Consider the following 115,343-nt stretch of genomic DNA (forward strand, 5'->3'; position numbering starts at 1 on the left):
GGACGCACGCCCAGCAACGCCTGCTTGGCCTCGTAGCTGTAAGCCGCCATGCCGCACTCGAACCAGCCCGAGGAACCGGGGATGTCGGTGAGCATCTTGGCGATCCAGCCGCCGGTGCAGCTCTCGGCGGTGACCAGGGTCTGGCGATGGGCGCGGGCGGATTCGCCGACCTGTTCGGCCAGGCGCAGCAATGCGGTGTCGGTGACGTCGTTCTTCATGGGCCGAATGATAACGGGTCGGCCCAGCCCTCAACCCAACCCCTCTCCCGCGTGCGGGAGAGGGGCTTCGAGCTCGAATCAGTACAGCACCCGCAACGTCATGCCGTAGGTGCGCGGTGCGCCGAGGAACGCGTTCCACGAACCGGTCTGCAGCGGCGCGTCGAAGCCGACCTGCATGTAGTCCTCGTCGGTGAGGTTGAGCGCCCACGCCTCCACGCTCCAGCGGCGGTTGCTCGCGCCGATGCCCACGCGTGCGTTCACCACGGTGTAGGCGTCCTGCAGCTTCTCGGGGTCCAGGTCGGAACCGGTGTTGTAGTCCGACATGTACTTGCCGCCGATGTTGAAACGACCCATCAACGTATTGGTGAAGTCCCACTCGTACGTCACCGACGCCGTCGCCGACCAGTACGGCGCGAAGCTGGCACGGCTTCCGGGCAGGCGCGCGAGGTCGGCGTCGGGCAGCGGGTCATCGCCGTAGCGCGTGTCCGCGTACACGACGCCACCCTGCAGGCTCAGGCCTTCCAGGCGCGTCTGGTACAGCACCTCGGTGTCGATGCCCTTGGAGATCACCTCGGGAATCGAGCGCACCACGAAGCTGGTCCCGAGGAAGCTGTTGAGCTGGAAGTCGCTGTACTCCTGGTGGAACAGCGTCGCGTTGAGCAGCAAGTTGCCGTCGGCCCACGTCGTCTTGGTGCCCAACTCGTAGCTGTCGACGAACTCCGCAGGGAACGAGGTGTCGTTCACCGGCACGATGCCCGCCGTGCCGCTCGACAGACCGTCGGACGATTGCACGCGATCGAGGTTGAAGCCGCCGGCCTTGTAGCCGCGCGCGCCGGAGGCGTAGACCATCACCTGCTCGTTGAAGCGGTACGCGGCCTTGAGCGTGCCGGACCACTCCTTTTCCTCGCGCTCCTGGTGCGTGTCGCGACCGTTGTGGCGCACGTTGGCCCAGGGCAGGCAGCCGAAGGCGACCACCTGCGGCACCATCGCCGGAATCGCCGCCGCCGGCACGCCGCGCGCGGCCAGCGCCTGCGCGGCGCGGGTCGGGTTGGTCAGCAATGCGCTGCAACCCGGGCTGCCGTTGGGATTGGAGTAGACCGAATCCAGCGTCTTCTCCTCACGCGTGTAACGCAGGCCCAGCGTGAGGTCGAGCGCGTCGGTGGCGTGCCAGGTGTTGTTGGTGAAGATCGCGGTGCTTTTGGCGTTCTGCTCGTAGTCGTCGTCCGCGCCCAGGCCCGCGAACACGGTGCCGAACGGACGTCCCGTCGCCTGCGAATAGAACGCCGCCGCATTCGCCATGTTCACCACGCCGGGCGGCAGGCGCGCGGCCAACTGGCCCAGCACCGCCGTCGACAGGTACGGCTCGTAGCCCGCGCCGATGCGATAGGAATCGTGGCGCGTGAGGTCTTCGTCGGAATAGAACAGGCCCACCATCCAGTCCACCTTGTCGGTGGAACCGGTGAAGCGGAACTCCTGACTCAGCGTTTCGAAGGCCGTCAGCGATTCGTCCGGGTTGGCCTCGCGGTACAGCAGGTCGGCGCTGGAGAAGTCGAAGTCCAGCCCGTTGATCGCCTCCCAGTCGCGCCAGCCGGTGATGGACGTCAACTCCGCCCCGCCGAACCACGGCGTGATCCAGTCGACCTGCATCGCCACGCCCTTGTCCTTGATGTCCTGCTCCGTGCTGCGATTGCTCCAGGCCTCGCGTGCGAACGGGTCGGCCACCGGGGCCACGCCGCTGTCGGTCGCCAGCGCGTCGATGATCGCCGCCGTCGGTCCGCGCACGGTGGTGACGCCGGCGCAGCAGTTCTCCTCGCGGCTGGTGAAATCGCCGATGAAGGTGATGTCGAGGTTGTCGGTGGGCTCCAGCAGGAACTGGCCGCGCAGCGAATGGAAGTTCTGATCGGTGTCCTCGTGCTCGGTGCGCGGGCCGGCGCCGGTGTGCACATCGAGGTAGCCGTCGCGCTTGCGCTTGGCGGCATATACGCGGAAGGCGGCCATGTCGCTCACCGGCATGTTCAACGAACCCGACACGCCCAGCGCGTTGTAGTTGCCCGCGGTGATCTCGCCCTCGACCTGGGTGATGTAATGCGGTCGCTTGGTGATGACGTTGATGACGCCGGCGGAGGTGTTCTTGCCGAACACGGTGCCCTGCGGGCCCTTGAGCACTTCGATGCGCTCGATCTCGCCCAGGTCGCCGAAGCCCACGCCGTTGCGCGGACGGTAGATGCCGTCGATGACCACGCCCACGGAGGATTCCAGGCCCGCGTTGTCGCCCACCGTGCCGATGCCGCGGATGCGCGCGACCGTCTGCACTTCGCTCTGGGTGCTGCTCACGGTGAGGCCGGGCACGAGGACCTGCACGTCCTTGACGTCACGTACGCCGGTGTCGCGGATGATCTGGTCGCTCAGCGCGGTGACCATGATCGGCACGTCCTGCAGCGCCTCTTCACGCTTCTGCGCGGTCACCACGAGGCCGGCGAGCGTCTTGGCCTCCTTGTCCTCAACCTCCTGCTCGGCGCTGAGGCCACTGCGCGGCACTTCCTGCTGCTCCTGCGCGCGCACTTCGATCGCCGGCGACGATGCGAGCGCCACGGCGATCGCATACGGCATCAGCTTGCGACTCAACTCTCCCGAACCCTTTCCCGAACTGAAGCCCCCGGACATCCACGGATTGCACGAACCCATCGCGATCCCCTCCCCTCGTCGGAATGACTGGCGTGTGTCGTTATTGGAATGGCTTGCTTGCGAACTCCTGGCAACGTGCCCGGACGGGCACATGCCGGTGGCGCGACCGGCGGGTCTGGAAGTTATGGCTACGACGCGGTCCAGTTCCCCAACAGACGTGCGCGTACGGCGAGCCGACCGTAGCACGCCGCAGGCCCGGGTCACGCCGCAGCGCACAAGCCGCGGGCCGGGGCGTCCCGCTGCGGGTGCAACACGGTTCGGCGCCGCATGCAACGGCGCCGGAAAGGCCGTCGGCTGCTAGCCTAGTGGCCCGCTTCGCCGGCCCTTCCGCCGGCGCCACCGCCCCCCGCAGCAGATCCACGATCCATGAGCCAAGCCGAACGGCCGCAAGAACACACGCCCCTGATGAAGCAGTACTTCGCCGCCAAGGCGGACCATCCGGACGTGCTCATGTTCTTCCGGATGGGGGACTTCTACGAGCTGTTCTACGACGACGCCCGCAAGGCGGCGCGGCTGCTGGACATCACGCTGACCCAGCGCGGGCAGTCCGGCGGGCAGCCGATCCCGATGGCCGGCGTCCCGCAACACTCCGCCGAGGGCTACCTGGCCCGCCTGGTCGCGCTGGGCGAATCGGTGGCGATCTGCGAGCAGATCGGCGATCCCGCGCTGGCCAAGGGCATCGTCGAACGCAAGGTGGTGCGCATCGTCACCCCGGGCACGGTGACCGACGAGGCGCTGCTCAACGAGCGCCGCGACACGCTGCTGCTGGCCGTCGCGCGCGGCAAGACCGGCTACGGGCTGGCCTGGGCCGACCTCGCCGGCGGCCGCTTCCTGGTCAACGAAGTGGCCAACGAGGACGCGCTGGAGGCCGAGCTCGCCCGCCTGGAACCGGCCGAAACACTGATGGCCGACGAGGACGGCTGGCCGTCGTGGCTGGCCGAGCGCACCGGCCTGCGCCGTCGCGCGCCGTGGCTGTTCGACGCCGACAGCGGCCGCCGCCAGCTGCTGCGCTTCTTCAACCTGCACGACTTGTCCGGCTTCGGTCTGGAAGACAAGCCGCTGTCGATCGCCGCGGCCGCCGCGCTGCTGGGCTACGTCGAGGAAACGCAGAAGCAGCGCCTGCCGCACCTGACCTCGATCGCCGTGGAATCCGGCGACGGCGCCATCGCGATGAACGCCGCCACGCGCCGTCACCTGGAACTGGACACGCGCGTGGACGGCGATACGCGCCACACGCTGCTGGGCGTGCTGGATTCGACGATCACGCCGATGGGCGGCCGCCTGCTGCGCCGCTGGCTGAATCGTCCGCTGCGCGATCGCGGCGTGCTGCGCCATCGCCAGCAGGCCGTGGCGACGCTGCTGGAATCGCGTGCGGGCGATGATCTTCGCGAACGCTTCCGTGCGCTCGGCGACCTGGAACGCATCCTCTCGCGCATCGCCCTGCGCAGCGCGCGCCCACGCGACCTGTCCACGCTGCGCGATGGCCTGGGCATGCTGCCGGACGTGCGCGCCACGCTCGCGCCGCTGGATTCGCCCTGCCTGGCCGATCTGGCCGCGGAACTGGGCGAACACGACGAACACGCGCACCTGCTCAAGTCGGCGATCGTGCCGCAGCCGCCGGTGCTGGCGCGCGACGGCGGCATCTTCAACGAAGGCTACGACGCCGAACTCGACGAACTGCGCACGCTGTCGACCAACGCCGACCAGTTCCTGATCGACCTGGAAGCGCGCGAGAAGGCCGCCACCGGCATCGCGACGCTCAAGGTCGGCTACAACCGCGTGCACGGCTACTACATCGAAATCAGCAAGGGCCAGGCCGACAAGGCGCCGACGCACTACACGCGTCGGCAGACGCTGACGGGCGCCGAGCGTTACATCACCGAGGAGCTCAAGCAGTTCGAGGACAAGGTGCTGTCGGCGCGCGAACGTTCGCTGGCACGCGAGCGCCTGCTGTACGAACAACTGCTGGATGCGTTGAACGAACGCCTGGAACCGCTCAAGCGCTGCGCCACCGCGATGGCGGAACTCGACGTGCTGACCTGCTTCGCCGAACGCGCGCAGGCACTGGACTGGGCGCAGCCGCAGCTTGTCGACGAACCGGGCCTGCGCATCGAGCGCGGACGTCATCCGGTGGTCGAAGCGGTTCGCAGCGATCCGTTCGAGCCCAACGACCTCATCCTCGGCGAGGATCGCCGCATGCTCGTCATCACCGGCCCGAACATGGGCGGTAAGTCGACCTACATGCGGCAGAACGCGTTGATCGTGCTGCTGGCGCATATCGGCAGTTTCGTGCCGGCTTCGCGCGCCGTGCTCGGGCCGGTGGATCGCATCCTCACCCGCATCGGCGCGGGCGACGACCTCGCGCGCGGGCAGTCGACCTTCATGGTCGAGATGAGCGAGACGAGTTACATCCTGCATCACGCCACGTCGCAGTCGCTGGTGCTGATGGACGAGATCGGCCGCGGCACGTCGACCTACGACGGCCTCGCGCTGGCCGAAGCGTGCGCGCGCCATCTGGCGCATCACAACCGCGCGTACACGCTGTTCGCCACGCACTATTTCGAACTGACGACGCTGGCCGAGCCCGGCAGCGGCATCGCCAATGTGCATCTGGATGCGGTGGAACACGGTGACCAGCTCGTCTTCATGCACGCGGTGAAGGACGGCCCGGCCGATCGCAGCTTCGGTCTGCAAGTCGCGGCGCTCGCCGGTCTGCCCAAGGCGGTGGTGCAGCAGGCGCGCGGCCGCCTGGCCGAGCTGGAGCAGCAAAGTCGCGGCGCGCCCACGCCGTCGCTGGCCCCGGTCGCGCTGGATGCACCGCAGCAATTCGGCCTGTTCGCGCCCTCCTCCGCCGCACTCGACGCGCTGGCGTCGATCGACCCGGACGAGCTGACGCCCAAGCAAGCGCTGGAAGCGCTGTACCGGCTCAAGGCGCTGAGCTGAGCAGAACGATCGAAGACCGCACGTAGCCCAGGTAAGCGAAGCGCACCGGGGTTCCCTGCCGCCGACCCCCGGGTGCGCTTCGCTTACCCGGGCTACTTCACGCCGTGGCCATCCCGCTTGAGGCGCGTTGTTACGTTTTCGTTGTCGCTGCGCGTTTGCCATAGCCGGGACGAATCGAATCGTTCGGATCATTCGATTTCATCTCCCGCCTGAACCTCACTAACGTGTCCCCGCAGGGGTATTCCGTCATCCGCCCGCGTTGCAATGCAGGCAGGCGCCGGCGCGCGGTCGCCCCGTCCTTCGTCGAACACGCACGACCCCAGGCACGCACCCAGGAGAGAGCAGATGTCCCTCGAATCGAAGTGTCCCTTCAAACACACCGTCGGCGGCGGCCGGACCAACCAGCACTGGTGGCCCAACCAGCTTCGTGTCGACCTGCTCCATGACCACTCCTCCAAGTCCAACCCGATGGGCAAGGGCTTCAACTACGCGTCCGAATTCAAGAAGCTCGACTACGCGGCACTGAAGAAGGACCTCGCCGACCTGATGACCGATTCGCAGCCCTGGTGGCCGGCGGACTTCGGCCACTACGGACCGCTCTTCATCCGCATGGCCTGGCACAGCGCCGGCACGTACCGCATCTTCGACGGACGCGGCGGCGGCGGTCGCGGCCAGCAGCGTTTCGCACCGCTCAACAGTTGGCCGGACAACGTGAGCCTGGACAAGGCGCGTCGTCTGCTGTGGCCGATCAAGCGCAAGTACGGCCAGCAGATCTCGTGGGCCGACCTGATGATCCTCACCGGCAACGTCGCGCTGGAGACGATGGGCTTCAAGACCTTCGGCTTCGGCGGCGGACGCGAAGACGTGTGGGAACCCGACCTGGACGTGTTCTGGGGCGAGGAAGAAGAGTGGCTCGGCGATCGCCGTTATTCGGGCGACCGCGAACTCGACAATCCGCTCGGCGCCGTGCAGATGGGCCTGATCTACGTGAATCCGGAAGGTCCCAACGGCAATCCCGATCCGGTCGCGGCCGCGCGCGACATCCGCGAGACGTTCGCGCGCATGGCGATGAACGACGAGGAGACGGTGGCGCTCATCGCCGGCGGCCACACGTTCGGCAAGACACACGGTGCGGGTGATCCGAAGAGCGTGGGCGTGGATCCGGAAGGCGACGACATCGTCGCGCAGGGCCTGGGCTGGCACAGCACGCACGGCACCGGCATCGCCGGCGACGCGATCACCAGCGGCCTGGAAGTGACCTGGACCAGTTCGCCGACGCGCTGGAGCAGCAACTTCCTGTGGAACCTGTTCGGCTACGAATGGGAACTGACCAAGAGCCCCGGCGGCGCGCACCAGTGGCAACCCAAGGGCGGCGCGGGCGCGAACACCGTCCCGGACGCGCACGATCCGGACAAGCGGCGCGCTCCCGCGATGCTGACCACCGACCTCTCGCTCCGCGTGGATCCGGCGTACGAGAAGATCGCGCGGCGTTTCCTGGAACGTCCGGACGAGTTTGCCGATGCATTCGCGCGCGCGTGGTTCAAGCTCACGCATCGCGACATGGGTCCGCGTTCGCGTTACCTCGGTCCGGAAGTGCCGGCCGAAGAACTGATCTGGCAGGACCCGGTCCCCGCCGTCGACCATCCGCTGATCGACGAAGCCGACGCGGATGCGCTGAAGAAGAAGATCCTCGCCTCCGGTCTCACCGTGCCGGAGCTGGTGTCCACCGCGTGGGCGTCGGCATCCTCGTACCGCGGCTCCGACAAGCGCGGCGGTGCGAACGGCGCGCGCATCCGCCTGGCCCCGCAGAAGGACTGGGAGGTCAACCAGCCCGAACGCCTGGCCAAGGTGCTGAAGGTCCTTGAAGGCATCCAGTCCGACTTCAACGGCGGCGGCAAGAAGGTGTCGCTGGCCGACCTGATCGTGCTGGCCGGCAACGCCGGTGTCGAACAGGGCGCGAGGAATGCCGGCCAGGAGGTGACCGTTCCTTTCGCTCCCGGCCGCACCGATGCCTCGCAGGAACAGACCGATGTCGCGTCCTTCTCCGTGCTGGAACCGCATGCCGACGGCTTCCGCAATTACCTCAAGTACAAGGCCGGCGTGCCCGCCGAATCGCAGCTCGTCGACAAGGCGCAGCTGCTCACGTTGACCGGGCCGGAAATGACGGTGCTGGTGGGCGGCATGCGCGCACTCGACACCAACTTCGGCCAGACCGCGCACGGCGTCTTCACCGACCGCCCCGGCACGTTGTCCAACGACTTCTTCGTGAACCTGTTGAGCATGGACACGGAGTGGAAGCCGACGACGGACAACGAAGCGGTGTTCCAGGCATTCGACCGCAAGACCGGCGAAAAGAAGTGGACCGGCACGCGCGTGGACCTCATCTTCGGCTCCCACTCGCAGTTGCGCGCTTTCGCCGAGGTGTACGCCAGCAAGGATGCGGGGAGGAAGTTCGTCGACGACTTCGTCTCTGCGTGGACGAAGGTGATGAACCTGGATCGTTACGACCTGGCCTGACGCAAGTCGGCAAAGCAGAGAAAGAGGCCCGGCGAATTTTCGCCGGGCTTTTTTCTTGCGCGAGAATCTTCACGCCATCACGACGTTTGAACGTCGCGGCGCTAGCATCAACGCCCCCACCTCTCCACGGCCGCGCCATGAACAGCTCACTCACCAACGACCTGCTCAACCAGTTGCAGGGACAGCCGCTGGCCGACATCGGCAATCAGCTCGGCCTCTCGCAGTCGCAGACGGAAGGCGCCGTGTCCGCCGCATTGCCGCTGCTGCTGGGCGCACTGGGCCGCAACGCCAGCCAGCCGCAGGGCGCCGAGGCGCTGTTCGGCGCGTTGCAGCGCGACCACACGGGCCTGGACATCGGCAGCGTGCTGGGCGCGGTGATGGGCGGCGGCGGTCAAGGCGGTTCGATCCTTGGCCACGTGCTCGGCAACCGCCAGCAGAACGCGGCACAGGGACTGGGCGCGGCGACGGGCCTCGGTCAGGGCCAGGCCGGCACGCTGCTGCAGATGCTCGCGCCGCTGGTGATGGCCTACCTCGCCAAGCGCATGTTCGCGGGCAACGGCGCGGGCAACGCACTGGCGGCTTCACCGCAGCAACTGGGCGACGTGCTGGGCCAGGAGCGCCAGTCGATCGCGCAGCAGGGTGGCATCGGCGGCGGCCTGATGGGCGCAGTGCTCGATCGCGACGGCGACGGCGATACCGACTTCTCCGACCTGATCGGCCTGGCAAGCACCTTCCTCGGCGGCGGGCGACGCTGAGACGCCATGCTTCGCCCTCTCTCCGTGAGGAGAGGGGGCATCGCGGTTACAACGCGTCGATGTCGCCCAGCGCGCGGATGAGCCGCCGCGCGCGTTTGTCGGGTTTGGTTTCCGGCGCGCGGTAGCCGGTGCGCTCGGCCACGCGCAGCGCGCGCGCCTGTTCACGCGCGAGGCGTGAGGGCTCGCTTTCGGCATACAGACCCTGTGCGACGCTGGCCGGGCCGCGCGTGTCGCCAAGCCCGCGCACTTCGACTTCGAAGGTTTCCTCGCCTCGCACGATACGCAGCGAATCTCCCACGCGCACCGCGCGTGACGGCTTTGCGCGCTGACCGCCGACGTCGATCTTGCCGGTCTCGATCGCATGCTTGGCCAGCGAGCGCGTCTTGAAGAAGCGCGCCGCCCACAGCCACAGGTCCAGGCGCACGGTCTGCGCGGAAGAATCGATTGCGTCGCTCACTGCAGGTCCGAAGGATCGCCGGTCGTTCGTCATCCAGGTTGGACATCATTATCGCAGCACCGGCGTCGCGGGCGCGCGTGCGATCGGACATGGCGCGCAGTTCGCGGCCTCGGTGCTACCGTGCGGGCCTCTTCACGTCGCCGGATCCGCATCCCGCATGGCGCCCACCACGCACAACCTCACCGAAGGCCCCATCGGCCGCAACCTGCTCGCTTTCGCGCTGCCCATCCTCGCCGGCAACATCGCCCAGTCGCTCAACGGCTCGGTGAACGCGGTCTGGGTCGGCCGCTTCCTCGGCGAGGAAGCCCTCACCGCGACGGCGAACGCCAACAACATCATGTTTTTCCTGATCGGTTCGGTGTTCGGCATCGGCATGGCCGCGACCATCCTGATCGCCCAGGCGATGGGCGCGCGTGACCTCGTGCAGGCGCGGCGCGTGATGGGAACCAGCGCGACTTTCTTCGTCGGGCTTTCGCTGGCCATCGCGGCGATGGGCTGGTGGTTGTCGCGCCATCTGCTGGCGGCGATGGGAACGCCCGAAGCCTCGCTGCATCTGGCCGAGGATTACCTGCAGGTGATCTTCCTGGCGATGCCCGCGTTGTACATGTTCGCCTTCCTTTCGGCGGCGTTGCGGGGCGTGGGCGATTCGCGCACGCCGTTCCGCTTCCTGCTGGTGGCGGTGCTGCTGGACATCGTGCTGAACCCGGTGCTGATCTTCGGCCTGGGACCGTTCCCCAAGCTCGGCATCGCAGGTTCGGCATGGTCGACGCTGCTGTCACAGACGACGACACTGGCCGCGCTGCTGCTGCACCTGCGGCGCAAACGCCATGCGCTGTGGCTGGGGCGGAAGGACGCAGGCATGTTCCGCATCGACGCGACGATCCTTCGCGCGCTCATCGTGAAAGGCGTGCCGATGGGCCTGCAGATGGTGCTCATCTCGCTGGCGATGATCGCGATGATGGCGATGGTCAACCACCACGGCACCGACACCACCGCCGCCTACGGCGCTGCGCTGCAGCTGTGGACCTATGTGCAGATGCCGGCGATGGCGGTGGGCGCGGCATGCTCGTCGATGGCGGCGCAGAACGTCGGCGCGCACCGATGGGATCGCGTGTCGGCGACGGCTCGCGCGGGCGTGCTCATGAACTTCCTGATGACCGGCGCGCTGATCGTCCCGCTGATCGTGCTCGATCGCTGGACGCTGTCGCTCTTCCTTCCGCCGGGCAGCGATGCGCTGGAGATCGCCCGCCACCTCAACCACATTTCGATCTGGTCGTTCCTGTTCTTCGGCGTGACCTTCGTGGTGTCCGGCGTGGTGCGCTCCACCGGCGCTGTCATCCCGCCGCTGCTGATTCTCGCGCTGGCGCTGTGGGGCATCCGCGTGCCCTTCGCGAACCTGATGCAGCCGCACATCGGCGTAGACGCGATCTGGTGGAGCTTCCCCATCAGCGCGGTGTGTTCGATGGTGATGGCGCTGGCGTACTACCGCTACGGCCACTGGCGGCGTGCGCGCATGCTCGTGCCGGACCGTCATGAAGTCGCTGCACCGGCGGAAGTGCCGGCGCAGCCGCCTTCGCCGGTGGCCGATCCCAGTGCGGAACCGGAAGACAAAGCAGTGGAACCGGCCCGCTGACGCGCAGGCTCAGATCGCCACGCCGACTTCGGCGAGGCGTTGCCGCAATCGCGAGAGGTGACTGCCGGGCCAGTAGATCTGGCCGCATGCGCGGCATCGGCTCAGCGAGCCCGCAAGTTCGCCCGGCATGCGTAGCGGCGGTATCGCGCGGCCCCGCTTGTCCGGGCCCGGAGGCGTCGGGTTGCGCACTTCCGGCGGCGTTTCCGGGTCGCGCTCCGGCGGCGCGCGACCGGGATCGCGACGCTGCGGCGCGTTCCCGGGATCACGGCGCTCGCGCTCGCCCGAATCGGGATCGCGCTGCCGTGGCGACGGACGATCGGGGTCGTGTTCGTCCGGTGCGACGCCAAGACGCTCGACTTCGCCGTTGCAGCGCGCGCAACGCGTGAACGGATCGATGCGCGCGTCGAGTTGGAAGCGGTCGCAGACCTCGCGCAGCTGCCGGCGTGGGTCGGTGGCATGCAGGAAGGCGCCGTGCGTGAGTGCGGAGCGCTTGAGCAATCCCGTATCGCGGCTGAGCAGGATGCGGTGCTGGGTGCACGAGATCATCAGGAGCTCATCGTCGTCGTAGTCGTTGCGATAGAGCGTGTCGAAGCCGAGCAGGCGCAGGTACGACGCCAGCCGCCCCAGGTGCACGTCGAGCACGAAACGCGGTTCGCGCAGCGGTCGCGGACGCAGGCGGTTGCCCTCCCCCAGTTCGAAACGCTCGAACATCGGATAGACCGCCACGCGTTCGCCGCCTGTGAGCCGGTGCGTGAAGGGAACGGGTTCATCGTCGACCAGGATCAGATCGACTTCGGTGTGCGGCACGCCCAGCGATTCGATGCGGTCCTTCACCGAAGGCGTGCCGTCGAACGCATGCGTGAAGCTGCGCTTGCGGCGTTCGGGGGCAAGGAAATCGCCGAGTTCCTCGTAGAAGCGGAATTCGCACGATGACTGCGGGCACGGGCGCAACAGGCTGGCCACGACGGCATCCGACGCGCGATCACGCGATCGCAGTGGGCAGGCTACGACGCGCAGTGTCGGCACCGCGGCAAGACGCGCGTTCCGACGCCGGAAACGACGACGGCCGCCCTGAGGCGGCCGTCGGAGCGCGCGGGCGCAAGGCCCGGCAGCGCGGATTACTCGGACTTGGCGTAGGCGGACAGGTCTTCCTTGATGCGCGCCTTCTTGCCCTGCAGACCACGCAGGTAGTACAGCTTGCCCGCGCGCACCTTGCCGCGACGCTTGACGTCGACCGAGGCGATGGTGGCGCTGTGGGTCTGGAACACGCGCTCGACGCCGTAGCCGTGCGAAATCTTGCGCACGGTGAACGAGGAGTTCAGACCGGCGTTCTTGATGCCGATGACCACGCCTTCATAGGCCTGGACGCGCTCGCGGTTGCCTTCCTTGACCTTCACGTTGACGACGATGGTGTCGCCCTGGCTGAAGGACGGAAGCTGGCGCTGGATCTGCTCGGCTTCGAAGTTCTGGACGAGCGTGTGGATGGAGGGCTTGTTCATGGCTTTGGCCTGTTGGAGTCGTTGTAGCGCGAGTGCACGTGGACCCGCGTCTGGCATGGGTGGAGCAAATGGAAGCCGCGGATTATAACGGCATTTTTCCCGACGTGGCTAGTTACGCCGGCCCGGAAAGGCCCTTGGCCGGCCCCGGGACCGGCCCGGCGTCCTCGTCCGCCTCCAGGGCCGCCCGATAGGCCGCCAGGAGCTTGCGGTCGGCCTTGGACAGCGCGGCCTCGTCGATCAGGTCCGGGCGCCGCTGCCAGGTCCGGCCCAGCGACTGCATGCGGCGCCACTTGGCGATCTCGGCGTGGTTTCCCGACATCAGGACCTCGGGCACGCTTCCCAGCTCATGCTCGACCGGCCGGGTGTAGTGCGGGCAGTCCAGCAGGCCGTCCTCGAAGCTGTCCTGCACGGCCGACTCGGCGTCGCCCAGGACGCCCTCGCGCAGCCTGGCCACGGCGTCCACGACCACCGCCGCGGCCAGCTCGCCGCCGGACAGGACGTAGTCGCCGATGGAGATTTCCTCGTCGACCTCGGCGCGGATCAGGCGCTCGTCGATGCCTTCGTAGCGACCACACAGCAGGATCAGGCGCTCGTGCCCGGCCAGCTCGCGCACCTTCGCCTGCGTCAGCGGCGATCCCTGCGGGCTCATGTAGACGACCTTCGCGGGCGCCGGATCGGCCGCGCGGGCCGCGCGCAGGCTGGTACGCAGCGGGTCGATCAGCATCACCATGCCAGGCCCACCGCCGAAGGGACGGTCGTCGACGCGGCGGTAGTTGCCTTCGGCGTAGTCGCGCGGGTTCCAGCCGTGCACCGACAGCAGGCCGCGCTCCACCGCCCGACCCACCACGCCGAACGCCGCGCATTGCGCGACGAAGTCGGGGAATAGGCTGACGATGTCGATGCGCATGGGCCGGGATTCGGGGTTGGAGATTCGGGATTCGATGGCGGAACTGAGGCTACGGCGACGCTTCTGCTTTTGCGAATCCCAAATCCCGAGTTCCCAATCCCGGCTCTCAGAAATCCGGATCCCAATCCACCGTCACCATGCCGGCGCTGAAATCCACCGACACGACGTACTGCGGCTGGACGAAGGGAATCATGCGTTCGCGCTCATCATCGCGCGCGACGAGCACGTCGTTGGCGCCCGTGGCGAACAGGTGCGAGACCGTGCCCAACGGCACGCCGTCCACCGTCACCACGCGCAGGCCTTCCAGATCGACCCAGTAGTACTCGCCTTCGCTCGGCGGCGGCAGCGCGGAACGCGGAACATAGATCTCGGTGCCGCGCATGGCCTCGATGGCGTCGCGGTCGGTGATGTCCGGGAAGGTGGCAACGGTGTACTTGCCGCTTTCCTTGCCGCGCACGCCGCGCACTTCGCGCTCGTTGCCCTGCGTGTCGCGCAGGATCCAGGGCTGGTAGCGGAAGATCGCGCTGCGCGGTTCCGTCCAGGATTCGAGTTTGGCTTCGCCCTTGATGCCAAAAGCGCCGGAAATCCTGCCCAGCAGGATCCGGCGCTCTTGAGATCCGGTGCGCTCCGTGGAGTCGCCCGTCATGGGATCGTGGCCGCGCTTGAAGCGCGGCCCGCGGATCAGGCGGCGGTCGCGGCCTTCGCCGCTTCCTTGTAGATCACGGCGACCTTGTCGGTCAGCTGTGCGCCGTTCTTGATCCAGTGCTGCACGCGCTCGATGTCGAGCTCGACGCGCTTCTCGGCGCCCTGGGCGACCGGGTTGTAGTAGCCCACGCGCTCGATGTTGCGGCCGTCACGGGCGTTGCGGCTGTCGGTGACGATGACGTGATAGAACGGACGCTTCTTGGCGCCGCCGCGGGCGAGACGAATCTTGACCATGGTTCGGTGTTTCCTGTGTTGCCCAGCTGCCGGGATGGCAGGGTAAGCCGGCAAGTATAAGCCATTGATCGGGGTGGGGAAACCCCGGTCCGGGCGCGACGCCACGGTCCACGCCCCTTAGCCAAGAGGCGGTTCGCCCCGCAGGCGCGAATGGGCGGGGCATGGAGGCGCACTGGTTGGGGTCCAGGGTCTGCTCAGCAAACCCCGGGGGGAGTTCCGGCCAAGCCGGAAACTCAGCGGAACGGCATCCCGCCGCGGGCGCCCATCATGCCCTTCATGCCGCGCATCAGGCCCTTCATGCCGCCGCCGGACAGCTTGGACATCATCTTTTCCATCTGCTGGAACTGCTTCATCAGCTTGTTGACGTCCGCAGGCGTCATGCCGGCGCCCTTGGCGATGCGGGCGCGGCGCGAGCCGTTCAGCAAACCCGGATTGCGGCGCTCCTTCTTGGTCATCGAATTGATGATGGCCACCATGCGCGGCACTTCCTTGCCCGTGACCTGGCTCTTCACCGAGTCCGGGATCTGCCCCATGCCCGGCAGCTTGTCCATGAGGCCGTGAAGGCCGCCCATGTTCTGCATCTGCTCGAGCTGGTCGCGCATGTCGTTGAGGTCGAACTTCTTGCCCTTGGCGACCTTCTCGGCGAGCTTCTGCGCCTTGTCCTTGTCGACCTGCTGCTCGACCTGCTCGACCAGCGACAGCACGTCACCCATGTCGAGGATGCGGCTGGCGATGCGGTCCGGGTGGAAGACGTCCAAGCCGTCGGGCTTCTCGCCCACGCCGATGAACTTGATCGGGCGCTGGGTGATGTAGCGCACGCTCAATGCGGCACCACCGCGCGCGTCGCCGTCGGTCTTGGTGAGCACCACGCCCGTCAGCGGCAGCGCTTCGCCGAAATGCTTGGCGGTGACGGCGGCGTCCTGGCCGGTCATGGAATCCACGACGAACAGCGTTTCCACCGGATTGACCGCGGCGTGCAGCGCCTTGATCTCGGCCATCATCGCGTCGTCGATGCTGGTGCGGCCGGCGGTGTCGACCAGCAGCACGTCGACGTAGGACTTGCGGGCGTCGTCGATGGCCGCCTTGACGATGGCTTCGGGCTTCTGATCGGCGCTGGACGGGAAGAACAGCACGTCGACCTGCTGGGCGAGCGTCTTGAGCTGCTCGATCGCGGCCGGACGGTAGACGTCGGCCGACACCACCATCACCTTCTTCTTGCGCTTTTCCTTCAGGTGCTTGGCGAGCTTGCCGACGGTGGTCGTCTTGCCCGCGCCCTGCAGGCCGGCCATCAGGATGACCGCCGGAGCCGGCACGTTGAGGTTGAGGTCGGCGGCCTGGGAGCCCATCACCGCCGTCATCTCGTCGCGCACGACCTTGATCAGCGCCTGGCCCGGGGTCAGCGACTTGAGCACCTCCTGGCCGACCGCGCGCACCTTGATGCGCTCGATCAGCGCCTGCACGACCGGCAGGGCGACGTCGGCCTCCAGCAGCGCGATGCGCACCTCGCGCAGCGACTCGCGGATGTTCTCCTCGGTCAGGCGGCCGCGGCCGCGCAGGCGCTCGATGGTGCCGGACAGGCGCTGGGTAAGGGATTCGAACATGCGGGCGCCACCTGGGTGGAAGCAGAAAACGGGGCGCGAAGTATAGCCCTTCGCCAACTGCGACCGACTGCGCAACCGGCCCGCTGCGGTTCGTCTCGCCGCTGTGCGACACTGCGGCGATGACAATCGTTCTCATCGCCATCGTTCTGTATCTGATCGCGACCGCCCTTCTCGTCGGCGGCGTGCGCCAGGACCGGCCCCACCCGTCGCGCCTGTGGCTGTTCCCCGCCGTAGGCGGCGTGGTGCTGCACGCGCTCGCGCACCTGATCGCCTGGCGCACCAGCGGCGGGGCGGACATGCATTTCTACGCGGCGCTGTCCCTGGTGGGGCTGGGCATGGCGGCCCTGACGACGCTGGTCGGCGGCGGCGGACGGATGGCCGCGCTGGGAGTGGTCGTCTTCCCGATCGCGGCCCTGGCGCTGTTCGGCTACCACCATCACGGCCACCTGCTGGGCGAGCAGCTCGACTGGCGCCTGCAACTGCACGCCTGGCTGGCGCTGCTGGCCTACGCAACCCTGGCGATCGCCGCGTTGCTGGCAGTGATGTCGTGGGCCCAGGAGCGCGCCCTGCGCCGGCGCGAGTTCCACCGGTGGCTGCGCGCCCTGCCCCCGCTGGTCGAGCTCGAAACCCTGCTGTTCCGCACCATCGCGGTCGGCTTCGCCCTGCTCACGGCGACGCTGCTGACCGGCCTGCTGTTCGTGGAAAACCTGTTCGCCCAGCACCTGGTGCACAAAACGGTGCTGAGCGTGCTGTCGTGGCTGTTGTTCGGCGGGCTGCTGCTGGGCCGCTGGCGCTACGGCTGGCGCGGCGCCACGGCGGTGCGCTGGACCCTGGCCGCGATGGCGCTCCTGATCCTGGCCTTCTTCGGCAGCAAGTTCGTCCTCGAACTGGTCCTCCGCCGCCCCACCTGACCCCCGTTCAGCTTTAGGCCCATCGCTGCAACACGGCATATCCATTGCTGAAACAATATTTGCATTGACAAATATTGCGCGGGCGAAGAATATGCCCGCCCATGTCCAAGTCCCTACCCCCGTCCGCCTGCAGCGGCTCGACGCTGGGCCTGCTGTTCCGGCAGGTCCGCGATGCCATGTGGGCGCGCATGGAGCACGAACTGGCCGCCGCCGGCCATGAGCTCACCTTCAGCCAGTACATCGCGTTGAAGAAGCTGTCCGACGGTCCGCATGGCGTCACCGACCTCGCCCGCGCCGCCGAGCTCAACCCCGGCGCAATGACGCGCCTGCTCGACAAGCTGGAAGCGCGTGGGCTGGTGGCCCGCGTGGCCGACCCGGCCGACCGGCGCGCGCTGAACATCAACCTGACGCCAGCCGGTCAGGCGATGTGGCAGGACGTGAACCAGTGCGGCCAGCGCGTGCGCGAGCGGGCGATGCAAGGCATGGACGACGCCGAACGCGCGCAGCTCACCCGCATGCTCGAGCAGGTGCGCGACAACCTTTCCCTTTCCGACTCCTGACCATGGCCCATTCCTTCCCCCGCCCGCCTCGCGGGCTGAAGCCCGTGCCGTTGAAGCACGCGTTGTCTGCGATGGCCATCGCGCTGATCGTCGCGGGTTGCGCCAGTTCGCGCGGCCTGGTCCCCGAAGGCCGCCCGCTCGAAGCGGACAGCCTCCAGGCACAGCGTTCCTTCGCAGATGCGAACGTTTCCGCCGCGGCATTCCCGACGCAGGACTGGTGGACTTCGCTGGGCGACGCGCAACTTGATGCGCTCATCAACGAAGCCCTGCAAGGCACGCCGGGCCTCGATGCCGCCGATGCACGCGTGCGCCAAGCCGTCGCGCAGGCCGGTCTTGCCGACGCGGAACGCAAGCCGACGCTGGGCGCGAGCGCGCAGTACTCCGGCGTGCAGATTCCCGAAACCGTCGCGCCCGAACCGTTCGGCGGTTCCTACCAGGGCGTCGGTCTGCTGAGCCTGAACTTCAAATACACCTTCGACCTGTGGGGCGGTGAAAAGGCCAAGTGGCAGGCCGCCCTCGGACAGGCGCGCGCGGCGGAAGTCGATGCGCAGGCTGCGCGCTTGACGCTCTCGTCGAACATCGCCCGCGCCTATGTCGCATTGGCCCAGGCGTTCGACGCGAACGACGTGGCCAAGGCCGATCACGATCGCGCTTCGCGCCTGCTTGAACTGGGCCGCCAGCGCGTCGCCGCCGGCCTGGATAATCAGTTGCAGATCCGCCAGGCCGAAAGCGCCGTCGCCAGCGCGCAGCAGCAGATCCAGGCCAGCGAGCACGAGATCGAAACCACGCGCAACGCGATCGCCGCGCTGCTGGGCAAGGGCCCGGATCGCGGCCGCGACATCGCGCGTCCGACCGTCCTCAGCACGTCCACGCCGACGCTTCCGTCGGTGCTGCCGAGCGAACTTCTCGGCCATCGCCCCGACGTCGTCGCCGCGCGCTGGCGCGTGGAAGCCGCGCAGCACGGCATCAAGGCGAGCAAGGCCGCGTTCTATCCGACCATCAACCTGAGCGCGCTGGCAGGCCTCGCCGCCGGAAACCTCGGCGATCTGTTCAGCAGCGACGCGCTTCTGTTGCAGGGCGGCCCGGCGATCAGCCTGCCGATCTTCGACGGCGGCCGGCTGCGTAACAACCTCGCCAACAGCGATGCGACGTACGACCTCGCGGTGGCGAACTACAACCAGTCGCTGGTCGGCGCGCTGCGTGAAGTCGCCGACGCCGTGCATTCGGCGCGCTCGCTCGACGCGCAGATCGTCTCTGCCACGCAGGCGCGCGATGCCGCGCAGAGCGCATGGGATATCGCGACCTCGCGCTACAAGGCCGGCCTGGGCACGCAGCTCGACGTCCTCGCCGCGCAACGCCCGTTGCTCGAAAGCGACCGCCAGCTCACCGTGCTGCGCGCGCAGCGCCTGGCCGCTTCCGTCGACCTCGACCGCGCGCTCGGCGGCGGTCTGGTCCTGACTTCTCCTTCTCCGAATTCCGACTCCGACATCGCCAAGGCCGCAACGCCATGACCACCGAACCCAATCCCAACGCGCCGACCGCGAAGGCGCCCGCGCCGCAATCCAACGGCAAGCGCAAGAAGGCGCTGACGATCCTCGCCGCCGTCGTGGCCCTGGCGGGCATCGGCTGGTCGGCGTGGTACGTGCTTGTCGCACGCTTCCACGAAGACACCGACGACGCCTACGTGCAGGGCAACGTCGTCAGCATCGTCCCGCAGACGCAGGGCACGGTGGTGAGCATCGACGCCGACGACGGCATGAAGGTCGAAGCCGGCCAGCCGCTCGTGCATCTGGATCCGAACGATGCGCGCGTCGCCTACGACCAGGCTGTCGCCAACCTCGCCAACACCGTGCGCCAGGTGCGCGGCCTGTACAGCACCGTCGAAGCAGGCGCCGCCGATCTGGCCGCACGCGAAGCGCAGGTCGCGCGCGCGCGCGCCGACCTCCAGCGTCGCGAAGGCCTCGTCAGCAACGGCGCCGTGTCGGCCGAAGAACTTGCGCATGCGCGCAACGAACTGGCCGTGCTCGAAGCCGGGCTGCGCGCCTCCAGCGGCAATCTGTCGCGCAATCGCGCGCTCGTCGACGCCACCACCGTCGGCAGCCAGCCGCAGGTCGAAGCCGCCGCGTCGCAACTGCGCCAGGCGTATCTCAACCTCCAGCGCACCGCGATCGTCGCGCCGGTCTCCGGCTACGTCGCCAAGCGCCAGGTGCAACTCGGCCAGCGCGTGCAGCCGGGCGTCAACCTGATGACGATCGTCCCGCTGGAACAGCTGTGGGTGGAGGCGAACTTCAAGGAAACGCAGCTGGCGAAGATGCGCATCGGCCAGCCGGTGAAGGTGCATGCCGACCTGTACGGCGGCGACGTCGAGTTCGACGGCAAGGTCGCCGCGCTGGGCATGGGCACGGGCAGCGCGTTCTCGCTGCTGCCGGCGCAGAACGCCAGCGGCAACTGGATCAAGATCGTGCAGCGCGTGCCGGTGCGCATCGAGATCGAGCCCAAGCAGTTGGCCGACCACCCGCTGCGCCTGGGCCTGAGCATGCACACCGACGTCACCGTGCGCGACCAGACCGGCCCCGTGCTGGCCGCCGCGCGCAAGGACGACAAGCCGCTGTTCACCACCGCCGCGTACGAGAAGCAGCTCAATGATGCGAACGCGCTGATCGACAAGGTGATCCGCGAGAACCTGCCGGCCACGCGCCAGGGCTGATCGCCCGATCGCACCCTCACTCGTTCCACTGGTTTTGCCGTCATGCCCGCGAATGCGGGCATCCAGAGACTCCTCCCTCCCCCGAACAGTCACTGGATTCCCGCGTTGGCGGGAATGACGGCCCTTCCTTCCCGCCGTGCCTAGCCGCGCGTCGAACACGCCAAGACCCACGCCATGTCCACCATCGCGCAACAGGAAGAGGAGATGGGCTTGCCGGTCACGCCGGAGCCCAAGCAAGCCTTCCGCCCACCCAACATCGCGTTGACGACCGTCGGCCTTGCGCTGGCGTCGTTCATGCAGGTGCTCGACACCACCATCGCCAACGTCTCGCTACCGACCATCTCCGGCAATCTCGGCGCAAGCGCCAACCAGGCGACGTGGGTCATCACGTCCTTCGCGGTGAGCAACGCCATCGCGCTGCCGCTCACCGGCTTCCTCACACGCCGCTACGGCGAGCGCAAGCTGTTCACCTGGGCCACGCTCGCCTTCGTGATCGCGTCGCTGCTGTGCGGCCTGGCCAATTCGATGGGCCTGCTGGTCGCCGCGCGTGCGCTGCAGGGTTTCGTCGCCGGCCCGATGTACCCGGTCACGCAGGCGCTGCTGATCTCGATCTATCCACCGCACAAACGCGGACAGGCGATCGCACTGCTGGCGATGGTGACCGTCGTGGCGCCGATCGCGGGCCCGATCCTCGGCGGCTGGATCACCGACAACTACAGCTGGGAGTGGATCTTCTTCATCAACGTGCCCATCGGCATCTTCTCCAGCATTGTGGTCGGACGGCAGCTCAAGGGCCGCCCCGAGCGGCTGGAGAAGCCGAAGATGGACTACATCGGCCTGGCGACGCTGGTGCTGGGCGTGGGCGCGCTGCAGATCATGCTCGACCTGGGCAACGACGAGGACTGGTTCAACTCGACCAAGATCGTGTGGCTGACCGTGATCGCGGTGATCGCGCTGGCGGTGTTCGTGATCTGGGAACTCACCGAGAAGGACCCCATCGTCAACCTGCGCCTGTTCCGCCATCGAAACTTCGCCAGCGGCACGGCAGCGATGGTGATGGCGTACTCGGCGTTCTTCAGCGTGGGCCTGCTGGTGCCGTTGTGGCTGCAACGCAACCTGGGCTACACGCCGATCTGGGCCGGTTACGCGAGCGCGCCGATCGGCATCCTGCCAGTGCTGTTGACGCCACTGGTGGGCAAGTACGCGCCCAAGACCGACCTGCGCGTGTTGGCGACATTCGCCTTCATCGTGATGGCGGCCACCAGCTTCTACCGATCCGGCTTCAACCTCGACGTGGACTTCCAGCGCGTGGCCGAAGTGCAGCTATGGCAGGGCCTGGGCGTGGCGCTGTTCTTCATGCCGGTGCTCACGATATTGCTGTCGGACCTGGAACCGCACGAGATCGCCGCGGGCTCGGGCCTTGCGACATTCGTGCGCACGCTCGGCGGCAGCTTCGCGGCGTCCCTCACGACGTGGGCGTGGAACCAGCGCAGCACGATCCACCATGCGCGCCTGACCGAGAACATCAGCGCCTACGACCCGGCGATGCAGCAGACGGTCGCCGCACTGGGCCAGGGCGACACGCAGCGCGGCGCATTGGCGCTGAACCAGATGATCTCGCAGCAGGCGGTGCAGATCGGCTTCAACGAGATCTTCCACCTGCTGGGCATCCTGTTCCTGGTGGTGATCGTGTTCGTGTGGTTCGCCAAGCCGCCGTTCGCGGCGAAGATGGGCGGCGGCGGCGCGGCCGCCGCGGGCGGACACTGAGTCGCGGGATCGAAGGAAAGGGCCGGGAAACCGGCCCTTTTCGTTTCGCGGGCCGGGCCGGCTCGCGCATTGCGTTGTAACGAGCATCCGATCGCGTCAGCGCCTCGATGCCTCACTACGTCCTCACCCTCTCCTGCCCCGACCGTCCCGGCATCGTCAACGCCGTGACCGGGCACCTGCTTCGGTACGAGGGCAACATCCTCGAAGCGCAGCAATACAACGACCGGGAAACCGACCGCTTCTTCATGCGCACGGTGTTCGCGCTGGCGGCCGGATCCATCGCCGAAGTGCGCGATGGCTTCGACTCGCTAGCCCGGGCCTTCCGCATGGAATGGTCGCTGCGCGATCGCGACGTGCCGCGCCGCGTGATGCTGCTGGCGTCGAAGTTCGACCATTGTCTGGCAGACGTGCTCTATCGCTGGCGCATCGGCGAACTGCCGATGGAGATCACCGCCGTCGTCGCCAACCATCCGCGCGAGACGTATCGGCACCTGGACTTCGACGGCATTCCCTTTCATCACCTTGCGGTCGAAAAGGGACGCAAGCACGAGCAGGAAGCGGCTCTGTCCGCGCTCATTGACCAGACCGGCACGGAACTGGTCGTGCTCGCGCGCTACATGCAGGTGCTCTCCTGCGATCTGGCGAAGAAGCTCACCGGGCGCTGCATCAACATCCACCACTCCTTCCTGCCGGGCTTCAAGGGCGCGCGTCCGTACCACCAGGCGCACGCGCGCGGAGTGAAGCTGATCGGGGCGACCGCGCATTTCGTCACCGCCGACCTGGACGAGGGCCCGATCATCGAGCAGGACACGCAGCGCGTCAGTCATCACGACACACCCGACGACCTGGTCCGGATCGGACGCGACATCGAGCGGCGTGTACTGGCGCAGGCGCTGCGTTATTGGCTGGACGACCGCATCCTGCTCAACGGCCATCGCACGGTTGTGTTCGCGGTGTGAAGGCCTGGGCGTTCAAATTTCGGACACGCCCGCGCGAGTAAGTTCGGGGCATGGCTGCCGTCCGCTGGATCCTGCTGATTTGGCTGGGCACCGTCGTTCTCTCGACGTTCCTGGTCAGCTGGGTGGTGCTGTGGCACCGCCTGGCCTTGCAGCGCGAGGCCTGGCGATTGCAGTCGGCGTTCGACGCCCTGAGTTTCGATACGCCCCAAGGTCCGGTGTGCGGCGATGCGCTCACCGTGGTGAAGATCGCCTACCAACTGGACAATCACGCCGCTTCACCGCGCGCGCCGGTGGGATACGAGGAGCCGTGGGATTCGCTGTGGTATGCCGCGGGTCCGGGGCCGAGTTACTTCGTCGCCATCTGCAGCACCGACGTGCGCGATCACGCACCGCACTGGTGCGTGCGTGCCTTGGACGAGCCGCGCATGCGCGCGGCTATCAGCGGCGACCGGCAGGCGGAAATGCTGGCCTTCGGCGAGGCGATCGAAGCCTGAGAGGATCGACCACTCCGGCGCGCGTGACTAGAATCGCCCGCTACGCCGCAGGACGCGGCTGGGGGACGTCATGGGGTACCGGCTTTCGGGGAAGGTGGTGTTCGTCCTGCATCTGATGGCGCTGGCGCTGATCAGCGCGGCGTTCGCCAACATCGGCGGCAGCGGCTGGCTTCCGCCGGTGCTGTGGTTGATCGCCGCCTGGTTGCAATGGATGCTGACCACGCCCGGTGCGATGCGCGACATCGTGGGCGGACGCAGAATGCGCCTGCACAGGAACGTGGAGCAGAACGGCTGGGAGCATTGGGGCCATGCGCGCCGCCGCGACTGGGACCGCAAGGGCCGACAGTCTCGGATCTTCCTGCACATCGGATGTTTCGCGATCGCGCTGTTCTTCTTCGCCCAAGACCACGGGACGCGCTGGGGCGCGGCGCTGCTTGCGACTGCGTTTTCGCTGGGCGTGGAAATCGGATTCCGCGCGTTCATGACCGGCGACGCGTCGCAGTGGCGGCGCTACACGCGACGCTCGTCCTGACGCGAGGGCTCAGGCGCGTTCCAGCGCGTCCGCCAGTCGCTCCACACCGATCACTTCCATCTCGCCCACGCGACCGCTCCTGGGCGCGTTCGACTTGGGCACGATGGCGCGCTTGAAGCCGTGCGTGGCGGCTTCCTTCAGGCGTTCCTCCCCGTTGGGAACAGGCCGGATCTCTCCCGACAGACCGACTTCGCCGAACGCCACCGTCTGTTCGGCCAACGGCCGATCGCGCAACGAAGACAGCACCGCCAACAGCACGGGAAGATCCGCCGCCGTTTCCTGCACGCGGATGCCGCCGACCACATTCACGAACACGTCCTGGTCGCCCACGCCGATGCCGCCGTGGCGATGCAGCACCGCCAGCAGCATCGCCAGGCGGTTGCCCTCCATGCCGACCGCGACGCGGCGCGGGTTCGACAGCGGCGAGGCATCGACCAGCGCCTGCACTTCCACCAGCAACGGGCGCGTGCCTTCGCGCGTGACCATCACGCAGCTGCCCGGCTGCGGGCGTTCGCTGCCGGAGAGGAAGATCGCCGACGGGTTGGGCACTTCGCGCAGGCCCTTCTCGCCCATCGCGAACACGCCCAGTTCGTTGACCGCGCCGAAGCGGTTCTTGAACGCACGCAGCACGCGGAAGCGACTGCCGCTTTCGCCTTCGAAATACAGCACGGCGTCGACCATGTGCTCGAGCACGCGCGGGCCGGCGATCCCGCCCTCCTTGGTAACGTGACCGACCAGGAACACGGCGGTGCCGGTTTCCTTGGCATAGCGCACCAGGCGCGCGGCGCTTTCGCGCACCTGGCTCACCGAGCCGGGCGCGGCGCTGAGTTCCTCCGTCCACAGCGTCTGCACGGAGTCGGCGACGATCAGGCCCGGCTTCATCTTCGCGGCGTGTTCGAGCACGCGTTCCACGCCGGTTTCCGCCAGTGCGTGCACGCCGTCCACCGGCACGCCCAGGCGCGAGGCGCGACCGGCCACCTGCGCCAGCGATTCCTCGCCAGTGACGTACAGGCCCGGCAGCGTTCCGGCCATCTTGCTGATCGCCTGCAACAGCAGCGTCGATTTGCCGATGCCCGGGTCGCCACCCACCAGCACCACCGAACCGTGCACCAGGCCACCGCCGAGCACGCGGTCGAACTCGCCGATGCCGGTGCTGACACGGTCTTCTTCGCTGTGGCGAACGTCCTTGAGCGCAGTGACGGCCGGCGCGTCGGCCTTGCCGGCCCAGCTGCCACGCCGGCTCGCGGCGACGCTCGCGCCCGCCTTGGCGGCGGGCTCCACGACGAACTCGCTCAGCGTGTTCCAGGCGCCGCACTCACCGCACTGGCCCTGCCACTTGTTGTGGTCGGCGCCGCACTCCGAGCAGACGTACGCGGTGCGGGATTTGCTGCTGAGGGACTTCGCGGGTTTGGACATGAACGGCGGCGTGGCGAACGGATTGCCCGCACTCTACCCGGCCCGCGTCGCGGAAAGCGAGACGCGGGCGATGCGCGCTCAGGCGGCGTGGCGCAGGTGGAACTCGGGATAGAACGCGCTCAGTTCGCCTTCCGGCAGACCCAGCAGGCCGCCCACGTCGCCCTGCGGGACGATGCTGTAACCGCGCGCATCGATGTCCTTGGCGATGCCCTGCCAATCCAGACGCGGGGCGGCGCTTTCGCTGTCGACGGTCCAGCCGAAGCGGACCTCGCCCAGCACCGCCATTTCCTCATCGGGAAGCGGCGCGCCGCACGGCGCCACCACGAAACCTTCTTCCTGCCCCACCACGAAGACGTCCATTCGCATGCTCAACACCCTGTCATGCCCCTTCCGAAAAACTGGCGGCATGGTGGCGATCGCCGCGCTAAAAATCGGTGAACGCGAGATTGCGATGAGATGAAACGTTCAGGCGCGCGGGGTCGTGATAGAAGATTCATGCACGATGTGCTTGAGCACGAGGCGCGTGCGAGTCATTGCACGGCCAGTCAGCCGGAGGCGCTGCGCGTTCGCTTCGGTGCCGCCTTGCGTGCGGGCTTTGCCGTCTTCTTCGCGGCGCGCGTGGCGGAGGACTTGCGCGCGGCCTTCTTCGGCGCCTTCGCCGCGGCGCTGCGCGCGCCGCGCGGGGCGTCGGCGTGCGAGGGTGGCAAACGCTTGCGCGGGCGCTTGGCGGTGAGGTCGACGATGCGGTTCTCGCCCATCACCTCTTCCTTCTTCGTCACCCGCGCGATGAGGAAGCTGACCGCCTTGCCGATCCAGGTGCCCGGGCCGTCCCAGTATTCGACCGAATGAACGTCCACCTCCAGCAGCGTGAGGTTGGGATCGTTCCGGCCCTTGGGGAAGAACGCCTTCATCGCATCGTTCCACAGGGCATCGATGACGGTCTGCTCGCGGTTCACGCTCGCGGTACCGGTCATGGAGATGTAGACGTTCTTGCTCTTGGACGCGTAGGCGAGGTTCACCTTGGGATGGCGGCGGATCTCGGCGACCTTCGGGCTGTCGGCCTGGGTGAAGAACCACACGCGCCGTCCGTCGAACTGCGCATGCTGCGTGGACAACGGCCGACTCATGAGGAAGCCGCCCTTGCCCGTCGTCGTCAGCATGGCGATGTCGATCTTCTTCAGCAGCGCGCCGATGCGCTTCACGTTCTCGTCGATACCGGCCATCGCTCCACTCCTCGGGGAAAGCCGTGACTGTTTCACCGAAGGTGCCGCGCACGCGTGAAGGGCGCATTCTTTACGCGCTCACGACGGGCCAAAAAAGAAGCCCCGCCGAAGCGGGGCTCAAAATAACGAAAACTGGTGCCGGAAATAGGAATCGAACCTACGACCTACGCATTACGAATGCGCCGCTCTACCAACTGAGCTATTCCGGCGGGTGTCTTTGCGGGATTCCGGCCTGGCCGCTCGGGCCGGGCGGCGGAGATTTCCGCGAGCCCGGAATTCTAGGCGCCCGCCCGTTCCCGGTCAATCGGCGCCACCGCCCCGGTCAATCGACCAGTTGCAGACGCAGCTCCTTGGGCAGCGCGAAGACCATGTCCTCCGGCTCGCCGTCGAGTTCGGACACATGCGCCGCGCCCAGTTCGCGCAGGCGGTCGATCACGCCGCGCACCAGCACCTCCGGCGCGGACGCGCCGGCGGTGACGCCGATGCGCTGGCGGCCGGTGACCCAGGACGGGTTGATCTCGATCGCGCCGTCGATCAGGTAGGCCTCCACGCCTTCGCGCTCGGCCAGCTCGCGCAGGCGGTTGGAGTTGGAGCTGTTGACCGAACCGACCACCAGCACCAGGTCGCAGCGCGCGGCCAGTTCGCGCACGGCGTCCTGGCGGTTCTGCGTGGCGTAGCAGATGTCGTCGTTCTTCGGGCCTTGCAGGGCCGGGAACTTGGCGCGCAGCGCCTCGATCACGCCACGGGTGTCGTCGACCGAGAGCGTGGTCTGGGTCGTATAGGCGACATTCTCGGGCTGGTCGATCTCCAGCGCGGCGACGTCGTCGTTGTCCTCGACCAGGTAAATGCGGCCGGAACCCGCCTCGCGACGCCACTGGCCCATCGTGCCCTCGACTTCGGGGTGGCCCTCGTGGCCGATCAGGACGACATCGCGACCGGCGCGGCAGTGACGCGCCACTTCCAGATGCACCTTCGTCACCAGCGGACAGGTCGCGTCGAACACCTTCAGGCCGCGACGCTCGGCTTCTTCGCGCACGGCCTTGGCCACGCCGTGGGCGCTGAAGATCACCGTGGCGTTGTCCGGCACCTCGTCGAGCTCCTCGACGAAGATCGCGCCACGGTGCTTGAGGTCGTCCACGACGAAGCGGTTGTGCACCACTTCGTGGCGCACGTAGATGGGCGCGCCGAGCGTCTCGATGGCGCGCTTGACGATCTCGATGGCGCGGTCGACGCCGGCGCAGAAACCGCGGGGATTGGCGAGCAGGACGTCCATGGCGGCAGTTTACCGGGCCGGGCCGGCGGCCGGCGCCGGTTTCGTGAACAGGCCGAACAGCGCGATGCCGATGGCGCCGGCCACGATCGCCGCGTCGGCCAGGTTGAACGAAGGCCAGTAGTAATCGCGCCAGTGCCACTGGATGAAGTCCACGACGTGGCCGTGCATCAGCCGGTCGATCACGTTACCCAGGGCGCCGCCGATCACCAGCGCATACGGCAGCGCGCTCTTCCAGTCGCGCCGCGGCGTGCGGCTCAGCCACCAGCCCAGCAGGCCGCTGATGGCCACGGCCAGCACGACGAAGAAGTACTTCTGCCAGCCGCCGGCATCGCTGAGGAAGCTGAATGCCGCACCGGTGTTGTAGGTGCGGTACCAGTTCCAGACGCCCTCGATCACCGGGACCGCGGTGTATTCCGGCAACGAGTTCAGCACCCACAGCTTGGTCAGCTGGTCGAGCACAATCACCAGGACGGAGACCGCCAGCCAGGGCAACGCATTGGGACGCACCGGAGCCATCAGAACCACTCCCGGTTCTCGCCGGCACCGGCGACGTTGACGACGCAACGTCCGCACAGTTCCGGATGCGCGGCATCGCCGCCGACGTCCGCCCGGTACTGCCAGCAGCGCACGCACTTGGTTTTGGTGGTCGGCGTGGCGAGGACGGCGATGTCCTTGATGCCGTCGTCGGCGATCACCTCGACATCGCCGCTGATGAACAGGAAGCGCAGTTCATCGGCGAACGGTGCCAGCCAGTTTTGGTCGGCGACACCGGCCTTGAGGCTGATTTCGGCTTCCAGCGCCGCGCCGATGTCGCCGGCGGCGCGCATCGGTTCCAGCGTCTTGCTGACTTCCTCGCGCAGCGCGAGCAGACGTTCGAAATCATCCGCGGCCAGCGGCGCGTCCTCGGGGAGCAGCGCCAGGCCGTCGTACCAGGTGGCGAACAGGACGTTCTCCTCACGCGGGCCGTGCTCGGTCTGCGTCGGCAGGTGGCGCCACATCTCGTCGGCGGTGAAGGCCAGGATCGGCGCGATCCAGCGCACGAACGCCTCGGCGATGCGGTACATCGCGCTCTGCGCCGAACGACGGCCGCGCGAGTCTTCCTGCATCGTGTAGAGACGATCCTTCGTGACGTCCAGATACAGCGAGCCCAGGTCGACCGAGCAGAAGTTCGACAGTGCCTGCACGATCTCGGCGAAGTCGTAGCGCTCGTACGCGCTGGCGATGCGGTCCTGCAACTCGGCGGCGCGGTGCACGATCCAGCGGTCCAGCGCGACCATGTCTTCCAGCGGACGCAGGTGCGTCTTCGGCTCGAAGCCGTTGAGGTTCGCCAGCAGGAAGCGCGCGGTGTTGCGGATGCGGCGGTAGACGTCGGAGTTGCGCTTGAGGATGTTGTCCGACACCGACATCTCGTTGCGGTAGTCGGTGGAGGCGATCCACAGGCGCAGCACGTCGGCGCCCATCGCGTTGATGACCTTCTGCGGCTCGACCGTGTTGCCGACCGACTTGGACATCTTCTTGCCCTGCTCGTCCACGGCGAAGCCGTGCGTCAGCACCTGGCGGTACGGCGCGACACCGTCCATCGCCACGCCGGTGAGCAGCGCGCTGTGGAACCAGCCGCGATGCTGATCGGAGCCTTCCAGGTACAGATCGGCCGGCTTGTACAGGCCATCGAGCGGACGCTGCGCAAGCACGCATTCGTGGCTGACGCCGGAGTCGAACCAGACGTCGAGGATGTCGGTGACCTTCTCGTATTGCGCGGCTTCATCGCCGAGCAGTTCTTCGGCGGTCATCGCGTACCAGGCATCGGCGCCGGCCTGTTCGACCTTCGTGGCGACCTGGCGCATCAACTCCGGCGAACGCGGGTGGATCTCGCCCGTTTCGCGATGGAAGAACAGCGCGATCGGCACGCCCCAGTAGCGCTGGCGCGAGATCGTCCAGTCCGGGCGGCCTTCGATCATGTTGTAGATGCGCGCCTCGCCCCACTCCGGAACCCAGGCGACCTTGCCGATCTCGCCCAGCGCATCGCGGCGCAAGCCGGCCTGCTCCATCGAGATGAACCACTGCGGCGTCGCGCGGAACACCACTGGCGTCTTGTGGCGCCAGCAGTGCGGGTAGCTGTGCTTGATCGTGTGGAAGGCGAGCAGGTGCCCGCTGGCGCGAACCACGTCGACCAGCATCGGGTTCGCCTTCCAGATATGCACGCCGGCCAGCACGATGCCGTCCGCCGGCGGCGTCGACGGCAGGTACGCGCCGCGTCCGTCGACCGGATTGATCTGCCCGGCGCTGTAGCGATCGGTCAGGCCGTACTTCAGGCCGACCGCGTAGTCCTCCTGGCCGTGGCCCGGCGCGGTGTGGACCATGCCGGTGCCGTCCTCGGCCGACACGTGGTCGCCGACCAGCACCGGGATGTCGCGCTCGGCATAGAACGGATGCTCGAGCACCACGCCCTCCAGCGCGCTGCCCAGCGCGCGGCCGAGCACGACGACCTCGTCGACGCCGTAACGCGCCAGCGCCTTGCCGGCCAGCGCTTCGGCCAGCACCAGCACACGGCGGCTGCCGTCGGCCGTGCGCGGGCCTTCGACCAGCACGTAGTCCAGTTCCGGGCCGACGCTGATCGCCAGGCTCGCCGGCAGCGTCCACGGCGTCGTCGTCCAGATCGGCATCGCCACGCGCACGCCGTCATCGACCGCCGCGCCGAACAGGCGCGCCAGCGCGTGCGGGTCGCGCGCGTCGTAGGCGACATCGATCGCCGGGGATTCCTTGTCGGCGTATTCGATCTCCGCCTCGGCCAGCGCCGAACCGCAATCGAAGCACCAGTGCACCGGCTTGGCGCCGCGCACCAGGTGGCCGCGCTCCACGATCTTCGCCAGCGACCGCATGATGTCGGCCTCGTAGCGGAAATCCATCGTGCGGTACGGGTTGTCCCAGTCGCCGACCACGCCCAAGCGCTTGAAATCGCGGCGCTGCAGGTCGATCTGCTCGGCGGCGTATTCGCGGCACTTCTGCCGGAACGCGGCGGCGTCGAGTTTCTCGCCGACCTTGCCGAACTTCTTCTCGACCTGGTGCTCGATCGGCAAGCCGTGGCAATCCCAACCCGGCACGTACGGCGCGTCGAAGCCGGCGAGCAGCTTGGACTTCACCACGATGTCCTTGAGCACCTTGTTGACCGCGTGGCCGATGTGGATCGCGCCATTGGCGTATGGCGGTCCGTCGTGCAGCACGAAGCTGCGCTCGCGCGTGCCGACCTTCTCGCGGATTCGCGCGTACAGGCCCTCGTCTTCCCAGCGTGCGAGCGTTTCCGGCTCGCGCTTGGGCAGGTCGCCGCGCATCGGGAACTCCGTCGCGGGCAGGTTCAGGGTGGCTTTGTACTGGTTCGGGTCTTGGCTCACGGGAACCTATCGCTGTGCTGCTGTCTGGGGGGACTCCGCACTCGTTCGTGCGGGCTCGTGTGCGGCGGCGGAACTGGCGGGAACGCCGAGGATCGCGCGCGCCTGCACGGCGTCACGGTGCATCTGCGCGGTCAATGACGGCAGATCGGAGAACTTCAGTTCGTCGCGCAATTTGGCGACGAACTCGACCTCGATGCGGCGGCCGTAGAGGTCGCCGTCGAAATCGAACAGATGGGCTTCCAGCAGCGGCTCTACGCCGTCCACCGTCGGCCGCGTGCCCAGGCTGGACACCGATGCATGAGGATGTTCGCCCACGCCGTGCACCCAGGTCGCGTAGATGCCCGACAAAGCAGGCGTGCGACCGCCGAAGCGCAGGTTGGCCGTGGGAAAGCCGAGCGTACGGCCGAGCTGCTTGCCCGGCACGACGTGGCCGCCGATCGCGTACGGCCGGCCGAGGAAGCGCGCGGCCGTGGCGAAATCGCCCGCGCGCAGCGCCTCGCGGATACGCGTGGCGGAGACGCGTTCGCCATCGAGCAGAACGGGTTCGATCTCGCCCGCGGCGAAGCCGTGCTCCTGCCCCATCGCGCGCAGCAGCGCGATGTCGCCTGCGCGCGCCTTGCCGAAGCGGAACTCCGGGCCGACCCACACTTCACGCGCGGACAGACGATGCACGAGCACCGCGCGCACGAACTCCTCGGCAGTGAGGCTGCTCAGGCGCCGATCGAAACGCAGCAGGCCGAGCTGGTCCACGCCCATGGCACCGGCGCTCGTCGAAAGCAGACGCTCGGCCTTGGCACGCGGCAGCATCAGGCGCGGCGGTGGGTCGTTGGGTGCGAAGAACTCACGCGGCAGTGGTTCGAAACTCAGCACCACGCACGGCACGCCGAGCGCGCGCGCACGATCCCGCGCGTGGCGCACCAGCGCCTGGTGGCCCAGGTGCAGGCCGTCGAATGCGCCGATGCAGACCACACTGCCGTGCGGGCACCGGGGCCCGCCCTCGACGTCTCGAAACAGCCTGCTCATTGCCCTGAAGTATAGCCGCGAAGGCCCGTCTCCAAGGCTCGCCGTATGGTTCCTGCCCGACATGGTCCGTCAGTGCTCGCGAAGATCGCGCGGGCGGAACCCGAGCGCCAGCAGCGCCAGCACATAGACCAGGCCACCGCCGCAGACCAACACCGCCAGGTACCCCACCCGCGCCAGCTTGCCGATGACGGTGAAATCCGGCGCCCAGATCAGGCCAGCCCACAACGCCGCCGCCATCGCCGCGCATGCGACGAGCAACCGCATCGTGTAGCGCATCCAGCCGGGCTGACGCTGGTACACACCGGCCTTGCGCAGCCAGTGCCACAGCAGCGCGAGGTTGAGGTAGCTCGCCGCGGCGCTGGCGAAGCCCAGCGCGAGGTGCAAGCCGGGCGTCTGCTCCAGCGCGACCATCACGCCGCGCGCGCGCACTTCCGGCGTCGTCCACAGCAGGTACAGCACCCACAGGAAGACGACATTGAGCACCATGTTGGCGATCAGCGACGCCACGCCCGCACGCACCGGCGTGCGCGTGTCCTGGCGCGAATAGAACGCCGGCAGCACGATCTTCACCAGCGCGAAGGCCGGCAGACCGAAGCTCAGGCCGAACACCGACATCGCCGCCATGCGCGTGTCGAACGCGGTGAACTTGCCGCCCTGGAACAGCGTCGCCACCAGCGGCTCGGCCAAGAACATCAGGCCCAGCATCGCCGGCATCGAGATCAGCAGCGTAGTGCGCAGGCCCCAGTCGAGCGCCTTCGAAAAACCCTCTGCGTCGGTCTTGACGTGGTGCCGCGACAACGCCGGCAGGATCACCGTGCCCAGCGCCACGCCGAAGACGCCCAGCGGCAGCTCGAGGAAGCGATCGGCCTGCGACAGCCAGGTCTGCGAACCGACGAACAGCAGCGACGCGATGACGGTGTCGAGCAACAGGTTGATCTGCGCCACCGAGGAACCGAACAGCGTCGGCACCATCAGGCGCATCACCTTGCGCACGTCCGGGTGGCTCCAGCCCCACTTCGGCAGCGTCAACAGATTGAGCTTGCGCAGCGCCGGCAACTGGAACACCAGCTGCGCGATGCCGCCCGCCAGCACCGCCCAGCCCAGCGCCAGGATCGGCACCTCCAGGTGGGGGGCCAGCCACAACGCGCCGGCGATCATGAACAGATTGAGGATCACCGGCGTAAAGGCCGGCAGCCCGAACCGGTGGAAGCTGTTGAGCGCGCCGCCGGACAGCGCCGTCAGCGACACGAACAGGATGAAGGGGAACGTCAGCCGCAGCAGGTCGACCGTGAGGCCGAACTTGGCCGGATCGTCGAGCGCACCCGGGCTGAAGATCGCCGCGATCTGCGGGGTGAAGATCAGGCCCAGCGCGGTCAGGACCAGCAACATGCCGCCCAGCGTGCCGGACACCCGCGCCACCAGTTCGCGCAGGTCCTGCGGGCGGGTTTCCTTGATCTCCGTGAAAACGGGCACGAACGCCGTCGAAAACGAGCCCTCCGCGAACAGGCGCCGCATGAAGTTCGGAATACGGAACGCCACCCAGAACGCGTCCGTGCCGGCATTGGCACCGAAGGCGTGGTTGATGGCGATGTCGCGGACCAGGCCCAGGACCCGTGACACCATGGTCATGCTGCTGAAGGAGAGCAGCCCCCTGATCATTCTCGGCGCGGTCACGCGCATTCTCCCTGTACGTTGTCCCACGCCTTATGGTTGACGCAACCCACTGAATCCTCCATACTTTCTGGTCTGATTGTCCCCAGACCCACTTTCACTTACCAGTTTCCAGGAATTCGCCGTGGCTAACATCAAGTCCGCCAAGAAGCGCGCCAAGCAGACCGTGGTCCGCAATGCCCGCAACGCCAGCCAGCGTTCGATGCTGCGTACCGCCGTCAAGAAGGTGCTCAAGGCCCTGGGCGAGAACGACGCCGCCGGCGCCGAAGCCGCCTTCGTCGTCGCGCAGCCGATCCTCGATCGCTTCAGCTCGCGTGGCCTGATCCACAAGAACAAGGCTGCCCGCCACAAGGCTCGCCTGAACGCCCGCATCAAGGCCCTCAAGGCCGCCTGATACGGCGTCACGGGGACGGGAGCCCACGGCAAGGCGCCTCGCGGCGCCCTCGCCTGCCGACAGGCTCCGGGCGGCAACGCTCCAGGCAGCAAACAAAAACCCGGCCGATGCCGGGTTTTTTGTTGCCTGCGCGACGGCCTCAGGGGACTGCATCATGGTCCTCGCCCGCGCGCTGGGCTTCCAGCGCGTCTTCGCGCTGGCGGTCGAAGAAGGCCATCACGTCGAGCATGATCGGCCAGGTGCCTTCGCGGCTGATGGCCGACACCATGTACCAGCGATCCTTCCAGCCCAGCTCGTCGATGACGGCCTGCGCCGCAGCCTTCTGCTCTTCTTCCAGCAGCAGGTCGGCCTTGTTGAGCACGAGCCAGCGCGGCTTGTCGAGCAGTTCGGGATCGTGCTTTTCCAGCTCGCGCTCGATCGCACGCACCTGCTCGGCCGGGCTCACGCCCTCCACGCCACCCTCCATCGGGGCGATGTCGACCAGGTGCAGCAGCAAGCGGGTGCGCTGCAGATGCTTGAGGAACTGCGTGCCCAGGCCCGCGCCATCGGCCGCACCTTCGATCAGCCCCGGGATGTCGGCGATGACGAAGCTGCGATGCGCCTCGACGCTGACGACACCAAGGTTCGGATAGAGCGTGGTGAACGGATAGTCGGCCACCTTCGGCGTCGCCGCCGAAACGGCGCGGATCAGCGTGCTCTTGCCGGCGTTCGGAAAACCCAGCAGGCCCACGTCCGCAAGCAGCTTGAGTTCGAGCTTGAGCGCGCGCTCTTCGCCCGGCAGGCCCGGCAGCGCCTTGCGCGGCGAGCGGTTCACCGAGCTCTTGAAATGCATGTTGCCCAGGCCGCCCTTGCCCCCCTTGGCGACCAGCAGGCGCTCACCGTGACGGGTGAGATCACCGATGACCTCGTCGGTTTCGACATTGGTGATCACGGTGCCGACCGGCACGGTGATGACGAGATCGTCGCCGGCCTTGCCGTACATCTGCCGACCCATGCCGTTCTCGCCGCGCTTGGCGCGGAACTGGCGCTGGTGGCGGAAGTCGACGAGCGTGTTGAGGTTTTCGTCGGCCAGCAGCCACACGCTGCCGCCATCGCCGCCGTCACCGCCGTCGGGGCCACCGAGCGGAATGAACTTCTCGCGACGGAAACCAACGCAGCCGTTGCCGCCGTTGCCTGCGCTGACCTGGATTTCGGCTTCGTCGACGAGTTTCATGGGGCTGGGATTCGCGATTCGGGATTGGGGATTCGATAAAGCAGGAGCAGCGGGGATTCTAGCGATGCATCGAGACGGGGCGTTCTAGCGAATCCCGAATCTCAAATCACGAATCCCATCGCTTGAAACGAAAAGCCCCGCCGAAGCGGGGCCCCTCGCGCACTGCGTGTCGACGATTACTCGGCGACGACGCTGACGGTGCGGCGCTTCTTCGGGCCCTTGGTCGAGAACTCGACCTTGCCGTCGACCAGCGCGAACAGGGTGTGGTCGCGGCCGAGACCGACGCCGGAACCCGCGTGGAACTGGGTGCCGCGCTGGCGGACGATGATGTTGCCGGCCTCGATGGCCTGGCCGCCGTACATCTTCACGCCGAGGTACTTCGGGTTGGAGTCGCGGCCGTTACGGGTGGAACCTACGCCCTTTTTGTGTGCCATGGCTGCTTCTCCTCTTAGCCGGCGATGCCGGTGATTTCGATTTCGGTGTAATGCTGACGGTGGCCCATCTGCTTGCGATGGTGCTTGCGGCGACGGAACTTCACGATGCGCACCTTGTCGGCGCGGCCGTGGCCGATGACCTTGGCGGAGACGGTGGCGCCCTTGAGCGCGTCGCCGACCTTCACGCCATCGCTGCCGCCCAGCATCAGGACGTTGTCCAGCTTGATCTCGCTGCCGACTTCGACATCGAGCAGCTCGACGCGCAGGGTTTCGCCCTGCATCACGCGGTATTGCTTACCGCCGGTGACTACAACTGCGTACATGACCAGATTCCTCTGTAGTTATTTTGGTCGCTGTCGCACCCAGAACCGGGCGGACAGAAGCGGAATTCTAGGGCTTTCAGCGGGTTGGAGCAAGTCTGCCCGGGTCCGATCGGATCGGGCCGGGCGCTTTGGACCGACTCCCGGGGAGACGCCCCTCGCCGTCTTCCGGCTCGGAACCGCGACCCTCGGCACACTTTGCCCCGCATTCAGCAATGTATTGATTCTAAAGGATTAACCGCTCCTCTTGCGCGGCTCCGATGGTTCCACTACGGTCGGCCGACGTGGACGGCTACAGGGCGTCGTCCACGTCCCAGCCAACTGGATTGGCCTGCGCCCGCGCGCGGGTCGGGGAGCGGTCGCTGTGTTCGAGTCAGCCCTGATGTCGCAGGAAGCGCGTCTTCCCGTCCGCTCGGACGAGACTTTTTCCCGGGCCACACCGTGCCCCACCACCCTCGTCCTGAGCCGGCGCGTCACGCACGCGGCCGTCGCCTCATTTCGCCTTTTCGATCCACGTGCTCGCGCACGGCGTCCGGATGACGCCGCACGTGCGCACGCCCCCAGTCGCGCGATGGCACCTGCCCGTCGCGGACGCGCACCCGGCGCCGCTCAGGGGGAGGCACCGGGCGTTCCTGCAGCAGCCAACAACAAAGGACGTTGTCATGACTCGCAAAGCACGCACCCTGAAGTGGACCGCTCTCGCCGTCGCCACCGCAATCCTCGTCGCGCCCGCGGCCTACTCGGGCGGAAAGCTCCCCGTCGCCAACAAGGTCAAGGTTTCCACCCTCTCCCCGCAGGCCGCCAAGGCCGCCAAGAAACAGCCGCAGCAGTTCGATCGCTTCATCATCACCTACCGCTCCGACGCCAAGCGGCTTAGCGCCGCTGCGTCGAACCAGCAGCTCGCCAGCGCCGCGCAGAACCTCGGCCTGGGCATCGCGCCGCTGCGCACGCTGGCGACGGGCAGCTCGCTGATCCGCACCGACCGCAAGCTCGACAGCGCCGCGACCAAGGCGCTGATGATCGAACTGATGAAGGACCCGGCCGTGCTCGCGGTCGAACCCGATCGCCTGCGCAAGCCGCTGATGGTGCCCAACGATCCGCTGTACGCGCAGCAGTGGCACTACAAGAACGGCCCGGGCGGCATCAACGCCGAACCGGCGTGGGACATCGCGACGGGCGATGGCGTCGTGGTCGCCGTGCTCGACACCGGCAGCACGCCGCATTCGGAGTTGAACGGCCAGTACGTGGCCGGCTACGACTTCATCATCGACACCGAAGTCAGCGTGGACGGCGACGGCCGCGACGCGGACCCGAACGATCCGGGCGACTGGCACGACGGCGAGTGCAACATCTTCGGCATCCCCGAGGACAGCAGCTGGCACGGCACGCACGTGGCAGGCACCGTCGCTGCGGCGACCAACAACAACGCGGGCGTGGCCGGCGTGGCGTTCGGCGCGAAGGTGCAGCCCGTGCGCGTGCTGGGCAAGTGCGGCGGTTACGAGTCCGACATCATCGACGCGGTGACGTGGGCGTCCGGCGGCACCGTGGCGGGCGTGCCGGCGAACGCGACGCCGGCGGAAGTCATCAACCTCAGCCTCGGCGGCAGCGGCGCGTGCAGCGTGGCCGAACAGGCGGCGTATACCGCGGCGAAGGGCCGTGGCACGACGGTCGTCGTCTCCGCGGGCAACTCTTCCGCCGACGCAGCGGGCTTCTCGCCCGCAAGCTGCAACGACGTCATCACCGTGTCTTCGGTCGGTCCGACCGGCGCACTGTCGGGCTTCTCCAACTACGGCAACGTGGTCGACGTCGCGGCGCCCGGCGGTTCGGGCGTCGCACCGGCGGCGGACAACATCCTGTCGACGCTGAACTTGGGCCTGCAGGGCCAGGAAGGTGAAGGCTACGCCTGGTACGCGGGCACCTCGATGTCGGCACCGCACGTCTCGGGCACGATCGCGTTGATGCAGTCCGCGGCCGCCACGCCGAAGACGCCGGACCAGATCAAGAAGATCCTGGAGAACACCGCCTACGCATCCGGCGGCTTCCCCAGCGGCTGCAGCTACAACAAGTACTGCGGCGCCGGCATCATCGACGCGCGCTACGCCGTGGCCGTGGCCAAGGGCACCGAGCCGCTGCCGCCGGACGTCCCGCCGCCGCCGGCGCCGCCGCCGGCCATTCCGCTCAGCAACGGCGTCACCGTCACCGGCATCACCGTGCTGGCCGGCGACACCATCCGCTATGAGCTGCTGGTGCCCAACGGCGCATCCAACCTGCTGTTCGCCATGTACGGCGGCACGGGCGATGCGGACCTGTACGTGCGTCGCGGCGCCGAGCCGACGACCACCGCGTACGACTGCCGTCCGTTCAGCGCCGGCAACGCCGAGAACTGCTTCTTCCCGGCCCCGCAGGGCGGCAAGTGGTACGTGTGGGTTCGCGGTTTCAGCAACGCCTCGGGCGTGTCGCTGTATCCGAGCTTCGTCGATGCCAACTGGCCGCGTTCGGTGGAAGCCGAAGCCATCCAGCTGGCCAACCACCGCACCCAGGTCACGCTGGACTGGACGCACGGCAAGAAGAACATCGACATTTACCGCAACGGCGCCATCCTCAAGACCGTGAAGAACAAGGGCACCGCCACCGATACGTTCCGCATCATCGGCAGCGGCACCATGAGCTACAAGCTCTGCAACAACGGTACGCAGGAATGCGCGGATCCGGTGGAGATCGAGTACGCCTCGCACAAGTGATCCGGCCGTCAGCGGATTGAAGGTGCAGCAAACGGGAGGAGCCCGGTACGCCGGGCCCTTCCTCCCCACGATTCCGGCCCGGCGTCCGGGCCGTTCCCCCAATCGCCGGCAATCGCCGATGGAGCGCCCATGAATCCAGTCCGTTCGATTTGGTCCGTCGCACTCGTCGCCGTCATCGCGACGACCGCGGCCTGCAACCGCGACACCCCGACTTCGCAGACGGCACCGCAGGCGGCCACCCCCGCGCCTGTCGCCCAGTTCGACGCGACCCTCAACCTGGTGAACAACAACGGCACGGTGCGCTATGACGGCACCGTCGACACCGACGCCACCCGGCAGGCCATCGAGGCCGCGCTGAAGCTCGCCTACGGCGGCAGCGTGTCGGGCGAATTGAAGGTTGACCCCGGCGCCCGGCGCGCCCCCTGGCAGGAGGCCTTGCCGAAATTCCTCGACGCCTTCACCCAGCCCGGCGCGGCGGTGTCGTTCGAAGGCCGGCGCATCGAACTCCACGGCCACGCCAGCGAGGCCGACCGCAAGGCCCTGCTCGCCCGCGCCGAACTGCTCTACCCCGGCTACGCCTACACCGGGCTCTTCCAGGGCGTGGGCGAAGGCGCGCCCGTGGACGGCGCGAGCGCCGTGCTCGCTCAGGTGAAGCCGGGCACGTCCGGCGGCGCGCTGGTGAAGGCGCTGAACGAAGCGGTCACGCAGACGCCTATCCGCTTCGAGCCCGGCAGCGCGCGCGTGGCGCCCGACAGCCTGGCCCTGCTGAGCAAGGCCGCACAGGTGATCCAGGCCTCCGGCGACGGCACGCGCCTGCAGATCACCGGCCCGTCAGGCGACGATCCCTCGCTTGCGCAGCAGCGGGCGGAGGCCATCAAGGTCCAGCTGATCGTCAACGGCGTGAGCCCGGCGGCGCTGGAAACGACCACACAGGCCGGCACCGGCGACGCGACGTCGTTCCGCCTGCTCTGACGCCTCGCGGTTTCGTTCATGAAGGTCGGGGACGCGCAATGCGTCCCCGAAGTCGCCGTGGAACATCCCGGCGACGGCTCCACGCCGGGCTTTGGTTCCAGCCATTTGCCCCCATCTTCGCCTGTCGATACGCTCCTCTGTTCGCCCTCGCGCTCCGCGGTGGCGACCCTCCCCATACAGGCAACCGATGGCGCTGGATTACATCCGCATCCGCGGCGCGCGGACGCACAACCTCAAGAACATCGACCTCGACCTGCCTCGCGACAAGCTGATCGTGATCACGGGCCTGTCGGGCTCGGGCAAGTCGTCGCTGGCCTTCGACACCATCTACGCCGAAGGACAGCGCCGCTACGTCGAGTCGCTGTCGGCGTACGCGCGGCAGTTCCTCTCCGTGATGGAGAAGCCGGACGTCGACCACATCGAGGGCCTGTCGCCGGCGATCTCGATCGAGCAGAAGTCGACCTCGCACAACCCGCGATCGACCGTAGGCACGATCACCGAGATCTACGACTACCTGCGCCTGCTCTACGCACGCGTCGGCACGCCGCGCTGCCCGGACCACGGTTATCCGCTGGAAGCGCAGACGGTCAGCCAGATGGTCGACCAGGTCGTCGCGCTGGGCGCCACCGAGGCCGGCCGCGAGCAGCGCTACATGCTGCTGGCGCCGGTAATCCGCGAGCGCAAGGGCGAACACGCGCAGGTGTTCGAACAGCTGCGCGCGCAGGGCTACGTGCGCGTGCGCGTGGACGGCGTGCTGCACGAGATCGACGCCGTGCCGCCGCTGGCGCTGCGCGTGAAGCACACGATCGAAGCGGTCGTGGATCGCTTCAAGCCGCGCGAGGACATCAAGCAGCGCCTGGCCGAGTCCTTCGAGACCGCTCTCAAGCTCGGCGACGGCATGGCCCAGGTCATGTCGCTGGACGATGCCGATGCCGCGCCGCTGTTGTTCTCGTCCAAGTACAGCTGCCCGGTGTGCGATTACTCGCTGCCGGAGCTGGAACCGCGCCTGTTCTCGTTCAACTCGCCGGTCGGCGCCTGCCCCACTTGCGACGGCCTGGGCGTGGCGCAGTTCTTCGATCCGGGGCGCGTCGTCGTGCACCCTGAGCTCTCGCTCTCCGCCGGCGCGGTGCGCGGCTGGGATCGACGCAACGCGTACTACTTCCAGCTGATCCAGTCGCTGGCCAAACACTACAAGTTCGACGTGGACGCACCGTGGCAGTCGCTGCCGGCGAAGGTGCGCGACGCGGTGCTGTTCGGCAGCGGCGAGGAACTGATCACCTTCACCTACCTCACCGAAGCCGGCGGGCGCAGCCAGCGCAAGCACCGCTTCGAAGGCATCGTGCCGAACCTCGAGCGCCGCTACCGCGAAACCGAATCGGCCGCAGTGCGCGAAGAGCTGGCCAAGTACATCAGCGAACGCGCGTGCACCGACTGCGGCGGCGCGCGCCTGAACCGTGCCGCGCGCAACGTGTTCGTCGCCGAACGTCCGCTGCCCGACATCGTGGTGATGCCGGTCGACGAGGCGCTGGCGTTCTTCAAGGCGCTCAACCTGCCCGGCTGGCGCGGCGAGATCGCGATCAAGATCGTCAAGGAAATCTCCGACCGCCTGCGCTTCCTCGTGGACGTGGGCCTGGATTACCTCACGCTGGAACGCAAGGCCGACTCGCTCTCCGGCGGCGAAGCGCAGCGCATCCGGCTGGCCTCGCAGATCGGCGCGGGCCTGGTCGGCGTGATGTACGTGCTCGACGAGCCGTCCATCGGCCTGCACCAGCGCGACAACGAGCGCCTGCTGGGCACGCTCACGCGCCTGCGCGATCTGGGCAACACCGTCATCGTCGTCGAACACGACGAAGATGCGATCCGTCTGGCCGACCACGTGGTCGACATCGGCCCCGGCGCGGGCGTGCACGGCGGCGAAGTCATCGCGCACGGCACGTTCGAGGACCTGCTCAAGGCGCCGCGTTCGCTCACCGGCCAGTACCTCAGCGGCAAGCGCCGCATCGAGATCCCGACCAAGCGCCACAAGCCGGATGCGAAGACCACCTTCCACCTGCGCGGCGCCACCGGCAACAACCTCAAGGACGTGGACCTGGCGATTCCGTCGGGGCTGTTCACGGCCGTCACCGGCGTGTCGGGCTCAGGCAAGTCGACGCTGATCAACGACACCTTGTTCGCGATCACGGCCAATGAACTCAACGGCGCTTCGCACACGCCGGCGCCGCATCGCGATTACGAGAACATCGAATTGTGGGACAAGGTCGTCGACATCGACCAGTCGCCGATCGGCCGCACGCCGCGCTCCAATCCCGCCACCTACACCGGCCTGTTCACGCCGCTGCGCGAGTTGTACGCGCAGGTGCCGGAAGCGCGTTCGCGCGGCTATTCGCCGGGCCGTTTCAGCTTCAACGTGCGCGGCGGCCGCTGCGAAGCCTGCCAGGGCGACGGCCTGATCAAGGTCGAGATGCACTTCCTCCCAGACGTGTACGTGCCGTGCGATGTCTGCGGTGGCAAGCGCTACAACCGCGAGACGCTGGAGATCCTCTACAAGGGTTACAACATCAACGACGTGCTGGAGATGACCGTCGAGGATGCGTTGAGCCTCTTCGAGAACATCCCGGCCATCTCGCGCAAGCTGGAAACGCTGATGGACGTGGGCCTGAGCTATATCAAACTGGGCCAGAGCGCGACCACGCTGTCCGGCGGTGAGGCGCAGCGCGTGAAGCTGTCCAAGGAACTCTCGCGCCGCGACACCGGGCGCACGCTGTACATCCTGGACGAGCCGACGACGGGCCTGCACTTCCACGACATCGAGCACCTGCTCGCCGTGCTGCATCGCCTGCGCGACGACGGCAACACGGTGGTGGTGATCGAGCACAACCTGGACGTCATCAAGACCGCGGACTGGGTCATCGACCTGGGCCCGGAAGGCGGCCATCGCGGCGGCACCATCCTGGCCTGCGGAACGCCGGAGGACATCGCAGCGCTGCCGCATTCGCACACCGGCCGGTTCCTCGCACCGCTGCTGGGCACGAAGGTCGAGGCGCCGTCACGCAAGGGCAAGGCCGCCTCGAAGGACGCAGGCAAGGCGACCGCGAAGGCGCCCGGCAAGTCGAACACCACGAAGAAGAAGTCCGCCGCATGAGCGACCCCGCAGCACCCAAGGCGCGCAAGACGCCGACCCGCCGCCGCAAGCCGGCGGCGAAGAAGGCCAACGACACTGCGGCTGTCGCTGCATCCGCGCCGAGCGAAAGCGCGCAAGCCACCCAGCAGGAATCGCAGGCGCCCGTCGCGCTGATCCGCGTGCCGCTCTCGGTGCGCTGGCGCGATCTGGACGCGTTCAACCACGTCAACAATTCGAAGTACCTCAGCTTCCTCGAAGAAGCGCGACTCCGCTGGATGCTGAGCGTCCCCGGCCAGGGCCTGGACGACCACGTCGCACCCGTCGTCGCCGCAGCCAACCTCAACTACCGTCGCCCGATCGAGTGGCCGGCCGAGGTGGACATCGAACTCTTCGTCGAACGTCTGGGCAGCACCAGCCTCACCATCGGCCATCGCATCCTCGATGCGAAGGACGAGACGGTGCTGTACTGCGACGGCAACGTGGTGATGGTGTGGATCGACCGCAACACGGGGCGTGCTGCGCAGTTGCCGGAAGCCGTGCGGACGGCCTGCTCCTGAGGCGGCACATCGTCGCCTCGGGGCCATTGCCGTCATCCCAGCGAAAGCCGGGATCCATTTCGATTTAGAACTCGTTTGAATATGGATTCCAGCTTTCCCTGGAAAGACGAGTCCACGCGATCCCCGACGACCGGGACCATAGCGCGCTAACCAAGCTCACAAACGAAAAGAGCGACGTCACGCGTCGCTCTTCTTCTTTGCGTGGACCGCGCCGCTTACTCGCCGGCCTTCTTCACCACGAACTCGCCCAGCACCTTGCCGCCATTCTTCGTCTTGAATTCGATGGCGACCTTGCTGCCCGCCTTCAGCGTCGCGCCCGGCTCCATCAGCATCAGGTGAAGCCCGCCGGGCTTGAACACCGCCGCCTGACCCGGTGCGATGCGCAGCTCAGGAACCGCACGCATGCGGCTGACGCCGTCGACCACGCGCGTCTCGTGCAGTTCGACCGAACCGAACGCCGCACTGCTGGCACCGGTGATCGTCACCGGCTTCGTGCACGGATTCTCGATGCGGGCGAAACCGGCCATCATCGGCATCGCGGCGGGCGGCATGCGCACCCAGCCTTCGCTGATTTTAGGCATGCATTCGGTGGCGGAAACGGCGGACGAGGCCGCCAGCAGGAGGGCCATCAACCCCAGTCGGATGCGCGACGTGTTCATGCGCCTATGATACCGAAGTCCCGTCAGGCCCCGAGGAGCCGCCATGAGCCTTGTCGAAACCCACTCCGCCGACGGCATCGTCGAAATCAAACTCGCGCGCGCGCCGGTCAATGCGCTCAATCCCGCCCTCTGCAACGATCTGACCGCCGCGCTGGCCGCGGCCGTCGACGGCGGCGCTCAGGGCATCGTGCTCGGCGGCGGCGCGAAGGTGTTTTCCGCCGGCCTCGACGTGCCGCACCTGCTTTCGCTGGGCGATGATCGCGACGCATTGCTGGCTGCGTGGGAGGCCTTCTTCGATGCCGCGCGCGCGATCGCCGAATGCCCGGTGCCGGTGGTCGCGGCCATCGGCGGCCATGCGCCCGCCGGCGGCTGCGTGCTGGCGCTGTGCTGCGACTATCGCGTGATGGCACGCAGCGAAGATCCGGCCAAGCCCTTCCGCATCGGCCTCAACGAAACGCAGGTCGGGCTGGTGGTGCCCGTCGGCATCCTGCGTCTGATGCAGCGCGTGGTGGGCACCTATCGCGCCGAACGCCTGGTCGTCGCGGGCGATATGGTGGAGGCCGAGCGCGCCGAGCGCATCGGCCTGGTCGACGAACTCGTCCCGGTCGATCAGGTCAACGCACGTGCGCGCGAATGGCTGGTGCAGCTGCTCAAACTGCCGCAACCGGTGATGCGCCAGACCCGCGCGATCGCACGCGCGGATCTCGTCGCGGCGATGCAGCCGGAACAGATCCAGCTGCCGAAGTTCATCGCGGCCTGGAGCGATCCCGCCACGCAGGCCGCGCTGCATGCGCTGGTGTCCCGGCTCGGCAAGTAGCGCGCCGGGCCTCGCGACTCACAGCATCCAGATTTCCACACGTTCATTGCGATAGCGCGCCGCCGCCGTGCCCGGGGCGGTCAGTGGCACCTGCGCGCCGACACCGCGCGCGTGCAGCACCGTGACGCCGCGCGCCATGAGTTCGTGCGCGACGAGATCGGCGCGGTCGTTGCTCATCATCGTCGCGGCCACCGAGCTGCCGCCAGCGGTATCGGCGAAACCCAGCACCAGCAGGCGACGGCCGCGATTCACCGGCAGCTGCATGAAGGCCACGACGCGTTCGATGTCGCGCACGGCGCGGCTGTCGTACACGCTGCTGGCGACACCGCTGTCGTTGTTGCCGGTGAGGTTGAAGCGCAGGCTCAGCGGCAGGCGCGTGGCCTGCGCGACGAGATCGCGATAATCCTTCGGCCCGACGAGCGTCGGCGGCGCATAGCCCGGTCGCAACGTCACGGCGAAGTGGCCTGCGCGCGTCACCGCGTCCTGGCCGCGCTGGCCCATCGTGTAGAGCGCGAAGCTGCGGCTGAGCGCGCCCATCATCTGGCCGCCGTACAGATAGAAGCGGCGCGACAACGGGTAGTCCTCGCTCTGCACGGACAGGCGCGTCGGCGCGACCGCGCGGCCGCCGTCGGACAACGCGAGCGGACGCACGTTGGCGCCCCACGGCTGGCGCAAGGTGACGAAGCCGATGCCCGTCGGATCCTGCGCGATCGCACGCACCAATGCGTCGCCGTCGGCGTGCAGCTGCGCGGGCGCGTACGCCGCGCCCTGCATCACGCGTTCGTCGACCAGATCACGCGCGGAGTTGGCACCCGCGACGCTGTGCAGGTGGATCGCGCCACGACCGCCAACGTCGCGCCAGTCGTGCACCTGTCCGGACAGCACGCGACGCAGCTGGGCGAAGCCGAGTTTGGCGATGGGATTGTCGCGATGGACGACGACGGCGACACCGTCGAGCGCCAGCGCGAACTCCTGATCGTGCGAGGCCAGATCGCCGAGCTGCCAGCCGGCGTCGAGTTCGGCCGCGTCGGGACGGCGCGTCATCATCGCGATGTGCGCGTTGCCATCGACGACGTCCTGGAACCCCTGCGCCGAACTGCTCGCCTCAATCTCCACGATCAACGGCAGACCGTCGCGCTGGGCATGGATTTCGGTGAGGTTCGGCCGCGGCTGCGTGCGCCGGATGCCGTCATAGCCGATGTCGCGCAACCACGACTCCGCCACGGCCGGAACCAGCCGCGCCGCCATCGTCTGCGAACCGTGGATGCGGACGCGCTCGGCGTCCACCTGTGCGTGCGCGACAGCGCTCGCTCCCAACAACGTTACCGCCAACCACCAACCTGCGACGCGTGACATGGCGCACGCCCCCTGCGTGAAATCGCGCAAGGATCGTGGGCTTGGATGACGCTCAGGTTACGGTGGCGCCGTTTTGCGTGACAGCCGTGCGAGCCGGCCGAAGCGGCACATCATTCGCCGCGCGCGATGGGCCGCTGCGGATCGTCGATCCAGCCACTCCAGGAACCGGTGAACAACCGTGCATCGTTCACGCCGGCATGTTCCAGCGCGAGCAGCAGGTGGCAGGCGGTGACGCCCGAGCCACACATGGCGACGACCTCGCCGCTGTCACGTCCCTGCAACAGGCTCTGGAATTCGTGCGCCAGTTCATCGGCGGGACGGAAGCGCCCGTCCTGCATCGACTGCGCATACGGGCGGTTGCGCGCGCCGGGCACATGACCGGCGACGCGGTCGATCGGTTCGACATCGCCACGGAAACGCTCTGCGGCGCGCGCATCGAGCAGCAGGCCGCCGGAGGCGACGTGCGCCTGCACCTGGCGCGCATCGAGCAGGCGTTGCTCGTCGAACGTGGCCGGGTACGGCGGTGCGGGCGTCGCCACCGGCACGCGCGATTCCAGCGGCAGCCCCAGCGCCTGCCAGTGCTGCAGGCCGCCGTCGAGCACCGCCACGCGCTCATGCCCGAGCGTGCGCAGCATGAACCACAGCCGCGCGGCCGCGAGCGCACCGTCGGCGGCGTCGTACACGACGACCTGATGCGCGGGCGTCACGCCCCAGCGGCCGAGTGCCGCGGTGAAATCCGCGGCGTCCGGCCACGGATGGCGCCCCGCGTGCGGCTTGCGATGATCGGACAGCTCGCGATCCAGATGCGCATAGAACGCGCCGGGAATGTGCGCGGCGCGCCAGGCCGCTTCGCCCGCTTCGGGTTCGGCGAGGCTGTGGCGCGTATCGAAGACGATCAGGTCTTCGCGCCCCAGCGCGGCGGCCAGGTCTTGCGCGGACACCAGCGTGCGCCACGTCGTCTTCATCTCGCTCATCGGATCGCCTCCAGGCGCTGGCGCAGGTTGAACAGCATCGAGGCCGTCGCGCCCCAGATGCGTTGCGCCGGATATCGGTACTCGAACACCTGGCGCGGACGGCCGCGGAAGTCGAGCGTGTGCGTGGCCAGGTTGGCCGGATCGAGCAGGAACGCGAGCGGCACTTCGAACACGTCGGCCACTTCGTTCGGATCGGGATGGGCGACGTAGTCGCTCGCCAGCACCGCGACCACGGGCTGCACGCGATAGCCGGTGATGGTCGCCAGCGGATCGAGGAAGCCCAGCGGATGGATCTGCGGCGCGACCAGGCCGATTTCCTCGCGCGTTTCGCGCAGCGCGGCGGCGACGGCGTCGGCATCGTCGTGTTCGATGCGCCCGCCGGGAAAGCTCACCTGCCCCGCATGTTGACGCAGCGCATCGGTGCGGCGCGTGAGCAGCACCTGCGTGCCCTGCTCGCGCGGGACCAGGCCGACGAGCACGGCGGCTTCCACGCTCGTCGCGTCATCGGATGCCAGATCGTGCAGCTCCGCCAGATTCCAGCCCGGACCGGGCGGCGGTGCGGACAGCGGATACAGCGCGGCGGCGAGGCCGGGCCAGTCGGGCAGCTCGAACGCGGCGTCCGGCCGGGTCACCGGCGGCGCGACTCGCGCTCGGGCAGCACGGATTCCATCATGCGCAGGCGCTCGTCGTCGTTCATCTGCGACCAGCGCGCGATCTCCGCGCCGGTGCGATGGCAGCCGTTGCAGAGGCCGTCGTCGTCGAGCGAGCAGATGCCGATGCAGGGACTGAGCACGGCACGGAAAAGAGTATTCATGGAGCGACTACCGTAAAGCGCGCTTGCATGGGATTCAACCTGCGACGTCCGTGTTGCCTGCGATGCGTATCGCAGAAAAGCGTCGAGCCGGCGGGGCCGGCTCGACGGTGGTGTTGCTTCAGGCGTTGTGGGCCTGGATCACGGCTTTCGCCGTAACGACGCTTCGGCAAGCCCGCTCGCGCTCTGCGCGAGCAGGCCGAAACGTCACTTGACGCTGACCAGCTTCACTTCGAACTGCACGGCCACGTTCGGCGGGAACGGCGTGCGCGGATCGGCGCCGTAGGCCTTGTCGGACGGCAGGGTGATTTCCCACTTTGAGCCGGCCGGCATCTGCAGCAGCGCTTCGCGCATGGCGGCCATTTCGATGTCGCTCACCTTGATCGACGGGATCTGCTGCGCCGGACGCGCCTGCGCCGGACGCTCGCCCCACGCGTAGGGACCGGCGACTTCCAGCTGCACGGTGCTGGCCTGGGTCGGCTTGGCGCCGGTGCCCTTCTCGATCTCGCGGTACTGCACGCCGCTCGGCAGCGCCTTCACGCCGGCCTTGGCCTTGTTGGCGGCGATGAACTGGTCGCTCTTGGCCTTGTTGGTCGAGGCGGCCTTGTCCCACTCCGCCTTGGCCTTGGCCTGCTGGCGCTGCTGCATGTTCTGCACCGCAGTGCGCAGCTGGTCGACCGGCACCGACGGCTGCTTCTTGGCGTAGCCGTCCTGCAGACCCTTGACGATGGTGTTCACATCGACCTGTTCACCGCTCTCGATGGCGTTGCGACCCAGGTCGTAACCGAGCGCGTAGCTCAGCTTGCCCTTCTCGCTCGAGGTGTCCTGCGCGACGGCGTTGCCGGCGGTCAGTGCCAGGGCCGCGACAGCGGCAGCGATCAAACGCAACTTCATTCGATGGAATCTCCGTGATGGCTCGGGGCGGGACTACCGCTCCTTAGTGATAAGGCCCGCACCGGTCGAATGGACCCGGATGGACGCGCTAGGATACCGGCGCCCGTGCTTAATCGCCACTGACGCCGAACCGCTCTGACAGCGGTTCCGGGGCCGAAGTTCCGCGCCCCGGCAGACGGCAGCCCCCGCCCTCTTCCACCCCTCCAAGACCGCCTTCCCATGTCCGAATCGCCCGTCCTGATCGCCGACCGCGGTGCCGTCCGCGTGATCACCGTGAACCGTCCCGACAAGCTGAACGCGCTGAACGCGGCCACCCTGGACGCCCTCCTGGCCGCCTTCGAGGCCGCCGCGGCCGACCCGGCCGTGCGTTGCGTGGTCCTGACCGGCGCCGGGGCGAAGGCGTTCGTGGCCGGCGCGGACATCGCCGAGATGAACGGCCTGACACCGGTCCAGGGACGCGACTTTTCCCTGCGCGGGCAGAAGCTCATGCGCGGAATCGAAAAGATGCCCAAGCCGGTGGTCGGCATGATCAACGGCTTCGCCCTGGGCGGCGGGCTGGAACTGGCGATGGGCTGCCACCTGCGCATCGCCGCCGACACGGCCAAGGTCGGTCAGCCGGAGATCAACCTCGGCCTGATCCCGGGCTTCGGCGGCACCCAGCGCCTGCTGCGCCTGGCCGGTCGCGCCGCCGCGCTGGAACTGTGCCTGGTCGGCGCGCCGATCGACGCGGCGCGTGCGCGCGAGCTCGGCATCGTCAATCGCGTCGTGCCGGCGGCGGAACTGGAAGCGGAGACGATGAAGCTCGCCGAGCAACTGGCGAACGCAGCGCCGCTGGCGCTGCGCGGCATCCTGGACTGCGTCAACGTCGGCGGCGAGTGCGGCATCGAGGAAGGCCTGGAATACGAGACCGCGCAGTTCGGCCTGATGTTCTCCACGCAGGACATGCGCGAAGGCACCGGTGCGTTCCTGGAGCGCCGCAAGCCGTCCTTCAGCGGCCAGTGATGCAGCACGCGCCCGGCGAATGCGCCTGCGGTTGCCGCGATCCGCGCGGCGCCGCGGTGCATGCGATCAATGCGGCCTTGCGCGTGGACGATGTGGATCGCGCGATCGAGGCCGGCCTGCTCGATCGCGATCTGCAATGCACGTCATGCAGCGACGATTGCCGCGCGGTGCTGCACGCCGCGCGCGATGCACGCTCCAGCGCACTGGCCGCGCGCGAACGCTACCGCACCCGCAACGCACGACTGGAACGCATCGCACGCGAACGCGCGCTCAAGCGCAGCGTCGTGCCCTCCAGCGAAGCGACGCCCAGCGCGCCCAAACCCGCCCTGCCCTCGGCCGCCGCCGCCGCGCTCGCGCGTGCGCGCGAGAAGGCCGCGCAACGCCACAAGCCATGACGCCCGCTGCCACGAAGAAGAAGCCCGCCGCCAAGCGCGCGCGGCGCACGAGCCGCCTGTCCGCCGAGCAGATCCACACCCTGTTCGCGCGGTTGAAGCAGCTCAACCCCAAGCCCGAGACCGAACTGGAATTCACCACGCCCTATGAACTGCTCGTGGCGGTGACGTTGTCCGCGCAGGCCACCGACGTGGGCGTCAACAAGGCCACGCGCAAGCTGTTCCCCGTGGCGAACACGCCGCAGGCCATCGCGAAGCTGGGCGTGGAAGGACTCAAGCCGTACATCTCCACCATCGGCCTCTACAACACCAAGGCGGCCAACGTGGTGGCGATGGCGCAGCAGTTGATTGAACACCACGGCGGTGAAGTGCCGCGCAATCGCGACGCACTAGAAGCCCTGCCCGGCGTGGGACGCAAGACGGCGAACGTCGTGCTCAACACCGCCTTCGGCGAACCGACGATGGCGGTGGACACGCACATCTTCCGCGTCGCGAACCGGACCGGGCTGGCGCCAGGCAAGACCGTGCGCGCGGTCGAAGACGGGCTGCTCAAGGTCGTCCCGCCCGAATACCTGCACGACGCCCATCACTGGCTCATCCTGCACGGCCGCTACGTGTGCAAGGCGCGCAAGCCCGACTGCCCGCATTGCGTGATCCGCGACATCTGCCGCTACCCGGACAAGACGCCGGGGGAGCCGGAGCCGGTTCTGGGTTGACGCTTCAAGCCCCTCTTCCATCGGGAGAGGGGTTGGGGTGAGGGGCAACGCAGTGGCAACTCCAAACCTTGCGATGCGCGGCCGCACGGGTGTTCTTGACCTGCGCGAAAGTCCAAATGGATTCCAGCTTTGGCTGGAATGACGTGATGAGGCGGATAGGGTGACAGCCCGGACCCCGGCCCTTCGACAAGCTCAGGACAGGCCTTCGCCGGGATGACGGTGTCTTCGAGATGACAGCCGTCGTAGCCCGGGTAAGCGAAGCGCACCCGGGGCGCGGCGAGCTACAGGTGCGTCCATCCCGGGTGCGCTTCGCTTGCCCAGGCCACAAGTGCCTAACCCCGCCCCCAACACCTCACCGCCCATCGGCCGCTTCGTCATGCGCGCGTCATCGCAGCGAAATAAGTCAGCGTTGTCACATTTACGCAACCTTCACGACCTAGCCTGCGCAGCGTCTTCTCATCGCCCCAAGGGCTAACGTCCATGAAACTCTCCCGCAGCACCCTGTCCGTCGCGCTGCTCGCCGCTCTCGTCGCGCCCGCCGCGCATGCCGAAATCGCGCTCGACGTGATCGGCAACTCCGAAGTCTCCTTCGAAGGCCTCGTCCAGGCCGACTACAACTACTTCGACAGCGACTTCGCCGACCTCAACGTCGGTGGCGACACCCTCGACGGTCGCGACAGCGACAACGAGCTGCGCCGCGCCGAGCTGGTGCTCAAGGGCAAGGGCCCGGGCAACTTCGAGTGGGTCGTCGGCTACGACGCCAAGGCCGACAAGTGGCTGGACGTCAACGCCAAGTACAAGATCCGCGGCGATTCCAACCACTTCTTCCAGCTGGGCCAGTTCAAGCAGCCCAACAGCCTGGAAGAGCTGTCCTCGACCAAGAACAACGACTTCATCGCCAAGGCGCTGGTCACCAACACCTTCGGCGTGGCCCGTCGCCTGGGCGGCCAGTACCGCTACGGCACCAACGACTGGGGCTTCACCGCCAGCTACTTCACCCGCGAGCTGACCGAGCACCCGGCTCCGACGCCGCACGGCCCGGGCTACGGCCTGCGCGGTAACTGGGCGCCGATCAACGACAAGGGCAGCATCGTCCACCTCGGTCTGTCGTACGTGGATTACGACACCTTCCAGGACACCGTCCGCCTGCGTGCCCGTCCGGGCGCCGACCTGTCCGGCACGCGCCTGGTCGACACCGGCAACATGACCAATACCGATCGCCAGAAGACCGTCGGGGCCGAGGCCATGTGGGTCACCGGCCCGGTCAAGGTGCAGGGCGAGTACATGCAGACCAAGGTCGAGCGTTACCCGAACGGCAACCCGCGCCAGTCGCACAACTTCGACGGCAACAGCTGGTACGTCAGCGGCCTGTGGAACATCACCGGCGAGACCTGGGGCTACAAGGACGGCGTGCCGACGACCCCGCTGCCCGACGAACCCGCCAGCGGCATGTGGCAGGTCGGCGCGCGTTACGACTCGATCGACCTGGACGACGGCATCGTCATCGCGCCGACCTCGCCGACCGCAGCGGCGGCCGTCGACGGCGTCCTGGGTGGCGAGATGGACACCTGGACGGTCGGCGTGAACTGGTACTGGCGTTCGAACTTCAAGTTCATGCTGAACTACGTGATGGTCGACAGCTCGAAGTTCATGGCCCGCACCCCGGCCACCGGCCTGGTCAATCCGGCCAACCAGAACGTGCTCGTCAACCGCAAGGTCGACGACAACCCGAACATCTTCGAAGCGCGCATGCAGTTCTACTGGTAAGCGATCCAGCACGTTGCCCGGGTAAGGCCGAAGGCCGCACCCGGGTTGCTTCACCCATGCAATGTCCCGGGTGCGCTGCGCTTACCCGGGCTACGAAAGTCTTCTCTCTCTTTTTGTTTCCTCCCCCTCCGGGCGCGGTCCTTCGGCCGCGCCCTTTTTTTGCAATCGATCTCGCGAAGCCCGTCTCCCGCGCGCGGGAGAGGGGGAACGTCGATGGGATCGCGCCGTAACACCGCTGTCACACACCGGTCCCGGCGCTGTCATGCAACCGTCGTCAAATGCGCGTCGTACGGGTCAGGCCCGTCGTCCACTCCAGGAGAGCTCTGTGTTCAAGTCCATCCAGTTCCGCCTCGCCGCGATTGCGGTCGCCGGTACCTTCGCGATCACCGCGCAGGCCGCCGACGTCACCGGCGCCGGCGCGTCGTTCGTGTACCCGGTCATGTCGAAGTGGTCGGCCGACTACAACAAGGCCGCCGGCAAGAAGGTGAACTACCAGTCGATCGGTTCCGGCGGCGGCATCGCCCAGATCAAGGCCGCGACGGTCGACTTCGGTTCCTCCGACGCGCCGATGAAGCCCGAAGAGCTGGCGCAGTTCGGCCTGGCGCAGTTCCCGTCGGTCATCGGCGGCGTGGTGCCGGTCGTCAACGTGCCGGGCATCGCCTCCGGCGCCCTGAAGCTGGACGGCGAAACGCTGGCCAACATCTTCCTGGGCAAGATCACCAAGTGGAACGACCCGGCGATCGCCGCGCTCAACGGCGGCGTGCAGCTGCCGGACCGCAAGATCACCGTCGTGCACCGTTCGGACGGCTCGGGCACCACCTTCAACTTCGTCAATTACCTGTCGAAGGTGTCGCCGGACTGGAAGTCGAAGGTCGGTGAAGGCACGGCCGTGAAGTGGCCGGTCGGCATCGGCGGCAAGGGCAACGAAGGCGTCGCCGCGTACGTGAAGCAGATCGTCGGCGGCATCGGTTACGTCGAGCTGTCCTACGCGCTGCAGAACAAGATGGCCTACTCGCGCCTGAAGAACGCCGCCGGCAACTTCGTGCTGCCGTCGGACGAGTCCTTCCAGGCCGCTGCCGCCAGCGCCGAGTGGGGCAACGCGAAGGACTTCTACCTGGTGATGACGAATGCGCCGGGCGCGAACTCCTGGCCGATCACCGCCACCAACTTCATCCTGATGTACAAGCAGCCCAAGAACGCCGCCGGCGCCAAGAACGCCAAGGAATTCTTCCGCTGGGTCTACGCCAACGGCGATACGCAGGCCAAGGCGCTGGACTACGTCCCGCTGCCGGACGCGCTGGTGAAGCAGATCGAGACGTATTGGTCGACGAACATGAACTACTGATCCGCTCGCGGATTCAGGCGTCACCGGAAGGCGGGCCTTGTGCCCGCCTTCTTTGTTTTTTCCCTCCGGTGTCCTGGCTGGAGCCTGGCGCACCAGACGAAATCCCTCGCGCCGCGCTCTTTGCCCCTCCCCCTGCTTGCAGGGGGAGGGTTGGGAGGGGGTGTGAGGCGCGCCAGCGCCGAGCGGTCCGGCAAACCTCGCCGTTACACGGCTTCGCCCCCCCTCCCCAGCCCTCCCCTGCAAGCAGGGGCGGGAGCAAACCGCACGCTGGGGAGGGGGCAAAGACGCGCTTCCGGCCATCACTACAGAAATGTGACGGTCAGATGTCATTGGGCTGTAACAAAAAGATCATCAAATGGCGCAGCCCGGCCCGCGAGCCGGAATCCTTCCCCTTGGAGCTGCGCATGAACCCGTCGTCGGCCCGTATTGCCGCCCTCGCTTTCGCCATCGCCCTCACCGTCGCGGCCTGCAAGCCCGCCGGCGACAACGCCAACCCGCAGGCCACGGCCGCCGACACGGGCGCGCCCGCTGCGGGCGCACCGGCCGGCGACCAGGTCGCCGCGCAGATCACCGGCGCCGGCGCGACCTTCATCTACCCGCTGATCTCCAAGTGGTCGGACGACTACAACAAGGCCACCGGCGCCAAGGTCAACTACCAGTCGATCGGTTCCGGCGGCGGCATCGCCCAGATCAAGGCCGGCACGGTGGACTTCGGTTCCTCCGACAAGCCGCTGCCGTCCGATGAACTCGCAACCGCCGGCCTGGGCCAGTTCCCGTCGGCCATCGGCGGCGTGGTGCCGGTGATCAATGTCGAAGGCATCGAAGCCGGCAAGCTGCGCCTCACCGGCCCGCTGCTGGCGGACATCTTCGCGGGCAAGGTCACGATGTGGAACGACGCGGCCATCGCCGCGGCGAATCCGGGCGTGGCGCTGCCGGCGACGAAGATCAACATCGTGCACCGCTCCGACGGTTCGGGCACGACGTTCAACTTCACCAACTACCTGTCCAAGGTCTCGCCGGACTGGAAGGCGAAGGTCGGCGAAGGCACGTCCGTGCAGTGGCCGGGCGGCGTGGGCGGCAAGGGCAACGAAGGCGTCGCGTCCTACGTGAAGCAGATCAAGGGTTCGATCGGTTACGTCGAACTGGCCTACGCGCTGCAGAACAAGATGGCCTACGCCTCGCTGCAGAACGCCGCCGGCAACTGGGTGCAGCCGAGCGCGGAAAGCTTCCAGGCCGCCGCCGCAGGCGCCGACTGGGCGAACGCGAAGGACTTCAACCTGGTGATCACCAATGCGGCCGATGCGAACGCATGGCCGATCACCGCCACCAACTTCATCCTGATGCACAAGCAGCCCAAGGACGCCAAGCGCGCCGCGGACACGCGCGCGTTCTTCAAGTGGGCCTTCGAGAACGGCCAGCAGCAGGCGCAGGCACTGGACTACGTCCCGCTGCCGCCGGCGCTGGTGCAGCAGGTCGAGGCGTATTGGGCGGCGGAGTTCAAGTGACGAATTGGCCCGCTCGCGCTCAGCGCGAGCGGCTTTGCCAATTCGTCATCCCCGCGAAGGCGGGGATCCAACTCGCAGATCCCATTCCGCCTTCCGTAGAGAGTGACGAACCTGACAGTTGGATAGAGCCGCCCTGCGGCGGCCCAAAGGACCCCGCCTTCGCGGGAATGACGGCAAAAGATCAAGCGCAGACACCCGTCACGAAGCAAGCGCAAGCACATCACGTCCCGCACCACGCAAGACGCACGAAGCACCACGTCATCCCGCGAACGCGGAGAACCATGAACGCACGAACCGGATCGCCCTCCCTCTCTCCCCGCGATACGACCAGTACGTCCATGGCCTCCCGCTTTCGCGGGCATGACGAAAACCTCGGAACAGGCCACAAGAAGCCCACCGGATGAACACCACCACCCTCCCTGCTGCGCAGCTTCCCAAATCGCGCGACCACAAGGACGCGCGCAACGACAAGCTGTTCCGCTATGTCCTCACCGGCACGGTGATCTTCGTGCTGGTCGCGCTCGCCAGCGCGGCGCTGTCGATGCTGTGGGGCGGCCGCCACGTGCTGGCGACCGAAGGCCTGGACTTCTTCATCACCGCGCAGTGGAACCCGGTGGAAGACCAGTACGGCGCGCTCGTGCCGATCTACGGCACCATCGTCACCGCGCTGATCGCCATGCTGATCGCGGTGCCCGTGAGCTTCGGCATCGCCTTCTTCCTCACCGAAGTGGCGCCGCGCTGGGCGCGCGGCCCGATCGGCACGGCGATCGAACTGCTCGCCGGCATTCCCTCGATCATCTACGGCATGTGGGGCCTGTTCGTGCTGGTGCCGGTGATGACCGAATACGTCACGCCGTGGCTCAACGACCACATCGGCAGCCTGCCGGTGATCGGCGCGCTGTTCCAGGGCCCGCCGCTGGGCATCGGCATGCTCACCGCCGGCATCGTGCTGGCGATCATGGTGATCCCGTTCATCTCCTCGGTGATGCGCGAAGTCTTCCTCACCGTGCCCACGCGCCTGAAGGAATCGGCCTATGCGCTGGGCTCCACCAAGTGGGAAGTAAGCTGGGACATCGTGCTGCCGTACACGCGCTCGGCGGTGATCGGCGGCATCTTCCTCGGCCTGGGCCGCGCGCTCGGCGAGACGATGGCGGTGGCCTTCGTGATCGGCAACAGCGTGAACTTCTCCGCGTCCCTGCTCGAGCCGGGCACGACCATCGCCGCGCTCATCGCCAACGACTTCGGCGAGGCGACCGAAACCTACCGCTCCGCGCTGCTGCTGCTGGGCTTCGTGTTGTTCATCGTCACCTTCGTGGTGCTGGCGATCGCACGCCTGATGCTGATGAAGCTGTCGCGCAAGGAGGGCAACTGACATGGCCATCGCCGCGAAAACCGCGCAGGAATTCAAGGTCGCCGACGCGCTGTATCGTCGTCGCAGGATCGTCAACGCCGTCTCCCTGGTGCTTGCCTGCGCCGCCGCGCTGTTCGGCCTGTTCTTCCTGGGCTGGATCCTGTGGACGCTGATTTCCAAGGGCATCGGTGGCGTCAACTGGGCGCTGTTCACCCAGAACACGCCGCCGCCGATGCAGGAAGGCGGCCTGATGAACGCCTTCTTCGGCAGCGCCGTGATGTGCGTGATCGCCATCCTGATCGGCACGCCGCTGGGCATCGCCGCCGGCACGTGGCTGGCCGAGTACGGTCATGCGCGCAAGTTCGGCACGGTGGTGCGCTTCGTCAACGACATCCTGCTGTCGGCGCCGTCGATCGTGCTGGGCCTGTTCGTCTACACGCTGGTGGTGATGCAGACCGGCGGCAACTTCTCCGCGCTGGCCGGCGCGATCTCGCTGGCCTTCATCGTGCTGCCGGTGGTGGTGCGCACCACCGACGAGATGCTGCGCCTGGTGCCCTCGCAAATGCGCGAGGCCGCGCTGTCGCTGGGCGTGCCGCAGTGGAAGGTGATCGTGCAGGTGCTTTATCGCAGCGCTTCGGCGGGCATCGTGACCGGCGTGCTGCTCGCGCTGGCGCGCATCTCCGGCGAAACCGCGCCGCTGCTGTTCACCGCCTTCGGCAACCAGTACTGGAGCGCCAACGTGCTGCAACCGATGGCTTCGGTGCCGGTGGTGATGAACCAGTTCGCCGGCAGTCCCTACGAGTCGTGGCAGGTGCTGGCCTGGGCCGGCGCGCTGGTGCTGACCGTCTTCGTCCTTCTCATCAGCCTGGTGGCCCGCGCCATCGTGCTGCGCAATCGGATCAGCCATGACTGACCTTTCGAACCCGAACCTTGCCCGGACTCCGGCCATGAACGACGCCCGCATCGCCCTCGCCACCCCCGAGCGCGCCGCCGCCGCGGCATCGCCCGTGAAGCTCGCCGCGCGCGGACTGAACTTCTACTACGACAAGTTCCACGCGTTGAAGGACATCCAACTGGAGATCCCGGAAAAGCGCGTGACCGCGCTGATCGGGCCGTCGGGTTGCGGCAAGTCCACGCTGCTGCGCATCTTCAACCGCATCTACGCGCTGTATCCGAAGCTGGAAGCGCGCGGCGAGGTGCTGCTGGACGGCGAGAACATCCTCGATCCGCGCTATCCGATGAACCGGCTGCGCAGCAAGGTCGGCATGGTGTTCCAGAAGCCCGTGCCGTTCCCGATGACGATCTACGAGAACGTCGCCTACGGCATCCGCCACCACGAGAAGCTCTCCAAGTCGGAGATGGACTCGCGCGTCGAACACGCGCTGCGCCAGGGCGCGCTGTGGGACGAGGTGAAGGACAAGCTCGGCCAGAGCGCGCTGGGCCTGTCGGGCGGCCAGCAGCAGCGGTTGTGCATCGCGCGCGCCGTCGCACTGCGCCCGGACGTGCTGCTGCTGGACGAGCCGACCTCCGCGCTGGATCCGATCTCCACCAGCCGCATCGAGCAACTGGTCGAAGAGCTGAAGAAGGACTACACGATCGTCATCGTCACCCACAACATGCAGCAGGCCGCGCGCGTGTCGGACTTCACGGCCTTCATGTACCTGGGCGACCTGATCGAACACGCCGCTACGGAAACGATCTTCTCGAATCCGAGCAAGCAGCAGACCGAGGATTACATCACCGGGCGGTTTGGGTGAGGCAGGCCGCTTGCGCGGGTGAGGCGGGCCGTTTGCGCGGCATCGCCGCGCGGCCCGCCGAACGACCGGCCATGGATGGCCGGGCCGGGCGACCCGAAGCCGAATGAGTTTCGCCATGGATGGCAGAAGTGCCTTTCCAGGCCAAAGACGGACACCACACACATGAGCACCCACATGCACGACCACATCGTCAAGAGCTACGACGACGAGCAGCGCCGCCTGCTCAACGAGACCCTGCGCATGGGTGAAATGGCCGCTTCGCAGCTGGAGTCCGCGCTGGACGTGGTCCAGCGCCGCGACGACAGGGCCGCCGAGCGCATCATCGCCAACGACGAGGCGATCGACGCGCTGGAGCAGGAAGTCAGCCACGACGTCATGAAGCTCGCCCTGCGCGGGCCGATGGCGCGCGACCTGCGCGAGATCCTCGCCGCGATCCGCATCGCCTCCGACATCGAACGCGTGGGCGACTACGCGGCCAATGTCGCCAAGCGCTCGCTCGCGCTGAACCTGTCGCCGCCGCTGCCGCACGTGAGCGGGCTGCACGCGATCGGCACGCTGGCGGTTCAGCAGGTGCGCGACGTTCTGGTGGCCTACCGCGACAACAACGTCGAACTCGCCCAGCGCGTGCGCGCCCGCGACGCCGAACTGGACGTGGCCTACACCGCGCTGTTCCGCGAACTGCTCACCTACATGATGGAGGACGCGCGCAGCATCACGCCGTGCACACACCTGTTGTTCATGGCCAAGAACATCGAGCGCATCGGCGACCACGCCACCAACATCGCCGAGAACGTGTGGTTCCTCGTGCGCGGCGAGGAAGCCCTGCCGCCGCGCGAGAAGCGCGACGAGAGCAGCACGACGGCCGCGCCCTGAGCTGCCGGGAATCGGGAATCGGGAATCGGGAATCGGGAATCGGGAATCGGGAATCGGGAATCGGGAATCGGGAATCGGGAATCGGGAATCGGGATTCGGGATTCGGGATTCGGGAATCGGGATTCGGGAATCGGGATTCGGGATTCGGGATTCGGGATTCGGGATTCGGGATTCGGGAAAGCGTCTCCGAAGCCGTCATCCCGGCGAAGGCCGGGACCCAGGCTCGGAGCGCATGGGCACTCCCTCCAGCGTGAACCACCTCAACGTCATTCCCGCGAAAGCGGGAATCCAGGGACGTTTCACGCTTTCCCCGTTGCCCGTGAGAAGCAACAACAAAATGGATTCCAGCTTCCGCTGGAATGACGTGAAGTATCGGATGGCATGACAGCCTGGATCCCGGCCTTCGCCGGGATGACGGATCTGAAGGGGTCGTGCTGAAGCATGCATCCCGTCAGCGCACAGCGCACCAGGGCACGTCACAGCGCGACAAAGCGCACCGAGCGGCACGGCACGTCAACCGCACGACACGCCCCTGCCCGCGCCAACGCCTGAACTCCACCCTTCCAACGCACGCCCCCCACGACTGATGGCCTATGCGCCAGCGCGCCCGATTGCGCACAGTCGCAGCTTCCCCGCCGCGCGGTGTGGAAAACGCTTACGGTGCATGCTGCGCCGCATCAACACGCACTGTTCACCGCGCGCTAGCCAAGGCCCTGTCATCGTTCCCCGGCCCCTTCCCGGGCCACCTTCCGCGGGTCCACCCGCATCGCACGCAGGAGTCATCACCATGTCCAGCAAGACCAGCAAGACCGTCGTTCTCGTCGCCGGCGCCGCCCTGGCCGGTGGTCTCGCCTTGTCCGGATCGGCGTTCGCCATGACCGACCTCGCATCCGGCTACATGCTTAGCGCCGGCGAAGGCGCAAAGGCCGGTGAAGGCAAATGCGGCGTCGAGAAGATGGACACCGACAAGGACGGCAAGGTCTCCCAGGCCGAATTCGGCGCCGCCCACAACGGCGACACCAGCAAGTTCGCCACGCACGATGCGAACAAGGACGGCTTCCTCAGCGCCGACGAACTCAAGGCGAAGAAGGGCGACAAGATGGAAGGCAAGTGCGGCGAAGGAAAGTGCGGCGGCATGGCGTAACGCCTGCACACCGATCGCATGAGTCGCCTGCCTGAAACGGCCGTCGGCCTAGGCCTGCGGCGGGCCCTGCTGGGCCCGCTGCGGGACGCCGCGCCCGGCGCAGATCCAAAACGGGATTTCGATTTCCTCGAATGCGCGCCGGAGAACTGGATCGGCGTCGGCGGAAAACTCGGCGACGCGCTGGACGAACTGAGCGCGCGCCATCCGATCTCGTGCCACGGCCTGTCGCTGTCGCTCGGCGGGTTCGCGCCGCTGGACGAAACCTTCCTCGCGCGCGTGCGGCGTTTCCTCGATCGCCACCACGTCGCGCTCTACAGCGAACACCTGAGCTACTGCAGCGACGACGGCCAGCTCTACGACCTGCTGCCGCTGCCGTTCACCGAAGAAGCCGTGCACCACGTCGCCGCGCGCATCCGGCAGACGCAGGACATCGTGGGACGTCGCATCGCGGTGGAGAACGTCTCCTACTACGCGACGATGCCCGTCGCCAGCGGCCAGCACGCGCTCGCGGAAGCGGACTTCATCAATGCGGTGCTCACCGAGGCCGATTGCGACCTGCTGCTGGACGTCAACAACATCTACGTCAATGCGATCAACCATCGCTACGACGCGCATGCTTTCCTGGCGGCGATGCCCGCCGAACGCATCGTCTGCATCCACGTCGCCGGGCATTACGACGAAGCCGACGACCTCAAGGTCGACACCCACGGCGCCCCTGTGAAGGATGCGGTGTGGTCGTTGCTCGGCGAGGCCTACCGGCGTTTCGGTGCGCGCCCCACGCTGCTGGAGCGCGATTTCAACATCCCGCCTTACGCCGAACTGCTCGACGAGTTGGCCACCGTGCGCAGCGTGATGCGTGAACACGCGCCCACTCCGGCCTCGCATGCACGCGCCTGACGCACCGCCGCTGTTGCGCGCGCAGCAGCTCGCCCTCACCCGCCATCTGCGCGACCCGCAGGCCGTGTCGGCGCCGAAGGGCGTGGAGGACCGGCGCCTGGCGATCTACCGCGACCTGGTGTTCAACAACGTCGAAAGCCTGCTGGCCGGCAATTTCCCGGTGATCCGGCAGCTGCTGGGCGACGCCGACTGGCATGCGCTGGTGCGCGGTTTCTTCCGCGACCATCGCGCGCAGACGCCGTTGTTCCCGGAACTGGGACGCGAGTTCCTGCGCTTCCTGGAAGCGCGCGAGGATCGCGATCCCGCGCTGCCTGCTTTCCTCTACGAGCTGGCGCATTACGAATGGGTCGAGCTGGCGTTGCAGATCAGCGATGCCACGCTGCCGCCGCACGATCCGCTTGGCGACTCCGCAAGCCCGGAGCAAGTTCTGCTCGATGAGGTGCCGGTACTCTCGCCGCTGGCGTGGCCGCTGGCCTACGCGTGGCCCGTGCACCGCATCGGACCGGATCATCGTCCCGACATCCCGCCGCCGGAGCCGACACTGTTGCTGGTGCGGCGCGACGCCGACGGCGAAGTGCGGTTCTCGCAACTCAGTCCCCTCGCCTTCCGCCTGCTGCAGCGGCTGGAGCAGATGCCCACGCTGAGCGGACGGGCGCAACTGGAAGCGCTCGCGGTGGAAGCGGCGCAGACGGACATCGACGCCTTCGTCGAACAAGGCGCCGCGCTGCTGGCGCAGATGCAGGGTGCCGGCGTGATTCTGGGGACGCAGCCGCGCTGAGTGCGCGTCGTCTGGCCGCTGGTCATACCGTCATCCCGGCGCAGGCCGGGACCCAGGCTGTCACGCCATCCGGAAAGCAGCCGCCGACTGCTGCGACGTCGCGAGCCTGGGTCCCAGCCTGCGCCGGGATGACGGTATGACCAGCGGTGACACGACCTGTAACGCTTGGCGGCTCGATGTGGCGAATTGCACACGCATCCATCGGGCGAAATTCCACCGTCTGCTACCCTTTCACCATGCCCAACGCCGACGCTCCCACCCCGCCTTCCCGCCTCGCCACACGTTTCCGCGGCTTCCTGCCGGTGGTGGTGGATGTGGAAACCGGCGGTTTCGACTGGAACCGCCACGCGCTGCTGGAAATCGCCGTCGCGCCGATCGACATCGACGAGAACGGCCTGCTGTTCGTCGGCGAGATCACCAGCAGCCATGTCGTGCCGGCACCCGGCACCGACATCGATCCCAAGTCGCTGGAAATCACCGGCATCGACATCGACCACCCCTTCCGCGATGCGAAGACCGAGCGCGTGGCGCTGGAATCGGTGTTCGCGCCGGTGCGCGCGGCGTTGAAGAAGCACGGCTGCCAGCGCGCGATCCTGGTCGGCCACAACGCGCATTTCGATCTGAACTTCCTCAACGCCGCGGTGACGCGCAGCGGCCACAAGCGCAATCCCTTCCATCCTTTCAGCGTGTTCGACACGGTGACCCTGGCCGGCGTTGCCTACGGGCAGACCGTGCTGGCGCGCGCCGTGCAGGCCGCGGGGCTGGAGTGGAACGGCGAGGAAGCGCATTCGGCCGTGTACGACACCGAGCGCACCGCGCAGCTGTTCTGCCGGATCGTCAACGCGTGGCCTTCGCCGATTCCGGCCGTGGTGGCCACGCCGTGAGCGATACCCAATCGCCGATGCAGCGCATGCTCGCCGGCGAGCTCTATCGCGCCGACGACGCTCAGATCCAGGCCGCACAAGCCGACGCGCGCGAGTGGATGGTGCGCTACAACGCCGCGCTGGGCCTCGCGCCGGCGCAACGGCATGCGCTATTGGTGGAGCGCCTTGGCGCGGTCGGGGCCGGCAGCGAGATCCGCCCGCCCTTCCATTGCGACTACGGCTTCAACCTGCACCTCGGGCGCGGCGTGTTCCTCAATTTCAACTGCGTGATCCTCGACGTGGTGCGCGTGGAGATCGGCGATGGCACGCAGATCGGTCCGGCCGTGCAGATCTACACGGCCGATCATCCGCGCGATCCGGCGCAGCGCGCGCAGGGCTGGGAGTTCGGCCGCCCCGTACGCATCGGCCGCAACGTGTGGATCGGCGGCGGCGCAATCCTGCTGCCGGGCGTGAGCGTGGGCGATGACGCGCTGATCGGCGCGGGCAGCGTGGTCACGCGCGACGTACCCGCGGGCGCGACCGTGGCCGGCAATCCGGCGCGCATCGTGCAGCCACGCACGGGCCCGTAACGGTCACGAGTTCGTCCGCCTTCGGGCATTGATTCGCGGCGGGCAACGCGATGTCGCCGTGACCGGCGCTTCCGCCGGATGAGGCCGTTGCCGACAATCCCCGACCTGAGCGCACGGCGCACGCGCATGCGGACACGGACGCCTGTGCCCGGGCCTTAAAACCGTTTTAAAGAATCGCTGCTGGAATGCTCCGTCGCAGGCGTTGCATCGCCGCCGCGCAGGCGCGATGCGATCCTTTGCGCCCCCACACCGATACCCCGTCGCGGCCGACCGGCCGTGTCGGGCGTCGACCGTATCCGGAACACACACCCGATGAACCGTCTTGGATGGCTGCTGCCGGCCGTCATTGCCTGCGGCTGGGCCGGCGACGCCCACGCGCACGGCCGCGAAGAATGCACCAACGGCCGCACGCGCCTGCCGCCCATCGTCAACCTGCGCGTGGACAACGACCTGCTCGGCGGCCAGGACCAGGGCTACAGCAACGGCGTGCAGCTCACGCTGGTCTCGCCGAACCTGCGCGACTACACCGACGATCCCTGCATCCCGCGCCTGGCGCGCTGGGTGAACCGCCATCTCAATGCGCTGCAGCCGGAAACCTTCGAGCAGCAGAACATGATCGCCACGTTCTCGCAGGGCATCTTCACGCCCACCGATTTCACGCGCAGCGACCTCATCGAGGACGACCGCCCCTACGCCGCGGCGCTGCTGGTCGGGCTGGGCTACAACGCGCGCGAAGGCGACCGCCTGCGCACGACGCAGCTGCAGTTCGGCATCGTCGGTCCGGCCGCGCTGGGCAAGGAAGCGCAGGACGCCGTGCACCAGATCACCGGCAGCGAGAAGTTCCGCGGCTGGGACAACCAGTTGGAGAACGAGCCTGTGTTCCGCATCGTCCACGAGCGTATGCTGCGCTTCTCCTCCAGCGACGGTGCGCGCGGATGGGGTTGGGACACGATCGCGCATTACGGCGGCAGCTTCGGCAACCTCGCCACCTACGCCAACGCCGGCGCCGAGTTCCGCTTCGGCAAGAACCTGCCCGACGATTTCGGCAGCACGCCGCTGCGCCCGGCCGGCGAGAACACCGCGCCCACGCGCCAGCCGCAGAGCCAGTACACGCCCGGCGCGCACCTGTTCCTGACCATGGACACGCGCTGGGTGCTGTGGGACATCACGCTGGACGGCAACACCTTCCGCGACAGCCACAGCGTGGACAAACGCCACGCCGTGGCCAACGTGGGCTACGGCGTGGCGGTGATGCTCAACCGATGGAAGCTGGCGCTGGCGCGCTACCACGGCACGCGCGAGTTCGACGGCCAGCGCGAGACGCCGGTATTTGGCAGTTTCACGATCAGTCGGGCGTTCTAGACGACTCGCTCAACGAGACGCGTACTGAGTCCCTCTCCCCTTGCGGGAGAGGGACAGGCTCGCGAAGCGAGCCAGGGAGAGGGGTTGGGCCATTGAAGGCACGCGCTGCGCGCGCCCCCTCTTCCGCCCCTTCGGGTCACCTTCTCCCGCAAGGGAGAAGGGAAAAACTTCACGGCGAGGCCAGCTTCAACCCGATCAGCCCCGCGATGATCAACCCAACGCTGACCATGCGCAGCGCGTTCACCGGCTCGTGGAACAGCACGATGCCCAGGATCACGGTGCCGACGGCGCCAACGCCGACCCAGATCGCGTACGCGGTGCCCACCGGCAGCGACTTCATGGCGATGCCGAGCAGCCCCAGGCTGATCGCCATGGCGGCCACCGTGCCGACGGTGGGCCAGAGCCTGGTGAAACCGTCGGTGTACTTCAGGCCGATCGCCCAACCCACTTCGAACAGGCCGGCGAGAACGAGGATGATCCAGGGCATGGGAACGTCTCCAGTCGTGTGGGGCCGTCCCCGGGCGAGATGGAGAGGCGGGGCCGTCCCCGCTTCCTGAGCGTGGCGATTATTCCACACGCGCGTAAAGGCAACCTCTACAGACGCTGACCCGGCGGATTCTCGTCCACGCAGATCACGTTGCGGCCCTGCTTCTTGGCGCGGTACATCGCAGCGTCCGCGCGTTCGAGCAGGCGCGCGGGCGTGTCGTCGGTGCGGCACTCCGCGATGCCGACGCTGAAGGTGACGTGCAGGCCCGGCACGCCCACCCATTCGCCGTGCTCGCGGAACGTCTCCTGCATCCGCTCGCAGATCGAGAGGGCATCGTCCATCGTCGTGTCCGGCAGCAGCAGCGCGAACTCCTCGCCACCCAGGCGCGCGAGCAGGTCGGCGGTGCGGCTGCCGGCGGCCAGCACCCTCGCCGCTTCGCGCAGCACCGCGTCGCCGACGGCGTGCGAGTGCGTGTCGTTGATGCGCTTGAAGTGGTCCAGGTCGACCAGCGCCAGGCACAGCGGATGGCCGGCGCGCTGCGCCACGGCCATGTCGCGCTTGAGCACCTCGTCGAAGCGCCGGCGATTGGGCAGGCCGGTGAGCACGTCCTCGCGCGCCTGTCGCTCGTAGGCGACGGCCTGCTCGCGCACGCGTTCGAGCAACTCGGCGCGCTCGCGGTCCACGGCGATCAACCGTTCGGCCTGCGCCTGCAGGTCACGCGTGCGCTCGTTGACCAGCCGCGCCAGGCGCAGGTTCTTGGTGCGGTAGCGGTGCAACAGGTAGCGATAGAACACCCAGAGCGTGATCAGCAGCACCAGGGCCAGCGCGGCGCGCAGCTCATGGCGCTGCCACCACAGCGGCTCCACGGTGAAGGCCCAGCTGGCGGTCTGCGTGGTCCACGGCCCGCCCGGATGCGCCGCGGCGACCTCCAGCACGTAGTCGCCTGGCGGCAGGCCGATGAATTCGACGTTGCGCTGGCGGTCGCGTTCGATCCACCGCGGATCCAGGCCCAGCAGACGCGTGCGATACACGATGCGATCCGACGTCAGGTAGCTGAGCCCCACGTACGACACGCTGATGCGCTTGCCGCCCGGCAATGCGACGCCGGTGGTGAAAGGGATATCGCGACCGTCCAGCTGGACGCGTTCGATCACCGTCGGCGGCGGTTTGCGATCCAGGTAACGCTGCATGCGCGCCGGATCCACCGCGGCGACGCCGGCCGACGTCGCCAGCCAGAGGCTGCCGTCGCGACGCAGGATCGCCGAAGGCGCGGAACTGCCGTTGGCCTGTGCACTGGGCATGCCGTCGGTTTCGGTAAAGCGCTCGCTCGGCAACGCGATCGTGCGGCCGTCGGCAGTCGCGTCGAGCGCCTCCAACCGGATGCGCAACACGCCGCGATTGCTCGTCACCCACGCATTGCCCACGCGATCGGGCACGAGCTGGAACACGGCGTCCACCGGAAGTCCCTGCTCCAGACCGACGCGCGCGAGTGCGCCGTCGCAGTAGCGATACAGGCCGCGATCGGTGGAGATCCACACGTCCTTGCCCACCGCCTGGAAACCGAACACCGAACGCGCACCGCCCATCCCGTTCACGTCCAGGCGGCGGACGCGTCCATCGCGCATCACATGCGCGCCTTCGACCGAGCCGATCCACAGCGCGCCGTCGATACTCGCCAGCGCGGTGATCAGGCCCTGCGGCAATCCCGGCGCCGATGGCGCATGCGCGCCCTGCCCGTCCAGCGTCACCAGGCCACGCCGCGTGCCGGCCCAGACGGTTCCGTCGCGGTCCACCACGATCGCGCGGACATGGCCGCTGGGCATGCCTTCGTCCTGCGAATAACGCTGCACCGGCCGGCCGTCGCGCAGGCGGAACACGCCGTCGGCGAAGGTGCCCACCCACAGTTCGCCGGTGGAATCCTGGGCGATGCTCAGCACCGACAGGGCATCGCCGCTTTCGCCCCGCACGTCGATGGCGCGGATGCGGCCGTCGGCGCCGACGTGGTCGAGCCCGCCGCCCCCGCCGACCCAGAGCGTGCCGTCGCGGTCTTCGAGCACCGCGCGGACGTAGTCGCCGGAAATGCCGTCCTTGCGCGTGAGCGCGCTGAACAACGTTTCGCGCAGGCGGAACAGCCCGCCGTTCGCGCCGACCCAGACGCTGCCTTCAGCGTCCTCCAACAAGCTGGCGATGCGGCCGTTGGGAAGCGTGTCGCCGGCCGGCAGTCGCTCGATGCCGTACGCGCCGATGCGAAGCAACCCGTGGTTCTCGGTGCCGAGCCAGAGATCGCCGTTGCGATCGCGCAGCATCGCGGTGAAGTGGCCGACGCCTGGCACATCGCGGAAGGCCACGGCCTCGCCCTTGACGATGCGATAGATGCGTTCGTCGGCCGCGAGCCACAGCGAGCCGTCCGCCGCGCGATACGGCCAGACCAGGCCCGCCGGCAGGTTCCAGCGTGGCGGCGCGCGATGCCAGCGGCCATCGGGCTCGCGGATCGCCAGGCCATCCATCGTGCCGACCCAGATGCGGTCGTCGCCGTCGATGGCCATGCGCGGGAAACTTGCCGGCAGCGGAATCCCGGGCGGCGGCGCGACGTAGGTGAAGCGATCGTCCGGGTCGAGCCGGCCCAGCCCGTGGTTCTCGAACAGCAGCCACAGGCGCCCGTGGCTGTCCATCGCCATGTCGTGGATGAGCGCCTGCGGCCAGTCGGCGCTGCGGTCCCAGAATCGCCACTGGCCGTCGGGCTGCTGCCGGCCCAGGTTGCCGCGCGAATCGCTGAGCCACAGGCGGCCGGCGGGATCGACATAGAGTGAGCCCACGCCGTTGTCGCGCAAGCCCGGCGTGGTGCCGCGCGCGATTACGGTGAAGTCGATGCCGTTGTAGCGCGCCGCGCCTTCCCAGGTGGCGAACCACAGGTGGCCTTCGGGCGTCTGGGCGATGTCGCGCAAGGAGTTGTGCGGCAGGCCGTTGCGCGAACTCCACGCGTCGATGACGTAGTCGTGCAGCGGCGGCGGGCCGGAGACGGCCATCGCCACCGCCGGGAGCCAGCACGCGAACGCGGCAAGCCATCGCGCCCAAGCGCGATGCTTTCCCCGAATCTGCGTTGCCCCCATCCGCGATCCCGATCCGTCTTCAGACGCAGGCGTTATCGGCCCCGTGTGCCCACACTCAAGCCCTCTGGCGCACCGCTTCGAACAGCGTCACGCCGGCGGCCACGGAGACGTTCAGGCTTTCCACGCCCGCACCACCGGCGCCGGGCATGGGGATGCGCACGAGCTGATCGCAGTTCTCGCGCGTGAGGCGACGCAGGCCATCGGCCTCGCCGCCCAGGACCAGGCCGACATTGCCCTTCAGGTCCAGCGCGTACAGCGAGGTGTCCGCCTCGCCCGCCAGGCCGTACAGCCACACGCCGAGCTTCTGCAGGTCGCGCATGGTGCGCGAGAGGTTGGTCACCGGAATGACGGCGACGCTGTCGGCGGCGCCGGCGGAGGTCTTGCGCACGGTCGCGTTGACCTGCACCGACTTGTCCTTGGGAATGATCACCGCCGTCACGCCCGCCGCCGCCGCGCTGCGCAGGCAGGCGCCGAGGTTGTGCGGGTCCTGCACGCCGTCCAGGACCAGCAGCAGCGCGCGGCCTTCGGCCGCTTCGATCAGGCCTTCCAGCTCGTTCTCGTTCCAGGTCTTGGCCGCGGCATAACGCGCGACCACGCCCTGGTGGCGCAGGTTGCCCACGACACCATCGAGCGCCTGCGTGGCGACGCGGCGCACGTCGATGTCCAGACGGCGCGCGTTGGTCTCGATTTCGGTGATGCGCGGATTCTTCGCGCCGGCCTCGATCAGCACCTCGCGCACATGCTCGGCGTCGTGTTCGAGGGCCGCCGACACGGCGTTGATGCCGGCGATCCATTGTTTCTGGCTCATCGTGTTTCCAGTTGCGTTGGGCGGGTGGGCGCCAAGAAAGTGGGTATCGTCCGGCGCGCGCGGGCGCAGGTCCAGTGATTTTTGGGGCTGCGTCGGTGGAAACGGCTTGCGAATGCGTCCGAAGCTCGTGGTCCCGCGGGAACCCCTGCCCAGGCTGTCATCCCCGCGAAGGCGGGGATCCAACTGTCCGTGCCGGTCCGCTCTCCGGAAGGCGTGGAGCCTGTCGCAGCTGGATCCCCGCCGGCGCGGGGATGACAGCTGAAAAGCATGGCCTATCCGCCGGATCTCAGTACTTCTGCTTCACCCGCTTCGCCGGCTGCCCGCGCGGGGGAAGCGACTTCACGCCACGCTCCTCGACCAGGCGGAAATCGATCTTCCGCTCCTCCACGCTGGCCTTCATCACCACGATGCGGACGCGGTCGCCGAGGCGGAACTCGCGCCCGGAACGCTCGCCGGCCAGGGTCTTTCGGATCGGATCGAAGTGGTAGTAGTCGTGCGGAAGCTGGGTCACGTGCACCAGGCCGTTGACCTTGGACTCGTCCAGTTCGACGAACAGGCCGAAGCTGGTCACGCCGCTGATCACGCCCTCGAACTCGCCGCCGACGTGCTGCTCCATCCACGCGGCGCGGTAGCGCTCGTCGACCTCGCGCTCGGCCTCGTCAGCGCGGCGCTCGCGTTCGGAGCATTGCAGCGTCAGCGCGGCCATCTCGCTGGGCGAGTAGCGGTACTTCTCCGGCCGACCGCCGGTGAGCGCGTACTTGATCGCGCGGTGCACCAGCAGATCGGGATAGCGGCGGATCGGCGAGGTGAAGTGCGTGTACGCCTCCAGCGCCAGGCCGAAGTGGCCGACGTTGTCCGGCGCGTACACCGCCAGCGACTGGCTGCGCAACAGCACCGATTCGATCAGCGCCGCATCGGGACGCTCGCGGATCTTCTTCAGCAGCGCGGTGAAATCGCGCGGTTCCACGCGACCCCACGGCGGCATGCGCAGCTTGAATTCCTTGAGGAACTCCTGCAGGTCGGCGTACTTCTGCTCCGGCGGACGCTCGTGGATGCGGAACGGCGACGGCACGTGGCTGGCGAGCAGGTACTTCGCCGCCTCCACGTTCGCCGCGATCATGCATTCCTCGATCAGCTTGTGCGCGTCGTTGCGCTGGAGCATGCCGGCCTGCACGACCTCGCCCTTCGGGCCAAGCACGAAGCGCACTTCGCTGGACTCGAATTCGATCGCGCCGCGGCGCTCGCGCGCCTTCGACAGGATCTGGTAGAGCTGGTGCAGGCGCTCGACGTTGGGCAGCAGCGAATCGATCTGCGCGACAGCCTCGGCCTTGGCGTCTTCCGGCACGTCGCCGACCGCGTTCCACACCTGCGTATAGGTGAGGCGCGCGTGCGAGTTCATCACCGCCTCGAAGAACTTCGACTGGGTGACTTCGCCTTCGCGGTCGATCTGCATGTCGCAGACGAAGCACAGGCGATCCACCTTCGGATTGAGCGAGCAGATGCCGTTGGACAGCGTCTCCGGCAGCATCGGCACGACGAAGCCGGGGAAGTAGACGGACGTGGCGCGCTTCTGCGCTTCATCGTCCAGCGGCGTTCCGGGGCGGACGTAATGAGAGACGTCGGCGATGGCGACAACCAGGCGGAAGCCGTTCTTGTTCGGCTCGCAGTACACCGCGTCGTCGAAGTCCTTCGCGTCCTCGCCGTCGATGGTGACCAGCGGCAGTTTGCGCAGGTCCACGCGCTGCGCGGCGACCTCTTCCGACACGGTCAGCGGCACGTCGGAGGCTTCGTCCAGCACCGCCTGCGGGAATTCATGCGGAATCTCGTGGCCGTGGATCGCCGCCTGCACCGCGAGCGACGCGGTCAGCCGGTCGCCCAGCACCGCCAGCACGCGGCCGATCGGCGTGCGCTGCGGGCCGTGCTCGTCCGGCGACTCGATCAGTTCCACCACCACCAACTGGCCGTTCTGCGCGCCCAGGCGCTGGTCGGTCGGCACTTGCACGTTGCGCTGGATGCGGCGGTCGTCGGGCACGACGTAGCTGATGCCGGCTTCCAGGCAGAAGCGGCCGATCAGGCGGTTGAGGCGGCGTTCGAGCACGCGCAGGATCGCGCCCTCGCGGCGCCCGCGCCGGTCCACGCCGGTGACGCGCGCGAGCACTCGATCGCCGTGCATCGCCTTGCGCATTTCCATAGGCGGCAGGAACAGGTCGTCGCCGCCGGCTTCCAGGCGCAGGAAGCCGAAGCCGTCGGGATTGGCGATCACCACGCCCGGCAGCAGGTCGAGCTGCTGCGCCGGCAGGAATTCGCCGAGGCGGTTCCGCAGGATCTGGCCGTCGCGCACCATCGCGCCCAGGCGCTTGCCGAGCGCGTCGAAACGGTCGGGTTCGGTCAGGCCCAGGCGCTGCGCCAGGTCATCGGCCGACATCGGGCCGTCGGCCTGCGCGAGCAGTTGCAGGATGACTTCGCGGCTGGCGATGGGCTGCTCGTAACGGGCGGCCTCGCGCTCGGCGTGGGGGTCATGGAACGTGGAGCCGCGAGCGGGGCCGCGTCCGGCGCGCTGCGGGGCCGGCGGCGGTTCGGGCATCCAACCGGGGCGCTTGGCGGCGGGCTTGCCCTTGCCGGGCGCGCCGCCGGATGTTCCGGGGCGGGCCGCCTGTTTCGGGGCGTTCTTGCGCGATGCGGACTTGGCGCCTGATTTCCCGCGGCTCGGGGTCTTCTTGCTCATTCAGGGATGGTCGCACATCGGCATGAATACGGTGTCGCGGGGAGGTGTCGCGGATTGAACATCCGCACGCGACGTGGCCGGAGCGCAGAAACGAAAAACCCGCCGGTGGGCGGGTTATCGAACTCCGGTCGGGTGTTGCATCGACCGGCTATGGTGTGGTGCCCAGGAGAGGACTCGAACCTCCACGGTTTTACCCGCTAGTACCTGAAACTAGTGCGTCTACCAATTCCGCCACCTGGGCTTCGCAACGATTTGTGCCGTGCGAGGCCGCGTATGTTGCGTCGCGGCGGGCGGCTTGTCAACGCCTCGTCACGAAAATTTTCACATTCGCAGCCACTCGCGCCAGTCGCCGCACAGCGCCCCGCCCGCAACCCCTACTTCCGGCTTTGTCGGCTTGAAGCCGCGGCCGGTTCGGGGCTATGGTCGCCGGACATCTTTCGTCTGCGGGCGGCGCACCACCCGGTGCGGCGCCCGCGCTGTTTGGAGAGCCGTAAATGTCCGTCCCCAATCCCCCGCCGCTGCTGATGTCACGCCTGGACGTGGAGCGCATCGAATCGCTGCTCGAGACGCCCGCCGCGCAGGCCGTCGACACCTCCGCGCTGGAAGCCGAGCTGGAGCGCGCGCAGATCGTCGAGCCGGCGCAGATGCCGCCGGACGTGATCACGATGAACTCCACCGCGCGTTTCCGCGACGAAACCAGCGGCGAGGAGCATGAAATGACCCTGGTGTTCCCGCGCGACGCCGACGGCAGTGCGGAGAAGGTGTCGATCCTGGCGCCGGTCGGCAGCGCGCTGCTGGGCATGCGCGTGGGCGATGCGATCGAATGGCCGGTGCCGGGCGGTCGCACGATCCGCCTGCACGTGCTGTCGATCCGCTATCAACCCGAAGCCTCGGGCGAACTGCACCGCTGAACCGTGGCGGTGTGTCGGGCCACGGGCGCGGCACACCGCTAGAATCACTGTCTCGACGACTCTTTCCCGGTCTGCACCGCTAAATGAACGACACCGTCCGTCCGGCTTTCCACGGCTTCGAACAGATCCCGCTGCGCGAATACGCCGAGCGCGCCTACCTCGATTACTCGATGTACGTGGTGCTCGACCGCGCCCTGCCGTTCCTCGGCGACGGGCTCAAGCCGGTGCAGCGCCGCATCATTTATGCGATGAGCGAGCTGGGCCTCAACGCGGCGTCCAAGCCGAAGAAGTCCGCGCGCACCGTCGGCGACGTCATCGGTAAGTACCATCCGCACGGCGACAGCGCCTGCTACGAGGCGATGGTGCTGATGGCCCAGCCGTTCTCGTACCGCTACCCGCTGGTGGAAGGCCAGGGCAACTTCGGTTCGACCGACGATCCCAAGTCCTTCGCCGCCATGCGCTACACCGAGGCCAAGCTGACGCCGATCGCCGAAGTGCTGCTGGGCGAACTCGGCCAGGGCACGGTGGACTGGACGCCGAACTTCGACGGCACGCTGGAAGAACCCTCGTGGATGCCGGCGCGCTTGCCGCACCTGCTGCTCAACGGCACCACCGGCATCGCGGTCGGCATGGCCACCGACGTGCCGCCGCACAACCTCAACGAAGTTGTCAGCGCCTGCGTGCGCCTGCTGGACGACCCCGACGCCACCACGCGCGACCTGTGCGAGCACGTGCGCGGCCCGGACTACCCGACGGCGGCGGAGATCATCACGCCGGCCGCCGACCTTCAGCAGATGTACGAGACCGGCCTGGGCAGCGTGCGCGCCCGCGCGATCTACGTGAAGGACGGCCCGAACCTGGTCATCACCGCCCTTCCCTACCAGACCTCGCCGGGCAAGGTGATCGAACAGATCGCCACGCAGATGCGCGCCAAGAAGCTGCCGTGGCTGGAGGACATCCGCGACGAGTCCGACCATGCCAACCCGACGCGCATCGTGCTGGTGCCGCGCAGCAACCGCGTCGATGCGGAACAGCTGATGGGCCACCTGTTCGCGACGACGGATCTGGAGAAGAGCTTCCGCGTCAACTTCAACATCATCGGTCGCGACGGCCGCCCGCAGGTCAAGGGCCTGAAGGCGTTGCTGACCGAGTGGTTGGCCTTCCGCACCGACACGGTGACGCGCCGCCTGAAGCATCGCCTGGACAAGGTCGAGCGTCGCCTGCACCTGTTGGAAGGCTTGCTGGTCGCGTTCCTCAACCTGGATGAAGTGATCCGCATCATCCGCACCGAGGACGAGCCCAAGCCGGCGCTGATGAAGCGCTTCAAGCTCAGCGAGGAGCAGACCGACTACATCCTCGAAACCAAGCTGCGCCAGCTCGCGCGCCTGGAAGAGATGAAGATCCGCGGCGAAGAGGACGAACTCAAGGCCGAACGCGAGCGCATCATCGCCACCCTGGAAAGCAAGGCGAAGCTGAAGAAGCTGGTCAAGGACGAACTGCTGGCCGATGCGAAGAAGTTCGGCGACGCCCGCCGTTCGCCGCTGGTCGCGCGCGGTGCGGCGCAGGCGTTGAGCGAGACCGAGCTGGTCGCCAGCGAACCGATGACCGTCGTCATCAGCGAGAAGGGCTGGGTGCGCGCCGCCAAGGGCCACGATGTGGACGCCGGCGCGCTGAGCTATCGCGACGGCGACGAATTGCTGGCGGCGGTGAAGAGCCGCAGCACGCAGCAGGTGGCCTTCCTGGATTCGACCGGCCGCGCGTATTCCACGGTCGTGCATTCTCTGCCGTCGGCGCGCGGCAACGGCGAACCGCTCACCGGCCGATTCTCGCCGGCGCCGGGTGCGTCGTTCCAGGCGCTGGCCAGCGGCGACAACGACACCCGCTTCGTGCTCGCTTCGAGCCACGGCTACGGTTTCGTAACCCGCTTCGAAAACCTCACCGGCCGCAACAAGGCCGGCAAGGCGATGCTCTCGCTCACCCCGGGGGCGAAGGTCGTGCAGCCAGCGCCCGTGACGGACGTCGAACAGGACCGCATCGCCGTGGTCACCAACGTCGGCCACCTGCTGGCGTTCCCGGTCGGCGAGCTGCCGGAACTCGACAAGGGCAAGGGCAACAAGCTCATCGACATTCCGAAGGCGAAGCTCGGCACCGAGCGCGTGGTCGCCGTCGCCGTCGTCTCGGCGGGCGGCACGCTGGTGGTGAAGTCGGGTACGCGCACGATGTCGCTGTCGTTCAAGGACCTGGACACTTACCTCGGCGCACGCGCCACGCGTGGCGGGCTGCTGCCGCGAGGGTGGCAGAAGGTCGAAGGGTTGGCGGTGGAGTGATGATGGACGCGCCATCCGCGCGTCCACGTTCTTGAGGCCCTGTCATACCGGCGAAGGCCGGTATCCAGACCATCACGGTTTCCGCTTCCAAGCGCGCCTTCTTCTTGAGCGTTACGGGCCTGGATCCCGGCCTTCGCCGGGATGACGGGCCACAGGCGGATGCCGCCTCACCCACCCACAGGATCGCCCATGCAGCACGACTTCTGGCACCAGCGCTGGCACGACAACCAGATCGGCTTCCACCAGGACACGCCGACGCCGCTGATGCTCAAGCATTGGTCCTCGCTCGGTATCGCATCGGACACGCGCGTGTTCGTGCCGCTGGCGGGCAAGACGCTCGACATGGCGTGGTTCGCCGCGCAGGGCCATCGCGTGCTCGGCGTGGAGCTTTCGCGGATCGCGGTGGAGGCGTTCTTCGCCGAACAGGGCGTCACCGCGGAGCTGAGCGAGTCGAAGTACGGCACGCACTACTGCGCCGGAAACATCGAACTGATCTGCGGCGACGCCTTCGGCCTCGACGAAGCGATCCTGTCCGACTGCGGCGCCGTGTTCGACCGCGCGGCGCTGATCGCCCTGCCGGCCGACCTGCGCCGCCGCTACGTGCACGAGCTCTACGCGCGCCTGCCCTCGCACTGCCGCGGGCTGCTGGTGTCGCTGGAGTATCCGCAGCACGAGAAGGACGGCCCGCCCTTCAGCGTGGTCGAGGACGAAGTGCGCGAACTTTATTCGCGCGACTGGGACATCACCACGCTGGAACGCCGCGACATCCTCGCGACGCAGCAGAAATTCATCGACGAAGGCGTCACCGCACTGGACACGGTGGTGTACGCCTTGCGGCGAAAACTCACGTAGCCCGGGTAAGCGAAGCGCACCGGGGGTGCAGCCATGTCGGGCCCCGGGTGCGCTTCGCTTACCCGGGCTACAACACTGCGACGACTTACTCCTGTTCCGACGGCTTCTGCGCCAGGCGCGCCGTCAGGTAGTTCTGGACGCCCAGGCGCTTGATCAGGCCGAGTTGCTGCTCCAGCCAATGCGCGTGGTCTTCCTCGGTGTCCTGCAGCTGCACGCGCAGGATCTCGCGGCTGACGTAATCGCCATGCTGTTCGCACAGCGCCATGCCCTTCGCGAGCGCCGCGCGCACGTGGTATTCCACTTCGAGGTCGCGCTGCAGCATTTCCTCGACCGTGTGACCGGCGACGAACGCGTCCGGACGCATGTCCGGATCGCCCTCCAGGAAGAGGATGCGCCGCAGCAGCGCATCGGCATGCTCGGTCTCTTCCTGCATCTCGTGGTTGATGCGCTCGTACAGCGACAGCAATCCCATGTCCTCGTAGCGGCGCGAATGGATGAAGTACTGGTCGCGTGCGGCCAACTCGCCGCGCAGCAGGAGCTTCAGGTAATCGACGACTTCGGGATGGCCTTTCATGGGGGAACCTCCTTTCCAGGCCTGCATGTTGCCCGATCGTGGCGGGCCGCGTTCAAATCGGAATCAGTCGCAGTAGCCGCGGCGGGAAGCCTCCGCCGCGGCACTCCAGCGCCTACAGCGCTGCCTCGTGCACACCCGCCACGGCACGACCGGACGGGTCGGCCATCTTCGCGAAGGCCGCGTCCCACGCGATCGCCGCCGGCGAGGAACACGCGATCGACTTGCCGCCCGGCACCGTCTGCGCGCAGGCCACTCCCGGGAAGAACTGCTCGAAGATGTGGCGGTACAGATACGCCTCCTTCGTCGTCGGCGGATTCACCGGGAAACGGCTGGTCGCGGCGGCGAACACGCGATCACTGACCTGGGCTTCAGCGTGCGCCTTCAAGCCGTCGATCCAGCCGTAACCGACGCCGTCGCTGAACTGCTCCTTCTGTCGCCACAGGATCGAATCGGGCAGATAGCCCTCGAAGGCCTCGCGCAGGATCGCCTTCTCGATGCCGCGGCGCCCGTCGGCGCGCGGACGCACCATCTTGTGCGCGGCGTCCATGCGCATCGCCACCTCGAGGAATTCCACGTCCAGGAACGGCACGCGCGGCTCCACGCCCCACGCCATCATCGACTTGTTCGCGCGCAGGCAGTCGTAGTTGTACAGCGCGTCGAGCTTGCGCACGGTTTCCTCGTGGAACTCACGGGCGTCGGGCGCCTTGTGGAAGTACAGGTAGCCGCCGAACACCTCGTCGCTGCCCTCGCCCGACAGCACCATCTTCACGCCCATCGCCTTGATGCGTCGTGCGAGCAGGAACATCGGCGTGGAAGCGCGGATCGTGGTGACGTCGTAGGTTTCGATGTGGCGGATCACTTCAGGCAGCGCATCCAGGCCTTCTTCGAACGTGTACGTGAAGCCGTGATGCACCGTGCCGAGCGCTTTCGCCGCGACTTCGGCGGCGGCAAGATCCGGCGAGCCGTCCAGCCCGATCGCGAACGAGTGCAGACGCGGCCACCACGCTTCGGTCGTGTCGTTGTCCTCGATGCGCTTGCGCGCGAAGCGTGCGGCGACGGCCGCGACCAGCGAGGAGTCCAGCCCGCCGGACAGCAGCACGCCGTAGGGCACGTCGCTCATCAGCTGGCGATGCACGGCGCGCTCGAAGGCTTCACGCAGCTCCTGCTTCTGCACTTCGACGCCGTGGGTGGCGCCGTAATCGCGCCACGGCCGTTCGTAGTACCGCACCGGTTCGCCGCGATCGCTGTCGTAGTAATGGCCCGGCGGGAATTGCGCGACGTCCGCGCAGGTATCCGCCAGCGCTTTCATCTCCGAGGCAACGCACAGGCGTCCGTCGCGGTCGTGGCCCCAGTACAGCGGGCAAACGCCGATGGGGTCGCGGGCGATGAGGAAGCGGTGATGCGTGCGGTCCCACAGGGCGAAGGCGAAGATCCCGTTCAGCGCGTTGAGCCAGCCGGCGATGTCCTCGCGTTCGCGATACAGCGCGCTGATGACCTCGCAGTCCGAGCCGGTCTGGAACGCGTACGGCTGCGTCAACGCCTGCTTCAGTTCGCGATGGTTGTAGATCTCGCCGTTGACCGCGAGCACCAGCTCGCCGTCGGCCGAACGCAACGGCTGCGAACCGCCGGCCGGGTCGACGATGGCCAGGCGCTCGTGGACGAGGATCGCGCCCTCGTCCAGATGCACACCGCTCCAGTCCGGGCCGCGGTGGCGCTGGCGTTGCGAGAGCTCCAGCGCACGGCGGCGCAGGGCCTGCACGTCGTCGCCGGGTTGGAGGCCGAAGATGCCGAGGATCGAACACATGACGGGATTTCCTTGAGGGTGGACGGGATTGAAGGGGCCTGAAACGACGAAGCCCGCGCTTTTCGGCGCGGGCTTCGTGGGTGCTAGTGCGGTCTGTTACACGCGCTAATCACCGGCCCGCGGGAGGCTGGCGTTATTGCGGTTGTTATTGTTCAGGCCCAACGCGATGCGGCCGCGGAGCGCGGCGGCGGCGATGTAGGCGGTGGCCTGGACGGAAGACATGGCCCGATCCTGCGGCACTCCGGCGCCGCATGCAAGGGGGCCGGGGCGCGACCGTGTCGCCGTCCATCGGATAAGCTCGGCCCCGGGGAAACATCGGGCGAAGGTTCTATGAAGAAGTGGATCGGGCGCGTGCTGATCGCGCTGGTGCTGCTGGTGGTGGTCGCGGTGCTGGGCGTGTGGTGGCTGATGCGCGGCAGCCTGCCGCGTCTGGAGGGCGAGGTCGCCCTGCCCGGCCTGTCGGCGCCGGTGACGATCCAGCGCGACGCGAACGGTGTGGTGACCGTGGAGGCCGCCAACGAGAACGACGCCATGCGCGCGCTCGGCTACGTGCACGCGCAGGAACGCTACTTCGAAATGGACCTGCTGCGGCGCACCGCCTCGGGCGAGCTGGCGGCGCTGTTCGGCCCGGTCGCGATCGGCGTGGACAAGGAACATCGCGTGCACCGGATGCGTGCGCGCGTGACGCGCGACCTCGACGCGATCCTCGGCGACAAGCGCGCGATGGCCCAGTCCTACGTCGACGGCGTCAACGCCGGTGTCGGCGCATTGAAGGTGCGGCCGTGGCCGTACCTGCTGCTGCGTACGCAGCCCGAGGCATGGACGCTGTCCGATTCGGTGCTGGTCGGCTATGCGATGTACTTCGACCTGCAGGACGCGAAGAACGAGCGCGAACTGGCGATGTGGCGCATCCGCCCGCATCTGCCGCAAGCGCTGTATGCATTGCTCGCACACGACGGCACGAGCTGGGACGCGCCACTGGCCGGTCGCCCGCGCGGCGACGCCACGCTGCCCGGCGCGGATATCGTCCATCTGCGCCAGCTGCCGATGCAGGAAGGCCCGCGCCCGGCCGACGTGCCGGAGCGCTCCGACGTGGGCAGCAACAACTTCGCCGTATCGGGCCAGCTCACGGCCGACGGTCGCGCGATCGTGGCCGACGACATGCACCTGGGCCTGCGCGCACCCAACATCTGGTTCCGCGCGCGTCTGCGCTATCCGGACGCGCGCGCACCGGACGGCCGCGTCGACGCCAACGGCTTCACCCTGCCCGGCCTGCCGGCGCTGGTGGTGGGCAGCAACGGCCATGTCGCCTGGGGCTTCACCAACAGCTACGGCGACTGGGCCGACTGGAAGCGCGTGCCCGATTGCGACGACGACAGCTGCGCGGGCGCGACGAGCACGGTCGAGATCATTCGCGTGGCGGGTTCGGACGATGTCGAGTTCCCGGTCGACGAGACACAATGGGGCCCGATCCTGCATCGCGAGGACGACGGCAGCAGCCTCGCGCTGCGCTGGATCGCCCAGCAGCCCGGCTCGATGAACCTGGGCCTGGCCGATTTCCTGCACGCCCGCTCGCTCGACGACGCGCTGGCGATGGCCGACCGCACCGCGATCCCCGCGCAGAACCTCGCCATCGGTGACAGCCAGGGGCGCATCACCTGGCGCCTGCTGGGGCCGATGCCGCAACGCGGCGCAGGCTGCGATCCGACGCAGGTCGTCGAACCGGCGACGTGCGCGCCGTGGCCCATCACCACGGCCTCCGGCACCGCATTGCCCATCGGCACCGTGCAGCGCGTGTGGACAGCGAATTCGCGCGTGGTCGATGGCGCGCTGCTCGCGCGCGTCGGCGACGGTGGCTACGCCAACGGCGCACGCGCGAAGCAGATCCGCGACGGCCTGTTCGCCAAGGATCGTTTCACCGAGCGCGACCTGCTCGCCATCCAGCTCGATGACCGGGCGTTGTTCCTCAAGCGCTGGTGGACGCTGCTGCGCGAGCGCGACGGCGCGGCGAAGACGCCGGCGCTGCACGAACTCGCCGCCGCCGCATCGACGTGGCAGGGCCGCGCGAGCGCCGATTCGGTGAGCTACCGCGTCGTCCGCGCGTGGAGGCTCGCGGTGCACGACCGCCTGCTCGACGGTCTGACCGCACCGGCGCACGCGGCGCTGGGCGACAAGTTCGAAATGCCGAACCTCTCGCATTTCGAAGGCGTGGCCTGGCCGCTGGTGACGCAGCGTCCGGCGAACCTGCTGCCGCGCCGCTTTGCTTCGTGGGAAGCGCTGTTCGAGGACGCCGCGCGCGAAGTGCGCGATGAACTGGCGACGGACGGCCCGATCGCGAAACGCACCTGGGGCGAACGCAACACCGCGAAGATCTGCCACCCGCTGTCGCGCGCTTTGCCGGCCGCAGTGAAGTCCTCGCTGTGCATGCCGGCGGACGAGCTGCCCGGCGACAGCGGCATGCCGCGCGTGCAGGGCCCGAACTTCGGCGCTTCCGAGCGCATGGTCGTCGCACCCGGCCACGAGGCCGACGGCATCATCCACATGCCCGGCGGCCAGAGCGGGCACCCGATGTCGCCGTTCTGGGGCGCGGGGCACGACGACTGGGTGCACGGGCGGCCGACGCCATTCCTGCCGCAGGAAACGAAGTACGCGATGAAGCTCGTACCGGGCGGGACGCGCTGACACGTCTTCCGCACGGTGCGATTGCGCTGTTGAGGCTGTCATCCCCGCGAAGGCGGGGATCCATGTATCCGATGGAGTTCCGCCTTCCGGCGCGCATGACGCGTCGGAAGGTTGGGTTCCCGCCTTCGCGGGAACGACAGCACGGTGGAGTTCGGCACCCGCGCTCGCCGAATCAGGCCAGCAGCATCCGCTCGATCAACTCGCGATACAGCCCCGGCAGCCGCTCCAGGTCCGCAACGGCGACGTTCTCGTCCACCTTGTGGATGCTCGCGTTGACCGGCCCGATCTCGATGCATTGCGCGCCCAGCGGCGCGATGAAGCGCGCGTCGGAGGTTCCGCCGCCGGTGCTCTCCTCCGGCGCACCGCCGCAGTAGCGACCCAGCACCGCACGCGCCGCGGCACGCAGCGGGCCTTCGGGCGTGTAGAACGGTTCACCACCGCGATGCCAGCGCACCTGGTATTCCAGTCCGTGGCGGCGCAGCACATCCTCGCACTCGCGTTCGAGCTGCTCCGCGCGCCAGTTCGGATTGAAGCGCAGGTTGAACAACACCTGCAGCTCGCCCGGAATCACGTTGTTCGCGCCGGTGCCCGCGTGGATGTTGCTGATCTGCAGGCTGGTGGGCGGGAAGGTTTCGAATCCGTCATCCCAGCTTCGCGCGGCAAGTTCGGCCAGCGCTGGCATCGCCTGATGGATCGGATTGCGCGCCTTTTCCGGATACGCGACATGCCCCTGCACGCCCACCACCGTGAGCGTTGCCGACAGCGTGCCGCGACGCCCCACACGCAGAAGGTCACCCAGCATTGCCTTCGACGAGGGTTCGCCGGTGACGCACCAGTCGATGCGCTCGTCGCGCTTGCGGAATGCTTCGGCGACCTGGCGCACGCCGTCCACCGCGTCGCCTTCCTCGTCGGAGGTCACCAGCAGCGCGACGCGCCCCGGATGATCGGGATGCGCGGCGACGAAACGCTCCAGCGCCACCACGAACGCCGCCACGCTGCCCTTCATGTCGGCCGCACCGCGCCCGTAGAGCACGCCGTCGCGAATCTCCGGCTCGAAGGGATCGCTGTGCCACATTTCGCGCGGACCGGGCGGGACCACGTCGGTGTGCCCGAGCAGCGCCAGCGTCGGCCCATCGGACCCATGCACCGCCCAGAGGTTTTCGACGTCGCCAAAGCGCAGGTGTTCGCAACGGAATCCCGCCGCGAGCAGGCGCCGCGCGATCAGCGCCTGGCAACCCGCGTCCTCGGGCGTGACGGAACGTCGCGCGATGAGGTCGCTCGTCAGCGCGAGGACATCGCCCGCGTCGGCTGCATGCTCAACCAAGGGAACCCACCCCGAAGCGCTTCTTGAAGCCGTTGTCGCTGAAACCCTGCGTGACGGTGCCGTCGTCGGCGACCACCAGCGGGCGGCGGATCAGCTGCGGGTATTCCTTCAGCAGCAGCTTCCACTCGGCATCCGAACCGGGCGTCTTGCGGATGTCGGGCAGCGTGCGCCAGGTGGTGGACGACTTGTTGATCATCGCCTCCCAGCCACCGAGCTTGTCCTTCCATTCCACCAGCGTGTCCGGCGACTGCCGGGTGTCGCGGTAATCGACGAAGGCATAACCGATGCCGAAGCGGTCCAGCCACTTGCGGGCCTTCTTGCAGGTGTCGCAATTGCTTAGGCCGTAGAGCGTGGTCGTCATGCCGTCGCTCACTCCGCCAGCCCGCGCAGCAGCTCGTTGATGCTGGTCTTGCTGCGCGTCTTCGCGTCGACCTGCTTGACGATCACGGCGCAGTACAGCGAGTGCGAGCCGTCCTTCGCCGGCAGCTGGCCGGACACGACGACGCTGTACGGCGGCACGTAGCCGTAGGTGATCTCGCCAGTGGCGCGGTTGTAGACGCGCGTGCTCTGGCCCAGGAACACGCCCATGCCGATCACGCTGTGATGGCCGACGACGAAGCCTTCCACCACTTCCGAACGCGCGCCGATAAAGCAGTGGTCCTCGATGATCGTCGGGCTGGCCTGCAGCGGTTCCAGCACGCCGCCGATGCCGGCGCCGCCGGACAGGTGGCAATGCTTGCCGACCTGCGCGCACGAACCCACCGTCGCCCAGGTGTCGACCATCGTGCCCTCGCCCACGTGCGCGCCGATGTTGACGAAGCTCGGCATCAGCACGACGTCCTTGCCGATGTGCGCACCGCGGCGCGCGATCGCGCCCGGCACGACGCGCGCGCCGAGCTTGCGGAAGTCGGACTCGCCGAAACCTTCGAAACGCGCCGGCACCTTGTCCCAATACGGCGCGGGGTAACCGTCGACGATCTGCATCTCGTTGACGCGGAAGTACAGGAGCACCGCCTTCTTCAGCCACTCGTTGACCGTCCAGCCGCCCTTGCCGTCGGGCTCGGCGACGCGGAATTCGCCGGTTTCAAGACCCGAGATCACCCGCTCCACCGTCGGACGCGTGGAGCCTTCGATCTCGTCCAGCGTCAGCATCGCGCGGCGCTCGAACGCGCTGTCGACCATGAACTTGAGTTCGTCGACGCCCGGTCCCTTCGGCTCGGCCTTCTTGCGCACGGTCTTGCGGGCGGTCTTCTTCTGCAATGCCATTCAACAGTCTCCTTCGAGGCAGGCGAGCAACGCGTCGCGCAGCGCCTGCCGTTGCGTCTCATCGAGCGCGCCGTCGCGCCCGTTGCGGGGGTGGGTGATCTGGAACACGTCCTCGGCGCGCTCGCCGAAGGTCGCGATGCGCGCATCGTGCACGCTCAGGCCCAGGCTGCGGATCGCGTGCGTCACGTCGGCCAGCAGTCCGGGGCGGTCGGGGCACACCAGGCTGAGCATCGTGCGCGTGCCGGATTCACTTTCGAGCGTGTCGAAACCGATCTGCGGCGCGAAGCGGAAATGCTTCAGGTGGCGCGGCTGCGCACGACGCGCCGGCTTGATGCGGTCGAGGTCGCCGGCCAGTGCGGCACCCAGGCGCTGCTCGACATCGTCGGTGGAAGGCGGACAGCGCGGATCGATCGGCACGACTTCGAAACTGTCGAACACCATGCCGTTGGGACCGTCGAGCACGCGCGCCTGCTGGATCGCCAGGCCGCAGCGATCGAGCGTGGCGACGATGGCGGCGAACAGGCCGTCGCGGTCGGGCGAATGCACGAACACTTCCAATGCCCCGGCGTGCTCGCCTAGCGCACGGGCACGCACGAGCGTCTGGCCGACATCCAGGCCGCGTAGCGATGCGGCCTGCCAGGCGATCTGGTCGGGACGCCCGCGTTCGAAACCGATCTGCGGCATGCGCGCGAACAGCGCGTCCACCTGTTCGTCGCCGATGCCCATCGTCGCCAGCATGGCGCGCGCCGCGTCGCGCGTTTCGTCGGCGCGTTCGTTGCCGGCGACCGGGTGCTCCAGGCCGCGGCGCAAGGCCAGTCGCGTGGCGGTGTAGAGGTCTGCGAGCAGCCGGTCCTTCCACGCATTCCACAGCTTGGGCGAGGTGCCGGCGATGTCCGCGCAGGTCAGCAGGTACAGATGGTCCAGGCGTTCGCGATCGGCCACCTTGCCGGCGAAACGGTGGATCACCTCGGGATCGGCGATGTCCTGCTTCTGCGCGGTGACCGACATCAGCAGATGCTGGCGCACCAGCCATTCCACCAGCGCGGTGTCGGCCTGCGACAGGCCCATCGTGCTGCAAAAAATGCGCGCGTCGTCGGCGCCGAGTTCGGAATGATCGCCGCCACGGCCTTTGCCGATGTCGTGGAACAGACCGGCCAGCAGCAGCAGCTCCGGCTTGCGCAGGCGCGGCCAGATTTCGTGCGCGATGGAAAAGCGCTCATCGGCGATGCCCGAGGCGAAGCGCGCGAGATTGCGCAGCACCGCCAGCGTGTGCTGGTCCACGGTGAAGACGTGGAACAGGTCGAACTGCATGCGCCCGGAAACTTTGGCGAACGCGGGAATCCAGCGCCCCAGCACGCCCAGGCGCGCCATGCGCTCCAGCGCATGCACTGGGTGCGGGCCGCGCAGGAGCGACAGGAAACGTTCGCGCAGAGCGGGCTCGGCTTGCTGGAACGCGGGCACGCGCGACAGCGATTCGGCCAGCGCGCGCGCCGTCTGCGAATGCAGTCCGCGCACCGCGTCGTGTGCGGCCCAGACGGCGAACAGCGCGAACACGTCGTAGGCGTCGCGCGGCCAATGCGGATCGCGCGCCGCCAGGTAGTCGCGGCGCAATTCGAAGGCGTGGTCGATAGCAACAGGAGCGGTCTCGCCCTCGATCTGCTCCTCGAACCGCTGCAGCAGCCGCTCGCCGATGCGCTGCACCAGCGCGGCGCTGCGGTAGAAGCCCTGCATCATCTGCTCGACGGCCAGGTTGTCGGCGTTGTCGACGTGGCCCAGGCGTTGCGCGAGCGTCTTCTGGTAATCGAAGCGCAAGCGTTCCTCGCGCTTGCCGGCCACCAGGTGCAGGCCGAAGCGCAAGCGCGACAGCGCGCGGCGTTCGCGTTCGAGCGTGGCCAGTTCATCCGCGCCGAACTGGCCGATGGCGACCAGCGATTCCAGATCGCCCGTGCCGACGATGCGCAGGGCCATCCAGCGCAGCGTCTGCACATCGCGCAGGCCGCCGGGGCCTTCCTTCAGATTCGGCTCGAGGTTGTCGGCGGTGTCTTCGTAGCGCGCGTGGCGCAGGCGCAGTTCTTCGCGCTTGGCGGCGAAGAACTCGCGCGCCGGCCACACCAGGCTGGGGGTGATCGCCGCCTGCAACGTGTGCAGGTGCGCGACCTGCGCGATCAGCGGGCGCGCCTCCAGCATCGAGGTGAGCACGGTGATGTCGGCGGCCGCTTCGGTGCACTGCGTGGAGGAGCGCACGGCGTGGCCGACCGGCAGGCCGCCATCCCAAAGCAGCGCGACGAAGCGCGAGAGCGCCTCGGTGTGTGCGGCCTGCGCATCGGGCTCGGCCAGCACCAGCAGGTCGATGTCGGATTGCGGGAACAGCTCGGCGCGGCCGTAGCCGCCGATGGCGAACAATGCCAGCGCTGCGTCGTCGGGAATGCACGCTTTCCATGCCGCGCGCACCTGCGCGTCCATCGCGCCGGCGCGCGCCGCGAGCAGGCGGTCGATGTCGGCATCGGGATCGGCGTCGAAGGCCTTGGCCAGGCCCGCATCGACCGTGGCAATGGCGCTGCGGATCGCGGCCGCGTGGCCAGCGGCATCCTGCGCCGCCGAAGGCTCATCGACGGCGGCGGAGCGATCGGTCATAGGTCGTTGTCGTCGCCCGGCACGCGGGTGAGGATGTCCACGCCATCGTCGGTAACGGCGACGGTGTGCTCCCATTGCGCGGACAACTTGCGGTCCTTGGTAACCACGGTCCAGCCGTCGGGCAGCAGCTTGGTATAGCGCGAGCCCTCGTTGATCATCGGCTCGATGGTGAAGGTCATGCCGGGCTTGAGCACCAGCCCTTCGCCCGCGCGCCCGTAATGCAGCACCTGTGGGTCTTCGTGGTAGATCCGGCCGATGCCGTGGCCGCAGTACTCGCGCACCACGCTGAAGCGTTCGCCCTCGGCGTACTCCTGGATCGCCGCGCCGATGTCGCCCAGGGTCGCGCCCGGCCTGACGGTGCGGATGCCGCGGAACATCGCCTCGCGGGTCACGTCGACCAGCCGCTTGGCCATGACCGAAGGCGTGCCGACCACGTACATGCGGCTGGTGTCGCCGTGCCAGCCGTCCTTGATGACGGTGACGTCGATGTTGACGATGTCGCCGTCCTTCAGGACCTTGGCCTCGCTCGGGATGCCATGGCAGATGACGTTGTTGACCGAGGTGCAGACGGTCTTGGGGAATCCCTTGTAGCCGACGTTGGCCGGGATCGCCTTCTGCACGTTGACGATGTGATCGTGGCAGATGCGGTCCAGTTCCTCGGTGGTCACGCCCGCCTTGACGTGCGGGGCGACGACCTGGAGCACCTCGGCGGCCAGGCGGCCGGCGACGCGCATCTTCTCGATCTCTTCGGGGGTTTTGACGGTAATGGCCATGGCCGCATTATGGCCCATCCGAGGGCCGTTCAGGCTCAGGGAATGGCCAAAGTTGCCCGTAACACTGCGTTACGGCTACAATTCCGAGGCTCAGTGGCCGGCCCCGTGCCTGCCCCTGCCGCCCACGCCAGGGCGAGAGCGATCCGGCCCAGCCGGTCGCAGGCGAATACACACCCGCAGCCACACGTCGTGCCGGGGTGCCGGAAACCCACCAGGGAAGCCGGTTCGGCCACGAACGCTGCGGGGAGGCCCAACCCCGGAACCCCTGCCCCGGCCCTCGCCGGTGCACCGCCACCCCTTTCCCGGCGGACGGTTCCACTGCCTTGGAGTTCAAGCAATGCCCCAGATCACCATGCGCCAGATGCTGGAAGCCGGCGTCCATTTCGGCCACCAGACCCGCTACTGGAACCCGAAGATGGGTCCGTACATCTTCGGCGCCCGCGGCAAGATCCACATCATCAACCTCGAGAAGACCGTTCCGCTGTTCAACGACGCGATGAACTTCCTCTCGGGCATCGCCCAGAAGCGCGGCATGATCCTGTTCCTCGGCACCAAGCGCTCGGCGCGTGAGTCGATCAAGGAAGAGGCCGAGCGTTGCGGCATGCCGTACATGAACCAGCGTTGGCTGGGCGGCACGCTGACCAACTTCCGCACCGTGAAGCAGTCGGTGCAGCGCCTGAAGGAGCTGGAAGCGGCCGAGACCGACGGTACGTTCCAGAAGCTGGTCAAGCACGAAGTGCTCGGCCTGCGTCGTGAGCGCGACAAGCTGGAAGCCTCGCTGGGCGGCATCAAGGACATGAACCGCCTGCCCGACGCGCTGTTCGTGATCGACATCGGCCACGAAGACATTGCGATCAAGGAAGCCAAGAAGCTCGGCATCCCGGTCGTCGCCGTCGTCGACACCAACTACGACCCGGCCCTGGTCGACTACGCCATCCCGGGCAACGACGACGCCATCCGCGCCGTGCAGCTGTACGCCCGCGCCGCCGCCGACGCCGTGCTGGAAGGCAAGGCCGCCGCTCCGTCGGCCGCCAGCGTTCGCGAGGAAGACTTCGCCGAAGCCGGCGAGACCGAGGAAGGCGACCGCAAGGCTCCGCGCCGCGCCCCGGCCAAGAAGGCTGCCGGCAAGAAGGCCGAAGCGGCCGAGTAAGACCCGCGTCATGCGGCCACGCGATCCTGCGTGGCCCTACGGCGTTTTCCGCGACGGACGGGCCTGCCCGCCGTCGCGATCCGGATTCTCAAGGCGGGCCCGAGCCCGTCCTACCCTATTTTTCGAGGTACCCCATGGCTGAAATCACCGCTTCCCTGGTCAAGGAACTGCGCGAGCGCACCGGCGCCGGCATGATGGAGTGCAAGAAGGCGCTCACCGAGAACAACGGCGACATCGACACCGCGGCCGAGTGGCTGCGCAAGTCGGGTCTGGCCAAGGCCGACAAGAAGGCCGATCGCGTGGCCGCCGAAGGCCGCATCGCCGTCGCCCAGGCCGGCGGCAAGGCCGTGCTGGTCGAGATCAACTCCGAGACCGACTTCGTCGCCAAGGACGAGAACTTCATCGCCTTCGCCAACGCCGTCGCCCAGGCCGCCCTGGCCTCCGGCGCCGCCGACGTCGAAACGCTGAAGGCCGCCAAGCTGGCCTCCGGCGAAACCGTCGAGGAAGCCCGCGCCGCCGCCATCGCCAAGCTCGGCGAGAACATCCTGATCCGCCGCATCGCGCGCACCGACACCGACAACAACGTCGCTGCCTACGTGCACGGCGGCAAGATCGGCGTGCTGGTCGAGGTCAAGGGCGGCGATGCCGACCTGGCGCGCGGCCTGGCGATGCACGTCGCCGCGATGAACCCGCCGCACATCAAGGCTTCGGACGTTCCGGCCGACTTCGTCGCGAAGGAAAAGGAAATCGAGCTGGCCAAGATGTCCGACAAGGACAAGGCCAAGCCGGCCGACATCCTGGAGAAGATCATCAGCGGCAAGATCGCCAAGATCGTCAACGAGGTCACGCTGTACGGCCAGCCGTACGTGCTGGACACCAACCAGACCGTCGAGCAGGTGGTGAAGGCCGCCGGTGCCGACGTCGTCGGCATGCAGCGCCTGGCCGTCGGCGAAGGCATCGAGAAGGTGGTGGAAGACTACGCCGCCGAAGTCATGAAGCAGGCCGGCCTGGCGTAAGCCGACCGCCTCTTCGGGGGCAAAGAAAAAGGCCGCGAGCGATCGCGGCCTTTTTCCGTTTTGCGGCACCGGGGGATGGCGCCGCTGGGGGAGGGTCTGGAGAAGCCGTCCAGGGCTTCTCCAGAAGGGATCGCAGCGGCAGGGTCCGCTTTGATCCGACCGGCAGGTCCCGTGGTTCCCGCCGGATACGCACCGTCCTGGTACGCATGCACCGTGGTCGCTTACGCGACCGCCCCGGAAAAGTGCGCCATCCCTGGCGCGGAGACGTCCATATCCGTCGTCCTGATCCGGTTACGAACTCCATAACGCGGGTGGGTGGCGCCCCCCCTACCTCGCTCGGTAAGTTTTTTTGACGACCGATGAGCCGCGCGGCGCGCGGAGAGGTCTGTGAGCGCTATCCCGGCGAACGCCGGGACGGGATCATCTGCCTATCAGGGCGAGCAACGCCGGACCGGCGTCCCGCCGACGTGGCCGCAATCGAGCGCCCGCCTCAGAAACTGTAGGCGGCGCTGATCAGGTAGAAGCGACCGCGCGGATCGTCGTAGGCGATGTCGTAACCGCCCTTCGCCGGATCGTAGTTGCGCGGCTCGCGGTCGGTCACGTTGTCGATGTTCAACGACAGGCGCCAGTTCGCGAAGCCGCCATACGCGACGTACACGTCCGCCGTCGTCGACGCCGGCGTGCGGCACTTGCCCGCTTCCGCGTTGAGCGTCGCGCACGGCCTGCCCGGCGCGGCGATTTCCACCGGCCCCAGCTGATGCACGTTGAGTGCGCTCGCCCAGTTGCCGCGTAGCCATTCGATGCCCGCCAGCACCGAGCGTTGCGGCGAGCCATGCCCGGCGTAGTCCAGCGCCGGCGCAGCGGGATCGAGCTGGCGCTCCAGCTTCGACAAGTAACTCGCCGCCAGCCGGAACGTGAAGCGGCCCGCGGCAGTGGTGTCGAGTCGGTACTCCGATTGCAGTTCCCAACCCTCCACTTCGGTGCGGCCGACGTTGGTGAAGTAGTCGTTGATCGCAACCAGCTGACCCTGCTCGTCGCGCTCCACCGACAACGGGAAGGACTCCGGATCGGCCACCGCGTCGGTGGTGACGATCTCGTTGCGGCGGCGGATGCGGAAGCGATCCAGGCTCAGGTCGAACGATTCGGTCGGCGCCCACACCAGTCCCAGCGTGTGACTGCGCGAGGTTTCCGGTTGCAGGTTCGGGTTCTCGATCGCACCGTGCTCGACGATGCAGTAGTCGACGCCTTCGAAGTTGGTCGGAATGGCGCAAGGCGCCAAGCCCGGCGTGGCCTCGACCGCCGCGAACGTGCCGCCGCCGACGCTGGGGCGGCGCAGCTCGAACAGCGACGGCGCGCGGTAACCCGTCGCCGACGTCGCGCGTACCGTGAGCGTCTCCAGCGGATTCCACTTCAACCCGAACATCGGCGAAGTTTCGCTGCCATAGCCCTCGCGATGATCGATGCGCCATGCCGCGTCGGCGTGCAACCAGGTGGCGATGGGCAGGCTCATTTCCGCGTAGAACGCCGAGCTGTAGCGATGGTCGTCCAGGCGGCTCTTCTGCGCGCCCAGCGCCACGTCACCGTCGAGCATGCGCGGGTCGGGCTCGTTGCGCAGCGCGTCGCGCGACCATTCCACGCCGAGGGCGGTCTGCGTCTGTCCGCCCGGCAGCGTGAACCACGGCCCGTTGATCGCGAAGGTGAACTGATCGAAGCGCGCGTCGCCCTCCACTTCCACGCGCGGCGAAAGTGCGGCCAGCACCTCGGGCGAGTTGTCGGGCGAGTTGAAACGGTAGCTGTAATCCATCAGCGCTTGCGACAACGCGCTGTTGCTGATCAGCCCGTCGATCTGGTTGTCGACGCGGTTGCGATGATGCGAGACGCCGCCGCGCCATTCCCATTCGCGCCACAGGCCCGACAGGCCCAGGTCGAGATCGACCGTGCGCGAGTCGCTGCGACTGCGCACCGGGCCGACGTCGAAGAAGGCGTAGTCCAGCTGCGTGGGCATGTCGGGAAACAGATCGTCCGGATGCCCCGGCGGCAGCGGAATCGAGCCGTGCAACGGTGCGGCCTGCAGGCGTTGCTGCACCTGACCCAGTCGCAGCGAGCCATCGAACTCCACCGTCCCGCCCAGCGGCTGGCGCAGGCGCGCGTACACCGCGCCGCTTTCCAGCTCCGGCTGCAACGTGAGATAGCGCGGCACGTCGAGGAAGCACTGGCCGTCGGCGTCGCGCACGTCATCCGGGCACAGCGGCTGCACGATCGCCATGTCGAAGAAGCTGAAATAGCCAAGCGGAATGCGTCGATCGGCCAGGCCATAACGGCTCAGATCGGCGGTGCGCCATTGGCGATCGCTGCCCTGCAGTGCGTCGCGATGGAAGTAGTCGGCGGCGAGGAAGAAGTTGCCGCCACGCGCGGTCTCCTGTCCGTAGCTGAGCGACAACCGCCGCTGTTCGGCGTCGCCGTGCTCGGACAATCCATAGCGCATCGCGATCTCGCCGCCGGTCTGCTGCTTCTTCAGGATGATGTTGATCACGCCGGCCATCGCGTCGGCGCCGTAGATGGCCGACGCACCGCCGCGCATGATCTCGATGCGATCGACCATGGTCAGCGGAATGCCGTTGAGGTCCGTCAGCCCGCCCAGGTCGGCCGAGGCCAGGCCGTAGTTCGCCACGCGGCGGCCGTCGATCAGGATCAGCGTCGCGCGCGGCCCCAACCCGTACAGGCTCGTCGTCGCCGCAGCGGCAAACGGCTGCTGCGACTGGAAGCCACCGTCGGTCGCCACGTCCACCGGGTGGTGGCTGATCATGCCGGGCTGGTAGCTCAGCAGTTCGAACAGCGTCTGGTAACCGCTGGCCTCGATCTGCGCGCGGCTGATGCGGGTCAGCGGCGCGGGCGTCACCACGTCGATGGAGGCACGCGGGATGTGGGTGCCGGTGACTTCGACCGTCGCCAGCTCCACCGGCTCGCGCGCGGGCTCAGGCGGGGGCGGCGGCGCGACGGCAGGCGCGGGCGCGCGTTCGATCAGGAAGGCGCCGGGCGTGACCTGCACCGCTCGCAGCCCGGTGTCGCGCAGCAGCACGGACAGCGCCTGCTCCGCGGAGAGGCTGGCCTGGAGGCCGGCGGAACGCCGCTGCCCGACCAGCTCGGGCGCGTACATCACCTGCACGCGACTCTGCGTGGCCAGCGACTGCAGCGCATGGTCGAGCGTTCCGGCCGGAATGGCGAAACGGGTGACCGACGAGGGCGATTGCAGGGCGGCGGCAGGCGTCGCGGCGCATGCCAAGGACAACGCACCGACAATGGCAAGGGTGAGGCGTAACTTCCTGGCCATTCGTACGGTTACGGCGACGGGAAACCCGCACCATACGAGAGCGCGCCGGGCCGGCGCAATGGATTTTTAACGATCGCGGGCGTGCAGGACGATCTCTTCGGCGCCCTTGCGCTCCGCGCGCAGCGACCAACCACGCTCGAGCACGGCCACCAGCGCGTCCTGATCGCCGGCGTGGAACACGCCACTCACCGTCAGCGCACCCAGCGCGGGATCGGCCAGGCGCACCTGCTGCTTCGAATAGCGGTTCATCTCCGCCAGCAGTTCGTCCAGGCGACGCTGCTTGAAGACCAGATCGCCCTGCGGCCAGGCGCGCGCGGCGACGACGTCCAGCGGCGCCTTCGTACCGATCCGCCCCTTCGTGTCGACGTCGACCTGCTCGCCCGGCGCCAGCGCCGTGGCCGTGCCGCCGCCGGCACTCACGTCCACGCGTCCTTCGAGCACGCCGACGTTGACCGCGTCGGCACGATGGCTGACCTGGAACGTGGTGCCGATGTCGCGCACGGTGCCCGCACCGGCCTTCACGAGGAAGGGCCGATCCGGATCGACGCCGACGACGAATTGCGCGCGGCCGCGTTCCAGTTCCACCAGGCGCTGCCGTCCATCGAAACGCGCGGTGAGTCGCGAGCCCGTGTCGAGCAGCACCACGGTGCCGTCGGCCAGGGTGACTTCGGACTGCTCGCCCATCGTGGTGGCGAACTGCTGCGGCTCCGCCTCGGCGAAGGGCTCCTGGCGCCACCAGATCGTGGTGACGGCCAGGACCAGGACCGCCGCGGCGGCGGCCGGCACCCAGCGTCGCCACCCCACACGTGCCGGGGAACGACGCACGGCGCGCGTGGCGGCACGCAGCATCTCGTCCGAGCGCAGCTGCGCGGAGAGCATCTGCAGGCGCTCCACTTCCAGCCAGGCTTCGACATTTTCCGGCGCCTGCGCCAGCCAGTCCTCGAACGCAGCGCGATCGGCCGGCGTGCAGTCGGGCGCCAGCAGGCGCGCCATCCAGGATTCGGCTTCGCCGTCGGCGGGGTTGGACATCCGTGTGTTCATGAGCGTCCCTCGCGGTCGGCGCCCACCTGCTTCAGCCGGGAGCGAAGCAGCGACAGCGCCTTTCCGATGTGCTTCTCGACGGCTTTCACCGAGATCCCGCAGTGCTGCGCGATCTGGCTGTAGCTCATGCCGTCGATTCGGTTGAGCAGGTAAACCTGGCGGCAGCGCTCGGGCAACTGCAGGATCGCCGAACGCACCAGCGCCAGTTCCTGCTCGTGTTCGATGCGCTGGTCGTGGCTGGGCTCCAGAGAGGGCAGCCCGACGAAATCCTGGTCCAGGCTCACGTGTGCGAAGACCTGCCGGGTCGTATCGCGCCGCCCGCGATCGTGGATCACGTTGATGGCGATGCGGTACATCAGCGGCCGCAGCTGTTCGAACGGCTGGGCGCGGTAGCGCATCAGGCGGACCAGGGCTTCCTGAGCCACGTCCTGCGCATCGTCCTCGCCGATGCGGCGGCTGAGGTAGGCGACGAGCAACGCGCGGTGCTCGCGCACGAACCGGTCGAAGCCGTCGTCACCCTCGCCCATGGCGCCGGGCGCGTCCTCGTCGGGGGAGCGGTGGGGCATCATCGCGCTCACCGGCGAGCTCCTGCCGGCTGGCCCCAGGGGCGGCAAAACGAGGCCGAAGGTCGAAAAAGTCTCGAACGCATGATGGGGACCGACGGCTCCTGCAAGGTCGCGAAGATCGGCGCCGTCGGGTTCGTCCCGCTCATTCCCGCCGTCCGTACCCGACGCCGGGCGCCCGTCCTCGGGCAGCGCATGTCGCAACGATGAGTTGTAGCACGCAAGCGCCACCCATGCGGAGGCCTCGGCGGGCCCGAGGCCGGCCGACTCCATCGCGCTGGGGCTGTACGCACGTCCGTCCATGCCAGATCAACGCAGGGGGCCGCCCCTACCCCACCCGCGCCCGACGGCTCCGTTCAGGACTGCAACGCGGTTCTCACAGGGTTCGGCGCGGGAGCCGCGCTTCACCGGGTCTGGACGCCGCGCCGACCGGCAGCAGGCACCGCCGTGCGCGGTCGACCACACGCGATCCCGTACAATCCCGCCGTTTGCCCCCCACATTCCGAGGTTCCCATGTCCCAGCTCGCCTATCGCCGTGTCCTGCTCAAACTGTCCGGCGAGGCGCTCATGGGGGATGAGGACTACGGCATCGACCCGAAGATGATTGGCCGCCTCGCCCGCGAGGTGATCGAGGCCCAGCAGGCCGGGGCCGAGGTGGCGCTGGTGATCGGCGGCGGCAACATCTTCCGCGGCGCCGGCCTGGCCGCCGGCGGCATGGACCGGGTGACCGGCGACCAGATGGGCATGCTCGCCACCGTCATCAACGCGCTGGCGATGCAGGACGCGCTGGAAAAGCTCGGCGCCAAGTGCCGGGTGATGAGCGCGATCAAGATCAACGACGTGTGCGAGGACTACATCCGCCGCCGCGCCGTCCGCCACATGGAAAAGGGCCGCATCGCGATCTTCGCCGCCGGCACCGGCAACCCGTTCTTCACCACCGATTCCGGCGCGGCACTGCGCGCGATCGAAGTCGGCGCCGACCTGCTGCTCAAGGCCACCAAGGTCGACGGTGTGTACGACAAGGATCCGAAGAAGCACCCGAACGCGGTCCGTTTCGACAAGCTGACCTACGACGAGGTGATCGCCCGCAACCTGCAGGTGATGGACACCGCCGCCTTCGCCCTGTGCCGCGACAGCGACCTGCCGCTGCGCATCTTCGACATGGGCCAGCCGGGCCAGCTGCTGCGGATCCTGCGCGGCGAGAACATCGGCACGCTGGTGCAGGGCCGCAACGGCTGATCGCGCGCGACGCGCGGCGCACGCTGCGACGCGCGTTCCTTTCGGCGACGCAATCCCGTTTGCCACGCCTGTAATAGAGTCCGCCCGCCCCCCGTGCCACCATCGCACCATGGGCCACGGACATCACCACGATCACACGACGTTCAACGCCACGCGCGCATTCGCGACGGTGACGTTGATCAACCTGCTCTACACGGCACTCGAGGCCGGTTACGGCTTCGCGACCAATTCGCTCGCGCTGCTGTCCGACGCGCTGCACAACCTGGGTGACGTGCTCGGCCTGGGCCTGGCGTGGGGCGCCGCGGTGCTGGCCCGGCGCGCGCCGACCGACCGCCACACCTACGGCTGGCGCCGCGCCACGTTGCTCTCGCCGCTGGCCAATGCCGTGCTGCTGGTCGGCTTCTCCGGCGCGCTGGCCTGGGAGGCCGTGCGCCGCTTCAACGCGCCGCCTGAAATTCCCGCGCTGCCGGTGATCGTCGTGGCCGCCATCGGCATCGTCGTGAACCTGGGCGCGGCCTGGCTGGTGCGCGATGGCCACGAGTACGACCTCAACCGCCGCGGCGCGTTCCTGCACCTGGTCGCCGACGCGGCCGTCTCGCTGGCCGCCGTACTGGCGGGCGTGGGCATGTGGTGGCTGGGTTGGGAGTGGCTGGACCCGGCGATCGCGCTGCTGATCAGCATCGTCGTCGCGGTGGGCTCCTTCAGCCTGCTGCGCGATGCCTTCAATGCCGCCATGGACGCGGTGCCGCGCGGAATCCGGCAGAGCGACGTGCAGGACTTCCTCGCCGCCCAACCGGGCGTCAAGGCGGTGCATCACCTGCACATCTGGTCGCTCGGCGCGGGCGAGATCGCGATGACCGCCCACCTGGTGCGCCCGGACCAGGGCGACCACGATGCCTTCATCGATCGCCTGAACCACGAACTCGACGAGCGCTTTCGCATCAACCATCCGACCCTGCAGGTCGAACTCGGCCGCGCCTGCGAACACGACCGCCACGACCGCGCCCCGCACGGCGATCGCGCCCATCACGGGCACGACCACGATCACGCCCACTGAGGCCGCCGCGCCCCCGGGATCCCGGATCCGCCCTCCCCGCCCCCTGATGGACGTTGCCCGGGCGGGGATGCGCGGCGTGCCTATATAATCCCGCGATTACCGCAACAGGACCGGAGCCGGCGATGCTCAACGACATCAAGAAAGACGCACAGACCCGTATGGCCAAGAGCGTCGAAGCGTTTCGCCACGATCTGATCAAGATCCGCACCGGCCGCGCCTCCACCGCGCTGGTCGACCACCTCAAGGTGAACTACTACGGTTCCGAGATGCCGCTGTCGCAGGTCGCCTCGGTCGCTATCTCCGACGCGCGCTCGCTGACGATCACGCCCTGGGAGAAGCAGATGGTCGCCGCCGTCGAGAAGGCGATCCTAGCCTCCGACCTGGGCCTGACCCCGAATACCGCCGGCACGGTGATCCGCCTCAACCTGCCCGCCCTGACCGAAGAGCGCCGCCGCGAACTGTCCAAGCTGGTGCATTCGGAGAGCGAGAACGCCAAGGTGGCGATCCGCAACATCCGCCGCGATGCCAACCACCAGGTCAAGGAACTGCTGAAGGAAAAGCAGATCACCGAAGACGACGTGGCGCGCTCGGAAGTCGACATCCAGAAGATCACCGACTCGGCGATCAAGGACGTCGACGAAGTGGTCAAGGCGAAGGAACAGGAACTCATGGCGGTCTGACGGGTCAGACCGTCCCGTCATGTCGTCGGAATCCACCATCGAAAGCGCACGCGTCCCGCGCCACCTTGCCGTCATCATGGACGGCAACGGCCGCTGGGCCGAGCGCCGCCGCCGCCCGCGCGTCATCGGCCACCGCGCCGGCGCGCGCGCGGTCAACGTGTGCATCGACTTCTGCCTGGAACGAGGCATCGAAGCGCTGACCCTGTTCGCCTTCTCCAGCGAGAACTGGGGCCGTCCCGAAGACGAGGTCGGCGCGTTGATGAAGCTGTTCCTCGGCGCCCTGGAACGCGAGGTCGACGAGCTCGACCGCCGCGGCGTGCGCGTGCGCTTCATCGGCGAACGCGAGCGCTTCAACGAGGCGATCCGCGCGCAGATGGCCTCGGCGGAAGACCGCACCCGCGCCAACACCCGCCTGCACCTGACCATCGCCGCCAGCTACGGCGGGCGCTGGGACATCGCGCAGGCCGCGCGTTCGCTGGCGCAGGATGTCGCCGCCGGGCACCTGGATCCGGAAGACATCGACGAGCGCGCACTGGCTTCGCGCATGAGCCTGGCCGACCTGCCCGCACCGGACCTGTTCATCCGTACCGGCGGCGAGACCCGCATCAGCAATTTCCTGCTGTGGCAGCTGGCCTACACCGAACTGTGGTTCACCGACCTGTTGTGGCCCGAGTTGGATGCGGCGACACTTCAACGCGCCCTGGACGACTACTCTGGCCGCCAGCGCCGCTTCGGCCTTACCGGCGCCCAGGTCGCGCCGGCCCCGACCAACGAGACTCCCGAATGACCCGAACCCGCCTGCTCGCCGCACTGGTGATGGCGCCGGTCGCGATCGCCGCGATCCTGCTGCTGCCCACCCCATGGATGGTCGCGCTGGCGGCGGTGCTGTTCCTGGCTGGGCTATGGGAGTGGTTCGATCTGGCCGAGATCGAAGACACCCTCGCCCGCACCGTGCTGCTGGTCGCCAATCTGGCGGTGATGGTCGCCATCGTCTGGGCCTCACGTTCCAGCACCGGCTACAGCATGGTGCTGTTCCAGCTCGCGTCCGTGATCGGCGTGGTGTGGTGGCTGCTCGCACTGCTGTGGCTGGGCCGTTACAACTTCGCCAGCGACCACGACACCCACGCGCGCATCTTCAAGTTGGCCGCCGGTGCGCTGAGCATGATCCCCGCCTGGTGCGCGCTTGCATGGATCCACGCCGGCCAGCCCAACGGCCATCGCTGGCTGCTGACCGCGCTGGCGATCGTGTGGGCGGCCGACAGCGGTGCGTACTTCGCCGGTCGCAAGCTCGGCGGCAAGCTGTTCGGCGAACGCAAGCTGGCGCCGCGGATCAGCCCCAACAAGACGCTCGAAGGCCTGGCCGGTGGCGTGGTCGCCGGCGTCGTGATCGGCGTGGTGTTCGCCCTGATCGCAGGCGCGACGCCCAGCCAGTTGCCGGCCGTCGCGCTGGTGGCACTGGTCGCCGTGCTGTTCTCGGTGATCGGTGATCTGTTCGAAAGCCTGCTCAAGCGGCATGTCGGCGTGAAGGACTCGGGCAACCTGATCCCGGGCCACGGCGGCATCCTCGACCGCGTCGACGGCGTGCTGGCCGCGCTGCCGGTGTTCGCGCTGGGCAAGGCGGTCATGGGTTTCTGATGCGCGCGGGCCTCTGATCATGCGCAGCGTCGCCGTACTGGGTGCCACCGGATCGATCGGCACGTCCGCACTGGACGTGATCGCCCGTCATCCCGACCGCCTGCGCGCAAGCGTGCTCGCCGCCGGCAGCAATGCGAGCGCGCTGGTCGAACTGTGCCGTCGCCATCGTCCGGATCACGCCGTCATCGCCGATGAAGGCGCATTCGCCGCGCTGCGCGATGGCCTGCGCGAGGCGGGCCTGCCGACGCAACCGCACTGCGGCGACGAAACGTTGCAGCAACTGGTCGCCGGCGATGCGTGCGACACGGTGGTCGCGGCCATCGTCGGCGCCGCGGGATTGCCGTCCACGCTCGCCGCCGCGCGTGCGGGCAAGCGCCTGCTGCTGGCCAACAAGGAATCCCTGGTGCTCGCCGGCGAACTGCTGATGCAGGACGCGCAGGCGGGCGGCGCGACCATCGTGCCGATCGACAGCGAGCACAACGCCATCTTCCAGTGCCTGCCCGACGCACATGCGCACGCCGGGCTCAAGCGCATCCTGCTGACCGCCTCGGGCGGGCCGTTCCGCGGCCGTCGTCGCGAGGAACTGACCGATGTCACGCCGGAACAGGCCGTGGCCCATCCGAAGTGGTCGATGGGGCCGAAGATCTCGGTCGATTCGGCCACGCTGATGAACAAGGGCCTGGAGGTCATCGAGGCCCACCATCTGTTCGGCGTGGACGGCGACCGCATCCAGGTCTTGGTGCACCCGCAGAGCCTGGTGCATTCGCTGGTGGAGTTCGTCGACGGCTCCACCCTCGCCCAGCTCGGCCTGCCCGACATGCGCACCGCACTGGCGGTGGGTTTCGGCTGGCCCGAACGGATCGAGTCCGGCGTCGGCGGGCTGGACATGCTGGCGCACGGGCGGCTGGACTTCGAGCCGCCGGACCTGGCGGCCTTCCCCTGCCTGCGGCTGGCTTTCGAGGCCCTGGCGGCGGGCGGTACCGCCCCGGCCGTGCTGAACGCTGCGAACGAAGTGGCGGTTTCAGCCTTTCTTCAGCGCCGGATCGGTTTCCTAGCCATACCCGCGCTGGTCGAGGACACCCTCGCCGCGCTTCCCTCCACCCCGGCGACGTCGCTGGCGGCCCTGCGAGATGCCGATGCACAGGCACGACGCCACGCCGCCCAGTCCGTCGCCGCATGCGCATGACCTGCCACGAGAGCCCACAACATCATGAGTGAGTTCCTCGGCTCCATCTGGTGGTTGATCGTCGCCATCGGCGTGCTCGTCACGTTCCACGAGTTCGGCCACTACTGGGTCGCCCGCCGTTGCGGGGTCAAGGTGCTGCGCTTCTCGGTGGGCTTCGGCAAGCCGCTGTGGACGCGTCGCGGCAAGGACGGCACGGAGTATGTGGTCGCCGCGATCCCGCTCGGCGGCTACGTCAAGATGCTCGACGAACGCGAAGGCGACGTGCCTGCGCAACTGGTGGACCAGGCGTTCAACCGGCAATCGGTGTGGAAACGCATCGCAATCGTCGTGGCCGGCCCGGTCGCCAACCTGATCCTGTGCGTCGCCCTGTTCTGGGCGATGTTCGTCGTCGGTCGCGCCGACTACGCGCCGGTGGTGGGGCATGTCACCGGCATCGCCGCTTCGGCGGGTCTGCGCGCGGGCGACACGATGCTCGCCGTCGGCGACCGCGCGACGCCGACCTGGAGCGAGGCCGTCCTCGCGCTGATTCCCGCCGCACTCGACCACGCCGACACGCCCGTGCGCGTGCGCACCGCCGGTGGCGACGAGGTCACGCGCCAGCTGCGCCTGTCCGACCTGCCCGCGTCGTTCGATGAGCGCCGCGCGGTGGAGGTCATGGGCCTGACCCCGCGCTACATGCTGGTGCCGGCGTTGATCGGCCGCGTCGCGCCGGACACGCCGGCCTGGGGCGTGCTCGCCGAAGGCGACCGCATCACCGCCATCGACGGCCAGCCGGTCGCCTCATGGGACGACATCGGACCGCTGGTGCAGACCCTGGGCGCGCGCGGTGGCGCGACGATGATCGAGGTCGATCGCAAGGGCGACCGCCTCGCCCTGGAGATCGTGCCCAAGCGCATGAAGAGCGCCCAGACCGGCCAGGACTACTGGGGCCTGGGCGTGCAGATGGCGCGCCCGCCGGAACCGGCAAAGGATGCGGTGCTGCGCTACGACCCCATCGCGGCCGTCCCCGCCGCCGTGCGCGAAAGCGTCCACCAGGCGCACGAATTGTTCGCAATGATCGGCCGCGCCTTCACCGGCCGGGTTTCGGTACAGAACACCGTCGCCGGCCCCATCACCATCGCCCGCGCCGCCAACATGTCGGCCCAGAACGGCTCCGCGTGGTTCTTGCAGATGCTGGCGATGCTGTCGCTCAGCCTGGGCATCCTGAACCTGCTTCCGATCCCAATCTTGGACGGCGGTCACCTGCTGTATTACCTTATCGAGCTGGTCAAAGGCACCCCGGTCAGCGAGCGGGCAATGGCCGCCGGACAGTACGTCGGCCTGGCGCTGATCGCCGGACTGATGGGTCTGGCGTTCTACAACGACATCATGAACAACCTGGTGCGCTGATGCCGGACACCTTCCTGCGCAGACCCGCTTCCGCCTCGACCCTACGCCCGGCTCCGGGCCAACACGACCCTCAACCGGACGTACTAATGACGCAAACGCCGACCCGCCGCCTGCTTGCCCTCGCACTGATCGCGGCAATGGGCTCGACCGCCCTGCCCGCCCTGGCGCAGACGGCCGATCCGTTCGCGCTGGCCGGCACGCCGGAGACGTCCACGATCGGTACCTTCACCGTCAGCGACATCCGTATCGACGGTCTGCAGCGCATCTCTGCCGGTACGGTGTTCACCTATCTGCCGGTCGAGCGCGGCGACACGATCGACGCCTCCCGCGTCGGCGAGGCGATCCGCGCGCTGTACAAGACGGGCTTCTTCGAGAACGTCGACATCGGCCGCCAGGGCGACATCCTCGTCGTCACCGTCGCCGAGCGTCCCGCGATCAACAAGCTCACCCTGACGGGCAACAAGGACATCAAGTCCGAGGACCTGCTCAAGGGCCTGAAGGAAGCCGGTCTGTCCGAAGGCGACACCTTCGACCGCCTCGCGCTCGACCGCGTGACGCAGGAACTGACGCGCCAGTACAACAACCGCGGCAAGTACAACGTCGAGATCAATCCGACGGTCTCGCGCCTGGATCGCAACCGCGTCGACATCACCATCAACGTCAAGGAAGGCAAGGCGGCCAAGATCCGCCACGTCAACCTGATCGGCAACGAGAAGTTCGAAGAAAAAGACATCGTCGAGTCGTGGGAGTCGAAGGAGCACAACTGGCTCAGCTGGTACCGCCGCGACGACCAGTACTCGCGCGAGAAGCTCTCCGGCGACCTGGAAAAGCTCAACTCCTGGTACCTGGACCGTGGCTACGTCGACTTCAGCGTCGACTCCACGCAGGTCTCCATCAGCCCCGACCGCCAGGACATGTTCATCACTGCCGGCGTGACCGAGGGTGAGCAGTACAAGGTCTCCAGCGTGCAGGTCACCGGCGACACGATCCTGCCGAAGGAGCAGATCGAGCGCCTGGTGCTGGTCAAGCCGGACCAGATCTTCTCGCGCCGCCTGCTGGAGATCAGCTCCGACGCGATCGTCAACACGCTGAGCAACGTCGGCTACGCGTTCGCGCAGGTGAACCCGATTCCGGATGTCCACCGCGAAGACAAGACCGTCGGCATCAACATGCAGGTGGTCCCGGGCCCGCGCGTCAACGTGCGCCGCATCACCTACAAGGGCAACACCCGCACCAGCGACGAAGTGATCCGTCGCGAGATGCGCCAGTTCGAAGGTTCCTGGTACTCGCAGGCCGCGATCGACCGTTCGAAGATCCGCCTGCAGCAGCTGGGTTACTTCGAGACCGTCGACGTCGAGACCGTGCCGGTGCCGGGCACGAACGACCAGGTCGACGTGGTCTACAACCTCAAGGAAACCACGTCGGGCAGCTTCGTGTTCGGCCTGGGCTTCTCGCAGCTGTCCGGCCTGACCGCGCAGGTGCAGCTGTCGCAGACCAACTTCCTGGGCAGCGGCAACCAGGTGTCGGTGCAGGCGCAGCGCAACGACTACATGCAGCGCTACGACTTCTCGTTCCGCAATCCGTACTTCACCGACAGCGGGCTGTCGCTGGGCTACAACCTGTGGTGGCGCGAACTCGACTATTCCGACTTCAACACCGCGCAGTACTCGACCAACTCCGGCGCGGCGCAGGCGGTGTTCGGCCTGCCGATCACCGAGACCGACACGGTCACGGCGATGCTGGGCATCGACACCAACGAGATCCTCGTGTTCCCCGGCTCCACGCCGCAGAGCATCGTGGATTACATCCTCGCCCTGGATCAGCAGACCTTCCACGCCTGGCGCGCGGAAATCGGCTGGGGCCGCAACTCGCTCGACAGCTTCCTGACGCCGACCCGCGGCATGCAGCAGCGCGTATGGCTGGAAACCACCCTGCCGGGCTCGACGGTCGAGTACTACAAGCTCAACTACAACATCTCCAAGTTCTGGCCGCTGTCGCGCCACTTCGTGCTCAACACCCGCGCCGAACTCGGCTACGGCGACAGCTACGGCGACGACACCACGCGCAACCTGTGCCGCACGCCGGGTAACTACTCCTGCGTGCCGGGTGATGCCGACTACATCCGCACCATCACCGCCGGCGGCCTGCCGTTCTTCGAGAACTTCTACGCCGGTGGCGTGCGCTCGGTGCGCGGCTTCACCGACAACACGCTCGGCCCGCGCGACTCGCCGGCCGGCAATCCGAACTACCAGCAGCCGATCGGTGGCGCGTTCAAGACCGTGGGCTCGCTGGAAATGTACTTCCCGACCCTGCTCGACACGCCGGCCGCACGCGTCTCCGCGTTCGTCGACGTGGGCAACGTGTTCAAGGACTACGACGCGTTCGACTCCGGCGAGCTGCGCGCTTCGACGGGCCTGGCACTGATGTGGCGCTCGCCGATGGGCCCGATCTCCATCAGCTATGCCTTCCCGCTCAAGAAGCAGGACACGGAGTACAACCCCGACGGCAGCCTGCTGCGGGAAGGCGACGAGCTCGAGCGCCTGCAGTTCACCTTCGGCGGTACGTTCTGACGGCGGCGACGTCCATGCCGTCCACCACGTACACCGCACAGGAGCTGGCGCAGCGTTTCGACCTGCGCCTGCACGGCGACGCCGCCACACACGTGGACGGCGTCGGCACGCTGGCCCGCGCCGGCGCGTCGCAGGTCGCCTTCCTCGCCAATCCGAAGTATCGCGGCCAGCTCCCGCAGAGCCAGGCGGGCATCGTCGTCATGCGCGAGGACGATGCGGCCGGGTACGACCGCACCGCGCTCATCGCGCGTGACCCGTACGCGGCTTTCGCGAAGATCTCCGCACTGTTCGAGCCGCGCCCCGTGCGCGATCCGGGCGTGCATCCCTCCGCCGCGATCGACCCGAGCGCCAGCGTCGATCCGTCCGCGCACGTCGGCCCGTTCGTCAGCATCGGCGCGCGCAGCCGCATCGAGGCCGGCGCCATCATCGGCCCCGGTTGCGTGATCGGCGAGGACTGCGTCGTCGGCGCCGGCAGCGAACTCATCGCCCGCGTCACGCTGGTCACGCGCGTGCGCGTGGGCCAGCGCGTGACGGTGCATCCAGGCGCCGTGCTCGGCGCGGTCGGCTTCGGCCTGGCGATGGAAGCCGGACGCTGGCTCAACGTGCCGCAGCTGGGTGGCGTGGTCGTCGGCGACGACTGCGAGATCGGCGCCAACACCTGCATCGACCGCGGCGCGATCGAGGACACCGTGCTCGAGGAAGACGTGCGCCTGGATAACCTGATCCAGATCGGCCACAACGTCGTCATCGGTGCCCACACCGCCATCGCCGGTTGTGCCGCGGTGGCCGGCAGCGCGCGCATCGGGCGCTACTGCCTGATCGGCGGCGCGGCGGGCGTGGTGGGCCACCTGGAAATCTGCGACAAGGTCATCGTCACGGCGATGAGCCTGGTCACCAGTTCGATCCGCGAACCGGGCGAGTACTCCTCCGGCACGCCGCTGATGGACAACCGCAGCTGGCGCAAGAACGCCGCCCGCTTCAAGCAGCTCGATGCCCTCGCCCGCCGCATCGGCGGCCGCGGCGACGACTGACCGTACACCGGCGTCGGGGGCGCCGACGCCCCAGTCGCGGTACGATTCGCCCCTTACCCGACTCCGGGCCTGGCCCGGATGCCGCACACGATGCGCGGCCTTCACGCGCGGGACGCGCAAGCAAGGAATTTCCATGAGCCTCAACGTGCAACTCCCGCTCGACGTCACCGCCATCCAGAAGCTGCTGCCGCACCGCTATCCGTTCATGCTGGTGGACCGCGTGGTCGAGCTCGAACCGCACAAGCGTGTGCTGGCCTACAAGAACGTCACCTGCAACGAACCCTTCTTCCAGGGCCATTTCCCCGGCCATCCGGTGATGCCGGGCGTGCTGGTGGTGGAGGCGCTGGCGCAGGCCGGCGGCGTGCTGACCCAGCTGTCGAACCAGAACACCGCCGACGGCCGCCTGTTCTACCTGGTGAAGATCGACAACGCCAAGTTCTCCAAGATGGTGGTGCCCGGCGATCGCCTGGATCTGGAAGTCTCCATCAAGCGCGTGATCCGCAACGTCGCCATCTACACCGGCGTGGCCAGCGTCAACGGCGAGCAGGTCGCTTGCGCCGAGATCGTCTGCGCCGAAGCCAAGGGCTGATGCCATGACCGCGCGCATCCATCCCAGCGCCATCGTCGAACCGGGTGCCCGCCTGGGCGAAGGTGTGCAGGTAGGCGCGTTCTGCTACATCGGCGACGAAGTCGAGATCGGCGATGGCTGTGTGTTCGGGCCGCACTGCAGCGTGCAGGGCCCCACGCGCATCGGCCGCGAGAACCGCTTCATCGGCCACTGCGCCATCGGCGGTGAACCGCAGGACAAGAAGTACCACGGCGAGCGCGTCGAGCTGGAAATCGGCGACCGCAACCTGTTCCGCGAATTCACCACGATCAACCGCGGCACCGGCACCGGCGGCGGCATCACGCGCATCGGCCACGACAACTGGTTCCTGGCCTACACGCATGTCGCGCACGACTGCATGATCGGCAACCATTGCGTGTTCTCCAACAACGCGACGCTGGCCGGGCACGTCACCATCGGCGATCACGTGATCCTCAGCGGCTTCGCCGGAGTGCACCAGTTCTGCCGCATCGGTGCGCATGCCTTCATCGGCATGGGCGCGCTGGTCAACGGCGACGTTCCGCCGTTCCTGATGATCGCGCAGGACGGTTACGGCCGCCCGCGCGGCATCAACAGCGAAGGCCTCAAGCGCCGCGGTTTCGATGCCGAGCGCATCGGCGCAATCAAACGCGCCTACCGCGCGCTGTACATGTCCGGCGGATCGCTCGAAGACGCTCGCGCCAAGCTGGCCGAACTGGCCGCCGGCAGCGAGGATGCGCGCATGTTCCTGGAGTTCATCGACGCGGGCGAGAAGCCGCTGCTGCGCTGAGTGCGTCGCGGTACCACGCGGCCGGATCGAACGCCGTTGCAGTCGAGCCTCATCGCTTCTCCAGACGTCATCCCGGCGAAGGCCGGGACTCAGGCTCGCACCCTCGCAGCCGCCATGCCGTCATCCCCGCGCAGGCGGGGATCCAACGGCCCGATCCATCACACTCTGCGTCGAGCGTGATACGCCTGCGAGTTGGACCCCCGCCTACGCAGGGATGACAGCTTCCGGGCTGATGGCGTGACAGCTTGGGGCCCGGCCTTCGCGGGGATGACGGTGTCCCTCTGCCGCTGCGATGAGCCAGCCCATACAGCCCGACCACCCCACCCTCGGGCTATCATCCCCGCGTGATCGCCGCGCACCGCGGACACCCGCACAGACGCCTTGAGCCCCTACGAATCCCCCGCTCCCGTCCATCGTCCCAAGCGCATCGCCCTGTGTGCGGGCGAAGCCTCCGGCGACCTGCTGGGTGCAGGCTTGATCGCGGAGCTGCGCGTGCGATTCCCCGATGCGGAATTCGCCGGCATCGGCGGCGATCAGATGCGCGCGGCCGGTTTCGACAGTTGGTACGACGCGTCCGAACTGGCGGTGATGGGCCTGTCCGAAGTGCTGCGCCACCTGCCGCGCCTGCTGCGCCTGCGCCGCGCGTTCCGTCAACGCCTCCTCGCGTGGCAACCGGATGTGTTCATCGGCATCGACGCACCCGACTTCAACCTCGGCGTCGAACGCTGGGCGCGCGACCGCGGCCTGCGCACCGTGCATTACGTGAGTCCGTCGGTATGGGCCTGGCGTGAGAAGCGTGCCGAGAAGATCGGTCGCAGCGCCGATCGCGTGCTGTGTCTGTTCCCGATGGAACCGGCGATCTACGCGCGCCACGGCGTGGACGCGCGTTTCGTCGGCCATCCGCTCGCCGACGAGATGCCGCTGGAACCCGACCGCGACGCGGCGCGACGCCAGCTCGGCCTGGACCTGCACCGTCCACTGCTCGCACTGCTGCCCGGCTCGCGCGTGGGCGAAATCGAGCGACTGGGGGCGGACTTCCTCTCCGCCGCGTCGCAACTGCTCGCGCACGATCCGATGCTGCAGGTGGTCGTGCCGATGGCAAACGACCATGCGCGCCAGGCGTTCCAGCGCGTGCTCGCCACGCACCCGGACAGCATCGCGCTGAGTGCCACGCTGCGCATCCTCAACGGGCAGGCGCGCACGCTGATGATCGCCAGCGATGCGATCCTGCTCGCTTCCGGCACCGCGACGCTGGAAGCGATGCTGGCCAAGCGGCCGATGGTGGTCGCCTACAAGGTCGCGCCGCTGACCTATTCGCTGGTGAAGGGCCTGGGCCTGCTCAAGGTCACGCAGTATTCGCTGCCGAACGTGCTCGCCGGCGAGGCCGTCGTGCCCGAACTGATGCAATACGACTGCACGCCCGACAACCTCGCCTCCGCGGTCGCGACGTTCCTGCACGATCCGGCCGCCGCAGAAGCGCTGGCGCCGAAATTCCGCGAACTCCACCTGCAACTGCGCCAGGACGCCTCCGCGCGCGCAGCCGACGCCGTGGCCGAACTCATCCAGGCGCGCCATGTCGCATGACGCGCAGATGCCGCTGGACCTGGGCGCGCGTCGCGACGGCGCACCGCTGCGCGTGGCCGGCGTGGACGAAGCCGGACGCGGTCCGCTCGCCGGGCCGGTGGTGGTGGCGGCGGTGGTGTTCGCGCCGGGCCGCACGCCGATCAACGGGCTCGACGATTCCAAGCAGCTCACCGCGCAGCGACGCGAGATGCTCTACGAGCGCATCGTCGAACGTGCGGTGGCGTGGCACATCGAGTTCGTAGCGGTCGAGGAGATCGACCGCATCAACATCTACCACGCGACGATGAGCGGCATGAGCCGCGCGCTGACCTGCCTGCACCACACGGTCGACGTGGCGCGCATCGACGGCAACGCACTGCCGCGCAACCTGCCCTGCGTGGGTGAAGCCTGGATCGGCGGCGACGCGCGCGATCGTTCGATCATGGCCGCCTCCATCCTCGCCAAGGTCGCGCGCGACCGCTACATGCAGGGGCTGCACGAACGCTTCCCGCACTACGGCTTCGACCAGCACAAGGGTTACAGCACGCCGGCGCACCTGTCGGCACTGGTGAAGCACGGGCCGTGCCCGGAGCACCGGCGCAGTTTCGCGCCGGTGCAGGCTGCGCTTCGTGGCGAACGCTCGCTGGAAACGCCGGGCGACCTGCTCGCCGCTACTTCTTGATGATGATCGCCGGGTCGACGACCTTGCCGTTGGCCTGGATGCCGTACTTGTAGTTGTCGCCGGGCCGGCCCTGGATCACGGCCGCCACCTTGTAGCGCTCGGCCGCCTGCGCCGCCTGCAGCGCGCCGCCGCGGGTGCCGGTCAGTCCGGCGTTGGAGAACACCAGGTTGAACTGCGTCGTCCGGTTCGCCGGATCGCGCCATGTCACGGTCGTGCCGTTGTCGACGTAGCACTTGTTCGGAACCGCCGATGGCGTGCCGTCCACCGCGTACTGGATGTCGACGTAGACGGCCTTCGGGCCCGCTCCTTTTTCCTCGACGGAGGGGCACACCACGCCATCGTCGGCGCCGGGCGTGGTCAGGCGCACCGACTGCTGCATGGCCGCGCCGTTGCTGCACGCGCTCACGGACAGGACCACGGCGATGGCGAGCAACGCCATCGCGCACGGCATCGTTTTCATTGTTCTTCTCCTTCGTGGAAGCCCGCGGGGGACGGGCGGGATGGCGGGACGGCCTACTGCGCCGTGCCGGTTTCGCGATCGACTTCGTCGGTGTGCGCGAGCAGAGGCCGCAGCAAAGGCACGGACTGGATGCGCTGCGCGGGAATGCCCTGCGTGCGGGCGAGATCGACGTGCTTGCGTGCGGACGCCTCATCGCCCAAGCGCGCCATCGTCTGCGCGCCCCACAGGGCGACTTCGCCGCGCTCGGTGCCCAAGGCTTCGGCCTTCGCCTGCATCGCGCGCGCCTCGTCGGCACGGCCGAGATTGGCGTAGTACCACGCGACCTGGGCGAAGCCCTGCGCGTCGTCGGGTTTGAGTTCCAGGTAGCGCCGCGCAAGCGTGGCCGCGCGTTCGTAAGGTTCCCGCGCCTGCTGCACGCCGGCGCCGCCGGCGGCCGTCAGCGCGTCGCCGAGGTTGCCCCACAGCCGGAAGTCGCTGGGATCGAGCTCGGCGGCGTGCCGGTACAGCGCGGCGGCCTGCGCGTACGCGCCCTGGTCGAACTTCAGCGAGCCCAGGTTGCTCAACGCCGCGTAGTTGGGCTTGATCTGCAACGAGCTTTCGTACGCCTCGCTGGCGCGCTCGGGATCGCCGCTGACCGCATACAGACCGCCCAGGCTCGACCACAGGCTGGCGTCGTCGGGCTGGTACTGGATGGCTTCGCGATACGAAGCGATGGCGCCTTCGACGTCGCCGCTGATGTACAGGTGATAGCCGCGCTCGCGCGCCACGCGCGCATCGCGCGGCGCCAGTTCGCGCGCGCGTTCGTAAAACGCCATGGCTTCGGCGTTCTGTCCCTGCGCGCTGGCGACGTTCGCCAGGCCCAGGTACGCCTGTGTGCGCAGGGCCGGATCGGACAGCGCGCGGTGGTAGTGCGCCGTTGCGACCTTCGCGTTGCCCTGCGCGCGATGCAGATCGCCCAGCGCCAGGCTGACGTCCAGCAACGAGGGGTCCATCTGCGACGCCTGTTCGCACGCCGATTGCGCGCGCACGAAGGCCGCGGTGTCGCGCGCGCTCTCGAAGCGTGCGATCTCCGCCTGGCAGATGCCCGCCTGCGCGCGCGCGAAGCGCGGGTCGATCGCCAGCGCGCCGCGGTAGAAGTTGATCGCACTGTCGGCGCTCTGGACGTCACCGCCTTCGCGGTCGCGCATGCGCTGCTGGCCCTTGAGGTAGGCGTCGTAGGCGGCGACGCTGCGGGTCGGCGTCAAACGCCGTGCCAAGGTCCGGCGCGCGGCGTCGATGTCGGCCGACGGCAGCACGCCGACCAGGGCCTGCACCACTTCGTTGGCGATGTCGCTCTGCAGGGCAAACACGTCGCCGGTTTCCCGATCGTAACTATGGGCCCACAACGTGAAACCCGTGCGCGTATCGGACAACCGCGCGCTCACGCGCACCCGCTGGCCCTCGCGGCGCACGCTGGCGTCGAGCACGGTCGCCACGTCCAGCTGCGTGCCCAGCCGCTTCACGTCCGGCACCGCGCGGTCGGCCGGTCGCGGGGCGGCCACCACGGTCAGCCCGGGCACGCCGGCCAGCGCATCGATCATCTCCACGCCCAGGCCTTCGGCGAAGTAGTCGTTGCCCTTGGCCTCGCCCAGGCTGGTGAACGGCAGCACGGCCACCGAAGCGGCCGCGGGTGCGGCGGCCGCGCGCTGGTGCTGGCCGAACCAGTACCCGCCCGCGGCGATCGCCAGCAGCGCGGCGGCGGCCAGCCACCAGCGCCGCTGGCCCGACACCTTGCGGCGCGTGGCCAAGCCCGACGCGGCGGCGGGCACCGGCGGCGCGAAGGGTTCGGGGGCGAGCAGCGGGGCCTCGGCTTCGTTGGCGGCGACGGCCATCTCCGCCGGCACCGAATGGCGCACGACCACCTCGTCGCGGGTTTCGGCCGGTACGACGGCGGGCGGCGGGGCCTCGGCGTCGCCGCGGAGATCGCCGATGAACCGGTAGCCCAGGGCGTGCTGGGTCTGGATGTAGCGCGGATGCTGGGAGTCGTCGGCCAGCGCATGGCGCAGCTGGGCGATGACCCGGGTCAACACGCCCGGCGTCACATGCCGGTGGCCCCAGACCTGGTCGAGCAGGTCATCGCGCCCGACCAGTTCCCCCGCCCGCCGCAGCAGGATCAGGAGCACCGAGAAAGCCTTGGGTTCGACCGTCTGCTCGGTTCCCGCGCGCGTCAAAGTGTGCGCGGCCGCATCGACGACGATGTCGTCGAATCGGTACCGTTCGCCGTTCGGCCCGCCCTGGCCTGCCATCTGGTGCGGATCCATCGGCAAAACCTCATGGATTCCTCATCATCCGAAGCGGACGATGACTAAAGGCGCGCGCGGCCATCATGACTCATGGCGGGGGGAGGTGGAACCTGACCCGGCGCCGCAAGAACGGTGCCATCCCTCCCCCGGAGTACCGCCATGAACGCCCTTTTCTCCACCGTGAACCCGCTGCCCGCCATCCTGCTGAAGCCGTTCGATGGTCCGAGCCGGCGTCGTTGCATCAATGGATTCCAGCTCAGCGCCGGCGATGTCGACCGCTTCAACCGCCTGCTGGCCCGTATCGGCGGCCATGCGCTGGAGACCGACCAGCTCGCGTCCGCCGGCCGTGAACTGTCCCGCCCGGGACATCCCGGTTCCGCCCCGCCGTGCATCCGCCAGCGCCTGCGCTGGATCGCCGCCGTCGAGCAGCTGCGCGACGACCGCCATTTCGAGCCGGCCAACGATGCCGTCGCGGCCACCGCCGCCGCCATCGTCGACTACGCCCGCAGCCGTGACGACCTGATCCCGGACTGGATGCCACAGGTCGGGCGCCTGGACGACGCGATCGTGGTCGAGACGGCATGGCCGCGACTGGCGGCCGAGGTCGACGACTACCTCGACTTCTGCCGGGTGCGCAGCGAGGAAGCCCGTCAGCGCGGCCGCAACCTGGCCGGATTCGTCTTCACCCGCGGCGACTGGGAACAAGTCCGTTACGAACAGGCGGTGCTGGACCAGTACGAGCGTCAGATCCGCGAGAGCAGCTTCCTGCCTGCATCGACCCCGATGTTCCGGGTCCACTGAGCCCGCAGGGACGCAGCGAACCCCGCAGGGAGGCAACGCCGGAGGCCGCCGCAAGGCGGCCTTCGTCGCATTCACGTCCTTCATCGCCATGAATGCGCCGGCGCGTGCGCAGACGTCGTCGGAGCGTTGCCGCGCTCACAGACATCCCCGGGGCGTGGGCGCATCATCGGGCTGCATCCCGCACACGGATCGCGGGACGACCCGCGCGATGCAGACGGCCGCAGCGCGGGCCCCTCACCCACCCCTCTTCCGCGAGCGGGAGAGGCCAGGCCGCAGAGCGAGGTGTGCCATGCGCATGTCCCATCCCACCCCCACCGCGCAGCCGCTGCCGTTCGACCACATGTACAGCGGCATGGGCGCGCGCGATGCCACCGGCCCGGTTCCGCTGTCGGACATCGCCGTGGTCCAGTTCGACCAGCTCCTGCACGAGATCCACGCCGATGCGCCACGCGTCGACGCCGACCGCCTGCAACAGCTTGCGTCGTGGTTGTTCCGCCTGCCTTCGGGCGATGCGCACGAAGTCATCGACTCGCGCATGCGTCGCGTGCAGGAACTGCGCGCGATGCTGCAGGACGAAGACTGGGACGCCGACGAGGCGAGCCACGCCCGCATCGGCAAGCTGCTGGCCTACATCGACCGCGAGGACGACCTGATCGCCGACCGCACGCCGCTGCTCGGCCAGCTCGACGACGTGCTGCTGATCGAACTGGCATGGCCGGCCTTCGCCGACGATGTGGAGGACTACCGCGACTACTGCGCGTACCGTCAGGCCGAACACCCCGACGGCACCGCATCGCAACGCCGCGCCGCCTGGGTCCGCGATCGCATGGACGAGCTGGCCCTGTGGCAGCACGTGCTGTGGATTCGCGAGCAGCATTACGCGCCGTGGAATCTGCCGCAGCGGTTGTTCCGGGTGTCGTGAATCCCCAATCCCGACCCGCTCCCGGCCCCACATCGTCATTCCACCGCCGTAGCCCGGGTAAGCGAAGCGCACCCGGGACGCCGAGTCGCAGCGCCTCACATCGTCATTCCAGCGAAAGCTGGAATCCATCTTGATCTTGCGCCCGGGCGAAACCTCGCCTTCCAACGAGAAGCGAAAATGGATTCCAGCTTTCGCTGGAATGACGGGCCCGAGCGCCGGGTCGCACGGGCCCGGGGCGCGCTTCCCTGACGCGGGCTACGGCCCTGACCCGCCGCCATCGAACCCCTCTCCCGCTTGCGGGAGAGGGGTTGGGGTGAGGGCAAAAGCGCCGGCGGAGCCGACCCATGCCCACTGACGTAACCCATCCAAAAAACAAGTCTTGTTCCCCCCGGTCAGGCTGCTAACCTGCCACCGGCATGTCCGCAGTCCCTTTCGTCCATCTCCATCTCCACAGCGAGTACTCGCTCGCCGACTCGACGATCCGCATCGGCGAGCTGGTGAAGCGCTGCGTCGCGTTGGCGCAGCCGGCGGTCGCGCTGACCGACGTCGACAACCTCTTCGCCGCGGTCAAGTTCTACAAGGCCGCCGAAGGCGCGGGGCTGAAGCCGATCATCGGCGCCGACATCGGCCTGGCCGATGGCAACGAAGCCACGTCGCGCATGACGCTGCTGTGCCGCGACCGCAACGGCTATCTCACGCTCTCGCGCCTGCTCACGCGCGCCTGGATGGAAGGCCACCGCACCGACGGCGTCGCGCTGCGCCCGGAATGGCTGCGCGAGGACAACGCCGGCCTGTTCGCGCTGGCCGGGCGCCACAGCCTCGCCGGGCGCCTTGCCACCAGCAATCGCCACGAACTCGCCGAAGCCTGGCTGATGGACTGGCGCAGCGTGTTCGGCGAACGCCTGCACCTTGAACTCACGCGCACCGGCCGCGAGGGCGAGGAGGCGTTCAACACCTTCGCGCTGCACGCCTCGGCCGCGCGCTCGCTGCCGATCATCGCCAGCAACGACGTGCGCTTCCTCGACGCCGAAGGCTTCGACGCGCACGAAGCGCGCGTGTGCATCGCCTCCGGCCGCGTGCTGGACGACCCCAAGCGCCCGAAGGACTACAGCGCCGAGCAGTACCTCAAATCCTCGCAGGAAATGCAGGCGCTGTTCCACGATGTGCCCGACGCGATCGACAACGCGTTCTCGCTGGCGATGCGCTGCAACGTCGAGATGAAGCTCGGCGAGTACGCGCTGCCGGCGTTCCCGGTGCCCAGCGAGCACACCATCGAGAGCTGGCTGCGCAACAGCGCGCGCGAGGGCCTCGAGAAGCGACTGGAGAAGAACCCGCTCGCCCCCGACAAGTCGCGCGAGGACTACGACGCGCGCCTGGAAGTCGAGCTGGACGTCATCATCAAGATGGG

The 115,343-nt window shown here is 68.0% G+C and carries 95 protein-coding genes, 2 tRNA genes and 2 pseudogenes (2 of these 99 cut by a window edge); 56 read left to right on the forward strand and 43 right to left on the reverse strand.

The genetic code is table 11. From position 1 onward, the window contains the following. On the reverse strand, positions 1–218 hold the 5' end (the start) of the coding sequence (locus JI752_RS02255; RefSeq protein WP_216958571.1) for a CinA family protein. Its footprint begins 283 nt before the window's first position; only the first 218 of its 501 coding nucleotides appear in the window; the start codon lies at positions 216–218; the stop codon falls past the left edge of the window. 78 nt (positions 219–296) lie between these two features. After that, the gene (locus tag JI752_RS02260; RefSeq protein ID WP_254200153.1) at positions 297–2,843 is read right to left on the reverse strand and encodes a TonB-dependent receptor; all 2,547 of its coding nucleotides are present in this window, start codon (positions 2,841–2,843) and stop codon (positions 297–299) included. A gap of 465 nt (positions 2,844–3,308) precedes the next feature. On the opposite strand from JI752_RS02260, the gene mutS reads away from it, so the two are divergent. The 3 genes from mutS to JI752_RS02275 all read left to right on the forward strand — a co-directional run bounded on the left by mutS (position 3,309) and on the right by JI752_RS02275 (position 9,118). Continuing rightward, complete coding sequence (gene mutS / locus JI752_RS02265) at positions 3,309–5,846, forward strand: DNA mismatch repair protein MutS (protein WP_216958574.1); 2,538 nt, start codon at positions 3,309–3,311, stop codon at positions 5,844–5,846. Between the two features lie 345 nt (positions 5,847–6,191). Beyond that, positions 6,192–8,363: a catalase/peroxidase HPI gene (katG, locus tag JI752_RS02270; RefSeq protein ID WP_216958577.1), complete on the forward strand. Its 2,172-nt coding sequence runs from the start codon at positions 6,192–6,194 to the stop codon at positions 8,361–8,363. 137 nt (positions 8,364–8,500) lie between these two features. Continuing rightward, entirely contained in the window at positions 8,501–9,118 is a 618-nt protein-coding gene (locus tag JI752_RS02275) for a DUF937 domain-containing protein (protein WP_216958580.1), read from the forward strand. Between the two features lie 46 nt (positions 9,119–9,164). On the opposite strand, the gene JI752_RS02280 is transcribed toward JI752_RS02275, so the two are convergent. After that, positions 9,165–9,575, reverse strand: coding sequence for an RNA-binding S4 domain-containing protein (locus JI752_RS02280; protein ID WP_342315185.1), 411 nt, complete (start codon positions 9,573–9,575; stop codon positions 9,165–9,167). 157 nt (positions 9,576–9,732) lie between these two features. Here JI752_RS02280 and JI752_RS02285 point away from each other — a divergent pair, with 157 nt between their 5' ends. Then, complete coding sequence (locus JI752_RS02285; RefSeq protein ID WP_216958583.1) at positions 9,733–11,208, forward strand: MATE family efflux transporter; 1,476 nt, start codon at positions 9,733–9,735, stop codon at positions 11,206–11,208. Positions 11,209–11,217: 9 nt separating this feature from the next. On the opposite strand, the gene JI752_RS02290 is transcribed toward JI752_RS02285, so the two are convergent. The 6 genes from JI752_RS02290 to ffh form a co-directional block, all read right to left on the reverse strand. After that, positions 11,218–12,171 carry a Mut7-C ubiquitin/RNAse domain-containing protein gene (locus JI752_RS02290; RefSeq protein WP_216958585.1) on the reverse strand — a complete coding sequence of 318 codons (954 nt, stop codon included), beginning with the start codon at positions 12,169–12,171 and terminating at the stop codon, positions 11,218–11,220. Positions 12,172–12,326: 155 nt separating this feature from the next. Continuing rightward, positions 12,327–12,707 (reverse strand): 50S ribosomal protein L19, encoded by a 381-nt coding sequence (gene rplS, locus JI752_RS02295; RefSeq protein ID WP_216958587.1) that lies wholly within the window; start codon positions 12,705–12,707, stop codon positions 12,327–12,329. 112 nt (positions 12,708–12,819) lie between these two features. Beyond that, positions 12,820–13,614, reverse strand: coding sequence for a tRNA (guanosine(37)-N1)-methyltransferase TrmD (gene trmD / locus JI752_RS02300; RefSeq protein WP_216958588.1), 795 nt, complete (start codon positions 13,612–13,614; stop codon positions 12,820–12,822). A gap of 106 nt (positions 13,615–13,720) precedes the next feature. Further along, positions 13,721–14,260, reverse strand: a complete 540-nt coding sequence (rimM, locus tag JI752_RS02305) for a ribosome maturation factor RimM (protein WP_216958590.1) — start codon at positions 14,258–14,260, stop codon at positions 13,721–13,723. Positions 14,261–14,295: 35 nt separating this feature from the next. Then, the gene (rpsP, locus tag JI752_RS02310; RefSeq protein WP_216958593.1) at positions 14,296–14,553 is read right to left on the reverse strand and encodes a 30S ribosomal protein S16; all 258 of its coding nucleotides are present in this window, start codon (positions 14,551–14,553) and stop codon (positions 14,296–14,298) included. A 233-nt stretch (positions 14,554–14,786) separates the two neighbouring features. Next, on the reverse strand, positions 14,787–16,154 hold the full coding sequence (gene ffh / locus JI752_RS02315; RefSeq protein ID WP_216958595.1) for a signal recognition particle protein: 1,368 nt from the start codon (positions 16,152–16,154) through the stop codon (positions 14,787–14,789). A 119-nt stretch (positions 16,155–16,273) separates the two neighbouring features. Here ffh and ccsA point away from each other — a divergent pair, with 119 nt between their 5' ends. The 8 genes from ccsA (at position 16,274) to JI752_RS02355 (ending at position 24,084) form a co-directional block, all read left to right on the forward strand. Continuing rightward, positions 16,274–17,065 (forward strand): cytochrome c biogenesis protein CcsA, encoded by a 792-nt coding sequence (gene ccsA, locus JI752_RS02320; RefSeq protein WP_216958612.1) that lies wholly within the window; start codon positions 16,274–16,276, stop codon positions 17,063–17,065. Between the two features lie 101 nt (positions 17,066–17,166). Then, a complete protein-coding gene (locus JI752_RS02325) occupies positions 17,167–17,625 on the forward strand; it encodes a MarR family transcriptional regulator (protein ID WP_216958616.1) in 459 nt (152 codons plus the stop codon). Positions 17,626–17,627: 2 nt separating this feature from the next. Beyond that, positions 17,628–19,136, forward strand: coding sequence for an efflux transporter outer membrane subunit (locus JI752_RS02330; protein WP_216958619.1), 1,509 nt, complete (start codon positions 17,628–17,630; stop codon positions 19,134–19,136). Continuing rightward, on the forward strand, positions 19,133–20,332 hold the full coding sequence (locus JI752_RS02335; RefSeq protein ID WP_216958623.1) for an efflux RND transporter periplasmic adaptor subunit: 1,200 nt from the start codon (positions 19,133–19,135) through the stop codon (positions 20,330–20,332). The genes JI752_RS02330 and JI752_RS02335 overlap by 4 nt, the downstream gene beginning before the upstream one ends. A 204-nt stretch (positions 20,333–20,536) precedes the next feature. Beyond that, entirely contained in the window at positions 20,537–22,099 is a 1,563-nt protein-coding gene (locus JI752_RS02340; protein WP_254200307.1) for a DHA2 family efflux MFS transporter permease subunit, read from the forward strand. A gap of 107 nt (positions 22,100–22,206) precedes the next feature. Further along, complete coding sequence (gene purU / locus JI752_RS02345) at positions 22,207–23,058, forward strand: formyltetrahydrofolate deformylase (protein ID WP_216958629.1); 852 nt, start codon at positions 22,207–22,209, stop codon at positions 23,056–23,058. 50 nt (positions 23,059–23,108) lie between these two features. After that, on the forward strand, positions 23,109–23,552 hold the full coding sequence (locus JI752_RS02350) for a hypothetical protein (RefSeq protein WP_216958632.1): 444 nt from the start codon (positions 23,109–23,111) through the stop codon (positions 23,550–23,552). 97 nt (positions 23,553–23,649) lie between these two features. Beyond that, the gene (locus JI752_RS02355; protein WP_216958635.1) at positions 23,650–24,084 is read left to right on the forward strand and encodes a hypothetical protein; all 435 of its coding nucleotides are present in this window, start codon (positions 23,650–23,652) and stop codon (positions 24,082–24,084) included. A gap of 9 nt (positions 24,085–24,093) precedes the next feature. Here JI752_RS02355 and radA read toward each other — a convergent pair whose 3' ends face one another. The 9 genes and pseudogenes from radA to murJ all read right to left on the reverse strand — a co-directional run bounded on the left by radA (position 24,094) and on the right by murJ (position 34,067). Then, positions 24,094–25,500, reverse strand: coding sequence for a DNA repair protein RadA (radA, locus tag JI752_RS02360; protein ID WP_216958638.1), 1,407 nt, complete (start codon positions 25,498–25,500; stop codon positions 24,094–24,096). A 78-nt stretch (positions 25,501–25,578) separates the two neighbouring features. Continuing rightward, the gene (locus tag JI752_RS02365) at positions 25,579–25,866 is read right to left on the reverse strand and encodes a hypothetical protein (RefSeq protein WP_216958640.1); all 288 of its coding nucleotides are present in this window, start codon (positions 25,864–25,866) and stop codon (positions 25,579–25,581) included. 365 nt (positions 25,867–26,231) lie between these two features. Continuing rightward, positions 26,232–26,723 (reverse strand): annotated as a pseudogene (locus JI752_RS02370) (pyridoxamine 5'-phosphate oxidase family protein); the annotation flags it as partial. Between the two features lie 133 nt (positions 26,724–26,856). Then, positions 26,857–26,932: transfer RNA gene (locus tag JI752_RS02375), tRNA-Thr, on the reverse strand. A 113-nt stretch (positions 26,933–27,045) separates the two neighbouring features. Continuing rightward, the gene (gene ispH / locus JI752_RS02380; RefSeq protein WP_216958645.1) at positions 27,046–27,996 is read right to left on the reverse strand and encodes a 4-hydroxy-3-methylbut-2-enyl diphosphate reductase; all 951 of its coding nucleotides are present in this window, start codon (positions 27,994–27,996) and stop codon (positions 27,046–27,048) included. Positions 27,997–28,005: 9 nt separating this feature from the next. Next, a complete protein-coding gene (lspA, locus tag JI752_RS02385) occupies positions 28,006–28,512 on the reverse strand; it encodes a signal peptidase II (protein WP_216958647.1) in 507 nt (168 codons plus the stop codon). Next, positions 28,512–31,385 (reverse strand): isoleucine--tRNA ligase, encoded by a 2,874-nt coding sequence (ileS, locus tag JI752_RS02390; protein ID WP_216958650.1) that lies wholly within the window; start codon positions 31,383–31,385, stop codon positions 28,512–28,514. The genes lspA and ileS overlap by 1 nt, the downstream gene beginning before the upstream one ends. Positions 31,386–31,391: 6 nt before the next feature. Then, positions 31,392–32,408, reverse strand: a complete 1,017-nt coding sequence (locus JI752_RS02395; RefSeq protein ID WP_216958653.1) for a bifunctional riboflavin kinase/FAD synthetase — start codon at positions 32,406–32,408, stop codon at positions 31,392–31,394. A gap of 69 nt (positions 32,409–32,477) precedes the next feature. Continuing rightward, complete coding sequence (murJ, locus tag JI752_RS02400) at positions 32,478–34,067, reverse strand: murein biosynthesis integral membrane protein MurJ (RefSeq protein WP_216961741.1); 1,590 nt, start codon at positions 34,065–34,067, stop codon at positions 32,478–32,480. A 136-nt stretch (positions 34,068–34,203) separates the two neighbouring features. Here murJ and rpsT point away from each other — a divergent pair, with 136 nt between their 5' ends. Then, positions 34,204–34,473, forward strand: coding sequence for a 30S ribosomal protein S20 (rpsT, locus tag JI752_RS02405; RefSeq protein WP_216958655.1), 270 nt, complete (start codon positions 34,204–34,206; stop codon positions 34,471–34,473). A gap of 139 nt (positions 34,474–34,612) precedes the next feature. Here the strand turns inward: rpsT and obgE are convergent, their stop codons facing one another. The 3 genes from obgE to rplU form a co-directional block, all read right to left on the reverse strand. Further along, on the reverse strand, positions 34,613–35,686 hold the full coding sequence (obgE, locus tag JI752_RS02410) for a GTPase ObgE (RefSeq protein WP_216958658.1): 1,074 nt from the start codon (positions 35,684–35,686) through the stop codon (positions 34,613–34,615). Positions 35,687–35,862: 176 nt separating this feature from the next. Next, complete coding sequence (gene rpmA, locus JI752_RS02415; protein ID WP_216958661.1) at positions 35,863–36,120, reverse strand: 50S ribosomal protein L27; 258 nt, start codon at positions 36,118–36,120, stop codon at positions 35,863–35,865. Between the two features lie 14 nt (positions 36,121–36,134). Beyond that, entirely contained in the window at positions 36,135–36,443 is a 309-nt protein-coding gene (gene rplU / locus JI752_RS02420) for a 50S ribosomal protein L21 (protein ID WP_137833398.1), read from the reverse strand. Between the two features lie 659 nt (positions 36,444–37,102). Here rplU and JI752_RS02425 point away from each other — a divergent pair. The 4 genes from JI752_RS02425 (at position 37,103) to JI752_RS02440 (ending at position 43,831) form a co-directional block, all read left to right on the forward strand. Next, the gene (locus tag JI752_RS02425) at positions 37,103–39,181 is read left to right on the forward strand and encodes a S8 family peptidase (protein ID WP_216958664.1); all 2,079 of its coding nucleotides are present in this window, start codon (positions 37,103–37,105) and stop codon (positions 39,179–39,181) included. 129 nt (positions 39,182–39,310) lie between these two features. Continuing rightward, on the forward strand, positions 39,311–40,153 hold the full coding sequence (locus tag JI752_RS02430; RefSeq protein WP_216958666.1) for a hypothetical protein: 843 nt from the start codon (positions 39,311–39,313) through the stop codon (positions 40,151–40,153). Between the two features lie 187 nt (positions 40,154–40,340). Continuing rightward, positions 40,341–43,295 (forward strand): excinuclease ABC subunit UvrA, encoded by a 2,955-nt coding sequence (gene uvrA, locus JI752_RS02435; RefSeq protein WP_216958669.1) that lies wholly within the window; start codon positions 40,341–40,343, stop codon positions 43,293–43,295. A gap of 149 nt (positions 43,296–43,444) precedes the next feature. Then, positions 43,445–43,831 carry a thioesterase family protein gene (locus tag JI752_RS02440; RefSeq protein WP_254200310.1) on the forward strand — a complete coding sequence of 129 codons (387 nt, stop codon included), beginning with the start codon at positions 43,445–43,447 and terminating at the stop codon, positions 43,829–43,831. Positions 43,832–44,046: 215 nt separating this feature from the next. On the opposite strand, the gene JI752_RS02445 is transcribed toward JI752_RS02440, so the two are convergent. Then, entirely contained in the window at positions 44,047–44,490 is a 444-nt protein-coding gene (locus tag JI752_RS02445; protein ID WP_216958675.1) for a copper chaperone PCu(A)C, read from the reverse strand. 43 nt (positions 44,491–44,533) lie between these two features. Here JI752_RS02445 and JI752_RS02450 point away from each other — a divergent pair, with 43 nt between their 5' ends. Continuing rightward, a complete protein-coding gene (locus JI752_RS02450) occupies positions 44,534–45,307 on the forward strand; it encodes an enoyl-CoA hydratase/isomerase family protein (protein WP_216958677.1) in 774 nt (257 codons plus the stop codon). Positions 45,308–45,325: 18 nt separating this feature from the next. Here JI752_RS02450 and JI752_RS02455 read toward each other — a convergent pair whose 3' ends face one another. From JI752_RS02455 to JI752_RS02475, 4 genes and pseudogenes are all read right to left on the reverse strand, one after another. After that, positions 45,326–46,663, reverse strand: a complete 1,338-nt coding sequence (locus JI752_RS02455) for a substrate-binding domain-containing protein (RefSeq protein ID WP_216958679.1) — start codon at positions 46,661–46,663, stop codon at positions 45,326–45,328. A 110-nt stretch (positions 46,664–46,773) separates the two neighbouring features. After that, a complete protein-coding gene (locus JI752_RS02460; protein WP_216958681.1) occupies positions 46,774–47,637 on the reverse strand; it encodes a sulfurtransferase in 864 nt (287 codons plus the stop codon). Further along, positions 47,634–48,451 (reverse strand): annotated as a pseudogene (locus JI752_RS02465) (CoA pyrophosphatase). Before JI752_RS02465 ends, JI752_RS02460 begins: the two are co-directional and overlap by 4 nt. A 204-nt stretch (positions 48,452–48,655) precedes the next feature. Further along, the gene (locus tag JI752_RS02475; RefSeq protein ID WP_216958687.1) at positions 48,656–49,342 is read right to left on the reverse strand and encodes an FKBP-type peptidyl-prolyl cis-trans isomerase N-terminal domain-containing protein; all 687 of its coding nucleotides are present in this window, start codon (positions 49,340–49,342) and stop codon (positions 48,656–48,658) included. A 219-nt stretch (positions 49,343–49,561) separates the two neighbouring features. Here JI752_RS02475 and JI752_RS02480 point away from each other — a divergent pair, with 219 nt between their 5' ends. The 16 genes from JI752_RS02480 to JI752_RS02555 all read left to right on the forward strand — a co-directional run bounded on the left by JI752_RS02480 (position 49,562) and on the right by JI752_RS02555 (position 65,684). Further along, a complete protein-coding gene (locus tag JI752_RS02480; protein WP_216958689.1) occupies positions 49,562–50,344 on the forward strand; it encodes an enoyl-CoA hydratase-related protein in 783 nt (260 codons plus the stop codon). After that, positions 50,344–50,739, forward strand: coding sequence for a hypothetical protein (locus JI752_RS02485; protein WP_216958692.1), 396 nt, complete (start codon positions 50,344–50,346; stop codon positions 50,737–50,739). The genes JI752_RS02480 and JI752_RS02485 overlap by 1 nt, the downstream gene beginning before the upstream one ends. Beyond that, complete coding sequence (gene nth, locus JI752_RS02490) at positions 50,736–51,452, forward strand: endonuclease III (protein ID WP_216958695.1); 717 nt, start codon at positions 50,736–50,738, stop codon at positions 51,450–51,452. The genes JI752_RS02485 and nth overlap by 4 nt, the downstream gene beginning before the upstream one ends. 480 nt (positions 51,453–51,932) lie before the next feature. Then, on the forward strand, positions 51,933–53,219 hold the full coding sequence (locus tag JI752_RS02495) for an OprO/OprP family phosphate-selective porin (RefSeq protein ID WP_216958698.1): 1,287 nt from the start codon (positions 51,933–51,935) through the stop codon (positions 53,217–53,219). 325 nt (positions 53,220–53,544) lie between these two features. Further along, the gene (gene pstS, locus JI752_RS02500; RefSeq protein WP_216958701.1) at positions 53,545–54,564 is read left to right on the forward strand and encodes a phosphate ABC transporter substrate-binding protein PstS; all 1,020 of its coding nucleotides are present in this window, start codon (positions 53,545–53,547) and stop codon (positions 54,562–54,564) included. Positions 54,565–54,968: 404 nt separating this feature from the next. Next, positions 54,969–56,069 (forward strand): phosphate ABC transporter substrate-binding protein PstS, encoded by a 1,101-nt coding sequence (pstS, locus tag JI752_RS02505; RefSeq protein WP_216958704.1) that lies wholly within the window; start codon positions 54,969–54,971, stop codon positions 56,067–56,069. Between the two features lie 400 nt (positions 56,070–56,469). Next, a complete protein-coding gene (pstC, locus tag JI752_RS02510; protein ID WP_216958707.1) occupies positions 56,470–57,441 on the forward strand; it encodes a phosphate ABC transporter permease subunit PstC in 972 nt (323 codons plus the stop codon). A gap of 1 nt (position 57,442) precedes the next feature. After that, positions 57,443–58,333 (forward strand): phosphate ABC transporter permease PstA, encoded by an 891-nt coding sequence (gene pstA, locus JI752_RS02515; RefSeq protein ID WP_216958709.1) that lies wholly within the window; start codon positions 57,443–57,445, stop codon positions 58,331–58,333. Between the two features lie 34 nt (positions 58,334–58,367). Beyond that, positions 58,368–59,177 (forward strand): phosphate ABC transporter ATP-binding protein PstB, encoded by an 810-nt coding sequence (gene pstB / locus JI752_RS02520; protein ID WP_254200161.1) that lies wholly within the window; start codon positions 58,368–58,370, stop codon positions 59,175–59,177. A 162-nt stretch (positions 59,178–59,339) separates the two neighbouring features. Further along, a complete protein-coding gene (gene phoU, locus JI752_RS02525) occupies positions 59,340–60,050 on the forward strand; it encodes a phosphate signaling complex protein PhoU (RefSeq protein WP_216958716.1) in 711 nt (236 codons plus the stop codon). Positions 60,051–60,837: 787 nt separating this feature from the next. After that, positions 60,838–61,194, forward strand: a complete 357-nt coding sequence (locus JI752_RS02530) for a hypothetical protein (protein ID WP_216958719.1) — start codon at positions 60,838–60,840, stop codon at positions 61,192–61,194. An 18-nt stretch (positions 61,195–61,212) separates the two neighbouring features. Then, entirely contained in the window at positions 61,213–62,091 is an 879-nt protein-coding gene (locus JI752_RS02535) for a DUF692 domain-containing protein (RefSeq protein ID WP_216958721.1), read from the forward strand. Continuing rightward, on the forward strand, positions 62,078–62,869 hold the full coding sequence (locus tag JI752_RS02540) for a putative DNA-binding domain-containing protein (RefSeq protein WP_216958724.1): 792 nt from the start codon (positions 62,078–62,080) through the stop codon (positions 62,867–62,869). The genes JI752_RS02535 and JI752_RS02540 overlap by 14 nt, the downstream gene beginning before the upstream one ends. Before the next feature lie 236 nt (positions 62,870–63,105). Further along, on the forward strand, positions 63,106–63,753 hold the full coding sequence (gene rnt / locus JI752_RS02545) for a ribonuclease T (RefSeq protein WP_216958727.1): 648 nt from the start codon (positions 63,106–63,108) through the stop codon (positions 63,751–63,753). Between the two features lie 17 nt (positions 63,754–63,770). Beyond that, the gene (locus JI752_RS02550; RefSeq protein ID WP_216961744.1) at positions 63,771–64,322 is read left to right on the forward strand and encodes a sugar O-acetyltransferase; all 552 of its coding nucleotides are present in this window, start codon (positions 63,771–63,773) and stop codon (positions 64,320–64,322) included. Positions 64,323–64,634: 312 nt separating this feature from the next. Beyond that, positions 64,635–65,684 carry a lipid A deacylase LpxR family protein gene (locus JI752_RS02555; RefSeq protein WP_216958729.1) on the forward strand — a complete coding sequence of 350 codons (1,050 nt, stop codon included), beginning with the start codon at positions 64,635–64,637 and terminating at the stop codon, positions 65,682–65,684. A gap of 169 nt (positions 65,685–65,853) precedes the next feature. Here the strand turns inward: JI752_RS02555 and sugE are convergent, their stop codons facing one another. From sugE to JI752_RS02580, 5 genes are all read right to left on the reverse strand, one after another. Continuing rightward, on the reverse strand, positions 65,854–66,171 hold the full coding sequence (sugE, locus tag JI752_RS02560) for a quaternary ammonium compound efflux SMR transporter SugE (protein WP_216958731.1): 318 nt from the start codon (positions 66,169–66,171) through the stop codon (positions 65,854–65,856). A 107-nt stretch (positions 66,172–66,278) separates the two neighbouring features. Continuing rightward, positions 66,279–69,197 (reverse strand): ligand-binding sensor domain-containing diguanylate cyclase, encoded by a 2,919-nt coding sequence (locus JI752_RS02565; protein ID WP_254200163.1) that lies wholly within the window; start codon positions 69,195–69,197, stop codon positions 66,279–66,281. A 139-nt stretch (positions 69,198–69,336) separates the two neighbouring features. After that, positions 69,337–70,089: a 23S rRNA (guanosine(2251)-2'-O)-methyltransferase RlmB gene (gene rlmB / locus JI752_RS02570; RefSeq protein WP_216958735.1), complete on the reverse strand. Its 753-nt coding sequence runs from the start codon at positions 70,087–70,089 to the stop codon at positions 69,337–69,339. 286 nt (positions 70,090–70,375) lie between these two features. After that, positions 70,376–72,814 (reverse strand): ribonuclease R, encoded by a 2,439-nt coding sequence (rnr, locus tag JI752_RS02575; protein WP_216958737.1) that lies wholly within the window; start codon positions 72,812–72,814, stop codon positions 70,376–70,378. A gap of 156 nt (positions 72,815–72,970) precedes the next feature. After that, positions 72,971–73,055 (reverse strand) — tRNA-Leu (locus JI752_RS02580). 253 nt (positions 73,056–73,308) lie between these two features. On the opposite strand from JI752_RS02580, the gene rnk reads away from it, so the two are divergent. The 3 genes from rnk (at position 73,309) to JI752_RS02595 (ending at position 76,904) form a co-directional block, all read left to right on the forward strand. Then, complete coding sequence (gene rnk, locus JI752_RS02585; RefSeq protein ID WP_216958738.1) at positions 73,309–73,725, forward strand: nucleoside diphosphate kinase regulator; 417 nt, start codon at positions 73,309–73,311, stop codon at positions 73,723–73,725. Between the two features lie 83 nt (positions 73,726–73,808). After that, entirely contained in the window at positions 73,809–76,052 is a 2,244-nt protein-coding gene (gene parC / locus JI752_RS02590; RefSeq protein WP_216958740.1) for a DNA topoisomerase IV subunit A, read from the forward strand. A 189-nt stretch (positions 76,053–76,241) separates the two neighbouring features. Continuing rightward, positions 76,242–76,904 carry a thiopurine S-methyltransferase gene (locus JI752_RS02595; RefSeq protein ID WP_216958744.1) on the forward strand — a complete coding sequence of 221 codons (663 nt, stop codon included), beginning with the start codon at positions 76,242–76,244 and terminating at the stop codon, positions 76,902–76,904. 85 nt (positions 76,905–76,989) lie between these two features. On the opposite strand, the gene bfr is transcribed toward JI752_RS02595, so the two are convergent. Then, the gene (gene bfr, locus JI752_RS02600; RefSeq protein WP_216958747.1) at positions 76,990–77,478 is read right to left on the reverse strand and encodes a bacterioferritin; all 489 of its coding nucleotides are present in this window, start codon (positions 77,476–77,478) and stop codon (positions 76,990–76,992) included. Between the two features lie 112 nt (positions 77,479–77,590). Beyond that, positions 77,591–79,282, reverse strand: a complete 1,692-nt coding sequence (gene asnB / locus JI752_RS02605; protein ID WP_216958750.1) for an asparagine synthase B — start codon at positions 79,280–79,282, stop codon at positions 77,591–77,593. Positions 79,283–79,612: 330 nt separating this feature from the next. Here asnB and JI752_RS02610 point away from each other — a divergent pair, with 330 nt between their 5' ends. Then, positions 79,613–81,964 (forward strand): penicillin acylase family protein, encoded by a 2,352-nt coding sequence (locus JI752_RS02610; protein ID WP_216958753.1) that lies wholly within the window; start codon positions 79,613–79,615, stop codon positions 81,962–81,964. Positions 81,965–82,136: 172 nt separating this feature from the next. On the opposite strand, the gene dapE is transcribed toward JI752_RS02610, so the two are convergent. Genes dapE through map form a run of 5 tightly spaced genes read right to left on the reverse strand, consistent with a single transcriptional unit; the run spans position 82,137 to position 87,979 of the window. Next, on the reverse strand, positions 82,137–83,288 hold the full coding sequence (gene dapE / locus JI752_RS02615; RefSeq protein WP_216958756.1) for a succinyl-diaminopimelate desuccinylase: 1,152 nt from the start codon (positions 83,286–83,288) through the stop codon (positions 82,137–82,139). Then, positions 83,281–83,649 (reverse strand): Spx/MgsR family RNA polymerase-binding regulatory protein, encoded by a 369-nt coding sequence (locus JI752_RS02620; protein ID WP_216958759.1) that lies wholly within the window; start codon positions 83,647–83,649, stop codon positions 83,281–83,283. The genes dapE and JI752_RS02620 overlap by 8 nt, the downstream gene beginning before the upstream one ends. A gap of 8 nt (positions 83,650–83,657) precedes the next feature. Then, on the reverse strand, positions 83,658–84,554 hold the full coding sequence (dapD, locus tag JI752_RS02625) for a 2,3,4,5-tetrahydropyridine-2,6-dicarboxylate N-succinyltransferase (protein ID WP_216958761.1): 897 nt from the start codon (positions 84,552–84,554) through the stop codon (positions 83,658–83,660). Beyond that, a complete protein-coding gene (glnD, locus tag JI752_RS02630) occupies positions 84,555–87,188 on the reverse strand; it encodes a [protein-PII] uridylyltransferase (protein ID WP_216958764.1) in 2,634 nt (877 codons plus the stop codon). After that, positions 87,185–87,979 carry a type I methionyl aminopeptidase gene (gene map / locus JI752_RS02635; protein WP_254200165.1) on the reverse strand — a complete coding sequence of 265 codons (795 nt, stop codon included), beginning with the start codon at positions 87,977–87,979 and terminating at the stop codon, positions 87,185–87,187. The genes glnD and map overlap by 4 nt, the downstream gene beginning before the upstream one ends. Before the next feature lie 319 nt (positions 87,980–88,298). Here map and rpsB point away from each other — a divergent pair, with 319 nt between their 5' ends. Next, entirely contained in the window at positions 88,299–89,111 is an 813-nt protein-coding gene (gene rpsB / locus JI752_RS02640) for a 30S ribosomal protein S2 (RefSeq protein ID WP_216958770.1), read from the forward strand. A gap of 134 nt (positions 89,112–89,245) precedes the next feature. Beyond that, positions 89,246–90,127: a translation elongation factor Ts gene (gene tsf / locus JI752_RS02645; RefSeq protein WP_216958773.1), complete on the forward strand. Its 882-nt coding sequence runs from the start codon at positions 89,246–89,248 to the stop codon at positions 90,125–90,127. 490 nt (positions 90,128–90,617) lie between these two features. Here the strand turns inward: tsf and JI752_RS02650 are convergent, their stop codons facing one another. The 3 genes from JI752_RS02650 to JI752_RS19485 all read right to left on the reverse strand — a co-directional run bounded on the left by JI752_RS02650 (position 90,618) and on the right by JI752_RS19485 (position 95,365). Continuing rightward, positions 90,618–93,458 (reverse strand): TonB-dependent receptor, encoded by a 2,841-nt coding sequence (locus JI752_RS02650; RefSeq protein ID WP_216958776.1) that lies wholly within the window; start codon positions 93,456–93,458, stop codon positions 90,618–90,620. Positions 93,459–93,524: 66 nt separating this feature from the next. Further along, positions 93,525–94,487, reverse strand: coding sequence for a FecR domain-containing protein (locus JI752_RS02655; protein WP_216958779.1), 963 nt, complete (start codon positions 94,485–94,487; stop codon positions 93,525–93,527). An 8-nt stretch (positions 94,488–94,495) separates the two neighbouring features. Beyond that, on the reverse strand, positions 94,496–95,365 hold the full coding sequence (locus JI752_RS19485; RefSeq protein WP_345777312.1) for a sigma-70 family RNA polymerase sigma factor: 870 nt from the start codon (positions 95,363–95,365) through the stop codon (positions 94,496–94,498). A gap of 210 nt (positions 95,366–95,575) precedes the next feature. On the opposite strand from JI752_RS19485, the gene pyrH reads away from it, so the two are divergent. From pyrH to JI752_RS02725, 13 genes are all read left to right on the forward strand, one after another. Continuing rightward, positions 95,576–96,301, forward strand: coding sequence for a UMP kinase (gene pyrH / locus JI752_RS02665; RefSeq protein WP_216958782.1), 726 nt, complete (start codon positions 95,576–95,578; stop codon positions 96,299–96,301). A 109-nt stretch (positions 96,302–96,410) separates the two neighbouring features. Then, entirely contained in the window at positions 96,411–97,358 is a 948-nt protein-coding gene (locus JI752_RS02670) for a cation diffusion facilitator family transporter (RefSeq protein WP_216958785.1), read from the forward strand. A 122-nt stretch (positions 97,359–97,480) separates the two neighbouring features. Beyond that, positions 97,481–98,038 carry a ribosome recycling factor gene (gene frr / locus JI752_RS02675; RefSeq protein WP_216958788.1) on the forward strand — a complete coding sequence of 186 codons (558 nt, stop codon included), beginning with the start codon at positions 97,481–97,483 and terminating at the stop codon, positions 98,036–98,038. Positions 98,039–98,057: 19 nt separating this feature from the next. Next, positions 98,058–98,825, forward strand: coding sequence for a polyprenyl diphosphate synthase (gene uppS, locus JI752_RS02680; RefSeq protein WP_216958791.1), 768 nt, complete (start codon positions 98,058–98,060; stop codon positions 98,823–98,825). Beyond that, positions 98,822–99,673, forward strand: a complete 852-nt coding sequence (locus JI752_RS02685; protein ID WP_216958796.1) for a phosphatidate cytidylyltransferase — start codon at positions 98,822–98,824, stop codon at positions 99,671–99,673. Before uppS ends, JI752_RS02685 begins: the two co-directional genes overlap by 4 nt. 19 nt (positions 99,674–99,692) lie before the next feature. Next, positions 99,693–100,859 (forward strand): 1-deoxy-D-xylulose-5-phosphate reductoisomerase, encoded by a 1,167-nt coding sequence (locus JI752_RS02690; RefSeq protein WP_216958799.1) that lies wholly within the window; start codon positions 99,693–99,695, stop codon positions 100,857–100,859. Positions 100,860–100,883: 24 nt separating this feature from the next. Next, positions 100,884–102,248: an RIP metalloprotease RseP gene (gene rseP, locus JI752_RS02695; RefSeq protein WP_216958802.1), complete on the forward strand. Its 1,365-nt coding sequence runs from the start codon at positions 100,884–100,886 to the stop codon at positions 102,246–102,248. 86 nt (positions 102,249–102,334) lie between these two features. Continuing rightward, complete coding sequence (gene bamA, locus JI752_RS02700; RefSeq protein ID WP_216958805.1) at positions 102,335–104,818, forward strand: outer membrane protein assembly factor BamA; 2,484 nt, start codon at positions 102,335–102,337, stop codon at positions 104,816–104,818. Positions 104,819–104,832: 14 nt separating this feature from the next. Then, a complete protein-coding gene (lpxD, locus tag JI752_RS02705) occupies positions 104,833–105,849 on the forward strand; it encodes a UDP-3-O-(3-hydroxymyristoyl)glucosamine N-acyltransferase (RefSeq protein WP_216958807.1) in 1,017 nt (338 codons plus the stop codon). Between the two features lie 133 nt (positions 105,850–105,982). Beyond that, positions 105,983–106,438, forward strand: coding sequence for a 3-hydroxyacyl-ACP dehydratase FabZ (fabZ, locus tag JI752_RS02710; RefSeq protein ID WP_137833343.1), 456 nt, complete (start codon positions 105,983–105,985; stop codon positions 106,436–106,438). A 4-nt stretch (positions 106,439–106,442) separates the two neighbouring features. After that, the gene (lpxA, locus tag JI752_RS02715; RefSeq protein ID WP_216958810.1) at positions 106,443–107,225 is read left to right on the forward strand and encodes an acyl-ACP--UDP-N-acetylglucosamine O-acyltransferase; all 783 of its coding nucleotides are present in this window, start codon (positions 106,443–106,445) and stop codon (positions 107,223–107,225) included. Between the two features lie 381 nt (positions 107,226–107,606). Beyond that, the gene (lpxB, locus tag JI752_RS02720) at positions 107,607–108,809 is read left to right on the forward strand and encodes a lipid-A-disaccharide synthase (RefSeq protein WP_216958813.1); all 1,203 of its coding nucleotides are present in this window, start codon (positions 107,607–107,609) and stop codon (positions 108,807–108,809) included. Between the two features lie 7 nt (positions 108,810–108,816). Continuing rightward, entirely contained in the window at positions 108,817–109,470 is a 654-nt protein-coding gene (locus JI752_RS02725; RefSeq protein WP_254200312.1) for a ribonuclease HII, read from the forward strand. On the opposite strand, the gene JI752_RS02730 is transcribed toward JI752_RS02725, so the two are convergent. Beyond that, complete coding sequence (locus tag JI752_RS02730) at positions 109,460–109,930, reverse strand: hypothetical protein (RefSeq protein WP_216958820.1); 471 nt, start codon at positions 109,928–109,930, stop codon at positions 109,460–109,462. The two genes, JI752_RS02725 and JI752_RS02730, sit on opposite strands and share 11 nt — an antisense overlap. A gap of 53 nt (positions 109,931–109,983) precedes the next feature. Continuing rightward, positions 109,984–112,230 carry a tetratricopeptide repeat protein gene (locus tag JI752_RS02735; RefSeq protein ID WP_216958823.1) on the reverse strand — a complete coding sequence of 749 codons (2,247 nt, stop codon included), beginning with the start codon at positions 112,228–112,230 and terminating at the stop codon, positions 109,984–109,986. Between the two features lie 141 nt (positions 112,231–112,371). Here JI752_RS02735 and JI752_RS02740 point away from each other — a divergent pair, with 141 nt between their 5' ends. The 3 genes from JI752_RS02740 to dnaE all read left to right on the forward strand — a co-directional run. Continuing rightward, complete coding sequence (locus tag JI752_RS02740) at positions 112,372–113,013, forward strand: YkvA family protein (RefSeq protein ID WP_216958826.1); 642 nt, start codon at positions 112,372–112,374, stop codon at positions 113,011–113,013. A 295-nt stretch (positions 113,014–113,308) separates the two neighbouring features. Next, positions 113,309–113,935, forward strand: a complete 627-nt coding sequence (locus JI752_RS02745) for a hypothetical protein (RefSeq protein ID WP_216958829.1) — start codon at positions 113,309–113,311, stop codon at positions 113,933–113,935. A gap of 416 nt (positions 113,936–114,351) precedes the next feature. Next, positions 114,352–115,343, forward strand: the 5' portion of a protein-coding gene (dnaE, locus tag JI752_RS02750) for a DNA polymerase III subunit alpha (RefSeq protein ID WP_216958831.1). 2,575 nt of this gene lie beyond the right edge of the window; the window shows 992 of its 3,567 coding nt (coding positions 1–992); its start codon is at positions 114,352–114,354; the stop codon falls past the right edge of the window.

This window comes from Lysobacter sp. MMG2, from assembly GCF_016735495.2.
GTDB lineage: Bacteria > Pseudomonadota > Gammaproteobacteria > Xanthomonadales > Xanthomonadaceae > Lysobacter_J.

Bases quoted from the DNA above. Each gene is read 5' to 3' on its own strand.
- bamA (WP_216958805.1), top strand. From the start codon at position 102,335: ATGACGCAAACGCCGACCCGCCGCCTGCTTGCCCTCGCACTGATCGCG.
- frr (WP_216958788.1), top strand. From the start codon at position 97,481: ATGCTCAACGACATCAAGAAAGACGCACAGACCCGTATGGCCAAGAGC.
- fabZ (WP_137833343.1), top strand. From the start codon at position 105,983: ATGAGCCTCAACGTGCAACTCCCGCTCGACGTCACCGCCATCCAGAAG.
- pstB (WP_254200161.1), top strand. From the start codon at position 58,368: ATGAACGACGCCCGCATCGCCCTCGCCACCCCCGAGCGCGCCGCCGCC.
- lpxA (WP_216958810.1), top strand. From the start codon at position 106,443: ATGACCGCGCGCATCCATCCCAGCGCCATCGTCGAACCGGGTGCCCGC.
- rpsP (WP_216958593.1), bottom strand. From the start codon at position 14,553: ATGGTCAAGATTCGTCTCGCCCGCGGCGGCGCCAAGAAGCGTCCGTTC.
- rimM (WP_216958590.1), bottom strand. From the start codon at position 14,260: ATGACGGGCGACTCCACGGAGCGCACCGGATCTCAAGAGCGCCGGATC.
- glnD (WP_216958764.1), bottom strand. From the start codon at position 87,188: ATGACCGATCGCTCCGCCGCCGTCGATGAGCCTTCGGCGGCGCAGGAT.
- JI752_RS02340 (WP_254200307.1), top strand. From the start codon at position 20,537: ATGGGCTTGCCGGTCACGCCGGAGCCCAAGCAAGCCTTCCGCCCACCC.
- JI752_RS02330 (WP_216958619.1), top strand. From the start codon at position 17,628: ATGGCCCATTCCTTCCCCCGCCCGCCTCGCGGGCTGAAGCCCGTGCCG.
- radA (WP_216958638.1), bottom strand. From the start codon at position 25,500: ATGTCCAAACCCGCGAAGTCCCTCAGCAGCAAATCCCGCACCGCGTAC.
- JI752_RS02460 (WP_216958681.1), bottom strand. From the start codon at position 47,637: ATGAGCGAGATGAAGACGACGTGGCGCACGCTGGTGTCCGCGCAAGAC.
- nth (WP_216958695.1), top strand. From the start codon at position 50,736: ATGACGCCCGCTGCCACGAAGAAGAAGCCCGCCGCCAAGCGCGCGCGG.
- JI752_RS02475 (WP_216958687.1), bottom strand. From the start codon at position 49,342: ATGAAGTTGCGTTTGATCGCTGCCGCTGTCGCGGCCCTGGCACTGACC.
- rpsB (WP_216958770.1), top strand. From the start codon at position 88,299: ATGCCCCAGATCACCATGCGCCAGATGCTGGAAGCCGGCGTCCATTTC.
- JI752_RS02485 (WP_216958692.1), top strand. From the start codon at position 50,344: ATGCAGCACGCGCCCGGCGAATGCGCCTGCGGTTGCCGCGATCCGCGC.
- parC (WP_216958740.1), top strand. From the start codon at position 73,809: ATGAACGACACCGTCCGTCCGGCTTTCCACGGCTTCGAACAGATCCCG.
- rnr (WP_216958737.1), bottom strand. From the start codon at position 72,814: ATGAGCAAGAAGACCCCGAGCCGCGGGAAATCAGGCGCCAAGTCCGCA.
- bfr (WP_216958747.1), bottom strand. From the start codon at position 77,478: ATGAAAGGCCATCCCGAAGTCGTCGATTACCTGAAGCTCCTGCTGCGC.
- JI752_RS19485 (WP_345777312.1), bottom strand. From the start codon at position 95,365: ATGGACGGACGTGCGTACAGCCCCAGCGCGATGGAGTCGGCCGGCCTC.
- lpxD (WP_216958807.1), top strand. From the start codon at position 104,833: ATGCCGTCCACCACGTACACCGCACAGGAGCTGGCGCAGCGTTTCGAC.
- trmD (WP_216958588.1), bottom strand. From the start codon at position 13,614: ATGCGCATCGACATCGTCAGCCTATTCCCCGACTTCGTCGCGCAATGC.
- JI752_RS02740 (WP_216958826.1), top strand. From the start codon at position 112,372: ATGAACGCCCTTTTCTCCACCGTGAACCCGCTGCCCGCCATCCTGCTG.
- rlmB (WP_216958735.1), bottom strand. From the start codon at position 70,089: ATGAGCCAGAAACAATGGATCGCCGGCATCAACGCCGTGTCGGCGGCC.
- murJ (WP_216961741.1), bottom strand. From the start codon at position 34,067: ATGATCAGGGGGCTGCTCTCCTTCAGCAGCATGACCATGGTGTCACGG.
- pstC (WP_216958707.1), top strand. From the start codon at position 56,470: ATGAACACCACCACCCTCCCTGCTGCGCAGCTTCCCAAATCGCGCGAC.
- JI752_RS02610 (WP_216958753.1), top strand. From the start codon at position 79,613: ATGAAGAAGTGGATCGGGCGCGTGCTGATCGCGCTGGTGCTGCTGGTG.
- rseP (WP_216958802.1), top strand. From the start codon at position 100,884: ATGAGTGAGTTCCTCGGCTCCATCTGGTGGTTGATCGTCGCCATCGGC.
- ffh (WP_216958595.1), bottom strand. From the start codon at position 16,154: ATGTTCGAATCCCTTACCCAGCGCCTGTCCGGCACCATCGAGCGCCTG.
- rnt (WP_216958727.1), top strand. From the start codon at position 63,106: ATGCCCAACGCCGACGCTCCCACCCCGCCTTCCCGCCTCGCCACACGT.
- rpmA (WP_216958661.1), bottom strand. From the start codon at position 36,120: ATGGCACACAAAAAGGGCGTAGGTTCCACCCGTAACGGCCGCGACTCC.
- asnB (WP_216958750.1), bottom strand. From the start codon at position 79,282: ATGTGTTCGATCCTCGGCATCTTCGGCCTCCAACCCGGCGACGACGTG.
- JI752_RS02285 (WP_216958583.1), top strand. From the start codon at position 9,733: ATGGCGCCCACCACGCACAACCTCACCGAAGGCCCCATCGGCCGCAAC.
- JI752_RS02595 (WP_216958744.1), top strand. From the start codon at position 76,242: ATGCAGCACGACTTCTGGCACCAGCGCTGGCACGACAACCAGATCGGC.
- ispH (WP_216958645.1), bottom strand. From the start codon at position 27,996: ATGGACGTCCTGCTCGCCAATCCCCGCGGTTTCTGCGCCGGCGTCGAC.
- JI752_RS02745 (WP_216958829.1), top strand. From the start codon at position 113,309: ATGTCCCATCCCACCCCCACCGCGCAGCCGCTGCCGTTCGACCACATG.
- JI752_RS02365 (WP_216958640.1), bottom strand. From the start codon at position 25,866: ATGCGAATGGACGTCTTCGTGGTGGGGCAGGAAGAAGGTTTCGTGGTG.
- JI752_RS02550 (WP_216961744.1), top strand. From the start codon at position 63,771: ATGCAGCGCATGCTCGCCGGCGAGCTCTATCGCGCCGACGACGCTCAG.
- uppS (WP_216958791.1), top strand. From the start codon at position 98,058: ATGTCGTCGGAATCCACCATCGAAAGCGCACGCGTCCCGCGCCACCTT.
- JI752_RS02395 (WP_216958653.1), bottom strand. From the start codon at position 32,408: ATGAGCAGGCTGTTTCGAGACGTCGAGGGCGGGCCCCGGTGCCCGCAC.
- obgE (WP_216958658.1), bottom strand. From the start codon at position 35,686: ATGAAACTCGTCGACGAAGCCGAAATCCAGGTCAGCGCAGGCAACGGC.
- JI752_RS02335 (WP_216958623.1), top strand. From the start codon at position 19,133: ATGACCACCGAACCCAATCCCAACGCGCCGACCGCGAAGGCGCCCGCG.
- sugE (WP_216958731.1), bottom strand. From the start codon at position 66,171: ATGCCCTGGATCATCCTCGTTCTCGCCGGCCTGTTCGAAGTGGGTTGG.
- tsf (WP_216958773.1), top strand. From the start codon at position 89,246: ATGGCTGAAATCACCGCTTCCCTGGTCAAGGAACTGCGCGAGCGCACC.
- pstA (WP_216958709.1), top strand. From the start codon at position 57,443: ATGGCCATCGCCGCGAAAACCGCGCAGGAATTCAAGGTCGCCGACGCG.
- uvrA (WP_216958669.1), top strand. From the start codon at position 40,341: ATGGCGCTGGATTACATCCGCATCCGCGGCGCGCGGACGCACAACCTC.
- JI752_RS02535 (WP_216958721.1), top strand. From the start codon at position 61,213: ATGAGTCGCCTGCCTGAAACGGCCGTCGGCCTAGGCCTGCGGCGGGCC.
- katG (WP_216958577.1), top strand. From the start codon at position 6,192: ATGTCCCTCGAATCGAAGTGTCCCTTCAAACACACCGTCGGCGGCGGC.
- JI752_RS02445 (WP_216958675.1), bottom strand. From the start codon at position 44,490: ATGAACACGTCGCGCATCCGACTGGGGTTGATGGCCCTCCTGCTGGCG.
- JI752_RS02685 (WP_216958796.1), top strand. From the start codon at position 98,822: ATGACCCGAACCCGCCTGCTCGCCGCACTGGTGATGGCGCCGGTCGCG.
- JI752_RS02725 (WP_254200312.1), top strand. From the start codon at position 108,817: ATGCCGCTGGACCTGGGCGCGCGTCGCGACGGCGCACCGCTGCGCGTG.
- pyrH (WP_216958782.1), top strand. From the start codon at position 95,576: ATGTCCCAGCTCGCCTATCGCCGTGTCCTGCTCAAACTGTCCGGCGAG.
- purU (WP_216958629.1), top strand. From the start codon at position 22,207: ATGCCTCACTACGTCCTCACCCTCTCCTGCCCCGACCGTCCCGGCATC.
- JI752_RS02495 (WP_216958698.1), top strand. From the start codon at position 51,933: ATGAAACTCTCCCGCAGCACCCTGTCCGTCGCGCTGCTCGCCGCTCTC.
- pstS (WP_216958704.1), top strand. From the start codon at position 54,969: ATGAACCCGTCGTCGGCCCGTATTGCCGCCCTCGCTTTCGCCATCGCC.
- JI752_RS02350 (WP_216958632.1), top strand. From the start codon at position 23,109: ATGGCTGCCGTCCGCTGGATCCTGCTGATTTGGCTGGGCACCGTCGTT.
- JI752_RS02540 (WP_216958724.1), top strand. From the start codon at position 62,078: ATGCACGCGCCTGACGCACCGCCGCTGTTGCGCGCGCAGCAGCTCGCC.
- ccsA (WP_216958612.1), top strand. From the start codon at position 16,274: ATGACAATCGTTCTCATCGCCATCGTTCTGTATCTGATCGCGACCGCC.
- JI752_RS02455 (WP_216958679.1), bottom strand. From the start codon at position 46,663: ATGTCACGCGTCGCAGGTTGGTGGTTGGCGGTAACGTTGTTGGGAGCG.
- JI752_RS02480 (WP_216958689.1), top strand. From the start codon at position 49,562: ATGTCCGAATCGCCCGTCCTGATCGCCGACCGCGGTGCCGTCCGCGTG.
- JI752_RS02275 (WP_216958580.1), top strand. From the start codon at position 8,501: ATGAACAGCTCACTCACCAACGACCTGCTCAACCAGTTGCAGGGACAG.
- JI752_RS02530 (WP_216958719.1), top strand. From the start codon at position 60,838: ATGTCCAGCAAGACCAGCAAGACCGTCGTTCTCGTCGCCGGCGCCGCC.
- JI752_RS02425 (WP_216958664.1), top strand. From the start codon at position 37,103: ATGACTCGCAAAGCACGCACCCTGAAGTGGACCGCTCTCGCCGTCGCC.
- rnk (WP_216958738.1), top strand. From the start codon at position 73,309: ATGTCCGTCCCCAATCCCCCGCCGCTGCTGATGTCACGCCTGGACGTG.
- JI752_RS02735 (WP_216958823.1), bottom strand. From the start codon at position 112,230: ATGGATCCGCACCAGATGGCAGGCCAGGGCGGGCCGAACGGCGAACGG.
- phoU (WP_216958716.1), top strand. From the start codon at position 59,340: ATGAGCACCCACATGCACGACCACATCGTCAAGAGCTACGACGACGAG.
- JI752_RS02670 (WP_216958785.1), top strand. From the start codon at position 96,411: ATGGGCCACGGACATCACCACGATCACACGACGTTCAACGCCACGCGC.
- JI752_RS02430 (WP_216958666.1), top strand. From the start codon at position 39,311: ATGAATCCAGTCCGTTCGATTTGGTCCGTCGCACTCGTCGCCGTCATC.
- JI752_RS02325 (WP_216958616.1), top strand. From the start codon at position 17,167: ATGTCCAAGTCCCTACCCCCGTCCGCCTGCAGCGGCTCGACGCTGGGC.
- JI752_RS02555 (WP_216958729.1), top strand. From the start codon at position 64,635: ATGAACCGTCTTGGATGGCTGCTGCCGGCCGTCATTGCCTGCGGCTGG.
- JI752_RS02730 (WP_216958820.1), bottom strand. From the start codon at position 109,930: ATGAAAACGATGCCGTGCGCGATGGCGTTGCTCGCCATCGCCGTGGTC.
- rplS (WP_216958587.1), bottom strand. From the start codon at position 12,707: ATGAACAAGCCCTCCATCCACACGCTCGTCCAGAACTTCGAAGCCGAG.
- rplU (WP_137833398.1), bottom strand. From the start codon at position 36,443: ATGTACGCAGTTGTAGTCACCGGCGGTAAGCAATACCGCGTGATGCAG.
- mutS (WP_216958574.1), top strand. From the start codon at position 3,309: ATGAAGCAGTACTTCGCCGCCAAGGCGGACCATCCGGACGTGCTCATG.
- JI752_RS02655 (WP_216958779.1), bottom strand. From the start codon at position 94,487: ATGTCCAACCCCGCCGACGGCGAAGCCGAATCCTGGATGGCGCGCCTG.
- JI752_RS02620 (WP_216958759.1), bottom strand. From the start codon at position 83,649: ATGACGACCACGCTCTACGGCCTAAGCAATTGCGACACCTGCAAGAAG.
- JI752_RS02650 (WP_216958776.1), bottom strand. From the start codon at position 93,458: ATGGCCAGGAAGTTACGCCTCACCCTTGCCATTGTCGGTGCGTTGTCC.
- JI752_RS02450 (WP_216958677.1), top strand. From the start codon at position 44,534: ATGAGCCTTGTCGAAACCCACTCCGCCGACGGCATCGTCGAAATCAAA.
- lspA (WP_216958647.1), bottom strand. From the start codon at position 28,512: ATGGCTCCGGTGCGTCCCAATGCGTTGCCCTGGCTGGCGGTCTCCGTC.
- JI752_RS02565 (WP_254200163.1), bottom strand. From the start codon at position 69,197: ATGGCCGTCTCCGGCCCGCCGCCGCTGCACGACTACGTCATCGACGCG.
- dapD (WP_216958761.1), bottom strand. From the start codon at position 84,554: ATGGCATTGCAGAAGAAGACCGCCCGCAAGACCGTGCGCAAGAAGGCC.
- map (WP_254200165.1), bottom strand. From the start codon at position 87,979: ATGGGCCATAATGCGGCCATGGCCATTACCGTCAAAACCCCCGAAGAG.
- JI752_RS02690 (WP_216958799.1), top strand. From the start codon at position 99,693: ATGCGCAGCGTCGCCGTACTGGGTGCCACCGGATCGATCGGCACGTCC.